This is a genomic window from Brevibacterium sp. UCMA 11754 (assembly GCF_021532275.1).
GTDB lineage: Bacteria > Actinomycetota > Actinomycetes > Actinomycetales > Brevibacteriaceae > Brevibacterium.
The window spans coordinates 1-113,466 of sequence record NZ_JACBOT010000025.1; the positions used below are offsets into that span (position 1 = coordinate 1).

115 protein-coding genes, 3 tRNA genes and 3 pseudogenes are annotated in these 113,466 nt (G+C 63.4%); 67 read left to right on the top strand and 54 right to left on the bottom strand.

All coding sequences use genetic code 11. The features are described from left to right. The 3 genes and pseudogenes from HX613_RS13640 to HX613_RS13650 all read right to left on the bottom strand — a co-directional run. Positions 1 to 481 (bottom strand): annotated as a pseudogene (locus tag HX613_RS13640) (MFS transporter); the annotation flags it as partial. 381 nt (positions 482 to 862) lie between these two features. Beyond that, a complete protein-coding gene (locus HX613_RS13645; protein ID WP_235343885.1) occupies positions 863 to 1,954 on the bottom strand; it encodes a branched-chain amino acid aminotransferase in 1,092 nt (363 codons plus the stop codon). Between the two features lie 150 nt (positions 1,955 to 2,104). After that, positions 2,105 to 3,142 carry a 3-isopropylmalate dehydrogenase gene (locus HX613_RS13650; protein WP_235343887.1) on the bottom strand — a complete coding sequence of 346 codons (1,038 nt, stop codon included), beginning with the start codon at positions 3,140 to 3,142 and terminating at the stop codon, positions 2,105 to 2,107. A gap of 190 nt (positions 3,143 to 3,332) precedes the next feature. On the opposite strand from HX613_RS13650, the gene HX613_RS13655 reads away from it, so the two are divergent. Continuing rightward, complete coding sequence (locus HX613_RS13655; protein WP_235343888.1) at positions 3,333 to 4,184, top strand: HpcH/HpaI aldolase/citrate lyase family protein; 852 nt, start codon at positions 3,333 to 3,335, stop codon at positions 4,182 to 4,184. A gap of 40 nt (positions 4,185 to 4,224) precedes the next feature. Further along, the gene (locus HX613_RS13660) at positions 4,225 to 5,019 is read left to right on the top strand and encodes a phosphatase PAP2 family protein (protein ID WP_235343889.1); all 795 of its coding nucleotides are present in this window, start codon (positions 4,225 to 4,227) and stop codon (positions 5,017 to 5,019) included. A 35-nt stretch (positions 5,020 to 5,054) separates the two neighbouring features. On the opposite strand, the gene serA is transcribed toward HX613_RS13660, so the two are convergent. From serA to HX613_RS13685, 5 genes are all read right to left on the bottom strand, one after another. Further along, positions 5,055 to 6,647, bottom strand: a complete 1,593-nt coding sequence (serA, locus tag HX613_RS13665; protein WP_235345819.1) for a phosphoglycerate dehydrogenase — start codon at positions 6,645 to 6,647, stop codon at positions 5,055 to 5,057. Positions 6,648 to 6,734: 87 nt separating this feature from the next. Next, positions 6,735 to 8,027, bottom strand: coding sequence for a GNAT family N-acetyltransferase (locus HX613_RS13670; protein WP_235345820.1), 1,293 nt, complete (start codon positions 8,025 to 8,027; stop codon positions 6,735 to 6,737). 130 nt (positions 8,028 to 8,157) lie between these two features. Next, the gene (gene ilvC / locus HX613_RS13675; protein WP_235345821.1) at positions 8,158 to 9,189 is read right to left on the bottom strand and encodes a ketol-acid reductoisomerase; all 1,032 of its coding nucleotides are present in this window, start codon (positions 9,187 to 9,189) and stop codon (positions 8,158 to 8,160) included. A 156-nt stretch (positions 9,190 to 9,345) separates the two neighbouring features. Then, the gene (gene ilvN, locus HX613_RS13680; RefSeq protein WP_096178825.1) at positions 9,346 to 9,858 is read right to left on the bottom strand and encodes an acetolactate synthase small subunit; all 513 of its coding nucleotides are present in this window, start codon (positions 9,856 to 9,858) and stop codon (positions 9,346 to 9,348) included. Then, positions 9,855 to 11,792: an acetolactate synthase large subunit gene (locus HX613_RS13685; protein WP_235345822.1), complete on the bottom strand. Its 1,938-nt coding sequence runs from the start codon at positions 11,790 to 11,792 to the stop codon at positions 9,855 to 9,857. The genes ilvN and HX613_RS13685 overlap by 4 nt, the downstream gene beginning before the upstream one ends. 345 nt (positions 11,793 to 12,137) lie before the next feature. Between HX613_RS13685 and HX613_RS13690 the strand changes: the two genes are divergently transcribed. Further along, positions 12,138 to 13,946, top strand: coding sequence for an ABC transporter ATP-binding protein (locus HX613_RS13690; protein WP_235345823.1), 1,809 nt, complete (start codon positions 12,138 to 12,140; stop codon positions 13,944 to 13,946). Next, the gene (locus tag HX613_RS13695) at positions 13,943 to 15,796 is read left to right on the top strand and encodes an ABC transporter ATP-binding protein (RefSeq protein ID WP_235345824.1); all 1,854 of its coding nucleotides are present in this window, start codon (positions 13,943 to 13,945) and stop codon (positions 15,794 to 15,796) included. The genes HX613_RS13690 and HX613_RS13695 overlap by 4 nt, the downstream gene beginning before the upstream one ends. Before the next feature lie 159 nt (positions 15,797 to 15,955). On the opposite strand, the gene HX613_RS13700 is transcribed toward HX613_RS13695, so the two are convergent. Beyond that, the gene (locus HX613_RS13700) at positions 15,956 to 16,432 is read right to left on the bottom strand and encodes a hypothetical protein (protein ID WP_235345825.1); all 477 of its coding nucleotides are present in this window, start codon (positions 16,430 to 16,432) and stop codon (positions 15,956 to 15,958) included. A 90-nt stretch (positions 16,433 to 16,522) separates the two neighbouring features. On the opposite strand from HX613_RS13700, the gene HX613_RS13705 reads away from it, so the two are divergent. Next, positions 16,523 to 16,810 (top strand): hypothetical protein, encoded by a 288-nt coding sequence (locus HX613_RS13705; protein ID WP_235345826.1) that lies wholly within the window; start codon positions 16,523 to 16,525, stop codon positions 16,808 to 16,810. A gap of 304 nt (positions 16,811 to 17,114) precedes the next feature. On the opposite strand, the gene HX613_RS13710 is transcribed toward HX613_RS13705, so the two are convergent. Continuing rightward, positions 17,115 to 17,720 (bottom strand): protein-L-isoaspartate O-methyltransferase family protein, encoded by a 606-nt coding sequence (locus tag HX613_RS13710; RefSeq protein WP_235345827.1) that lies wholly within the window; start codon positions 17,718 to 17,720, stop codon positions 17,115 to 17,117. Between the two features lie 95 nt (positions 17,721 to 17,815). On the opposite strand from HX613_RS13710, the gene HX613_RS13715 reads away from it, so the two are divergent. Together HX613_RS13715 and HX613_RS13720 are read left to right on the top strand one after the other, a co-directional pair. Next, a complete protein-coding gene (locus HX613_RS13715) occupies positions 17,816 to 18,334 on the top strand; it encodes an adenine phosphoribosyltransferase (RefSeq protein WP_235345828.1) in 519 nt (172 codons plus the stop codon). A gap of 260 nt (positions 18,335 to 18,594) precedes the next feature. Next, on the top strand, positions 18,595 to 19,416 hold the full coding sequence (locus HX613_RS13720) for an aldo/keto reductase (RefSeq protein ID WP_235345829.1): 822 nt from the start codon (positions 18,595 to 18,597) through the stop codon (positions 19,414 to 19,416). A gap of 90 nt (positions 19,417 to 19,506) precedes the next feature. Here the strand turns inward: HX613_RS13720 and HX613_RS13725 are convergent, their stop codons facing one another. From HX613_RS13725 to cysK, 8 genes are all read right to left on the bottom strand, one after another. Further along, positions 19,507 to 20,448, bottom strand: coding sequence for a D-2-hydroxyacid dehydrogenase family protein (locus tag HX613_RS13725; protein WP_235345830.1), 942 nt, complete (start codon positions 20,446 to 20,448; stop codon positions 19,507 to 19,509). 164 nt (positions 20,449 to 20,612) lie between these two features. Beyond that, on the bottom strand, positions 20,613 to 22,325 hold the full coding sequence (gene ilvD, locus HX613_RS13730; RefSeq protein ID WP_235345831.1) for a dihydroxy-acid dehydratase: 1,713 nt from the start codon (positions 22,323 to 22,325) through the stop codon (positions 20,613 to 20,615). Positions 22,326 to 22,459: 134 nt separating this feature from the next. Continuing rightward, positions 22,460 to 23,407 carry a 2-hydroxyacid dehydrogenase gene (locus HX613_RS13735; protein ID WP_235345832.1) on the bottom strand — a complete coding sequence of 316 codons (948 nt, stop codon included), beginning with the start codon at positions 23,405 to 23,407 and terminating at the stop codon, positions 22,460 to 22,462. Between the two features lie 54 nt (positions 23,408 to 23,461). Then, positions 23,462 to 23,926: a MarR family winged helix-turn-helix transcriptional regulator gene (locus HX613_RS13740; RefSeq protein WP_235345833.1), complete on the bottom strand. Its 465-nt coding sequence runs from the start codon at positions 23,924 to 23,926 to the stop codon at positions 23,462 to 23,464. Positions 23,927 to 23,928: 2 nt separating this feature from the next. Further along, positions 23,929 to 24,642, bottom strand: a complete 714-nt coding sequence (locus tag HX613_RS13745) for an NAD(P)H-dependent oxidoreductase (protein ID WP_235345834.1) — start codon at positions 24,640 to 24,642, stop codon at positions 23,929 to 23,931. Beyond that, on the bottom strand, positions 24,639 to 25,817 hold the full coding sequence (locus HX613_RS13750) for an LLM class flavin-dependent oxidoreductase (protein WP_235345835.1): 1,179 nt from the start codon (positions 25,815 to 25,817) through the stop codon (positions 24,639 to 24,641). Before HX613_RS13750 ends, HX613_RS13745 begins: the two co-directional genes overlap by 4 nt. A 333-nt stretch (positions 25,818 to 26,150) precedes the next feature. Beyond that, positions 26,151 to 26,831, bottom strand: coding sequence for a serine O-acetyltransferase EpsC (gene epsC, locus HX613_RS13755; protein WP_235345836.1), 681 nt, complete (start codon positions 26,829 to 26,831; stop codon positions 26,151 to 26,153). Positions 26,832 to 26,957: 126 nt separating this feature from the next. Beyond that, entirely contained in the window at positions 26,958 to 27,884 is a 927-nt protein-coding gene (gene cysK / locus HX613_RS13760; RefSeq protein WP_143922419.1) for a cysteine synthase A, read from the bottom strand. 471 nt (positions 27,885 to 28,355) lie between these two features. Between cysK and def the strand changes: the two genes are divergently transcribed. Beyond that, a complete protein-coding gene (def, locus tag HX613_RS13765; RefSeq protein WP_235345837.1) occupies positions 28,356 to 28,928 on the top strand; it encodes a peptide deformylase in 573 nt (190 codons plus the stop codon). Positions 28,929 to 29,037: 109 nt separating this feature from the next. Here the strand turns inward: def and HX613_RS13770 are convergent, their stop codons facing one another. The 10 genes from HX613_RS13770 to HX613_RS13815 all read right to left on the bottom strand — a co-directional run bounded on the left by HX613_RS13770 (position 29,038) and on the right by HX613_RS13815 (position 42,179). After that, on the bottom strand, positions 29,038 to 30,108 hold the full coding sequence (locus HX613_RS13770; RefSeq protein ID WP_235345838.1) for a hypothetical protein: 1,071 nt from the start codon (positions 30,106 to 30,108) through the stop codon (positions 29,038 to 29,040). A 194-nt stretch (positions 30,109 to 30,302) separates the two neighbouring features. Next, the gene (gene gatB / locus HX613_RS13775; RefSeq protein ID WP_235345839.1) at positions 30,303 to 31,784 is read right to left on the bottom strand and encodes an Asp-tRNA(Asn)/Glu-tRNA(Gln) amidotransferase subunit GatB; all 1,482 of its coding nucleotides are present in this window, start codon (positions 31,782 to 31,784) and stop codon (positions 30,303 to 30,305) included. After that, complete coding sequence (gatA, locus tag HX613_RS13780; protein ID WP_235346005.1) at positions 31,781 to 33,283, bottom strand: Asp-tRNA(Asn)/Glu-tRNA(Gln) amidotransferase subunit GatA; 1,503 nt, start codon at positions 33,281 to 33,283, stop codon at positions 31,781 to 31,783. The genes gatB and gatA overlap by 4 nt, the downstream gene beginning before the upstream one ends. Further along, positions 33,283 to 33,588 carry an Asp-tRNA(Asn)/Glu-tRNA(Gln) amidotransferase subunit GatC gene (gatC, locus tag HX613_RS13785; RefSeq protein ID WP_009882665.1) on the bottom strand — a complete coding sequence of 102 codons (306 nt, stop codon included), beginning with the start codon at positions 33,586 to 33,588 and terminating at the stop codon, positions 33,283 to 33,285. Before gatC ends, gatA begins: the two co-directional genes overlap by 1 nt. Before the next feature lie 200 nt (positions 33,589 to 33,788). After that, a complete protein-coding gene (locus HX613_RS13790; RefSeq protein WP_235345840.1) occupies positions 33,789 to 34,307 on the bottom strand; it encodes a hypothetical protein in 519 nt (172 codons plus the stop codon). 73 nt (positions 34,308 to 34,380) lie between these two features. After that, positions 34,381 to 36,585, bottom strand: coding sequence for an NAD-dependent DNA ligase LigA (gene ligA, locus HX613_RS13795; RefSeq protein ID WP_235345841.1), 2,205 nt, complete (start codon positions 36,583 to 36,585; stop codon positions 34,381 to 34,383). Next, entirely contained in the window at positions 36,582 to 37,715 is a 1,134-nt protein-coding gene (locus HX613_RS13800; protein WP_235345842.1) for a hypothetical protein, read from the bottom strand. The genes ligA and HX613_RS13800 overlap by 4 nt, the downstream gene beginning before the upstream one ends. Further along, the gene (locus HX613_RS13805; RefSeq protein ID WP_235345843.1) at positions 37,708 to 39,693 is read right to left on the bottom strand and encodes a S9 family peptidase; all 1,986 of its coding nucleotides are present in this window, start codon (positions 39,691 to 39,693) and stop codon (positions 37,708 to 37,710) included. The genes HX613_RS13800 and HX613_RS13805 overlap by 8 nt, the downstream gene beginning before the upstream one ends. A gap of 84 nt (positions 39,694 to 39,777) precedes the next feature. Beyond that, positions 39,778 to 40,971, bottom strand: a complete 1,194-nt coding sequence (gene mnmA / locus HX613_RS13810) for a tRNA 2-thiouridine(34) synthase MnmA (RefSeq protein ID WP_235345844.1) — start codon at positions 40,969 to 40,971, stop codon at positions 39,778 to 39,780. After that, on the bottom strand, positions 40,968 to 42,179 hold the full coding sequence (locus HX613_RS13815; RefSeq protein ID WP_235345845.1) for a cysteine desulfurase family protein: 1,212 nt from the start codon (positions 42,177 to 42,179) through the stop codon (positions 40,968 to 40,970). The genes mnmA and HX613_RS13815 overlap by 4 nt, the downstream gene beginning before the upstream one ends. 124 nt (positions 42,180 to 42,303) lie before the next feature. Here HX613_RS13815 and HX613_RS13820 point away from each other — a divergent pair, with 124 nt between their 5' ends. Both HX613_RS13820 and HX613_RS13825 read left to right on the top strand, forming a co-directional pair. Next, positions 42,304 to 42,654: a hypothetical protein gene (locus tag HX613_RS13820; protein WP_235345846.1), complete on the top strand. Its 351-nt coding sequence runs from the start codon at positions 42,304 to 42,306 to the stop codon at positions 42,652 to 42,654. Continuing rightward, positions 42,651 to 43,139, top strand: coding sequence for a hypothetical protein (locus HX613_RS13825; protein ID WP_442862603.1), 489 nt, complete (start codon positions 42,651 to 42,653; stop codon positions 43,137 to 43,139). The genes HX613_RS13820 and HX613_RS13825 overlap by 4 nt, the downstream gene beginning before the upstream one ends. A gap of 66 nt (positions 43,140 to 43,205) precedes the next feature. Here the strand turns inward: HX613_RS13825 and HX613_RS13830 are convergent, their stop codons facing one another. From HX613_RS13830 to HX613_RS13840, 3 genes are all read right to left on the bottom strand, one after another. After that, positions 43,206 to 44,939 (bottom strand): hypothetical protein, encoded by a 1,734-nt coding sequence (locus HX613_RS13830; RefSeq protein ID WP_235345847.1) that lies wholly within the window; start codon positions 44,937 to 44,939, stop codon positions 43,206 to 43,208. 53 nt (positions 44,940 to 44,992) lie between these two features. Next, entirely contained in the window at positions 44,993 to 45,937 is a 945-nt protein-coding gene (locus tag HX613_RS13835; RefSeq protein ID WP_235346007.1) for a tetratricopeptide repeat protein, read from the bottom strand. 171 nt (positions 45,938 to 46,108) lie between these two features. Continuing rightward, positions 46,109 to 47,728, bottom strand: coding sequence for a hypothetical protein (locus tag HX613_RS13840; RefSeq protein WP_235345848.1), 1,620 nt, complete (start codon positions 47,726 to 47,728; stop codon positions 46,109 to 46,111). A 205-nt stretch (positions 47,729 to 47,933) separates the two neighbouring features. On the opposite strand from HX613_RS13840, the gene orn reads away from it, so the two are divergent. The 3 genes from orn to HX613_RS13855 are packed head-to-tail and all read left to right on the top strand — an operon-like array spanning position 47,934 to position 50,637. Beyond that, positions 47,934 to 48,503 carry an oligoribonuclease gene (orn, locus tag HX613_RS13845; RefSeq protein ID WP_235346008.1) on the top strand — a complete coding sequence of 190 codons (570 nt, stop codon included), beginning with the start codon at positions 47,934 to 47,936 and terminating at the stop codon, positions 48,501 to 48,503. Positions 48,504 to 48,559: 56 nt separating this feature from the next. Further along, positions 48,560 to 48,949, top strand: coding sequence for an ArsR/SmtB family transcription factor (locus tag HX613_RS13850; protein ID WP_235345849.1), 390 nt, complete (start codon positions 48,560 to 48,562; stop codon positions 48,947 to 48,949). Then, on the top strand, positions 48,946 to 50,637 hold the full coding sequence (locus HX613_RS13855) for a SulP family inorganic anion transporter (protein WP_235345850.1): 1,692 nt from the start codon (positions 48,946 to 48,948) through the stop codon (positions 50,635 to 50,637). Before HX613_RS13850 ends, HX613_RS13855 begins: the two co-directional genes overlap by 4 nt. Before the next feature lie 8 nt (positions 50,638 to 50,645). On the opposite strand, the gene HX613_RS13860 is transcribed toward HX613_RS13855, so the two are convergent. Beyond that, entirely contained in the window at positions 50,646 to 51,566 is a 921-nt protein-coding gene (locus tag HX613_RS13860; RefSeq protein ID WP_235345851.1) for an SCO6745 family protein, read from the bottom strand. A gap of 37 nt (positions 51,567 to 51,603) precedes the next feature. After that, positions 51,604 to 52,470 (bottom strand): FadR/GntR family transcriptional regulator, encoded by an 867-nt coding sequence (locus tag HX613_RS13865; RefSeq protein ID WP_235345852.1) that lies wholly within the window; start codon positions 52,468 to 52,470, stop codon positions 51,604 to 51,606. 102 nt (positions 52,471 to 52,572) lie between these two features. Here HX613_RS13865 and HX613_RS13870 point away from each other — a divergent pair. The 10 genes and pseudogenes from HX613_RS13870 to HX613_RS13915 all read left to right on the top strand — a co-directional run. Then, a pseudogene (locus tag HX613_RS13870) lies at positions 52,573 to 53,262 on the top strand ((Fe-S)-binding protein); the annotation flags it as partial. A 302-nt stretch (positions 53,263 to 53,564) separates the two neighbouring features. Continuing rightward, positions 53,565 to 55,094, top strand: coding sequence for a lactate utilization protein B (locus tag HX613_RS13875; RefSeq protein ID WP_442862604.1), 1,530 nt, complete (start codon positions 53,565 to 53,567; stop codon positions 55,092 to 55,094). After that, the gene (locus tag HX613_RS13880; RefSeq protein WP_235345853.1) at positions 55,091 to 55,843 is read left to right on the top strand and encodes a LutC/YkgG family protein; all 753 of its coding nucleotides are present in this window, start codon (positions 55,091 to 55,093) and stop codon (positions 55,841 to 55,843) included. Before HX613_RS13875 ends, HX613_RS13880 begins: the two co-directional genes overlap by 4 nt. Positions 55,844 to 55,892: 49 nt before the next feature. Further along, a complete protein-coding gene (locus HX613_RS13885) occupies positions 55,893 to 56,621 on the top strand; it encodes an LmeA family phospholipid-binding protein (protein ID WP_235345854.1) in 729 nt (242 codons plus the stop codon). Positions 56,622 to 56,692: 71 nt separating this feature from the next. After that, entirely contained in the window at positions 56,693 to 56,842 is a 150-nt protein-coding gene (locus tag HX613_RS13890) for a hypothetical protein (protein WP_235345855.1), read from the top strand. 115 nt (positions 56,843 to 56,957) lie between these two features. Beyond that, a complete protein-coding gene (gene nhaA / locus HX613_RS13895) occupies positions 56,958 to 58,247 on the top strand; it encodes a Na+/H+ antiporter NhaA (RefSeq protein ID WP_235345856.1) in 1,290 nt (429 codons plus the stop codon). A gap of 47 nt (positions 58,248 to 58,294) precedes the next feature. Then, positions 58,295 to 59,593, top strand: coding sequence for a M20 family metallo-hydrolase (locus tag HX613_RS13900; RefSeq protein WP_235345857.1), 1,299 nt, complete (start codon positions 58,295 to 58,297; stop codon positions 59,591 to 59,593). A 12-nt stretch (positions 59,594 to 59,605) separates the two neighbouring features. Then, on the top strand, positions 59,606 to 59,944 hold the full coding sequence (locus tag HX613_RS13905) for an antitoxin (RefSeq protein WP_235345858.1): 339 nt from the start codon (positions 59,606 to 59,608) through the stop codon (positions 59,942 to 59,944). Positions 59,945 to 60,175: 231 nt separating this feature from the next. Continuing rightward, positions 60,176 to 61,495: a glutaminase gene (locus tag HX613_RS13910; protein ID WP_235345859.1), complete on the top strand. Its 1,320-nt coding sequence runs from the start codon at positions 60,176 to 60,178 to the stop codon at positions 61,493 to 61,495. 154 nt (positions 61,496 to 61,649) lie between these two features. After that, on the top strand, positions 61,650 to 62,468 hold the full coding sequence (locus tag HX613_RS13915) for a siderophore-interacting protein (RefSeq protein WP_235345860.1): 819 nt from the start codon (positions 61,650 to 61,652) through the stop codon (positions 62,466 to 62,468). Between the two features lie 34 nt (positions 62,469 to 62,502). Here HX613_RS13915 and HX613_RS13920 read toward each other — a convergent pair whose 3' ends face one another. From HX613_RS13920 to HX613_RS13940, 5 genes are all read right to left on the bottom strand, one after another. Further along, positions 62,503 to 64,734, bottom strand: a complete 2,232-nt coding sequence (locus HX613_RS13920; protein WP_235345861.1) for a choice-of-anchor I family protein — start codon at positions 64,732 to 64,734, stop codon at positions 62,503 to 62,505. A gap of 141 nt (positions 64,735 to 64,875) precedes the next feature. After that, entirely contained in the window at positions 64,876 to 65,775 is a 900-nt protein-coding gene (locus HX613_RS13925; protein WP_235345862.1) for a dihydrodipicolinate synthase family protein, read from the bottom strand. Next, positions 65,772 to 66,635, bottom strand: coding sequence for a PfkB family carbohydrate kinase (locus HX613_RS13930; RefSeq protein WP_235345863.1), 864 nt, complete (start codon positions 66,633 to 66,635; stop codon positions 65,772 to 65,774). The genes HX613_RS13925 and HX613_RS13930 overlap by 4 nt, the downstream gene beginning before the upstream one ends. A gap of 73 nt (positions 66,636 to 66,708) precedes the next feature. Then, complete coding sequence (locus HX613_RS13935) at positions 66,709 to 67,137, bottom strand: organic hydroperoxide resistance protein (protein ID WP_092107016.1); 429 nt, start codon at positions 67,135 to 67,137, stop codon at positions 66,709 to 66,711. Between the two features lie 192 nt (positions 67,138 to 67,329). Next, a tRNA-His gene (locus tag HX613_RS13940) sits at positions 67,330 to 67,402 on the bottom strand. 224 nt (positions 67,403 to 67,626) lie between these two features. On the opposite strand from HX613_RS13940, the gene HX613_RS13945 reads away from it, so the two are divergent. The 6 genes from HX613_RS13945 (at position 67,627) to HX613_RS13970 (ending at position 72,668) form a co-directional block, all read left to right on the top strand. Continuing rightward, positions 67,627 to 69,306 (top strand): hypothetical protein, encoded by a 1,680-nt coding sequence (locus tag HX613_RS13945; protein ID WP_235345864.1) that lies wholly within the window; start codon positions 67,627 to 67,629, stop codon positions 69,304 to 69,306. A 109-nt stretch (positions 69,307 to 69,415) separates the two neighbouring features. After that, entirely contained in the window at positions 69,416 to 70,990 is a 1,575-nt protein-coding gene (locus HX613_RS13950; protein WP_235345865.1) for a hypothetical protein, read from the top strand. Positions 70,991 to 71,044: 54 nt separating this feature from the next. After that, entirely contained in the window at positions 71,045 to 71,788 is a 744-nt protein-coding gene (locus tag HX613_RS13955) for an ASCH domain-containing protein (protein WP_235345866.1), read from the top strand. A 93-nt stretch (positions 71,789 to 71,881) separates the two neighbouring features. Then, positions 71,882 to 72,172: a DUF3618 domain-containing protein gene (locus HX613_RS13960; protein WP_198396968.1), complete on the top strand. Its 291-nt coding sequence runs from the start codon at positions 71,882 to 71,884 to the stop codon at positions 72,170 to 72,172. Further along, entirely contained in the window at positions 72,165 to 72,485 is a 321-nt protein-coding gene (locus HX613_RS13965; protein ID WP_235345867.1) for a GroES family chaperonin, read from the top strand. Before HX613_RS13960 ends, HX613_RS13965 begins: the two co-directional genes overlap by 8 nt. 110 nt (positions 72,486 to 72,595) lie before the next feature. Continuing rightward, positions 72,596 to 72,668 (top strand) — tRNA-Lys (locus HX613_RS13970). A gap of 80 nt (positions 72,669 to 72,748) precedes the next feature. Here the strand turns inward: HX613_RS13970 and HX613_RS13975 are convergent. Further along, the gene (locus HX613_RS13975) at positions 72,749 to 73,930 is read right to left on the bottom strand and encodes a tyrosine-type recombinase/integrase (protein WP_235345868.1); all 1,182 of its coding nucleotides are present in this window, start codon (positions 73,928 to 73,930) and stop codon (positions 72,749 to 72,751) included. After that, positions 73,923 to 74,552: a hypothetical protein gene (locus HX613_RS13980; RefSeq protein ID WP_235345869.1), complete on the bottom strand. Its 630-nt coding sequence runs from the start codon at positions 74,550 to 74,552 to the stop codon at positions 73,923 to 73,925. Before HX613_RS13980 ends, HX613_RS13975 begins: the two co-directional genes overlap by 8 nt. Before the next feature lie 187 nt (positions 74,553 to 74,739). On the opposite strand from HX613_RS13980, the gene HX613_RS13985 reads away from it, so the two are divergent. The 16 genes and pseudogenes from HX613_RS13985 (at position 74,740) to HX613_RS14045 (ending at position 81,078) form a co-directional block, all read left to right on the top strand. Next, on the top strand, positions 74,740 to 74,970 hold the full coding sequence (locus HX613_RS13985) for a helix-turn-helix transcriptional regulator (protein WP_235345870.1): 231 nt from the start codon (positions 74,740 to 74,742) through the stop codon (positions 74,968 to 74,970). Further along, positions 74,921 to 75,211, top strand: a complete 291-nt coding sequence (locus HX613_RS23060; RefSeq protein WP_442862605.1) for a DUF6011 domain-containing protein — start codon at positions 74,921 to 74,923, stop codon at positions 75,209 to 75,211. Before HX613_RS13985 ends, HX613_RS23060 begins: the two co-directional genes overlap by 50 nt. A gap of 169 nt (positions 75,212 to 75,380) precedes the next feature. Continuing rightward, a complete protein-coding gene (locus HX613_RS13990) occupies positions 75,381 to 75,863 on the top strand; it encodes a hypothetical protein (protein ID WP_235345871.1) in 483 nt (160 codons plus the stop codon). Further along, entirely contained in the window at positions 75,860 to 76,099 is a 240-nt protein-coding gene (locus HX613_RS13995) for a hypothetical protein (protein WP_235345872.1), read from the top strand. Before HX613_RS13990 ends, HX613_RS13995 begins: the two co-directional genes overlap by 4 nt. A gap of 147 nt (positions 76,100 to 76,246) precedes the next feature. Next, positions 76,247 to 76,468, top strand: coding sequence for a hypothetical protein (locus HX613_RS14000; protein ID WP_235345873.1), 222 nt, complete (start codon positions 76,247 to 76,249; stop codon positions 76,466 to 76,468). Further along, positions 76,455 to 76,811: a hypothetical protein gene (locus HX613_RS14005; protein ID WP_235345874.1), complete on the top strand. Its 357-nt coding sequence runs from the start codon at positions 76,455 to 76,457 to the stop codon at positions 76,809 to 76,811. The genes HX613_RS14000 and HX613_RS14005 overlap by 14 nt, the downstream gene beginning before the upstream one ends. After that, positions 76,808 to 78,367, top strand: a complete 1,560-nt coding sequence (locus HX613_RS14010; protein WP_235345875.1) for a DUF3631 domain-containing protein — start codon at positions 76,808 to 76,810, stop codon at positions 78,365 to 78,367. Before HX613_RS14005 ends, HX613_RS14010 begins: the two co-directional genes overlap by 4 nt. Continuing rightward, positions 78,364 to 78,615: a hypothetical protein gene (locus HX613_RS14015; protein WP_235345876.1), complete on the top strand. Its 252-nt coding sequence runs from the start codon at positions 78,364 to 78,366 to the stop codon at positions 78,613 to 78,615. Before HX613_RS14010 ends, HX613_RS14015 begins: the two co-directional genes overlap by 4 nt. Continuing rightward, complete coding sequence (locus HX613_RS14020) at positions 78,612 to 78,776, top strand: hypothetical protein (RefSeq protein ID WP_235345877.1); 165 nt, start codon at positions 78,612 to 78,614, stop codon at positions 78,774 to 78,776. The genes HX613_RS14015 and HX613_RS14020 overlap by 4 nt, the downstream gene beginning before the upstream one ends. A 4-nt stretch (positions 78,777 to 78,780) precedes the next feature. Beyond that, positions 78,781 to 78,882: pseudogene (locus HX613_RS23065) on the top strand (HGGxSTG domain-containing protein); the annotation flags it as partial. Positions 78,883 to 78,912: 30 nt separating this feature from the next. Further along, positions 78,913 to 79,347 (top strand): hypothetical protein, encoded by a 435-nt coding sequence (locus HX613_RS14025; RefSeq protein WP_235345878.1) that lies wholly within the window; start codon positions 78,913 to 78,915, stop codon positions 79,345 to 79,347. Next, a complete protein-coding gene (locus tag HX613_RS14030) occupies positions 79,328 to 79,783 on the top strand; it encodes a helix-turn-helix domain-containing protein (RefSeq protein WP_235345879.1) in 456 nt (151 codons plus the stop codon). The genes HX613_RS14025 and HX613_RS14030 overlap by 20 nt, the downstream gene beginning before the upstream one ends. After that, positions 79,780 to 80,139 carry a hypothetical protein gene (locus HX613_RS14035; RefSeq protein WP_235345880.1) on the top strand — a complete coding sequence of 120 codons (360 nt, stop codon included), beginning with the start codon at positions 79,780 to 79,782 and terminating at the stop codon, positions 80,137 to 80,139. The genes HX613_RS14030 and HX613_RS14035 overlap by 4 nt, the downstream gene beginning before the upstream one ends. Further along, positions 80,136 to 80,270, top strand: coding sequence for a hypothetical protein (locus tag HX613_RS22245; protein WP_268826901.1), 135 nt, complete (start codon positions 80,136 to 80,138; stop codon positions 80,268 to 80,270). The genes HX613_RS14035 and HX613_RS22245 overlap by 4 nt, the downstream gene beginning before the upstream one ends. Further along, positions 80,267 to 80,905: a hypothetical protein gene (locus HX613_RS14040; RefSeq protein WP_235345881.1), complete on the top strand. Its 639-nt coding sequence runs from the start codon at positions 80,267 to 80,269 to the stop codon at positions 80,903 to 80,905. The genes HX613_RS22245 and HX613_RS14040 overlap by 4 nt, the downstream gene beginning before the upstream one ends. After that, positions 80,902 to 81,078 (top strand): hypothetical protein, encoded by a 177-nt coding sequence (locus HX613_RS14045; protein ID WP_235345882.1) that lies wholly within the window; start codon positions 80,902 to 80,904, stop codon positions 81,076 to 81,078. Before HX613_RS14040 ends, HX613_RS14045 begins: the two co-directional genes overlap by 4 nt. 658 nt (positions 81,079 to 81,736) lie before the next feature. Here HX613_RS14045 and HX613_RS14050 read toward each other — a convergent pair. The 3 genes from HX613_RS14050 to HX613_RS14060 form a co-directional block, all read right to left on the bottom strand. Next, on the bottom strand, positions 81,737 to 82,288 hold the full coding sequence (locus HX613_RS14050) for a hypothetical protein (RefSeq protein ID WP_235345883.1): 552 nt from the start codon (positions 82,286 to 82,288) through the stop codon (positions 81,737 to 81,739). Positions 82,289 to 82,444: 156 nt separating this feature from the next. Beyond that, entirely contained in the window at positions 82,445 to 82,645 is a 201-nt protein-coding gene (locus tag HX613_RS14055; RefSeq protein WP_235345884.1) for a hypothetical protein, read from the bottom strand. A 905-nt stretch (positions 82,646 to 83,550) separates the two neighbouring features. Next, complete coding sequence (locus HX613_RS14060) at positions 83,551 to 84,189, bottom strand: GntR family transcriptional regulator (protein ID WP_235345885.1); 639 nt, start codon at positions 84,187 to 84,189, stop codon at positions 83,551 to 83,553. A gap of 202 nt (positions 84,190 to 84,391) precedes the next feature. Here HX613_RS14060 and HX613_RS14065 point away from each other — a divergent pair, with 202 nt between their 5' ends. The 9 genes from HX613_RS14065 to HX613_RS14105 all read left to right on the top strand — a co-directional run bounded on the left by HX613_RS14065 (position 84,392) and on the right by HX613_RS14105 (position 92,337). Next, positions 84,392 to 85,672, top strand: coding sequence for an NRAMP family divalent metal transporter (locus tag HX613_RS14065; protein WP_235345886.1), 1,281 nt, complete (start codon positions 84,392 to 84,394; stop codon positions 85,670 to 85,672). A 2-nt stretch (positions 85,673 to 85,674) separates the two neighbouring features. Then, positions 85,675 to 86,475, top strand: coding sequence for a LamB/YcsF family protein (locus HX613_RS14070; protein WP_235345887.1), 801 nt, complete (start codon positions 85,675 to 85,677; stop codon positions 86,473 to 86,475). After that, complete coding sequence (locus HX613_RS14075) at positions 86,472 to 87,296, top strand: putative hydro-lyase (RefSeq protein ID WP_235345888.1); 825 nt, start codon at positions 86,472 to 86,474, stop codon at positions 87,294 to 87,296. The genes HX613_RS14070 and HX613_RS14075 overlap by 4 nt, the downstream gene beginning before the upstream one ends. After that, positions 87,293 to 88,981: a carboxyltransferase domain-containing protein gene (locus HX613_RS14080; protein ID WP_235345889.1), complete on the top strand. Its 1,689-nt coding sequence runs from the start codon at positions 87,293 to 87,295 to the stop codon at positions 88,979 to 88,981. Before HX613_RS14075 ends, HX613_RS14080 begins: the two co-directional genes overlap by 4 nt. Before the next feature lie 3 nt (positions 88,982 to 88,984). Then, a complete protein-coding gene (locus HX613_RS14085) occupies positions 88,985 to 90,730 on the top strand; it encodes an acetyl/propionyl/methylcrotonyl-CoA carboxylase subunit alpha (RefSeq protein WP_235345890.1) in 1,746 nt (581 codons plus the stop codon). An 84-nt stretch (positions 90,731 to 90,814) separates the two neighbouring features. Then, positions 90,815 to 91,288: a thioredoxin-dependent thiol peroxidase gene (gene bcp / locus HX613_RS14090; RefSeq protein WP_096157327.1), complete on the top strand. Its 474-nt coding sequence runs from the start codon at positions 90,815 to 90,817 to the stop codon at positions 91,286 to 91,288. Between the two features lie 63 nt (positions 91,289 to 91,351). After that, positions 91,352 to 91,433: transfer RNA gene (locus tag HX613_RS14095), tRNA-Leu, on the top strand. A 134-nt stretch (positions 91,434 to 91,567) separates the two neighbouring features. Next, complete coding sequence (locus tag HX613_RS14100; RefSeq protein ID WP_235345891.1) at positions 91,568 to 92,032, top strand: GNAT family N-acetyltransferase; 465 nt, start codon at positions 91,568 to 91,570, stop codon at positions 92,030 to 92,032. Then, positions 92,029 to 92,337, top strand: coding sequence for a hypothetical protein (locus tag HX613_RS14105; RefSeq protein ID WP_235345892.1), 309 nt, complete (start codon positions 92,029 to 92,031; stop codon positions 92,335 to 92,337). Before HX613_RS14100 ends, HX613_RS14105 begins: the two co-directional genes overlap by 4 nt. Here HX613_RS14105 and HX613_RS14110 read toward each other — a convergent pair. Continuing rightward, a complete protein-coding gene (locus tag HX613_RS14110) occupies positions 92,315 to 92,983 on the bottom strand; it encodes a MerR family transcriptional regulator (RefSeq protein ID WP_235345893.1) in 669 nt (222 codons plus the stop codon). The genes HX613_RS14105 and HX613_RS14110 overlap by 23 nt on opposite strands. 86 nt (positions 92,984 to 93,069) lie before the next feature. On the opposite strand from HX613_RS14110, the gene HX613_RS14115 reads away from it, so the two are divergent. Continuing rightward, positions 93,070 to 93,510, top strand: a complete 441-nt coding sequence (locus HX613_RS14115; protein ID WP_235345894.1) for a DUF1772 domain-containing protein — start codon at positions 93,070 to 93,072, stop codon at positions 93,508 to 93,510. A gap of 19 nt (positions 93,511 to 93,529) precedes the next feature. On the opposite strand, the gene HX613_RS14120 is transcribed toward HX613_RS14115, so the two are convergent. Genes HX613_RS14120 through HX613_RS14130 form a run of 3 tightly spaced genes read right to left on the bottom strand, consistent with a single transcriptional unit; the run spans position 93,530 to position 94,833 of the window. Next, on the bottom strand, positions 93,530 to 93,835 hold the full coding sequence (locus HX613_RS14120; protein WP_235345895.1) for a hypothetical protein: 306 nt from the start codon (positions 93,833 to 93,835) through the stop codon (positions 93,530 to 93,532). After that, positions 93,813 to 94,052, bottom strand: coding sequence for a maleylpyruvate isomerase N-terminal domain-containing protein (locus HX613_RS22725; protein WP_235345896.1), 240 nt, complete (start codon positions 94,050 to 94,052; stop codon positions 93,813 to 93,815). The genes HX613_RS14120 and HX613_RS22725 overlap by 23 nt, the downstream gene beginning before the upstream one ends. 22 nt (positions 94,053 to 94,074) lie before the next feature. After that, positions 94,075 to 94,833: a FadR/GntR family transcriptional regulator gene (locus HX613_RS14130; protein WP_235345897.1), complete on the bottom strand. Its 759-nt coding sequence runs from the start codon at positions 94,831 to 94,833 to the stop codon at positions 94,075 to 94,077. 71 nt (positions 94,834 to 94,904) lie between these two features. On the opposite strand from HX613_RS14130, the gene HX613_RS14135 reads away from it, so the two are divergent. Both HX613_RS14135 and HX613_RS14140 read left to right on the top strand, forming a co-directional pair. After that, a complete protein-coding gene (locus HX613_RS14135) occupies positions 94,905 to 95,789 on the top strand; it encodes a carbon-nitrogen hydrolase family protein (protein WP_235345898.1) in 885 nt (294 codons plus the stop codon). A 107-nt stretch (positions 95,790 to 95,896) separates the two neighbouring features. Continuing rightward, a complete protein-coding gene (locus tag HX613_RS14140; protein WP_235345899.1) occupies positions 95,897 to 97,240 on the top strand; it encodes an APC family permease in 1,344 nt (447 codons plus the stop codon). A 29-nt stretch (positions 97,241 to 97,269) separates the two neighbouring features. Here the strand turns inward: HX613_RS14140 and HX613_RS14145 are convergent, their stop codons facing one another. Together HX613_RS14145 and HX613_RS14150 are read right to left on the bottom strand one after the other, a co-directional pair. Beyond that, positions 97,270 to 97,728 (bottom strand): ASCH domain-containing protein, encoded by a 459-nt coding sequence (locus HX613_RS14145; RefSeq protein ID WP_235345900.1) that lies wholly within the window; start codon positions 97,726 to 97,728, stop codon positions 97,270 to 97,272. After that, positions 97,725 to 98,357, bottom strand: coding sequence for a TetR/AcrR family transcriptional regulator C-terminal domain-containing protein (locus HX613_RS14150; protein WP_235345901.1), 633 nt, complete (start codon positions 98,355 to 98,357; stop codon positions 97,725 to 97,727). Before HX613_RS14150 ends, HX613_RS14145 begins: the two co-directional genes overlap by 4 nt. 106 nt (positions 98,358 to 98,463) lie before the next feature. On the opposite strand from HX613_RS14150, the gene HX613_RS14155 reads away from it, so the two are divergent. The 6 genes from HX613_RS14155 (at position 98,464) to HX613_RS14180 (ending at position 103,255) form a co-directional block, all read left to right on the top strand. Continuing rightward, positions 98,464 to 100,137, top strand: a complete 1,674-nt coding sequence (locus HX613_RS14155; RefSeq protein WP_235345902.1) for an amidohydrolase — start codon at positions 98,464 to 98,466, stop codon at positions 100,135 to 100,137. Between the two features lie 14 nt (positions 100,138 to 100,151). Beyond that, positions 100,152 to 101,531 (top strand): APC family permease, encoded by a 1,380-nt coding sequence (locus tag HX613_RS14160; protein ID WP_235345903.1) that lies wholly within the window; start codon positions 100,152 to 100,154, stop codon positions 101,529 to 101,531. Positions 101,532 to 101,693: 162 nt separating this feature from the next. Continuing rightward, positions 101,694 to 102,041, top strand: coding sequence for an ArsR/SmtB family transcription factor (locus HX613_RS14165; RefSeq protein ID WP_235345904.1), 348 nt, complete (start codon positions 101,694 to 101,696; stop codon positions 102,039 to 102,041). Continuing rightward, positions 102,034 to 102,468: an SRPBCC family protein gene (locus tag HX613_RS14170; protein ID WP_235345905.1), complete on the top strand. Its 435-nt coding sequence runs from the start codon at positions 102,034 to 102,036 to the stop codon at positions 102,466 to 102,468. Before HX613_RS14165 ends, HX613_RS14170 begins: the two co-directional genes overlap by 8 nt. Before the next feature lie 74 nt (positions 102,469 to 102,542). After that, a complete protein-coding gene (locus tag HX613_RS14175) occupies positions 102,543 to 102,914 on the top strand; it encodes a nuclear transport factor 2 family protein (RefSeq protein WP_235345906.1) in 372 nt (123 codons plus the stop codon). Beyond that, positions 102,911 to 103,255: a TfoX/Sxy family protein gene (locus HX613_RS14180; RefSeq protein ID WP_235345907.1), complete on the top strand. Its 345-nt coding sequence runs from the start codon at positions 102,911 to 102,913 to the stop codon at positions 103,253 to 103,255. Before HX613_RS14175 ends, HX613_RS14180 begins: the two co-directional genes overlap by 4 nt. Before the next feature lie 40 nt (positions 103,256 to 103,295). On the opposite strand, the gene HX613_RS14185 is transcribed toward HX613_RS14180, so the two are convergent. Then, a complete protein-coding gene (locus tag HX613_RS14185) occupies positions 103,296 to 103,739 on the bottom strand; it encodes an acyl-CoA thioesterase (RefSeq protein WP_442862606.1) in 444 nt (147 codons plus the stop codon). A 207-nt stretch (positions 103,740 to 103,946) separates the two neighbouring features. Here HX613_RS14185 and HX613_RS14190 point away from each other — a divergent pair, with 207 nt between their 5' ends. The 3 genes from HX613_RS14190 to HX613_RS14200 all read left to right on the top strand — a co-directional run bounded on the left by HX613_RS14190 (position 103,947) and on the right by HX613_RS14200 (position 107,824). Continuing rightward, a complete protein-coding gene (locus tag HX613_RS14190) occupies positions 103,947 to 104,294 on the top strand; it encodes a PadR family transcriptional regulator (protein ID WP_235345908.1) in 348 nt (115 codons plus the stop codon). Then, positions 104,291 to 105,256, top strand: coding sequence for an HAAS signaling domain-containing protein (locus HX613_RS14195; protein WP_235345909.1), 966 nt, complete (start codon positions 104,291 to 104,293; stop codon positions 105,254 to 105,256). Before HX613_RS14190 ends, HX613_RS14195 begins: the two co-directional genes overlap by 4 nt. Before the next feature lie 63 nt (positions 105,257 to 105,319). Then, on the top strand, positions 105,320 to 107,824 hold the full coding sequence (locus tag HX613_RS14200; RefSeq protein WP_235345910.1) for an ABC transporter: 2,505 nt from the start codon (positions 105,320 to 105,322) through the stop codon (positions 107,822 to 107,824). Positions 107,825 to 107,839: 15 nt separating this feature from the next. Here the strand turns inward: HX613_RS14200 and HX613_RS14205 are convergent, their stop codons facing one another. Continuing rightward, positions 107,840 to 109,120: a class I SAM-dependent methyltransferase gene (locus HX613_RS14205; RefSeq protein WP_235345911.1), complete on the bottom strand. Its 1,281-nt coding sequence runs from the start codon at positions 109,118 to 109,120 to the stop codon at positions 107,840 to 107,842. A gap of 194 nt (positions 109,121 to 109,314) precedes the next feature. Here HX613_RS14205 and HX613_RS14210 point away from each other — a divergent pair, with 194 nt between their 5' ends. Continuing rightward, a complete protein-coding gene (locus HX613_RS14210; protein ID WP_235345912.1) occupies positions 109,315 to 109,719 on the top strand; it encodes a universal stress protein in 405 nt (134 codons plus the stop codon). A gap of 58 nt (positions 109,720 to 109,777) precedes the next feature. Here the strand turns inward: HX613_RS14210 and HX613_RS14215 are convergent, their stop codons facing one another. The 3 genes from HX613_RS14215 to sucC all read right to left on the bottom strand — a co-directional run bounded on the left by HX613_RS14215 (position 109,778) and on the right by sucC (position 113,319). Continuing rightward, positions 109,778 to 110,956, bottom strand: coding sequence for a threonine aldolase family protein (locus HX613_RS14215; protein WP_235345913.1), 1,179 nt, complete (start codon positions 110,954 to 110,956; stop codon positions 109,778 to 109,780). A gap of 278 nt (positions 110,957 to 111,234) precedes the next feature. Then, positions 111,235 to 112,131, bottom strand: a complete 897-nt coding sequence (gene sucD / locus HX613_RS14220) for a succinate--CoA ligase subunit alpha (RefSeq protein WP_198396941.1) — start codon at positions 112,129 to 112,131, stop codon at positions 111,235 to 111,237. 18 nt (positions 112,132 to 112,149) lie between these two features. Further along, a complete protein-coding gene (gene sucC / locus HX613_RS14225; RefSeq protein WP_235345914.1) occupies positions 112,150 to 113,319 on the bottom strand; it encodes an ADP-forming succinate--CoA ligase subunit beta in 1,170 nt (389 codons plus the stop codon). Positions 113,320 to 113,466: the final 147 nt, after the last annotated feature.

Sequence of the window (113,466 nt, forward strand, 5' to 3'; positions counted from 1 at the left end):
CCAACCGTCCATTGCGGTCAGGACTCGACCACGGTGCTTCTTGGGGGTGAATTCTCCGACGAGGGCATAGTCGACGGGGATGCATCCGCCGAGCCCGAATCCAGCGAGGAATCGGAAGAGGATGAACCAGCTGAACGCTGGAGAGAAGGCGCCAGCGACGGTGAAGATCGAAAACACGAGGAGTGTGAGTGTGAAGGCCTTCTTGCGGCCGATGACATCAGCGATGCCGCCCCAGATGAAGGCGCCCAACGCCATGCCGATGAGGTTGGCCGTAGCGATCCAGGCTGCCTGGCCTACGCTCAGGCTCCAGTAGTCGCTGAGCAGTGGGATGAGGAACCCGTTGAGGGCGACGTCCCAAGCGTCGAACATGAACCCGAGGCCGCCGATGATGAAAGATGGCACCTTGGGTTCGCCACCGCCACGGAAGGTTGGCGACGACTTCGGAAGCGGTCGGCGTGGACGCCGAGGTTGCAGTAGACACGAGGCCACAATACCTCTTTAACGCATTTGTGAGTAAAATTGTTCGCATCTCGTCGCTGCACCTTACGCAGCCGGACAGAAGCCGAAGGAATCAGCGCGCGGAATCTTCTTCGTCGGCACGGCGCCGTGGCCGAGAATCGCGCTTCTCCTCATACCTGAGCCACGTCTGCCGAATCGCACCTGCTGACCCATGTCTGCTGAGTCCAGCGCTGGAACTGCCGAAATCCACATGGCACGCTAAGAGGGTCGGGTGCCGCGATCGAAATCGCAGCAGCCGCCCCTCTCAATGTGGGACGACCTGAGCCGCCTCGTCTGAGCAGTCCTCAGCACTCAAGTCCTCAGCACTCAAGTCCTCAGCGCTCAGGCCCTCAAGCCCCAGACTTCAGGCCAGACGAACCATCCAGTTGTTCTTGTCCTCGGCGCGGCCGTACTGGATGTCGAGCAGAGTCTTACGGAACTCCATGGTCTTCTCACCGGGCTCTTCACCGTGGTCGATCGTGAATTCGCTGCCGATGACACGGCCGATCGGAGTCACGACTGCGGCGGTGCCACAGGCGAAGGCTTCGACGATGTCGCCATTGGCAGCTCCCTCACGCCATTCCTCGACGGAGATCTTGCGCTCTTCCGGCTTCAGGCCCAGCTGCGGGGCAAGGTCGAGCAGGGACTGGCGAGTGACACCGTCGAGGATGGAATCACCGAGCTCCGGAGTGAGCAGGCGGCCATCCTTGGTCACGAGCATGAGGTTCATTCCGCCGAGCTCATCGACGTATTTGTTCTCTGCCGCATCGGTGAACAGCACCTGCTGGCAGCCCTGGGCTGCGGCTTCATTCTGCGCTGCCAGCGAGCCCGCGTAGTTGCCGCCGCACTTGGCGAATCCGGTGCCACCGGCGCCGGCGCGGTTGAAGTTCTGCGACAGCCAGATCGAGACGGGCTTGATGCCGCCGGAGAAGTAGGGCCCGGCGGGGCTGGCGATGACGTAGTAGTCGACCTCATGGCTGGAGCGCACGCCCAGGAACCGTTCGGTGGCGATCATGAAGGGGCGCAGGTACAGGCTCGACTCGTCGGCTTCGGATTCAGGGGTGGGAACCCACTCCTGATCGAGTGAGACCAGCGCCTTGATCGATTCGATGAAGTCGGATTCCGAGATCTGCGGCAGCGCAAGACGCTCGGCGGACTTGTTGATGCGCGCAGCGTTGCGCTCGGGACGGAAGGTCCAGACGGAGCCGTCTGCGTGGCGGTAGACCTTCATGCCTTCGAAGATCTCTTGCGCGTAGTGGAACACTGCAGCAGCAGGATCGAGCACCAGCGGGCCGTACGGCTTCACCTCGTGAGCGTGCCAACCATCGTCAAGGGTGTACCTGACGTGGGCCATGTGGTCGGTGAAGTAGAGCCCGAATCCGGGATCCTTCTTGATGTTCTCTCGCACCAGCTCGGGTTGCGGCTGGACATTCTTGAGAACGGCAAACTTGGTCATAAGAACTCTTTTCTCATTTGTGATGAGTGACACTGTCAGGGTAGTCCATCACCCCGGTGCGCGTCGCACCGGGGTGATGGCTCACGAATCGTCCAGTCGGCCCTCGCCACGCCGAGGTGGTCGTGCCCACCTCGGCCCCTGCAGGCCGCGTCAGCTCAGGCGGGCAGCGATCGCGTCGCCCACCTCGGCGGTGGAGCGCTTGGTTCCGTCGCGGTCGGCCAGATCGGCTTCGACAGCGGTCTCGATCGACTTCGCCACGACGTCGAGTCCCAGGTGCGAGGCCATGAGCGCACCGGAGAGGATCGAGGCGGTCGGATCGGCGATCTGCTGTCCGGCGATGTCCGGTGCCGATCCGTGGATGGGCTCGAACAGGCTCGGTCCCGTGCCTTCGACGTTGAGGTTGCCCGAGGCGGCCAGACCGATGCCGCCGGTGACAGCCGCGGCGAGGTCGGTGAGGATGTCACCGAAGAGGTTGTCGGTGACGATCACGTCATAGCGGCCGGGGTCGGTGACCATGTAGATCGTGCACGCGTCCGTGTGCTCGTAGTTGAATGTCACCTCTGGGTATTCTGCGCCGACCTTCTCGACGACGCGACGCCATAGGTGACCCGCGTGGACCATGACGTTGTGCTTGTGGACGTAGGTGAGCTTCTTGTTCCTGGCCTGCGCACGTTCGAACGCATCGCGGACTGCCCGCTCCACGCCGTACCAGGTGTTGATCGAGACCTCGGTCGCGACCTCATAGGGGGTATCGGTGCGCACCGAGCCGCCCATTCCGGTGTAGGAGCCTTCGGTGCCTTCGCGGACGACGACGAAGTCGATTTCGCCGGGGTCGGCCAACGGGCTGGTGACTCCGGCGAAGAGCTTCGAGGGACGCAGGTTGACTGCGTGGCTCAGACCGAAGCGCATCTTGAGGATCACACCTCGCTCGAGCACGCCCGACGGCACGCTCGGGTCACCGCAGGCGCCGAAGAAGATGGCATCGTGGGAACGCAGCGATTCCAGCTCCTCGTCCGTGAGTGTCTCGCCGGTCTCGTGCCAGCGCTTGGCACCGACTTCATAGTCCGTGAGATCGAGTTCCACGGGCTCGCCGGACACCTCGATGGCGCGCTTGAGGACCTTGAGGCCTTCGGGGACGACCTCGTTGCCGATACCGTCGCCGGGCATGACTGCAATTGAGAACTTCATGGTCTCAGACTAGAACTCATCTCAGCATGCAACTTGTTCGTCCTACTATTCGGACACATTTCGACCGCCGGGTTCAGCGAATCCCGTCATCCACAATTTCATGTCTCAAACTTCGTTCCCGACTACAATTTCGCGGCTCGAGCGTCGAAGATGGGAGGAACACCCCGAAACCCCCAGAGAAAGTCGATCATTGACAGAAACGATCCGCAACGCCCGAGCCGCCGCACTTCCCGCCAAGCTCTCCCGCTCCTGGCTGTTGGTCAACGCGGCCAAGGAGGAGATCTTCACCGAGGCGCAGATCTCCGAATCGGATTCCGTCATCTTCGACCTCGAGGCCTCGGTCTCCGACGACAAGAAGCTCGCCGCCCGCGACAATGTCGTACGAGCTCTTGAAGGCGGCATGTCCGCATGGGTCCGGATCAACAAGATGGACTCTGAGTTCTGGGACGACGACCTTGCCTCCATCGCCATGCTCCCCGGCCTGCGCGGAGTGATGCTGCCCGAGACGGAACGTCCCGAGCAGGTCTCCTACACCGCGATGCGCGCGAAGGCAGGACTCCCGGTCATCGCTCTGCTCGAATCTGCGATGGGTGTGGAGAACGCGACCAAGATCGCCGAGGCGCCGGGCACATTCCGCCTTGCCTTCGGAACGAACGACTTCCGCAAGGACACCGGCTTCTCCGGCGATCCGATGGCACTGGCCTATGCCCGCTCACGACTGACCATCGCCTCGCGCATGGGTGGACTGCCCGGCGCGATCGACGGCCCTTCAGCAGCCACTGCCAGCGATGAGCAGGTCCGCACGGATGCCGAGGTCACCCACATGATGGGCATGACCGGAAAGCTCGTGCTCAACGTCGATCAGGTCGTGACGCTCAACGAATCGATGAGCCCGAGCGAAGACGAGCGCGACTGGGCCCGCCAGCTGCTCGAGGCTGCCGAGGGCGGCTCCGAGATCACGGACGGCTCGTACCTGCCACGTCTGGCACGCGCAAAGAAGATCGCCTCCCTGGCGTCGACCTACGGGCTCTGGAACGCCTGAGCCTGATCTTGAGTCTGAGTCTGAGTCCGAGCCCTCAATAGTGTCGGTCCGTCAACCCTCGTGGATTCTGTGGTCCACCCTGCCGGTGGTCCTCCTCGTCGTTGCCTTCGGCCTGTGGCTGAGAGTCGATGTCTCCGGGCCCACGACGGTTGACCAGGACTGGCTGAATCTCGTCGGGCTTGAGCCCGACACCTCCGGGTACTGGCTGGCGGTCATCCTCGCCGAGGTGGGCGGGGGCACGGGGGCCGTGATCTGCACCGGCCTGCTGGCTGCGCTCTTCATCCTCCTGCGACGGTTCCGCTCCGCGGGCGTCCTCGTGACCACCATGCTCATGGGAATCGTCCTGTCCGAGCTGCTCAAGGCCGTGGTCACCCGGGTCCGCCCCAGTGAGCAGCTCTATGACTCCCTGGGCTATTCCTATCCTTCAGGCCATTCCATGGGCGCGGCCGCACTGGCCTTGGGGCTGGCATTCATTGCCTCCCGTGCGCACATGCTCCGGCTGGCCGGGGTGGGCGCAGTTCCCCCGTTGGCAATCCCACCGGAGAACAAGACCGAGCCTGTCCCTACTGACACCGAGACTGCCCCCACCGAAACCGCAGCCGTTCCGACCGAGATCACTGCCCCGCTCGAACCGGTGCGCCTGCGGTTCCACTGGTCCATGCTCCTGGCCTTCGCGTGGATCCTGCTGATGATGTGGTCGCGCACCGCGCTGCAGGTGCACTGGCTCTCCGACACGATCGCCGGAGCCCTCATCGGCATCTCGGCAGCTGTGCTCGCCGACGAGCTCTGGACCTGGGCGACGATAAGGTCCCGTTCACCTCATCGTCAGGGGTGAACGGGACCCGTTCGGTCTGCTGTTTCCTGTGGAGGTCAGTCCTCGCTCAGTGAGACCCCGCTGAACGCTGATGCGTTGACGGCCCCGGCCACTGCCTTGACGACTTCCTCGGATACTGCCGAGTCGACGGCCAGCACGGAGAGTGCATCGTTGTCGGTCGCCGAGGGCGAGACCTGCATACCGGCGATGTTGATGTCATTGGCACCCAGGGCCTGGCCCAGCTGACCGATGATGCCGGGACGGTCCTCATAACGGAAGATGAGCAGGTTGTCGGTGAGCTCGATCTCCAGGTCGAAGTCGTTGACCTCGGTGAGCTTCTGCACGAGCTTCGGTCCGGTCACGGTGCCCGAGACCGAAATCCGCTGCCCTTCGCTCGTCGTCGCGGTCAACCGGGTGACGTTGCGGAAGGATTCGCAGTACGGATCGGTGACCAGTTCGACGCCGATGCCGCGCTCCTCAGCCAGCAGCGGTGCGTTGACGTAGGAGACCTGATCGGATACGACGTCCTTGAACAGTCCCTTGAGCGCGGAGAGCTTGAGGACGGACACGTCCTTGTCTGCGATCTCGCCGTTGACCTCGACCTTGAAGTGAGTGACAGAGGAGTTCGCCAGCGAGTTGACGACTCGGCCGAGTCGTTCGGCCAGGGGAATGCCCGGGCGCACGTCCTCATGGATGGCTCCGCCGGCAACGTTGACCGCGTCGGGAACGAGCTCCCCGGCCAGGGCCTTGCGCACGGACTTGGCCACGGCGACGCCGGCCTTCTCCTGTGCTTCAGCGGTCGATGCGCCGAGGTGGGGCGTGACGTTGACGGCGTCGAGTTCCATCAGCGCCGAGTGCTCCGGAGGTTCGGTGTTCCACACGTCGATGCCGGCACCTCCGACCTCACCTGCGGCGATCGCCTCGGCGAGGGCGTCCTCGTCGATGATGCCGCCGCGAGCCACATTGATGAACCGTGCGCCTGACTTCGCGGCCTTGAACTCCTCGGTGCTGATCATGCCGATCGTCTCAGGAGTCTTGGGCATGTGGACGGTGACGAAGTCGGACACGGCCAAGAGCCCGGGCAGGTCGACGACCTCGACGCCCATCTGCGCGGCGCGTGCCTGCGTGATGTAGGGGTCGTAGCCGACCAGACGCATGCCGAATGCCTTCGCACGCTCGGCCACGAGACTGCCGATGCGGCCGAGTCCGACGATGCCAAGAGTCTTCTCGTAGAGCTCCACGCCCGTGTACTTCGAACGCTTCCACTCCCCCGCCTTGAGCGAGGTGTTGCCGGCGCCGAAGTAGCGTGCGGACCCGAGGATGTGGGCCATGGTGAGCTCAGCCGCGGAGATGATGTTCGAGGTCGGAGCGTTGACGACCATGACACCCGCCGAGGTGGCCGCCGGGACGTCGACATTGTCGAGTCCGACGCCGGCACGGGCGATGACCTTGAGACCCTTCGCCGCACCGATCGCCTCGGCATCGACCTGAGTGGCGGAGCGGACGAGGATCGCGTCGGCATCGACGATGTCGCTGAGGAGCTGAGAGCGGTCAGCGCCTTCGGTGTAACGGATCTCGAAGTCGCCTCCGAGGGCATCGATGGTGGCCGGTGACAGATTTTCGGCGATGAGCACGATGGGCTTGGGCACTGAGTTCCTCCTGTTGCGTCCGGGACGCGTCCATCCTATGAGACTTTGTGAATGCTTTCACAAAGTCTCAAACTCTGGGAAGGAAGTTCAGAACCCGTTGGGTGAGTACGGCATCCGTCCCAGGTTGAACATCGAGCTGGCGCGTACGGCAGCACCCGGCACGTTTTCGTCGATGCGTCCTGCGCGGGCGAGGATGACAGGGTCGGCGCCGCCGAAGTAGAGGGAGCCGAGTTCCGCGATGCCCATGCTCAGATCGGCAGGAGCCGAATCGGGAGCGGTTTCGACGACGGCGTTCTCGCCGTCGGAGGTGATCGTGTAGCGGCCGCCAGCCAGATCGAGTGAGTCATCGATCTCGAGCACCAATGTGCCGGGCACGTACCAGGGCCTGGCTTCGAGTGCTGCCTTGACATCGAGGATCCGGATCCAGATGTTGTCCTCTGTGGACACGGTCCGAACGCGGCGGGAGTCGGTGAGCAACCAGGGCAGCGGCGAGTCCTCGGCGGATTCTCCGAATGTCACTCTCGTCGACAGATCGATGGCGGCCAGGAACGACCAGAGTGAGGCATAGGCGGCGTCGGTGACTGCGACGAAATCGATGAGATCGATCGTCGGCGGATTCTTCGACCAGCCGGCGAACTTATAGGACACGTAGCCGTCGGCTTCTCCCTGCTCGTTGAAGTGCAGGGCGGCACGCACACCGCGGTCGGCTTCGCCTGTATCGGTGTTCAATGCACCGGTGGCGCGCTCGATGTAGGTCTGCTGGCGTTCCATCGCACCGGGCGAGGTGCGCATGAACTCCCCGTAGATCCTCGGAGCCAGTTCACGCAGCTCGCTGGGCAGGCACATCTCGACTCGGCGGTCGGGTTCGTGGACCATCTTGAAACCGGGTGAGGTGTCGACCTCGATGGAGTGGGCCCAGGTGGCGACGCCGAAGCCGAAGCGGGAGTAGATCCCACCTTCGGTCGCTGTCAGTGCGGCGAACGGGTATCCGTCGGCCTTCGCCTCGGCGAGGTCTGTCGTCATCAGTGACCGCAGCAGTCCGCGCCGGCGGTGCGTCGGGCGCACTGTCACCCATGTGATCAGGTGACCGGGCACCAGACGCCCACCGCCCACGTTGACCAGCTTCTCGAACCACGCGAAGGTCGCGACGGGAACGCTGGTGTCGAGGGCGTGCTCGTATTCCTGCTTCGCATAGACGGCGGTGAGATTCCGTCCGTCGGCGATGGCGCGCTCGACACGGTTCTTCAGCGCATCATCGGTGGACCGGGCGTCATGGAATCCCACACTCGTCGACGCGAAGTATCCCTGCGTGCGTTCATCGGGGGCACCGGTGGACTCGTCGAAGGCGGGCTTGAAGTTCTCGAACCTGTAATTCGTCACGATTCCAACAGTAGTTCACATCACCAGGATTGAGGGTCCGCAATGAGTGGAAATAGTCGTGTACCACCGGGAGCGGGTACGACGAAGCCCCGGAGGCCAAGCGGCCTTCCGGGGCTTCGTGGTGTGACGATCAGCGAGCGGCAGTGCCCTCGGTGTAGTCGTCATCGGAGTCCTTGAGCCACGCGAACATCTTGCGCAGTTCGCGGCCTGTGGTCTCGATCGGGTGCGTCTCTTCCTTCGAGCGCAGTTCCTTGAACTCGGCCGCACCGTTCTTCTGGTCGTTCATGAAGCGCTCGGCGAACTTGCCGTTCTGGATGTCCGCGAGGACGGCTTCCATGTTCTTCTTCACGTCCGGGGTGATGACGCGAGGTCCGGAGACGTAGTCGCCGTACTCAGCGGTGTCGGAGATCGACCAACGCTGCTTGGCGATTCCGCCCTCGACCATGAGATCGACGATGAGCTTGAGCTCGTGGAGAACCTCGAAGTAGGCGATCTCCGGCTGGTAGCCGGCTTCGGTGAGGACCTCGAAGCCGTACTGCACGAGGTGCGAGGTGCCACCGCAGAGAACGGTCTGCTCGCCGAAGAGATCCGACTCGGTCTCCTCGGTGAAGGTGGTCTTGATGCCACCGGCACGCAGTCCGCCGATGCCCTTGGCGTAGGAGAGCACGAGATCCCAGGCACTGCCGGTGGCGTCTGCTTCGACTGCCACGAGAACGGGGACGCCGCGTCCATCGACGTATTCGCGACGCACAACGTGTCCGGGGCCCTTGGGTGCGACCATGATGACGTCGACGCCCTCTGGCGGCTGGATGTAGTCGAAGCGGATGTTGAAGCCGTGGGCGAAGAGCAGAGCGTTGCCGGGCGACAGGTTAGGAGCGATCTCAGCGTTGTAGATCTCGGCCTGAACCTGGTCAGGAGCGAGGATCACAACGAGGTCGGCCCATTCGGAGACCTCGGCGGGGGTGCCGACCTCGAGGCCTTCGGCTGCGGCCTTGTCGCGGCTGGCGGAGCCTTCCTTGAGGCCGATGCGGACCTCGACACCGGAATCGCGCAGGCTCAGTGAGTGCGCGTGGCCCTGGCTGCCGTAGCCGATGACGGCGACCTTCTTGCCCTGGATGACGGACAGATCTGCGTTGTCGTCGTAATAGCGTTCTGCTGCCATAGTTCTCTTGCTCCTTCAGAGGTTTGGGGTACTCCCCCATTGTTTCACAGTTCGGTACTGCTGTTCACTTATTGAGATGGTTGACGTTCCACGAAGTGGAACGTGAAGACGTCACCTGCGCAGGGCCCTGAGAGCCAGTCGCGCAGTGTCACAGGATCAGCTGCGCAGGGCGCGGTCGGTGATCGACTTCGATCCGCGGCCGATGGCCACGGTGCCCGATTGGACGATCTCCTTGATCCCGAACGGCTCGAGGACTTCGCGCAGGGCCTCGACCTTGCCCAGTTCGCCGGTGGCTTCGACGCTGACGGAGTCGGGTCCCACGTCGACGATCTTGGCACGGAACATCTCCACTGCCGCAGCGACCTGCGGACGGGTGGTGGCGTTGGCCTTGACCTTGTAGATGATGTGGGCTCGACGCACCGAGGTAGCCGGTTCGAGCTCGACGATCTTGATCACGTTGACCAGCTTGTTGAGCTGCTTGGTCACCTGCTCCAGCGGCACGTCCTTGACGTCGACGACGACCGTGATGCGCGAGAGCTCATCATGTTCGGTCACGCCCACGGCGAGGCTGTGGATGTTGAACCCGCGGCGGGCGATGAGGCCGGTGAAGCGAGTGAGCACGCCGGGCTTGTTCTCGACCAGGACTGAGAGTGTGTGCCGGTTGTTCATTCCAGGCCTCCTTCGATCTGTGCCACGGAGCGAACCGTGCCGTCTTCTTCCGTGCCTGCGTCCGCGATCTGGCTCTCGGCCTGTTCGTCGCCTTCGCCGTCGAACTCGGGGCGAATGCCGCGTGCGTATTCGATCTCGTCGTTGGAGACTCCAGCGGCGACCATCGGCCACACCATAGCGTCCGGTGGGACCGTGAAGTCGAGGACCACGGGACGGTCGTTGGTCTCCAGCGCCGTCTTGATCGCAGCATCGACATCGTCGTTGCTGTCCACGCGCAGAGCCAGGCAGCCGTAAGCCTCGGCGAGTTTGACGAAGTCCGGGATCCGGATCGTCTCATGGCCGGTGTTGAGATCGGTGTTGGAGTACCGGCCGTCATAGAACAGGGTCTGCCACTGACGAACCATGCCCAGTGACGAGTTGTTGATGATCGCGACCTTGATCGGGATGTCGTTGAGCGCGCAGGTCGCGAGCTCCTGGTTGGTCATCTGGAAGCATCCGTCGCCGTCGATGGCCCAGACCACCCGGTCCGGTTCGGCGACCTTCGCCCCCATCGCCGCAGGCACCGAGTAACCCATGGTGCCGAGGCCACCGGAGTTCAGCCATGACTTGGGGCGCTCGAACTCGACGAACTGGGCGGCCCACATCTGGTGCTGGCCGACACCGGCAGCGTAGACCGCCTCGGGTCCGGTCAGGGCCGAGATCCGCGAGATCACATACTGCGGATCGCAGAGTTCATCCTGTGTGTCATAGCCCAGCGGGTAGGTCGTCTTGAGGCGATTGAGGAAGCGCCACCAGGGCTCGCGCTGACGCTCGAGAGCCTTGGGGAACTTGCCGCGCATCTCGGTGAGCATCTCCGCAAGCACCTCGCGGGCATCACCGACGATGGCGACGTCGACGTCACGATTCTTCCCGATCTCCGCCGGGTCGATGTCGGCGTGGATGACCTGCGCATTCGGTGCGAAGGAATCGAGGTTGCCGGTGACTCGATCATCGAACCTGGCACCGATGGTGATCAGGAGGTCGGATTTCTGGAAGGCGGTCACGGCGGGCACGCTGCCGTGCATACCCGGCATTCCCAGGTGCAGCTGGTGCGAATCGGGGAACGCGCCACGGGCCATCAGGGTCGTGGCGACGGGAATGTTGGTCGCCTCGGCGAGCTTGAGCAGCTCCTTCTCCGCCTGGGAACGGATGACACCTCCGCCGATGTAGAACACGGGACGCTGAGCATCCGAGATGAGCCGGACGGCTTCGCGGATCTGCTTCGCATGCGGCTTGAGGATGGGACGGTATCCGGGCAGCTGCGGCTCCTCGGGCCAGATGAAGGGAGCGGTGCCCGTCTGGGCGTCCTTGGTGACGTCGACAAGGACCGGACCCGGCCGGCCGGTGGTCGCGATGTGATGGGCGTTCAGTATCGCCGAGGGAATGTCCTCGGGCTTGGTCACGAGGAAGCTGTGCTTGGTCACCGGCATCGTCATTCCCACGATGTCAGCTTCTTGGAAGGCATCGGTGCCCAGCAGCTTCGAGCTCTGCTGACCGGTGATGGCCAGTATCGGGACGGAATCCATGTGGGCGTCGGCGAGCGCCGTGATGAGGTTCGTCGCACCCGGACCCGAGGTTGCGATGCACACGCCCAGCTTGCCCGATGCTGCGGCATAGCCTTCGGCCGCGTGCCCGGCTCCCTGCTCGTGACGAACGAGGATGTGGCGGATCTTGTCGGTCTCGAACAGCGGGTCGTATGTCGGAAGGATGGTACCGCCGGGAAGGCCGAAGACCGTCTCGACCTCGAGGAGCTCGAGGCTGCGGACGATCGCCTGCGCTCCGGTGAGGACCTCAGGGGTCGAGTTGCGTCGAATGCTTGACGGGGTCGCGGTCACCGGGGCTGGGCTGGGCGCAGTGCCAGTTCCCGCTGACTGGGCCGAGGGCGTGGCTGCCATCGTTTCGTATCCTTCCTAGTGATCCATCTTGTCTCCGCATGAAAAAAGCCCCTCCGGTTTCGGTAGGGGCGCGCGGAACGTGTCGTGTTGACAGGCTACGGAAGATCCGCGCGCTGGTGAATAACGACGACAAGAAGGTGAGTCATGGCTCAATAGTTCACCGCTGGCAATAAGCGTGTCAAACGTCGCATTGGATCGTCTCGAAATTTGGGACTGGCTTCGACTGAAGGGTGAGACCGTAGGCCGGGGTCCGCAAACGCGCCCTTGCAGCCGCCCACGGAGCAAGGGAAGGTTCGATTGTGAGAGCCATGGACTACGACACGCGCCCCGACTAGGCTCTCAAAGGTGCGTCCCCTCTTACGTTTCTGGCCCGATCTGCGTTCTCGCATCGGCGTGTACATCGCCGTACTCGCCCTCACGCTCCTGGCCAACGGCATCCAACTGATCATCCCCCTGATCACCGGTCACATCATCGACGGCCCCATCGCCCACCGTGATCTCTCGGGTCTGTGGCTGCCCGTGCTCGGGGTCCTCTTCATCGGCATCGCCGAGGCGGTGGCACTGTGGGGTCGCAGACTCCTCGTCGCTCCCGTCGTCGCCCAATGGGAGATCACCTGGCGGTCACGTCTCTTCGACCGACTCCAGTACACCTCGGTGGCCATCCACGATTCGTGGGAGTCGGGGCAGCTGCTCTCGCGCGCGATCAATGATCTCTCCCAGCTGCGACGGTTCTTCGCCTTCGGGATCCCCTTCCTCGTGACGACCCCGTTGATCATCATCATCGGCACCATCATCCTCACCTTCCTGCAGCCGGTCTTCGGTCTGATCATGCTGATCATGGCCATACCGACGATTGCGACGGTCACGGTCTTCGAGAAGCGGTACCGAGAGGCCTCCCGGCTCTCCCAGGACACCGTCGGTGAGATCACCACCGAGGTCGAGGAGTCGATTCAGGGGATCCGGATCCTCAAGTCCTTCGGCCGCTCCCCCTGGGCGGCACAGCGGTTCTCTCTTCTGTCACGGAAGTTCCAAGGCATCGAAGTGCGCAAGGCGAAGCTCGACTCCTGGTTCTGGAGTGTGCTGATCCTCCTGCCCACACTCGCCCAGGCAGCCATCGTGGCGGTGGGCACCTGGGGCGTCGTGCAGGGGTGGACGACGATCGGCACCGTCGTCGCCGGCGTGACCATCTCGATGGTGATGCGGATGCCGATCGAGATGCTCGGCTTCCTCCTCGCCGATGCCCTCATGGCGCTGACCGCCGCGGCCAGGTACTGGGAGGTCATCGACATCCGGCACGACATCACCGACGCCGACGGTCGGATCGCCGATGCCCCCGATGTAGGTCGCTACAAGGGTGAGCTGGATTTCGAGGATGTCGACTTCCACTTCGCCGACACCGACCGCGAGACCCTGAAGAACCTCAATCTGCATATCGAGCCGGGCCAGACCCTTGCCATCGTCGGTGCGACCGGGTCGGGCAAGACGACTTTGGCCTCCCTCGTCCCACGCCTGCAGGACGTCACCGGCGGTGCCGTGCGCGTGGACGGCACCGATATTCGCGATCTGCCCGTCAACGAGGTGCGCAACCTGGTGTCCGTGTCCTTCGAGGACCCGATCCTGTTCTCCACCTCGGTGGCTGAGAACGTGAGCATGGGTGCGCCCGGGGTCGACGACGACGCGATCTGGCAGGCCTTGGAGATCACGGCCGCGAAGGACTTCGTCGAGCGACTGCCGGAGGGACTCGATACGCAGGTCGGCGAGCAGGGCCTGTCTCTGTCCGGTGGGCAGCGACAGCGCCTGGCCTTGGCGCGTGCGGTGATCGGTGCGCCCCGCATCCTCGTCCTCGACGACCCGCTGTCCGCGGTCGACGTCGATACCGAGGATCGAGTGCAGCGGGCGCTGCGGGAGATCCTGCCCGATTCGACGACGCTGATCATCGCCCACCGTCCGTCCACCTCGGCGCTGGCAGATGCCGTTGCCGTCCTCGACGAGGGTCGCATCGTCGCGCTGGGCACCCATGACGAGCTGCTGGGATCCTCACCGCTCTACCGTGAGCTCATGGGTGCGGCGGCTGCGGGCGATCATGCGACGGCGGAGCACGCGACAGCCCAGCACCCTGCGACAGAGCACTCCTCGGAATGGGGCACGCGATGAGCATTCCCCGTCTCAATGAGGACGAGTTCGAGCAGCTTCCGCCGGACATCGCGAAGAAGGCCCGCGCGCTGCTGCTCTCACTGGTCCGCCCGCATCTGCCGATGGTGATCTTCCTGTTCGTCATCGTCGTGCTCACCGCACTGTTCCTCGTCATCGGTCCGATCTTCATCGCCGATGCGCTCGACAACGGTGTCCCGAAAGCTGTCGAGGGAGATCCGGGGCCGCTGATTCGGGCTGTCTCCGCCTTCGTCATCTCCGCCATCGCCTCGGCGGTGCTCGCTTTCGCCTCGACGAGGCTGGTTGGCATCACTGCGCAGAAGGTCGTCTACACTCTCCGCTCCCGCCTGTTCGGACACATCCAGCGTCTCGACCTGGGCTACCACGAGCGGTCGACCTCGGGCCGGCTGGTGTCACGACAGACCTCCGACATGGAGTCGGTGCAGCAGTTCCTCACCTATTCGCTCTTCGACACGGCGCTGGCCCTGTTCGAGATGACGTTCATCGCCGTCACTCTCATCGTCCTCGACGTGCCCCTGGCCATCGTGGTCTTCCTCGGGTTCATCCCGCTGTTCTTCATCACCAAGTCCGCCCACACATCACAGCGCAACGCCTACCGCCGGACTCGGACCTCGATCGCCAAGGTCATCGTCCACTTCGTCGAAACCATGGGCGGGATCCGTGCTGTTCAGGCCTACCGCCGGCAGCCCGATCGCCGCGGCACGCTCAAGGACGAGGACACTGCGTACCGCGACGCCAACACCGATGCCCTGCGCGGCGTGGCCTGGTTCGCGGGCTGGACTCGGCTGGTCGGCAATGTCACGCAGACGGTCATCATCATCGTCGGCGCGTGGCTCGTCATCGAGGATTGGACCCAGATCGGCGTGCTCGCGGCGTTCATCCTCTACCTGCGCCGGTTCTACGGCCCACTTGATGAACTGGTTCAGTCATTCAACCTCTATCAGTCCGCCTCGGCGGCGCTGGAGAAGATGGCCGCCGTCCTCGACACCGATCCCGAGGTGGTGGCACCGACGAGCCCGAAGGCCCTGCCCGCGCACAGTTCCAACCAGACCTCAGGCACCACCTCGGCGGCGGAGGAGCTGGCTTCGAAGCCCAGCGGGCGCTCGATCGATCTCAACCATGTCCGCTTCTCCTACGGCGACGGTCTTGATGTCCTCCCCCGGTTCGACCTGCGCATCCCAGCGGGAGAGATCGTGGCCCTCGTGGGCGCCACAGGCGCGGGCAAGTCGACCTTGGTCAAGTTGGTCACGCGGTTCTACGATCCCAGTGAAGGTCGGATCACCATCGACGAGGTGGACCTGCGTGATCTTGACGATGCCCAGCTGCGTCAGAGCGTCGTTATGGTCACCCAGGAGTCGTTCCTGTTCGCGGGCACGATCGCCGACAATATTCGCATCGGCAATCCCGATGCCGGTGATGACGAGGTGATCGCTGCGGCCACAGCTGTCGGCCTGGACCCCTATATCCGCAATCTGCCCGAGGACTACGACACGGATGTGAAGAAGCGCGGCGGTCGGCTGAGTTCAGGACAGCGCCAGCTCGTGTCCTTCGCCCGCGTGTTCTTGGCGAACCCGGACATCGTCGTCCTCGATGAGGCGACCGCCCATCTCGACATCCCCTCCGAACGGCTTGTGCAGAAGGCGCTGGCGACAGTTCTCGAGGGACGCACCGCGATCATCATCGCCCACCGGCTGTCGACCGTGGAGATCGCCGACCGTGTCCTCGTCATGGACTCCGGGCGAATCATCGAAGACGGCACGCCCGATGGGCTGATCTCCGGGGCAGGCAAGTTCGCCCAGCTGCACAAAGCGTGGAGAGACTCTCTGGTGTAGGGCTGTGGCGGTCGAGGGCCTCATGAGCACGATCTCAGTCGTCGATCAGCGGGACGAACCGGTAGAGCCCGTGTGCTGAGGTGAGAAGAGTGCGGGATCAGATGACTTCAGCTACCCCAACCAGCGAAACGACTCCACCTGCACGGTGCTTTTGCGGCTTCACGTATCCGATGCCTGCGCGACTCGCGCATTGACCAATCGGGCAAGCTCCGTGAACCTCCGCTGCCGGAAGAGATCCTTCCAGAAGACCCTCACCACGTGGTAGCCGAGTTCGCGAAGCTGCCGCTCACGTTCGCGCTCTCTGTCAAAAGCCGTTCTGTGGTCACGATCATTGAGGAAATATTTGGCTCGCCCATCGAACTCGACGATGATCATCGCCTGCCGATGGAGGAAGTCAACGCGGGCCACGAATCTCCCCTGAGCATCACGAACGTCGACTTGCGGCAGGAAGCCGAGGATCTGGTTTTCGAAGAACCGCACCGCGACCATCGACTCGGCCGGTGACTCCCTGAGCGGATCCATCAAATCGATCGCAGTGATCAAACGATTCTTGTTCCTCACCTCGTTGGCCGTGTCTACGACGCTGAGGAGCTCCCCGTTGGTCACAAGGTTCCGGCGCAGTGCATTGTCGAGCATCGGAACACTGACATCCAAGCTGTAGTCACGAGCGATGTCAATGAGCGTCCTCGCGAGGGAAGTGACGGCGACATCCCCGATTCTCTCGACGTGTCCAGGCGGGAGCTTCCGCTTCCGAACGAGCAGATTGGTATGACGCCGACTGATTTCCGGCCGCACCACCTCAACACGTTCGTCGACCGGACGAGAGACCTCCAACTCCCAGAGGAGGGCTGCGGAGATGTGAGAGAAGACTTCACAGTGCAAATTGCCACTAGCTACCTGCTGCAGGCTGTTGATTCTGTCGGCTCGTGCCCTGATGAGAATCTTCAGCCTTTCGAGTACGTCACGGAAGTCGTTCTTCAGCTCAAGCAGGTTCGAATCATCTTGGTCTATTGATTCCCAAATTCGTCGGTGGCGTTCGTCTTCACACCTGCGCCGGACTGCAAATCGACCGCGAGCCACGCGCTCCAAGCAGCAGGCGGCCGCCCTGCGAACCTCACGATCGGAAAATCCCAGCCTGAGCAAGCTTGCCGTGTCAAACACTTGGTACATGCGTCAATATTGCACCTAATGGCATCAAATAACAATAAACATCATTCGACGGGTTTGCATCGAATACCTCAACCTGCAAGACAACTCCACCTGCACGGTGCTTTTGCAGGTTCGGGTGGCCGACGACTGCCCCGGCTCGTGGGAGCCTTCATTCTCGGACCAATGGGACGAAACGGTACCGGCCGTGCCGTGTGATGGTGACATCGTCCTCTTCGGCACCAGAGCGCTCGACCTTGAGCATCTCACCCTGGACCGGGATGACCATGACGCCTCCCAGCGCCAGCTGGTCAACGAGCTCCCGCGGCAGTATCTCTGCACCGGCCGAGACGAGGATACGGTCGAAGGGCGCTTCATCAGGCAGACCCAGGACGCCTGCGGTCGCGGCCATGATCTCAACAGTGTCCAAGTCGCCAATGTCCGCTCTGGCCAAGCTCAGTGACTTCCGGGCACGCTCAATGAGCTTCTCGTGTCGTTCAACACCTGTCACATGGCCATTGGGACCGACGAGAACGCCGAGGAGAGCCGTCGTCCATCCCGAACCTGACCCCACGTCGAGGACCCGATCACCGAGTTGCGGCTCCAGCAGCCTGAGCATGTCAGCGACCGTACTCGGCTGGGAATTCGTCTGCCCGTCTCCGATCGACAGCGGTAGGTTGCTGGAGGCGGAGTCTCGCTCCTCCTCTGGCAGAAACAACTCGCGGGGCACTTGGGAAAAGGCCTCTGTGATCGAGACCGGTGGGTGTTTGGGTTCCACGGCGACCTCCAATGCGGTGGCTTCTACGTTACTCCCCACCGCGTATCGCGATTCCCCACCGCGTATCGCTACTCCCCACCGAGTATCGTTGTCCCGTGACGAATACCGATCTCGAACGAGCACAGACCCTGATCACCTCGATTCCCGACTACCCGCACCCGGGGGTGAACTTTCGCGATATCTCACCGCTCATCGCTGATGGTCCTGCACTGCGTGCCGTCACCGAGGCGCTCATCGCACCTTTCGAGAGCCAGTTCGACATCGTCGGCGGCCTTGAAGCTCGAGGCTTCCTCTTCGCCGGAACGATTGCGGCGATGACAGGAGTCGGGATTCTGCCCATTCGCAAGGCGGGCAAGCTGCCTCGCCCGGCCGCAGCGGTCTCCTACTCACTCGAATACGGAACTGCGACCATCGAAGGGCCCGATGTACTCAAGAAGGGCGAGCGCGTGCTCCTCGTCGATGACATCCTGGCCACAGGCGGAACCTTGTCCGCTGCTCAAGCTCTCGTGAAGGAGCTCGGGGCTGAGGTGGTCGGCTCGGCAGTCGTCCTCGAGCTCAAGGATCTCGGCGGTCGGTCGCTGACCGGGGATGTGCACACCGTCTTCGCCGACTGATGGGGAACGACGGCCGACGGATGGAAAACGGCCGCCGGCTGACCCGCTCCCCCACACCAAGGCGGTTCATTCTCCGGGTTCGCTCGTCCTCCGGGTTCGCTCGTCGACAGAGCACCGAGACACGGATCACTCAAGTCGGGTTCGGCAGTCAGGAATGCATGGACACCATCGTCACGTTATAAGCTCGCAGAGGCACCGCCACCGCGGTGCCTGGCACTGGCATCACAGCAGACCACCAATCCGTGACGAAAGGCGGCACCTTGACGGTTCCAACACTCACACTCAATGACGGCAAGACCATTCCCCAGCTGGGCTTCGGCGTCTTCAAGGTCGATCCCGAGGAGACCGAGCGCATCGTCACCGACGCCCTCGAGGTCGGCTACCGCCACATCGACACGGCTGCCGTCTACGGCAATGAAGAAGGCGTCGGTCGAGCCATTGCGAACTCCGGCATTGCCCGCGATGAGCTCTTCGTGACCACCAAACTCTGGAACGACCGCCACGGTGCCGAGGAATCGAAGCGCGCCCTGGGCGAAAGCCTCGAGAAGCTGGGCCTCGACCATGTCGACCTCTACCTCATCCACTGGCCGACACCTGAGAACAACAACTCGGTCGAGACCTGGGAGGCCTTCCCCTCCTACCGCGATCAGGGTCTGACCACCTCGATCGGTGTCTCGAACTTCGACCACCGCTACCTGCCGCAGATCCTTGGGACCGGGATCATCCCGGCCGTCGACCAGATCGAGTGCCACCCGCAGTTCCAGCAGATCGAGACCCGTCCGCTGCTGACCGAGCACGACATCAAGGTCGAAGCTTGGGGACCGCTGGGACAGGGCAAGGTCGACTATGCCGACACCGTCATCGGTGAGATTGCGTCGACCCACGGCAAGTCCTGGGCGCAGACCATCATCCGGTGGCACCTGCAGCGCGGACATGTCGTCTTCCCGAAGTCGAACAACCGCGACCGCATGGGCCAGAACTTCGATGTCTTCGACTTCGAACTCACCTCCGCCGAGGTGGCCGCCATCGACTCGCTGGAAAACGGCGGTCGCGTGTCCGGTGATCCCGCCGACGTGAACTGAGCCAGTCGCGTCGGCTTCGCGCCGAAGAACTGCAGTCAGGGCCCGCCTGGAGCATCATCGCTCCGGGTGGGCCTTTTCCTTGCGCCCGGCTCAGGTGAGCTGACGGATCGGCTCCCCCTCCAGCCATGCAGCGATGTCCTCGACTGCCTGGGTGAAGAAGATTCGGTACGTGTCCTCAGTGACGTAGCCCAGGTGCGGGGTCAGCACGGTCCTCGGAGTGTTGCGCAGAGGATGGTCGGCTGGCAGCGGTTCGGTGTCATACACGTCGATCCCCGCGCCGCGAATGCGACCTTCTGCCAATGCCTCCTGAAGTGCTTCCATGTCGACAAGACCCGCCCGTGAAGTATTGATGAAGATGCTGCTCGGCTTCATCAGCGACAGCTCCGCGGCAGAGACGAGCCCGCGGCTGCGCTCGCTGAGCTTGTAGTGCAGGGTCAGCACGTCGGAGGTGGCGAAGAGCTCCTCCTTGCTCACCGCATGTGCCCCGACATCGGCCGCCCGCTCCTCATCGAGGTTCTGACTCCAGGCCACAACGTCCATGCCGAAAGCGGCACCGACACGGGCGATCTGGGTGCCCAGTCTGCCCAATCCGATGACCCCGAGCCTGTGTCCGAAGAGGTCACCGCCCACGGTGGACTGCCAGCCGCCGGAGTGCATGGCAGTATCTTCGGTGGGGATGCTGCGCAGCACGGAAAGGATGAGTCCCCAGGTCAGCTCCGGAGTCGCCGAGGTGGTGGATTCTGTTCCGCAGACCGCGATCGCCTGCGCGCGGGCGGCGTCCAGATCGATGGAGGCGTTGACTCGGCCCGTGGTCACCAGCAACTTCAGATCGCGAAGGCGCGACAAACGGTCGGCAGAGAAGAGGGTGCGCTCACGCATGGCAACGACAACCTCGGCGCCGGCCACTGTCTGCACGAGATCCTCGGTGTCACGGATCGGGCGGGAGACGAAGTCGATCTCAGCCCCAAGCGCCTCCCAATTCGCGAAAGCTGCCGCCACGTTCTGGTAGTCGTCGAGCACAACGATGTGCATGCCTGTCCCTCTCGTCTTGGTCGGTCCCTGATGCTCCCCGAGGCGGTGCGAACATAGGTCCGCACCGCCTCGGCGATGGATGGCTCTCCCCCACACAGCACCGGATCGCTCCCCTGCTGCTGTGGAATCACACGTCGATGATCAGATCATCGGGTGTTCCCTGCTCAGAAGCAGACGGCCCCGGTGGAGGCCGACTGCACGAGCTTGGCGTACTTGCCGAGCACACCGGTGAGGCGGTGGTTCTCTGGGATCGTCCAGGTCTTGCGACGCTCGGCGAGGACCGATTCCTCGACGTGGAGTTCGATCGAGCGGGCCGCGATGTCGACGGTGATCTTGTCGCCGTCCTCGACGAGGGCGATCGGTCCGCCATCGACGGCCTCGGGTGCGACGTGGCCGATGCACAGGCCGGTCGAGCCCCCGGAGAACCTGCCGTCGGTGATGAGCAGAACGTCCTTACCGATGCCTGCGCCCTTGATCGCACCGGTGATGGCGAGCATCTCGCGCATACCCGGTCCGCCCTTGGGCCCCTCGTAGCGGATGACGACGACGTCGCCCTTCTTCAGCTCACCATTGAGCACGGCATCCATGGCCGGCTTCTCCTGGTTGAACACGCGAGCAGTGCCTTCGAAGACATCGGCATCGAAGCCAGCGGACTTCACGACCGCGCCCTCGGGAGCCATCGAGCCCTTGAGCACGGTGAGGCCGCCGGTGGCGTGAATCGGGTTGTTCATTGCGCGCAGGATCTTGCCGTCGGGATCCGGCGGATTGATGCTCTCGAGGTTCTCGGCCACGGTCTTGCCGGTCACCGTCATACAGTCACCGTTGAGCATGCCGTTGTCGAGGAGAGCCTTCATGATCACCGGCACGCCGCCGATCTTGAAGACATCGTTCATCACGTACTGGCCGAAGGGCTTGACGTTGCCCAGGTGCGGGACCTTGTCGCCGATCTCGTTGAAATCATCGAGCTTGAGCTCGACACCGGCCTCGTGAGCGATGGCCAGGAGGTGGAGGACGGCATTCGTCGAGCCACCGAAGGCCATGACCACGGCGATCGCGTTGTGCAGCGATTCGCGGGTGATGATGTCCTTCGTCGTGATTCCCTGACGCAGCAGGTTGACCACAGCGTCACCGGACTTGCGGGCGAACATGGTGCGATCACGGTGGATAGCCGGCGGTGCGGCCGATCCCGGCAGGGACATGCCCATCGCCTCAGCGGCCGAGGCCATCGTGTTCGCGGTGTACATGCCACCACAGGCGCCTTCACCCGGGCAGACGGCGCGCTCGATGGAGTCGACGTCTTTTCGGCTGATGGTTCCGGCACGGCAGGCGCCGACTGCTTCGAAGGCGTCGATGAGGGTGACTTCCTTCTCGGTGCCGTCCTCCATCTTCGCGGTGCCCGGCATGATCGAACCGTTGTAGAGGAAGACGCTGGACAGTCCGAGACGGGCCGATGCCATGAGCATGCCCGGGATCGACTTATCGCAACCGGCCATGAGGACGGATCCGTCGAGACGCTCGGCGCTCATCACCGTCTCGACGGAGTCGGTGATGACCTCGCGTGAGACCAGCGAGTAGTGCATGCCCTCGTGGCCCATGGAGATGCCGTCGGAGACGGAGATCGTGCCGAATTCGAGAGGGAAGCCGCCTGATTCGTGGACGCCTTCCTTGGCGGCCGCGCCGAGACGCTGCAGAGACATGTTGCACGGGGTGATCTCGTTCCACGAGGTCGCGATGGCGATCTGCGGCTTCACCCAGTCGTCATCGCCCATGCCGACTGCCCTCAGCATGCCGCGTGCGGCAGTGGCTTCGAGTCCGTCGGTGACGTCGCGAGATCGGGGTTTGATGTCCGGGGTGGTGGAGTTCGTATCAATGCTCATGCAGGCACTCTACGCCCGAGTCCATCATGCATATGCCAAGTTCTCGCATGTTGGAACTTGTTTTGAGCAGGTCGGCAGGAACTGCTGGGCAGCTCGGCAAGAACTGCTGAGCGGTACAGCGAGAGCTGCTCCGATCACTCCGTGGAGACGAGGTTGAGCGGCGCTTCGCCGTCGTTGAGACGACGGACCTGCTCGGCCAGGATCTTCACCACCCGAGGCTCGAACGCCGAGGTATCGCCTCCCTCATGAGGTGTGATGAGCGTGTTCGGGGTCCCCCACAGCGGATGGTTCTCCGGCAGCGGTTCGGGATCCATCACGTCGAGGGCGGCATGGAGACGACCGGTGCTCAATTCGGCGACCAGCGCGTCGGTGTCGACGACCTTGCCTCGAGCGACGTTGACGATGAGAGCGTTGTCGGGCAGCTGGGCCAGGAAGTCCTTGTCGACAAGTTTGTTCGTCGAGTCGGTCAGAGGCGTGATGAGGACGACCACCTCGGTGTGGGGAAGCAGCGTCGGCAGCTCCTCGACGCTGTGGATCTTCCCGCGATCGTCTTCGCGTGCCCTCGTCGCGACCCGAGTGAGGTCGACTTCGAAGGGTTCGAATCGATCGGCGATCGCCGACCCGATCTCACCGGCGCCGATGATCATGACGCGACGGTCCTGCAGGGAACGGTTGCGCTTGTGGTTCCAGATCCTTGCACTCTGCGCGCGCACGGCATCATCGATGCCGCGCAGGCTGGCCAAGGTCAGAGTCAGGGCGAGCTCGGCCGTTCCGCCGGTGTGCACGCCCGAGGCGGTCGCCACCTGGATGCCGCGCTCGGGCAGGTGCGCGACTGGGTCGTAGCCCGTGGTCTGGGTGACGACCAGGCTCAGGTTCGGCAGCTCGTCGAGCAGTTCGATGGTCGGTCCCGAATCGAGGTACGGAAGCACGACGACATCGACATCGTCTCGGCTCAGCTTCGCCGACTTCTCGACATCCGAATAGACGACCAGGTCGACGTTGGCGCGCTGGTGCGCCGGAATCCGGGCGATGACGCGGTTGCGGAGTTCAGAATCTGGGAAGGCAATGGTCTTGATCGACATAGACACATTGTCCCATGAACAGCCTCACTCGGGCAGGGCCCAACCAAGGAGATCCTATTCGGGCAGCGCCTTGCCGATCCTTGCGAATACTCGCTCGATGACCTCGAGTTCCTCATCGTCGACGTGGGAGAGGAACACCTCGTCGATGTTCTCCCGGTGCTGACGTCCCGCGCTGAGGAAGGCCTGCGCCCCAACCTCGGTGAGGCCGACGTTGTGCGCCCGCTTGTCCTCAGCGCATTCCGTCTTCGTCACCAGACCGGCGTCTTCCAACACCTTGATCCGGTAGTTGAGCCGTGAGGGTGAGAACACCAACTTCCTGGCCAGCACACTCATCGTCAGCAGGTGGGTCGGCTCCTCCCACAGCAGCAGCAGCGTGTTGTAGTCGCTGACCGTCAGACCCGCCCGGTCCTTGAGGTTGCCCTCGAGGTTCTGCCGGATGCGCTGCGAGGTCTCGAAGTACAACCGCCACGACCTCTGCGCGAGCGCGTCACGACCCCGGCCGAGCTTGATCTCGACCATTGTCAACCCTCGAGCAGCTGGGCGAAGGGGGTGATGAGATCGGGATTGAACTCGTTATCGATGCTCGGATTCCGCCGCGCGCCGCGCCGGCCGAACTCGCCGGTCGTCGTGGACGCAGAGTCGGCGTCGGCATCCTCGTCTGCAGGGCCTGCGCTCGAACCGGCATCGACACCGTTCAGGCTCGCCGCCAATCCGATCAGCTCCTCGCTGGCCTGGGTGATCCGGGCGTTGAGGCTGCGGCCGCCCTCGATGCTGCCCCAGTCATCGGTCGCGGCGAAGACCGTCGTCGGCACGACGATGCCCTTGAGGTAGGACAGCATCGGACGCAGCACGTTCTCCCCTGCCAGTGAGTGCCGCGGTGTGCCGCCGGTCGAGCCGATGAGCACGGGCTTGTTCGCCAGTGCCTTTTCGTCGATGAGCTGCCAGAACAAGGTGTGCAGGCCCACCGGTGCGACCTTGTACACGGGTGCGACGGTGACGATCACGTCCGCCTCGGCGACCTGTGCGAATGCCGCTTCGAGGTTCTCCGAACGGAACCCGGTCAGGGCCATATCGGTGAGGTCCGAGCTCAGGTTCCGCACGTTGACGTGGTCGGCCTCCGCACTCAGACCCGCAGCTTCTGCCGCCGAGGTGGCCGCCGCGATGATCTTGTTCGACAGTTTCAGTGTGGTCGAGTCCTCGCTCAGCGAGGTCGTGATGCTGAGGATGCGCATCATCGATCAGCTCCTTGGGTGTCGTTCTTCTCTGCGGCCTTGGCCTGACGGTCGGCATAGGCGCGCGATCCGGGACCGCCGCCGGGGATGGGATCCCGGCCTTCGCGGTGACGGATGACGAGTGATTCGTGTGTCGGTGCGTCGGGAACATCGGCCGGACGGTCCTTCGCGAATTCCTTCCGCAGGACCGGGACGACTTCCTCACCGAGGATATCGAGCTGTTCCAGCACCGTCTTCTGCGGCAGTCCCGCGTGGTCGATGAGGAAGAGCTGGCGCTGGTAGTCCCCGGCCCAGTCGCGGAAGCTCAGGGTGCGTTCGATGACCTGCTGGGGCGATCCGACGGTCAAGGGGGTCTGCGTCGAGAAGTCCTCGAGGCTGGGGCCGTGGCCGTAGACCGGTGCGTTGTCGAAGTAGGGACGGAACTCCTTGACGGCGTCCTGCGAGTTCTTGCGCATGAACACCTGACCGCCGAGTCCGACGATCGCCTGGTGCGCAGCTCCGTGGCCGTAGTACTCATAGCGCTGACGGTAGAGCTGAACCATGCGGGCAGTGTGCGACACCGGCCAGAAGATGTTGTTGTGGAAATACCCGTCGCCGTAGTAGGCGGCCTGTTCAGCGATTTCGGGGCTGCGGATCGATCCGTGCCACACGAACGGCGGGACATCGTCCAGTGGTGTCGGGGTGACGGTGAACCCGTTGAGAGGCGTACGGAACTTGCCTTCCCAGTCGATGTTCTTCTCGCGCCAGAGGCGGTAGAGCAGGTTGTAGTTCTCGACTGCCAACGGAATGCCCGAACGGATGTCCTTGCCGAACCAGGGGTAGACGGGTCCGGTGTTGCCGCGCCCCATGACCAGGCTGATGCGTCCCTCGGAGAGGTGCTGAGCATAGGCATAGTCTTCGGCGATGCGCACCGGGTCAGTCGTCGTGATCAGGGTGGTGGCCGTTGACAGATGCAGCCTCTTTGTCTGTGCCGCGATGTTTGCAAGCAGGACCGGCGGGTTCGCGGGTGCGACGAACGGCGGGTTGTGGTGCTGACCGGTGGCGAAGACGTCGAGGCCTACCTCTTCGGCCTTCTTGGCGATCTCGACCGTGTTCTTGATGCGCTGATTCTCAGACACCGTCGTCCCATTGGTGGGATCGGTGGTGACGTCTCCGATGGTGAAGATTCCGAGTTCCATGTCTGCTCCTTCTGCTCGCTGCTCGCGAACTCTCCTTGAACTGAATAGCTTCAGTTTTGAAGTAACTAGTTGAAAGTTTAACAGACACTGCCGGGTAAGTATTCCCGAGCTTCGTCACACAGCGATCACGCGGCACGCTTGGACGCTGTGAGACAGCAATCGCCGGGCCCTCCGGGTCGAGATCCCTCAGGGATGCCGACGGGGTGGGCCCGGCGATGATTGTGCTGCTGAGTGAGGCAGAAGACTGTGCTGCTGGGTCAGGCGGTTGAGCAAGCCTCTCGCTCAGATCTGGTCGGTGCTCAGATGCAGATAGCGCTCAGATCTATGTGGCACTCAGATCCAGATGGCGGGGTCGATGAGTTCGAAGTCAGCGTACGTGGACCGTCCGCCATCGGCATCTGTCGTGGCCGTCTCGGAGCCGGTTGGCTTCTTATAGGGCCTGACCTTTGCCGGGATTCCGACTGCACTCGAGTCGGCGGCGACGTCCTTGACGACGACCGCATTCGCGCCGACTGAGGAATTGTCGCCGACGACGACAGGTCCGAGGATCTTCGCACCGGCCCCCACGAGGACGTGATTGCCGATGGTCGGGTGGCGCTTCGTCTGCTCCATTGACGTTCCACCCAGGGTGACCTGGTGGTAGAGCATCACGTCGTCACCGATCTCAGAGGTCTCGCCGATGACGACTCCGTTGGCGTGGTCGATGAAGAAGCGTCGCCCGATCTGGGCGCCGGGATGAATCTCGACGCCAGTCAGAGTTCGCACAGCCTGGGACATCAACCTGGCCGGTACCTTGGTGGTGTCGTTCTGCCATAGTCGGTGCAGCCCGCGGTGCGCCCAGATCGCATGCATGCCCGGGTAGGAGACCAGCGAGACGAAGTCGTTCCTCGCCGCAGGATCGCGTCTGCGAACTGTATCGAGGTCTTCGCGCAGAGCCGCGCGCACTTCGGGTCGGCTCAGTCCGTAGGCGGCTGCGCCGATCGCCCCAGCCGCCAGAGTCCACAGTGCCTTCATCTCAACAGTCCTTCACGCTCGTGATCGTCAATCCTCAATGCGGTGAGGGCGCCAAACGTGTGTTTGACGCCCTCATCGGTCAGACCTGCATCTGCCTCAGGCCGTGCTCGGCCGAAGTTCCTCTGCTCAGTCCATGTACTCGGCGAACAGCGGAGTCGACAGGTAACGCTCGCCGAAGTCAGGCAGAATGACGACGATACGCTTGCCAGCGTTCTCAGGGCGTGCACCCAGCTGCTCTGCGGCGATGAGCGCGGCACCTGACGAGATTCCGACGAGCAGTCCCTCTTCCTTCGCGACCTCGCGGGCGCGGGTGAAGGATTCCTCGTTCTCGATGGTGATGACCTCATCGTAGATCTTGGTGTTGAGCACGCCGGGGACGAAGTTGGCACCGAGTCCCTGGATCATGTGCGGTCCGGCGTCTCCACCGGAGAGCAGCGGGGAGGCTGCAGGCTCGACAGCGACGATCTTGACGTCCGGGTTGGCCTCACGCAGTGCGGCGCCGGCTCCCGTGATGGTTCCGCCGGTGCCGATGCCCGAGACGAAGATGTCGACCTTGCCATCGGTGTCGGCCAGGATCTCCGGGCCGGTCGTGGCGCGGTGGATGTCGGCATTGGCCTGGTTCTCGAACTGGCGGACGAGGACCGCCCCTTCAGCGGCAAGCTCTTCTGCCTTCTCGACGGCACCCTTCATACCCTTGGCCTTTTCGGTGAGCACGAGTTCGGCACCGAAGGCGCGCAGAAGTGCACGACGTTCCTTCGACATCGACTCCGGCATGGTCAGCAGGACTTTGTATCCACGCGAGGTGCCCACCATGGCCAATGCGATGCCGGTGTTGCCGGAGGTCGCTTCAACGATGGTTCCGCCCGACTTGAGTTCACCCGAGGCCTCGGCGGCGTCGATCATCGCGACACCGATGCGGTCCTTGACCGAGTTGGCGGGATTGTAGGATTCGAGCTTAGCGACGATCTCTGCGCCGGAACGTTCGCTGGCCTTGTTCACGCGAATGAGCGGAGTGCGGCCGACCAGTTCGGAAACATTGTTGAAGATGGTCAAGACATGTCCTTTCAAGCTTGTTTGTTCGCCCGGTGCTGAGGGCTGTGACGAATCAGTCACGCGACCATCAGCCGAAGGCTTCAGCTGCTGATCTCGTCTCGTGGACCGAGACGGTTCATCACCATCATAACCACGGCTCATTCAAGGTTGTTCCCCATGCGGTTGCTCAACAATCCATGTTCGCTTCGAGCGAAATATCATGTCATCGCGAGTCATAGTCAATGAAGAACCCGTTTCTGATCGCGGCGAAGAGCACTTGATCCTAGAAAACCGCTGAACAATCAGGGCTGCGTATGTCGATTTCGTCTCGCCCTGACGCTCCAACCTCGGTACTCGAACCACGGTTTCGGCACCTCCGGAGGAGTGCGAATCTGAGACGCCGAGACGACCGTGGATCTGCGACTGTCCTGGCAGAGCGCCGAGCGAAAGGGCAGGCGCAATGCCGTGGGGAAAGCCGATACGATTGTCCTCATGCCTATTCATTCCATCGTCATCTATGGCGAGCCTGTGCTGCACCGACGTGCGGAGAAGATCACCGACTTCGACGACGAGCTCGCCACCCTGATCGCCGATATGCATGAGACCCTCGATGCCAGCAACGGTGTCGGCCTGGCCGCTCCGCAGATCGGCGTGGCTAAGCGCATCTTCGTCTTCAACGCCGAGGATGACGCGGGAGTCCGCAGACGCGGCACTTTCATCAACCCCCTGCTCATCGCCTCGAAGATCCCCGACACCCGGCCGGATCCCGATGAGGAGACCGAAGGGTGCCTCTCGGTGCCCAGTCTCGACTTTCCGCTCAAGCGCGCAGATCGTGTCACGGTCAACGGTGTCGATGAGACCGGCAAGTCGGTGTCTCTGACCGCTGAAGGTTGGTTCGCCCGCATCATGCAGCACGAATACGATCATCTGCAGGGCACGCTCTATGTGGACCGACTCGACAAGCGCTGGTCGAAGAAGTGGAAGAAGGAGCAGGCTGCCAACGGGTACAACGTTCCCGGGCGTTCATGGACGCCGGGTGTCGATCCCGATCCCTTCGGTCACTGATCCCGACGCCACTGGCCCGGTTCCGCTGACCTCGATGCCGCAGAGCCCGAAACCGCCGATCCGGAACCCGCCGATCAGTAGACCGCCGGCCGCGACGTCTGCATTCGGATTACTCCAGGCGACGGTCCTGCTCCGGTGAGGGCGTGGGTTCGAGTGCATCGATCGACTCCTGGGCAGCCGCCAGTCGTGTGTCGAAATCGTCGAAGTCGTCTGCGGTCTGGTCGAGCTCGGCAACCAGGCCCGAGATGATCGAGGACTGTGACTCAGCGTCGATCCGCAGTTCCCTGAACTGCCAGTCCGCAGAGTCGTCGGCGGCTGTCCGGGACAGAACGTCGAGGACGCGGTCGCCGAGTTCACGCGAGCGTTCGGAATTGTGAAGCAGCATGAGCTGCTCATCGAGAGCGATGAGATGCTCATAGTACTCGTGCATCGACAGCACACGGTTGGCCATCGAGGTGAAGGCCACGGCGAGTTTCGACAGGTACGTCTCCACCGACTTCGCGGTGCCCGCGTCCCTGATGCTCTCGATCTCCTCGCGCAGCCGGACCAGTTCGGCCAGTCGCACTCCGATCGAGGCGACAGCATGGTCGAGGTCGACACGTGAGACGTGGTCACGCAGGATGGGGTGGGTCCAGGCGCGTGTCCGGACGATCTTTCGCGCGATCGTCACGGCGAGGTGGAACAATCGCTGTTCGTCGGTGTCGCGGCCCTCTTTGCGGCCAGGTTGGAACCCCAGGGAAGCGGGCGTGATCCACTGTGCCTGTCCGACCTGCTGACGGTTCTTCCGGCTCAGCCGTTTGGGATCACGGAAGTACTTCGGTCCGGTGACTGCGGCGAACACACCGGTACCCACTGCGGTCGCTCCTCCGAGAGCTCCGAATGTCAGCGCGGCGTCGGCCATTCCGGCCAGCAGCGCCAGACCGCCCGGCGCGGCGAAGCCCGCAGTCACGGCGGCTCCGGTTCCTGTGCCGCCCTTGAACAGCATGCTGGAGCGGAAGAAGTTCCGACGCATTGCCCCGGTGAGCATGATCGCGCTTGGTGCTCCGGCGGTGTAGCGGTACCCGCGAGCGTTCCACGCCTTCACGATGCCCTGATTGACGCTTTCGGGCACGAGGATGCGATAGATCGGGATCGACTTCCCGCATTCGCTCTTCCACAACGACTTCCATGACTGAGACACCGCATTCACCTCCACGTACGGATGGCACCCTCACGCCTGATCCTCCGGATCCTGGTCCGGCGGAGTCGGCGTCTGGCCCGTGAGAATGCGAACAGCCACACCCTCCGGACTTCTTTGGTATCCGAGTCTAGAGGGTGTGGCTGGATCAATCCTGAGTTCTGTTCAGTCGCCTGCTGAAGCCGCCGTCTGAGAGATCAGCCGTTGATCTTGGCCAGGATCAGGTCCTTGGCCTTTCCGGCATCGGCCTGACCGCGGGTGGCCTTCATGATCGGTCCCATCAGGGCACCGATGGCCTGCATCTTCCCGCCCTTGATCTTCTCGACCACGTCGGGGTTCGCAGCGATGGCTTCCTCAACGGCTGCCTCGAGCGCACCGGTGTCTTCGACGATCTCGAGACCACGGGCACTCATCACCTCGGCCGGTTCGCCTTCTCCGTCGGCAACGGCTGTGAGGACGTCCTTCGCGAGCTTGTCATTGAGCTTGCCCTCGTTGATCAGTCCGATCAGAGCTGCGATCTGCGTCGGTGTGACGAGTTCGGCGGTGAGCTGATCCTTCTGGTTGGCCAGCCTGGCGACCTCACCGGTCCACCATTTGCGCGCTGCTGCAGGCTTCACGCCGGCGTTCACCGTCTCCTCGATGACTTCGAGCAGACCGGCGTTGACGATGTCACGCAACTCCAGATCGGAGAAGCCCCACACGCCTGCAAGCCGGCGGCGCTTCTGCGCAGGCAGTTCAGGCAGAGTCGCCCGCAGTTCCTCGACCCATTCGCGGCTGGGAACGAGAGGCACCAGATCGGGCTCCGGGAAGTAACGGTAGTCATCGGCGTCGGACTTCGGGCGCCCCGAAGAGGTCTCCCCCGTACCTTCATGGAAGTGACGGGTCTCCTGCACGATCTTCTCTCCGGCTTCGAGCCGGGTCGCCTGGCGGGCGATCTCGTAGCGGACCGCGCGTTCGATCGAGCGGAAGGAGTTGACGTTCTTCGTCTCTGTGCGGGTACCCAGTGGAGCATCGGGGCTCTCGCGCAGGGACACGTTGACATCGGCACGGACGTTGCCCTGTTCCATGCGTGCTTCGGAGACGTCGAGGGCGCGGAAGATGTCGCGCAGTGTGCGCACGTAGGTGGAGGCCACCTCGGCGGCCCGATCCCCGGTCCCGGTGATCGGGTGGGTCACGATCTCGACCAGGGGCACACCGGCGCGGTTGTAGTCGACCAGGGAATGGTCGGCTCCGTGGATGCGGCCGGTGGCGCCGCCGATATGAGTGTTCTTGCCCGCGTCCTCTTCCATATGGGCGCGCTCGACGGGGATGGTGAACATCGTTCCGTCTTCGAGCTCGATCTCGACCTCGCCCTCCGCGGCGATGGGCTCATCGGACTGGCTGGTCTGGAAGTCCTTGGGAACGTCCGGGTAGAAGTAGTTCTTCCGGGCGAAGCGGCAGGTCTCTGCGATCTCACAGCCCAGTGCCAGGCCGATCTTGATCGCGTACTCCACACCCTTCTCGTTGACGACAGGGAGGGAGCCGGGCAGTCCCAGCGAGGTGGGGGTGATGTTGGTGTTCGGTCCCCCGCCGAAGGTGTTGGGTGCGGCGTCGAACATCTTGGTCGCGGTGCCGAGCTCGACGTGGACCTCGATGCCGATGACCGGATCGTACTTCTTGATCGCGTCTTCGTATTTCACTTGGTGGTCAGTCCTTCCGCGAGAGTATCGAGCACCCGAGCCCCGGAGGCTTCCAAGGCGGCTTCGAGCGGGCCGGCCACCTCGTACAGCTTCACGTCCTCACGTGCCGGGGCGAGGATCTGGAATCCGACGGGCAGCCCGTCGGCCAGCCCTGCGGGCAGTGACAGTCCCGGTATTCCGGCGAGGTTGGCCGGGATAGTCGCGACGTCGCCGAGGTAGAGGGCCATCGGGTCGGATGCCGCCTCGGCGCCGAACTTCAGTGCGGTCGTCGGTGCCGTCGGCGAGACGAGGACGTCGCAGCTTGCGAAGGCCTTCGCGAAATCGTTCTGCACCAGGGTGCGGATCTTCTGTGCCGACCCGTAGTAGGCGTCGTAGTAACCGGCGGAGAGTGCGTAGGTGCCGAGGATGATGCGGCGCTTGACCTCATTGCCGAAACCGGCTGCGCGGGTGGCTGCCATGACCGTCTCAGCGGTGACCGGGCCCGACTCGGGGTCGATCCGCAGCCCGTAGCGCATGCCGTCGTAGCGGGCCAGGTTCGATGACACCTCGGAAGGCATGATGAGGTAGTAGGCGTCGAGCGCGTATGAGATCGACGGGCAGTCGACCTCGACGATCTCGGCTCCGGCAGCAGCGGCGACATCGAGGGCGGCGGAGAAGGCATCGCGGACGCCGTCCTGGTAGCCCTCACCGCGCAGCTGCTTGATGACGCCGAGCTTCTTGCCCCCCAGATCCGAAGTCTGCGCCGCGGAGACGAAACCTGCCACCGGGTCCGGCAACGAGGTCGAATCGAGCGGGTCGTGCCCGGCCAGCAGTTCGTGCAGAGCCGCGGCATCGGCGACATTGCGGCCCATCGGACCGACCTGATCGAGGCTCGAGGCCATGGCGATGATGCCGAAACGTGAGATCGAACCGTAGGTCGGCTTCACACCGACGGTGCCGGTGAACGCGGCGGGCTGTCGCACCGATCCGCCGGTGTCCGTGCCGACCGACAGCGGAGCCTGGAAACCGGCGAGGGCTGCTGCAGCGCCGCCGGAGGAACCACCGGGGACGTGCTCGAGGTTCCACGGGTTGCGGGTGGTGCCGAAGGCCGAGTGCTCGGTCGTCGATCCCATCGCGAACTCGTCGAGGTTGGTCTTACCCAGGACCGGGAGTCCGGCGGCCTTGACCTTGTTGTGCACGGTGGATTCGTAGGGTGGAACCCAGTTCTCGAGCATCTTCGAGCCCGCTGTCGTGCGCACGCCTTCGGTGACGACGAGGTCCTTGAGCGCCACGGGCACTCCGGCCAGGGCGTGGACGTCTCCACCAGCGCTGCGTTCGGCATCGACTGCTTTCGCCGTCTCCAGCGCGAGATCGTCGGTGACGGTGATGAATGAGCCGAAGTCGGCTTCGGTGGCGTGGATGCGATCCAGGTGAGCCTGGGTCACCTCGACGGAGGAGAACTCGCCGGCTTTCAATCCTGCGGCGAGTTCAAGGGCACTCCTATTGATCAGTTCGCTCATCATTCCTCCCCCAGGATCTGTGGGACGAGGAATTTGTCATCGGCGGACGCCGGGGCCGAGGCCAGAGCCTGCTCGCTGGTCAGGGTCTCACCCACGACATCGGGGCGCAGCACATTCGACAGTGCGATCGGATGGCTGGTCGCTGGTACGTCATCGCCGGCCACTTCGTTGACCCTGGCGACATTGCTCAAAATGGTGCTCAGGTCACCGGCGAGCGATTTCAGCTCGTCTTCGCCCATGGCGATCCGAGACAGCGAGGCCAAATGCTCGACTTGCTCGGGGGTGATTGCGGAGGACTCCGTCATTCCCTGCCTTTCATCGTCTCTGTTTACTCGTCAGCAAGTCTAGTCTCTTTGCCGGACCGGTTCAGATTCGATCGCTGTGAGGTTCGCCGAGCTTCACTGCCCAGCTTCGCCGAGGTGCACGAGTGTCGCCAGGCAGGGTTCCGGTTTCAGGCAGGGTTCCGGTTTCAGGCAGGGTTCCGGTTTCAGGCAGGGTTCCGGACTCAGGCCCCGACGCGCTCTGGCCAGGTGCGTTCGCCCTTGATGTAGCTCGAGAGCTCACTGAGCACCCTGTCTGCGTCTACCTGGGTGTACTCACCGGCGTCAACACCGGTCTGCAGGTCCTTCGCAAGATCGAAGACACGAGATTGGGCGTCGGCAGCGGTGTGTGCGACCAAGCCCGCCGAATCCCCGGCCCGCACGGCGAAGTCACTGGCCTGCGATCCCGTGTCGGCTGCTTCTCTGGGACCTGCGTGCAGACGGTACGAATCGCTCGGCTGCTCACCGTCGGACCCTGTGCCGTGAGAGGTTTCGTCATCGACATCGTCGCGGTCTTCGCCACGAGACCTCACCGGCACCGGAAGCTCCGTGGTCGAACCGGAGAGCGCAGGGGCTGCGCGTTTGATCGGCGGCTGTCCCGGGTTGAGGACGAAGTCGGCGATGCCAGCTGTCACCGGCGCAGTGGTGAGTACAGCGGCGAGGACGACAGCAGTGCCAGCGACCAACCGGGGGATTGATTTCATGCCTTCACTCTTTCAGACTGAGCTGTTTCCTCACTTCAATATGCCTGTGACGATCCTGAGATTCGATGGCCGATCAGTCCACACTGCCGGTCTCCAGGAGCGTGCGGAATGTGTCCTCGTCGAGGACCCTGACTCCCAGTGATTCGGCTTTGTCCAGCTTCGATCCTGCGTTCTCACCTGCCACCACATAGTCGGTCTTCTTCGACACGGAACTGACCGCCTTGCCGCCGGCGGAGAGGATCGCCTCCTTGATCCCGTCACGCGTGAATGTGCTCAGAGAGCCGGTGGCCACGATCGTGAGACCTTCCAGGGTCTGTGCGCCTGCTTCCTGTGCCTCGTCCTCCATCCGGACTCCGGCGGCAGCCCAAGCTTCGACGATCTCGATATGCCAGTCAACGGCGAACCAGTCGCGGATGCTCGCCGCGATCGTCGATCCGATGCCGTCCACGGCTGAGAGCTCTTCGAGCTCAGCGGCACGGATCGCTTCGAGTGTCCGGAAGTGTGCGGCCAGAGTGCGTGCTGCGGTCGGACCGACGTGCCTGATGGAGAGTGCGACGAGGACTCGCCACAGTTCCTGATCTTTGGCTTTGTCGAGTTCCTCGAAGAGCTTTGTCGTATTGGCGCTCGGGGCACTCGGCTTCTTCGCGGCAGCTCGCGTGTAGAAGTAGGGCACGAGTTCACGCTCCCCTGTCTCCACCCCTTTGACCTTCTTGTTCCGCCAGATCTTCACATCGGCCAAGTCTTCGGCAGTGAGGTCGAAGAGGAATGCCTCAGACGTCAGCGGCGGCTGCTCGGGCTCGGCCGGAGCGGTCAGTGCCAGCGCCGCCTCTTCGCCCAGGGCTTCGATGTCGAAGGCGGCGCGGGATGCCAGGTAGAAGATTCGGTTGGCGAGCTGTGCGGGGCATGACCGGGAGTTCGGGCAGCGTTTGTCCTTGTCCCCTGCCTTCTGCTCCCCCAGCTCGGTTCCGCATGAAGGGCAGTGAGTGGGCATGACGAACTCGTATTCGCTGCCGTCGCGCTGTGCGACCACCGGGCCGAGGACCTCTGGGATGACATCACCGGCCTTGCGCAGGGTGACCGTGTCGCCGATGAGCACACCCTTGCGGGTGACCTCGTAGCCGTTGTGCAGAGTCGCTCGTTCCACCGTGGATCCGGCGACGGTGACCGGCTCCATCACCGCGAACGGAGTGACTCGACCGGTCCTGCCCACCTGGACCTGAATGTCGAGCAGCTTCGTGGTGACCTCTTCGGGCGGGTATTTGAAGGCCGTCGCCCAACGTGGCGCACGTGAGGTGTAGCCCAGGGTCTCCTGGACGGCGATGTCGTCGATCTTGATGACGATGCCGTCGATCTCGTGGGTGACATCGTGGCGGTGCTCGCCGTAGTAGGTGATGAAGTCTTCGATCTCATGGACCGTGTCAAGCACCTTGAAGTACTCGCTGATGGGCAGCCCCCATGACCGGAACTGCTCATAGACCTCGGATTGGTGAGCAGGTTCAGGATGCGAATCATCGGCTGGGGTCCATACGGCGATGCCGTGGACGAGCATGTGCAGCGGTCGCACAGCGGTGACGGCTGGGTCCTTCTGGCGCAGGGATCCCGCAGCCGAGTTGCGGGGGTTCGCAAACGGAGCCTTGCCCTCCTCGACGAGGGCGGCATTGAGCTCGGTGAACTTCTCCAGCGGGAAGAACACCTCACCGCGGATCTCGACCTCGGCGGGTGGGAAGTCGGTGTCGAGGTGATCGGGGATATCGGAGATGGTGCGGACATTGGCGGTGATGTCCTCTCCGATGCGGCCGTCGCCGCGGGTGGCGGCGCGAACGAGTTCGCCGTTGCGGTAGAGGAGGTTGACGGCGAGTCCGTCGATCTTGAGTTCGCAGAGGAACTTCGACCTCGCCGAGGTGGCCGCGCGGACCCGGTCGTACCATCCCCTCAGCTCCTCGAAGTCGAAGACATTGTCGAGGCTGTACATCCGACCGATGTGCTCGACCGGATCGAAGGTCGAGGTGTCGACGCTGCCGCCGACGGTCTGCGTCGGTGACGAGTCTGTGACGAGTTCGGGGAACTTCTCCTCGAGGTCTTCGAGCCTGTGGACGAGTTCGTCGTATTCAGCGTCGGAGACGAGCAGGGAATCCTGGTAGTAGGCGGCGCGCTGGGCTTCGATCTTCTCAACGAGATCAGCATGAGCCTGAGCACGGGCGGTGGCATCCGACAGGTCTGAGTTCGCGGTGGCCCCTGAACTCGCGGAACGGTCGGACTTGTCGGGCGTTGCGGTCATTCGATCTCCTCAAAGGCACGCCGCAGGCCTGCGGCGATCATCATCGTTCCCCTGCTGATGTTCTTCGCACCGTCCCCTTCGACCGAGGTCAGCAGGGGCGGATAGGTCATCGGAAGCTCTTCGCCTGTGAGGACTCCGAAATCGCGCAGACTCTTCGCACTCATGCCGATGCGGTTCCACGGCGTCATGATCCGATTCAGCCAGTGCTTCACCTCCTGCGGTCTCGAACCTGCGGCAGGTGGCAGCCCCATCCAGGTCCCGATCCCGGCTTCGGAGATCATGGCCAGCTGTTCCCAACCCTGTGCCTTCAGGGTAGCCAACGGAACTGACACGGCGGTGGCACCGGAGTTGCGGACCACCTCGGCGGCGGTGATCTCCTTGCCTTGCAGCTGCAGGGGGTCGAAATCGGGGAGGCTGAGCAGCACCGGAGGCAGGTGGCGCAGCGTCGACTGCAGGGCAGCGTAGACCTGGGTCTCGTTGACCGCGGGCAGGGTGGCCCAGCCGGAGACCGTGGGCCACGTGCCCGTGAGCACCGGATGCAGGCGGGTCTCGACGAGACGCATCACCGGCTGCATGCCGAGTGTCGAGAGTTTATCGGCGAAGGCGGCAAGACCGAAGGCATAGGCCTGGATGACATCGCGGCGTGCGCCGAGGTCGCCGAGCACAGGAGCCCCGGATGTCAGGCTCAGCGCGGTGACCAGGGTCCAGGGTCCAGGCAGGGAGATCTGGACCCCACCGGTGTAGCCGTCCCCGTATTCGGCGATGGCGTCGAAGGCCTCGCTCAGTGCCGAGGACTCGAGTCGTTCGTCTCTCCCCGCTGCGCTCGTCAGTCGCCAGCCGAAGGAGGCCCGGTCGACGTGGAGGTCGGTCAGCAGCCCGACTGCACGACCGATCGCGTCGGCACCCCACCGGTCCTCGGCTCGGTGGGCGCTCAGCGGCACCGGTGGCAGCTGCTCACCGAGGTGGGTGAAGGCCGCCGCGGCCGCCTCACGAACAGGGCTGTTCGCGATGTATCCAGAAGCACCGGACATGGAGCCGGGCCCGGTCTCTGCTCTGGGGCCTGGGATCCAGACTCCGGTGGTCGTACCTGCCGGGCCGAGGGTGGTTGGAGTCTCGACCGGTTCAGCCATGGTTGCGGCTGCGTGGGATTCCGAAGACGTCGGCATAGAACCCGAACTCGCTTTCCAGGGAATCGATGATGGTTTCGGCGCGGACGAATCCGTGGGATTCACCCTTGTACAGACGGTAAATGTACTCCACTCCGGTCAGTTCCAACATATCGACGAATTCTTGGGCCTGACTGGGCGGGACGATCGGGTCCCGATCGCCTTGCATGATGGCCACCGGAACGTTGATCTGACTCGTCCGTCGAATCGGTGACCGAGTGATGTAGGCGTCCTGTGCCTCCGGCCATGGGCCGACCAGACCGTCGATGTAATGCCTCTCGAAGTCGTGGGTGTCGACGACGAAGCGCATCAGGTCGGTGACCCCGAAATAGGAGGTGCCGCAGGCGAAAGCCTCTGATGAGGCCAGCGCCGACAGCACGGTCCATCCACCGGACGAGGCCCCGGAGATCGCGATGCGGTGAGGGTCGGCCAGCCCCTCGGCCACAAGAGCCTCGAGAGCGGCGAGGGTATCGGAGACGTCGACGATTCCCCACTGTCCGCGCAGGCGGTCGCGCCATCTGCGCCCGTATCCGGTCGAGCCGCCGTAGTTGACCTCCATCACGCCGATTCCTCGGGAGGTGAAGTAGCTGGACCGGGCCGACATGTCAGGGGTCGCCTGACCTGTCGGTCCGCCGTGGATGGAGATCACATAGGGCGGAAGTTCACGGTCGAGGGCGGTGAATCGCGGGTTGTGCGGTGGGTGGATGACGACGGGGACGCCGCCGAGCTCCCGGGTGCGGGGGCGAGAATAGTAGTCCTGATGAGCATCGAGGCGTTCCTGGGCGATCTCGATGAAGGTGCCGCTGGCCCGGTCCACGGCATACAGGGCTCCGGTCGAGTCCGCGGACTTCCCGGTCAGGAGAACATGGCTGCGGCTCAGGTCATGGAGTTCGAGGCTGCCGAACCGCTCCCCCTGCGGTCTGATCTCCTCGGCCTCACCGTCGTGCCTGGCCCTGATCAGGGAGGCGGTCGCGGATTGGGAGTGGGCCCAGATCTCCTCATCGTCGCTCAGATGCCAGTTGGTGCCCAGCTGCCACAGCGGGCCGCCGATCTCGCCGCCGGTGTCGAGGACCGGTCTCAGCGCGGAGATGTCGAGTTCCTCACCGGCGTCGATCTCCTGCTCGGAGTCCTTCGCAGCCACACGTCTGTCGCGAACAAGACAGTCGATCGGTTCGAAGTCCAATGAGTACAGCGCCCAGTGACCGTTGTGGTCGGAGCTGACGATGAGCGAGGAGTCCGAGGTGAAACCGGGCTGCAGGAGCGAAACGTCATGTCCGTGCATGACCGCGGCGACGGGAGTGTCCCGGGTGCGAACGTCGATGAGCCACAGGCTCGTCGAGTCCCAGGGCATGTTGGGGTGCTCCCAACCGATGAACGCCAGTGTGGAGCCGTCCGGGGACAGCCGGGGCCAGGCCATGAAGTGGGAATGGCGCGAGAGCACATTCGTCGTTCCGTGCCTGGTGATGAGGACGATGGCTCGTTCCCTGCGCGTAGACCGGCAGTCCTCACGTACGCACAGCAGGCCCCAACTGGTCATCGTCAGGTCCCCGTACCGGATGCGGCCCGAGGTGTCCGGGGTCAGCGCATGCGGGGCTCTGCCCGGAATGATCTGCCAGATCCGCTGGTCGGAGGCATTGACGAAGTAGATGACCTCGCTGCTGGGGTCCAAGGCCCAGGCGCCTCCCCCGTATTCGTGCACGGAGGACCTGATGTTGAACTCCGCGGGCAGCACCTGCTCCTTCAGCCCCGGATGCGACGGTGAGGTCCGGATCAGGCCGGTGCGGGAATTCTCCGCTGGAACCTTCGTGGAGAAGTAGATGTGCTCACCGCGGAACGCGGCATCGAAGATCGGTGCGGAGCCGGCAGCCACCTCCGCAGCGCTCAGCGGAGATGACCAGGTTCCGAAAGGTGCCGTGACGACATCTTGGGGAAATTCCTTCATACCCCCAGGTTAACGCAGGGGCGACAAGCACAGCCCGGACGCCGAGGCGGTCCTTGTCCTCAGACTCCGAGACGGTCCGTATCCTCAGACGCCGAGGCGGTCCTTGGCTGTCACATCGATGGTGGCCTGCCCGAGAACCCGGGTCCCGCGGTAGATGACCATGGTCTGCCCGGGTGCGACGCCGGAGAGTTCCTCGTCGACATCGATGTGCATGAGCTGTCCGGCGGGTCGTGCGGCCGGCACGTCGACCTCGTCGACGATCGGGTTCACTTCGTGCTCGGGTGCCTCGGAGATGTAGTCACCCAGCCAGGCCCGGGCCGGGACCGGGTCGCTGTGGGCCCGGATCTGGACCTCACAGTCGATGGCGGTCGCCGGTTCGCTGCCGATGTCTGCCGGTGCCGGTCCGGCCCATGTGGTCCGGATCCCGGTCAGGTGGGAGACCCCGAGATCGCTGCGGGAGCCCACCGTGACGGTGTTCGAGGCCGGGTCGAGGCCGGTGACGAAGCGCGGCTGACCATCGGCGGCGGGCTTCTCGATGCCCAGGCCCTTGCGCTGGCCGATGGTGTAGGTCATCGCACCGTCGTGTTCGCCCAGGGTCTCACCCTCGGCGTCTTTGATGAGGCCCGGGCGCATAGGGATCTTGTCCGCCAGCCACGCCTTCGTGTCGCCATCGGGGATGAAGCAGATGTCGTAGGAATCAGGCTTGTTGGCCACGGAGAATCCGCGCTCGGCAGCCTCGGCGCGGACTTCTGCCTTCGACGCGGTCGCGCCGATCGGAAAGTAGCAGTGCTCGAGCTGATCGCCGGAGAGCACACCGAGGACGTAGGACTGGTCCTTCGCGAGATCCTCGCCTCGGTGGAGTTCCGGTCGCCCGTCCTCGTCGCGCAGCACCTCGGCGTAATGGCCTGTGGCGATGGCGTCGAAGCCCAGTGCCAGGGCACGGTCGAGGAGGGCCGCGAACTTGATGCGCTCATTGCAGCGCATGCACGGATTGGGTGTGCGTCCGGCCGCATACTCGGCGATGAAGTCATCGACGATGTCCTCTTTGAACCGTTCGGAGAAATCCCACACATAGAACGGGATATCGAGCATCCCGGCCACACGGTGGGCGTCCCTGGAGTCTTCGATGGTGCAGCAGCCGCGTGAACCTGTACGCAGGGTACCGGGCATGCGGGACAGGGCGAGGTGGACGCCGACGACTTCGTGGCCGGCGTCGACGGCACGTGCCGCGGCGACTGACGAATCGACTCCGCCGGACATGGCGACGAGAATTTTCATGATGCTCCTTGCATCCAGCGCGGAGTGGCCGAGACCATTCCGGCCTGGTGTGCTTGTTCGACGACCTCGGGCAGAACCGCGAGAAGACGATCGACCTCTTCTTCGGTCGAGTCGTGGCCGAGGCTGAATCGTTGGGCTGATCTGGCGACGTCTTCCTCCATGCCGCAGGCCAGCAGCACATGGGAGGGACGTGAGACCCCGGCCGAGCAGGCCGAACCCGTCGAGGTCGCCAGTCCTCTCGCATCGAGGCCGAAGAGCAGGGAGTCGCCCTCACATCCGGAGAACGTGAAGTGCGCGTTCGCGGGAAGCCTGCCCCCACCTCGGCGACCGGACAGGGTGGCGTTGGGGATGGTGTCCTCAATGCCAGCGATGAGCCGGTCGCGCAGGAATGAGAAGCGGGCCGCTCGTGCCTCGATGTCGGCGGTGGCGAGTTCGACGACCTTGGCGAAGGCCACGGCACCGGCGACGTCAAGTGTGCCCGAGCGGACGCCGCGTTCCTGTCCCCCACCGTGGAGGATCGGTGCGGGGGCGGCACCGCGGTCGAGCAGCAGTGCACCGATGCCCACGGGTCCGCCGATCTTGTGAGCGGTGATCGACATGGCGGTGGCACCGAGGTCGGCGAAGTTCAGCGGAATCTGGCCCAAAGCCTGCACTGCATCGATGTGGAAGGGAACACCGAGCTCCTTGGCGACTGCACCGATTTCGGCGATCGGCTGGACGGTGCCGATCTCATTGTTCGCGGCCATGATGGAGATGAGTGCCGTGCTCTCTGGGGCGCGGCGCAGTTCGGCCAAGGCCGCGTCGAGGTCGAGGCGTCCTTCTTCGTCGACGTCGAGGTAGACGATCTCGGCACCCTGACTGGCCAGCCATTCCACGGAGTCGAGGATCGCATGATGTTCGATCGTCGTGGTGAGCACGCGAGGGCGAACCGGTGCCTCGAAGGTGGAGTCGTTACGCGAGAGGTAGAGACCCTTGAGTGCGAAGTTGTCGGCTTCAGTGCCGCCGGAGGTGAAGATGACCTCGGATGATGTTGCGGCTCCGACACCACGGGCGATGTCCTCGCGGGCGGTCTCGATGCGCATCCGTGCGGCTTGACCTACGGCATGCAGGGCCGAGGGATTGGCCCGTCGGCTCAGCTCAGCGGTGTAGACGTCGAGCACCTCTGCCGGCATCGGCGAGGTGGCTGCGTGGTCAAGATAAATCGGCACTCTCCCTATTTTAGGCCGTGAAGGGCACTTCGGCCAGGATCAGTGCCGCATCTCACCCGATACCGGGCCGCCGGCGGGCACCTGAAGTTCCGGGGCCATGTCCACGCCGACTAAACTGGGCCGGGTGTTCACCGTTTTCACCATCGTGCTCTATGCCGTCTCCGCCGTCCTGGCCATCTGGTCGATCATCGAGACCATTCGCAACCGACCCGCCGGCAAACTGCTGCTCGGTGCGACCGCTGTGCTTCTGCTGCTGCTCATCGTGCAGCTGGTTCTCTCGATCGTCACGTTCGGGTCGACCCACGGCATCGATCCGCTCCTGTACTTCGGCTACGTCATCACCGCGATCCTCGTCATCGCTCTGGCCGGCTTCTGGGCGTTCGCGGAACTGAGTCGCTGGGGGCCGGGAGTGCTCGCGGCAGCAGGACTGACGGTGATCGTCATGATCGAGAGATTGGACCAGATTTGGCAGTGAAGAAGCGAAACGACGATGGCGGTGCCCGCTCAGCGGCTGCCTTGGCGAAGAAGGAACGGGCCGCGAAGCGCAACAGCTCACCGTTCTCGGCGATGCACACCGGCCCTGGCCGGGCTCTGACGGCCGTCTACGGGGTCTTCGCGCTCTCGGCGACGGCACGCGCCGGCTACCAGGTCATCCGCGAGTTCGACGTGGCCCCGGTCGCGTACTCGCTGTCCGTGATCGCCGCCGTCATCTACATCGTGGCCACGATCTGCCTGGTCATCGGCAACCGTGCCTCGCACCGGATCGCGATCGGTGCCTGCCTCGTCGAGTTCGTGGGCGTCATCGTCGTCGGCATCCTCAGCTTCACCCATCCGGAGGACTTCGCCAAGCCCTCCGTGTGGTCATCCTTCGGCAGCGGCTACGGCTTCATCCCGCTCATCCTGCCCCTCGTCGGATTGTGGTGGCTCTACCTCGTGGGGCGCAGAATCCGCACCAGCTGAGAAGTCAGGCCCCACCTCGGCGGGGCCTGACCAGTTCTGTCACTCGCTGCGTGCAGAGACCTGCGGTCACTCGATGCGTGAGGACAGCACATTCCAGTCGGTGGACACGGCGCTCAGCTCATCGCCGGTCTTCATCAGCACATACGGGTGGGCGGTGTCGACCTTGACGGTGTTTCCATCCTTGTCGTTGGTTTTCACCGCTTCGATGGTGTCGCCCAGATCGACCGAATAGTCGTCGGGGACCTCGATCGTCAGGGTGCAGCGGACCTCGCCCATTCCGATGGCGCCGTGCTCGGTGCTCAGGGTCATCGAGTTGAAGTCGAGCTTCTCATAGGGCTTGCAGGAGATATCGACCTTGTCAAATCCCGAGTCCTTGCCCCGCAGGTCACCCAGGTAGCCCCTGAAGTCCTTGAACCCGCCTTCCTTGAGCCCTTCGGCATCCGCGGCGTCGGCCTTGCCGTCGACGAGGAACTTCGAGACCTGGTCCGCGGTCGTCGTCATCTCCTTGTCGAATCCCTTTGGGCCGGGCTTGACGGCCCCGTTCCCGTCGGCCATCAGCGTCGGCATCTGATCGCTCGGGATGTAGGAGGCAGTGCGCACGATCGGCTCGGTCGAGGCGGATTCTCGGGTTGCCAGCTGGACCTGTGTGAGCTTCGCGTCCCCTTTTGCGGTGCCGAATGCGTAGAACCACATCGGGTACTCGGTGAAGCTCGGGCTGCCGGCGACGACCTCGCTGAAGTTCGGTGCCCGCAGCTTCTGCTTCGCCTTCTTCGCGATCTGCATCTGTGCGCGGGTCCGATCGATCAGGGGCTCGCCCTGAATCTTTTCGAGATCGTTGCCTCCATCGTTGAGGATCTCATCGAGTGATTCGGTGTAGCCGGTCATGAATTCCCCGGCCTCACCCGGGCGCATCGCCGCGCGCTCATAGGGCGTGATGTCTGGGCTGTGCGGCTGCGCCACCGGCAGCGCGGTGCATCCGCTCAATGCCAGCCCGGTAGTCAGCGACGCGGCCGTGACGATGCGCAGCGATCGTCTGCCCCGTGAGTTCGCCCGCCGAGGTGGCTGCGCACTCGCGCCGCCAGGGTTCTTCACGAGACGCGAGCTCCGCACCCTGCCGGTATTCGTCATAGGCCCGTGGGGGTCAGTCCCAGCGCCGGGGCCCGGGCCGGCACCGGGCCCTGGGCCTGGGCCTGGACCGCGACCGGTCTTTCGGGCGACCGACCGCTTCTTCTCGGGTCGGATGCGTCCGTTGAACCAGCGCAGGAAGAAGTAGGCGCCGAATCCGGCCAAGATGATGCCCAGGGCGATTCCGACCAGGCTCAAAGCCAGGACTCCCTCCACCCGCATCCTCAGCGAGACCGTGGTTCCATCAAGATTTTCGCCCTCGTCCGCGGCGGCGATGACCAGGACCTGCGGGTCGGCGTCGAGGTCGAAGGTCTTCGCCACCTTCTCTCCTGTGTCCTTGCTGGTCCACCAGTCCCTGTCGGTGAGCGTCACCTCGGGAGCGGCGTCACCGGGGATGAACCGGTGCTCGACGGTGTTGGGGAACTCGACGTTGCTGATCTGCTCCTGCGCCACCCCGTCGAGGATGCTGTCGGTATCGACGCCGTTGGCCGTGCCGACGAACAGTTTCTTGCCATCAGCGTTCGCGGCCTCAACGGTCACGTTGGAGCCCGAATAGGGAACGATCGCCTCGTCGAGGACGACAGCGTGGGCGCCGTCCTTGACCGTGAAGTCCTTGGTCTCCGTGACCTCGTCGGTGCCGACGACGGACAGCGCGGAGATGACCAGTACTGCCACGATCACCGCTGCGAACGCGAACAGTATGGCTGTGGTGAGACGGATTCTCTGGATCAGAACAAGGCCCTCATCAATGCTGTGCGTGCCTTGGTCACGGCCGGATCATCCGCACCCAGGACTTCGAAGAGTTCGAGAACCCGCAGTCGCAGCGCTTCCTTCTCGTCGCCCGCGCTGACGCGGATCAGCGAGATCAGTCGGTTGAAGGCACTGCTCGGGTTGCCTCCGACGATCTCTGCGTCGGCAGCCGCCTTGGCCGCCTCGGCGTCCTTCGGGTTCGCATCTGCGGTGGCGATGAGCTGCTGCGGATCGGCGTCGATGAGGCGGCGGCCCAGCCCGGCTCTGGCCAGACCGAACTTGGCTTCCTCATCGGCCGGTGACGCGGCCAGAGCTGTCTTGAACAGGGATTCGGCGGTGTCGAAGTCTCCCCGGCTCAGCGCCTCTTCGGCCTCCGGGTGGGCAGGGCCTGCTGGTTCCTGCTCGGCACCGGCGACGACGGCGTGTCCGGTGACGCCGTTCTCCCCGGCGAGCTTGAGCAGCTCATCGAAGTAGGCCTTCACCTGCTGCTCGGGCAGTGCACTCTGGAACAGAGGGACAGGCTGACCTTTGACAATGGCGATGATGTTCGGGATCGACTCGACGCCGAAGGCCTGCTGGAGTCGCGGATTGGCATCGACGTCGACCCGAGCCAGGACCAGTCGGCCGCCGAAGGATTCGACGACCCGCTGGACGATCGGCGAGAGCTGCTTGGCTGCTTCGCTCCGGTCCGCCCACAGGTCGATGACGACGGGAACCCGATCCGACATTGCGACGACCTCGGTGAAGCTGGCCTCGTCGACGTCGAAGGTCAGCGCCGGCACGGCAACCGCATTCGGGTCAGCAGGTCCGCCGGCGGCCTGTCCTTGTCCACCGCCCTGCTCCTCATGGGGCAGGTTTCTGCTGCGCACCGCGGACAGATCGAGTCCTTGGTTGGGCTGCGTGTTGTCCTGCGAGGGATCCATTGACACGTGGTCTCCTTTGTTGCGGGAAGTGCGAATTTCTAGGGTGGGCGTCCGTCGGGAGCTCCCCGGTCCAGACGTTAGTCGGGGACTCTCAAGCTCGGACGGTGCTGATGACATCCAGCATAGAACGTATCAACACCCCCGGGCCTGCGACTATTCTTCCGGTTCGGACTATTCCAGTTCGGCTCCGCTGAGAGTCTCCAGTCCGCCGATGAGGCGCGCCTTGCCGTCCTTGGGCACGAGGAACGTCAGGGCCTGAGTCGTCTTCGTCGTCACCGGCTGCTGGGTGCTGTCGGATCCGGTCAGCTCCTTCTGTGGGCTCGAGAGCGTCAGGGTTCCGGTGCGTCCGTCGACGGATTCCGGAGAGATCGTGGACTCAGCCTCGATGACTCCGGTGACGACAGCGGCATCGCCTGCAGTTCCCTGCGCGACGATCTCCTTGCCGGGGGTGTACTTGTACTTGACTTCGGCCTTGCCGTCTTCTGCACTCTGCTTCTGCGCCTGCTGGTTCTTCCAGATCGACTTCGAGAAGTCATCGGACTCGAACTTCTTCGCTTCCTTCGAGTCCTTTCCCGAGCCCAGTGCCTTGGCGTAGTCGGACACTGCCTTCTCCGGTGTCATCGCGAAGTCCTTGGTCTTGGGATCAAGGAGCTGCGAGCCCTGCCTGGCATCGGGGATCTCCGGCAGTTCTGTGCCCGGGACCAGCTGGGTCTGCGACCACAGCTTGTAATCGGAGCGCGGATCTTCCTGAGTCAGCACGAGCAGCTGGGTGTCTTTGCCCGCCGAGGTGATGAGGCTGGTCATGCGCGGCCAGGAGTCGGTGGCCGCGGTGTAGTTGACGACGACCTTCTCATTGGCCACTGCCGGCGGCAGCTTCTGATCCTTGACCTTCTTCTTCACCTTGTAGGCGTCCTCGCGCTGCTGCAGGGCAGGCCCTGTGGCGCTCTTCTTCAGCTCGGTGCTGTCTGTGCCCTTGTCGGCTGCCTTGATGTCTTCGGCCACGGAGTCGAGGATCCGTTTGGCCTGGTCGTCATTGACTCCGGCTGCGGCAGAGCTCGGGGCCTCCGAAGGCTCAGGCTTGGGCAGCTCTTCAGGCCCGCAGGCGCTGAGAGCCAGAACCGGAACGATCGCGAATGCGGTTCCGTATTCCGCCAGCTTGCGACGGCGCTCCTGACGGGCCGTGCGCCGGGTCTTCTCCTTCTTCGCGCTGTTGCGGTTGAAGAAGAGGACGACGATGCCGCCGACGAACAGCGCACCGCCGATGATCATCAGCGGAATTGCCCACGGGGTCTCCGCATGGTTGGGCCAAGAGATGGTGACGGTCTTGACGTCGCCTGGCTCGCCGCTGCCGGCGATGAGGAAGCCTGTCCGGTTCGCGTCGTCGGTCCAATCAAGGGTCACGGAGTCGGTTCCGGTGACTTCGGAGGTCCAGAGGTCCGCCCCGGCCGGGTTGGGCACCTTGGCCTTGCCGTCCTGGGCCTTCACCGTCAGTTTGCCCTCGGGTGCCAGACCGGTCACATGCGCCGAGGCTGAGTCGCCCACCCAGGCATCGACGTTCTCGGCGGGCGCCTGAGCGATCGTGAGATCTCCCGAGCCCTTGACTTCGAGTGTTGCGGGGGTTTCGTAGAGATTGAGCATGCCGGGGTCGATGACGACGGCCGGTGTGTCTGCATCGATCTCTGTGGTCGCGGTGATCTGGTCGTCCGGCGCCCACAGGGTCTTCTGCAGAATACCGAGGCCTCCGACAACGACACCCACCACCATGAGAATCACAGCAAGTGTGTAGCGCACGTACGAACCCTTCCCTCAACAAAGTGTCTTCTGGCCCCACGTTGACTCGTGAGACAGTCCAAGTTTAAGTCACTGCGCGCGTATTGGTTTTGTGCGTGTACTCAGCGTGTGTCGGTGCGCACAGCCGGACGGAATGCTCAGAGCCGCCACTCTGCCTTAAGCTGGGCTGGTGAGCAACGACAAAATTGTGTGGATCGACTGTGAAATGACCGGCCTCGACGAAGTCAGGGACGAGCTCATCGAAGTGGCGGCTGTCGTCACCGACTTCGACCTCAACCCCCTCGACGAGGGCATCGACGTCGTCATCAAGCCCTCGGCCGCGGCCCTGGAGAACATGAACGACTTCGTCACCCAGATGCACACGAACTCCGGACTCATCACCGAACTCGATGCCGGCACGACCGTCACCGAGGCGCAGACCCAGGTGCTCGAGTACATCAAGAAGCACGTCCCGGAGTCGGGCAAGGCACCGCTGGGCGGCAACTCGGTGGGCACCGACAAGGTCTTCCTCACGAAGCAGATGCCCGAGCTCGTCGATCACCTCCACTACCGGATCATCGACGTGTCCTCGATCAAGGAACTGAGCAAGCAGTGGTTCCCCCGCGCCTACTTCCAGTCCCCAGAGAAGCATGGCGGCCATCGCGCACTCGGCGACATCCTCGACTCGATCGTGGAGCTCCAGTACTACCGCCGGGCCGTCTTCTCCGCCGAAGGACCCACATCGGACGAGGCGAAGTCCATCGCCGCCGAGGTGAGCTCGCACATCTCCCGCTGAATCAGCCTGAGATCCATTCGCCGCTTCAGGCAATCATGTGAAATGATGATTTCATCATGCCACTAAGTCATCTGCAGCGCCCCCTCTATGAGGTCAAGGCGAACCTGTTCAAAGGGTTGGCCCACCCCTATCGGATTCGGATCCTCGAGCTCCTTGCCGGTGCTCCCGAGGTCAGTGTCACCGACCTGCAGTCCGAGACCGAGCTCGAAGCCTCCCACCTGTCTCAGCACCTCGCCGTTCTGCGCCGACACCGCCTGGTCGAATCCGAGCGGCGGGCCAGTCATGTCTACTACCGTCTGGCCGACCGACGCACCGCCGAGCTGCTCTCCGTGGCCCGGTCACTGCTGCTGTCGATGCTCGAATACGACGAGGGTCGTCTGGCCGAGGCCCAGACGCTGCCGCAGATTCCAGGCGGCCCCGCGTCCGCCGGCGAGTCCGCTTCATGAGTTCGTCCCCCACCGCCTCGGCGGCCGTACTCAGCGGCCTGAGACGGGCACGCTCACTGCTGCCTGGCGTCTCTGACTACGGCGAGACCCGCCGGTCGTGGCCGAAGGACCTCGTCGCCGGCGTCACCGTCGGCATCGTCGCACTTCCGCTGGCGCTCGGCTTCGGTGTGAGCTCAGGACTCACCGCGGAGCAGGGCCTGATCACTGCAATCGTGGCGGGCCTCCTCGCTGCGGTCTTCGGCGGTTCGCATGTTCAGATCTCAGGGCCGACCGGCGCCATGGCCGTCGTGCTCGTGCCCATCGTCGCCACCCAGGGCGCCGAGGCTGTGGTGACGGTGACGCTCATCGCCGGGATCATCGTCGTCGCCGCCGGACTGCTGCGTCTGGGACGTGCGGTCTCTTTCATCCCCTGGCCCGTGATCGAGGGATTCACCCTGGGAATCGCGGCCATCATCTTCTTGCAGCAGATCCCATTCGTCACGACTGCGACCGATGCGCAGCCTGGTGAGCACAGCACGAATGCACTTGTCGCGGCCGGTCAGCTCATCGGCGAGGCCGACTGGTCCTATCTGCCCTACTCGCTGACGGCGGTCGCGATCGTCGTCGCATGCATGGTCATCGCGCCGAAGATCCATCCCTCGATCCCCGGATCGCTCGTCGGCATCATCATCGTCACGGTCCTTGCCGCACTCCTCCCCAACCCCCTCGCGACCATCGGAGAGATTCCACGATCGCTGCCGCTGCCCAGCATCCCCGACATCGACCTCGGCGCCATCGGCGGGCTGCTGCCGGCCGCGGGAACGATCGCCGCGCTGGCCGCCATCGAATCGCTGCTCTCTGCCCGTGTGGCCTCTTCCATGTCGGCCTCCGGTGCCTGCCGTCCCGACCGGGAGCTCGTCGGACAGGGAATCGCGTCGATCGGCTCTTCGCTCTTCGGCGGCATGCCCGCCACCGGCGCGATCGCCCGCACCTCTGTCAATATCCGTGCCGGTGGTCGCACCAGGCTGGCATCGATCGTGCACGCCCTCGTCCTGCTCGCCATCGTCCTCGCCGCAGCCGCACCGGTGGGGCAGATTCCCCTCGCGGCTCTGGGCGGAGTCCTCTTCGTCACCGCCGTGCGGATGGTTCACCTGACCACGGTCCGAGCCATCATGCGCTCGACGCGCTCAGACGCAGTCGGCTTCATCGTCACCGCGCTGATCACGATCTCCTTCGACCTCATCATCGCCGTCGGAATCGGAATGGCCGTGGCTGCCGCTTTTGCTCTGCGCAACCTCTCTCGGACGACCGGAGTCACGATCGAAGAAGTCTCCGCCGGAGCCTCCGCACATCCTGGCGATGACTCGATCACGATCGTGCGCTTCTATGGGCCGCTGTTCTTCGCCTCATCCGACCGCATCTTCGACGAAGTCATGGAGCTGGACGGAAACGCGGTGGTGATTCTGCGGATGTCCCAGCTCGAACTCGTCGATGCCTCCGGCGCCCGCATCCTCGCCGAGGTGGTGCACGCCTTCGAAAGCCGCGGGATCACGGTGCTCATCAAGGGGGTCAAGGACTCCCACGTCGATCTGTTCCGGCACGTCGGGGTCCTTCGCGCACTCAGGGACAACAGGCATCTCTTCGATGATCTGCCCAGTGCGATCGAGCATGCCCGCTCACATGTGGAGCGGGCATCGGCTCGAAGCTGAACCGCGCCTCAGCTGGTCTTCTTCGCCGGCTGGGCGAAGACCGAGGACGGGAAGGCCCCTGACTGCGCCAGCACCTTGATCAGACTGCGGCTGGGAGACACGAGTGCCTCGATCTCCTCATCGGTCAATGCTGACCAGGCGGCGGCCACGGTGCCGTCGGTGAGCTGTTCGACCTGTTCCTTCAGGTCACGTCCTGCATCGGTGATGGCAGGCAGGTCGAAGCCGCGTTCGTCTTCACCGACGGTGAGGAGACCGGCTTCGGCCAGGCGTGCCTGCGCAGCCTTCCATTCCTCATCGGTGTATCCGCGGGTCTTCTGTGCCGCACGCGGTTTGAAGGAGGCACCCGTGGCGACGTCGAGCATAAGTGCGTCGATGCCCGGAACACCCGCAGTCACGAGCGAGGCGACATGACCGTCGCCGCGGAATTCCCTGGCGATGGTGGCCACGTTCCACAGCTGCTCGAATGCGGTCTTCGGCTGATGCGCGGCCAGTGCGTCTGCCGTGGCCTGGGCCAGTGCCCTGCCCGAGAAATCCATGTTCGCCAGCACCGGGGCCATGGCCGTAGCCAGGTCCGTGGCCGCCTCGGTGAGCAGTGCGATGTCCTCGCGAGCGTCGATGAGCTCGGCCATGAAGGCGGTCACTGCATCGAAGCGCACCTGCACCATTGTCTCGGGAGAGACCTTGTCCCACAGCTTCGGGAACTGGGTTGAGAGGTAGGAATGTGAGTAGTTGTAGTAGGCGGCGCTGACGACGCCGGCGTTCACACGACCCAACGGGGCAGATCGTGCCACCAGATTCCCTTCGACCCCGGGCTCGAGTCCGTGCTTGGCATATTCCCGGCCCACGGTCTCGGAGAAGTACATGGCCGAGTGGAATGAGTTGAGGCGGGAGGAGACGGTCCTGATGTTCTGCGTGCGCTGCGAGTTCATGGTGCCAATCCTAAGGTCAGGTGGTCGCATCTTCCGGTCAACGATCAGCTGCGTCGATGCCTGTGGTCGTGGCGAACCAGTGGATGTGGGCCGCGCATTCGCGCCGGGCCCGGTCGGCATCGCCGACGAGAATGCTGTCGAGGAGACCGGCGTGTTGCCTCGTGAGTTCGGCCTGCACCCAGGGCCAGTCGTCGGTGGCGTCGGCAGCCGCGGAGACATAGTCGAGGATACTGCTCGACAGTGAGGCGAGGATGATGTCGGTGACCGGATTTCCTGCCGCGGCACACAGTTCACGATGGAATCTGGCGTCGAGATCATGGAAGCGCTCTTTGTCGATGCCGGGGTCGCGCATCTCGGCCAGGAGTTCACCGGCTCGCCTGAGGTTGACATCGCTGGGTCCAGGTGCCCGTGCATTCGGACCGGCCTCGTCTTGGGCGACGGCCTTCGCGGCGCTGGCGACTGCTTCGGATTCGAGGACGACGCGCGTCGTCAGCACGTCTGCGGGGACGATATGCCGGGCCGAGACATGAAGCTTCAGTGCCCGTGACAGGCCCACCGCAGGTTCGGAGACGATGACCGATCCGGCTCCTGGTCCCGATCCGACAGCGGAGCGGATGAGGCCGACGGCGTCGAGGATGCGGATGGCCTCTCGCACACTCGACCGGGAGACGTCGAAGCGCTCGGCCAGACTCCTCTCCCCCGGCAGCCGATCTCCGAGGGTGAGGCTGCCGTCGAGGAATGCACGCTCGATTCCGGCAAGGACAATTTCATAAGCCCTATTCATCGTAATTGCCCTTTCACCGTCCGCGAGTTCGGCAGCACGCCCGGTATCTGCGCGGTCGTCGACGGCATCAGCGCCGAGGTCTTTGCTGGGACATCCCCCTATGTTATGGTCTGACCACATTTGTGACAAGAACCACTTCCGTCGCATTCGAGCGGTCCCCGCTCAGGGATCATGCCCCGGATCCGATTCTTGGCACTGCAGGCAACTCGGCTTGGAGGTCAGATGAAGATCGCACTGTTCGCCACGTGCATCATCGATGCCATGTATCCGGAGGTCGCGCAGGCGACTGTGACGATTCTGCGCAGGCTGGGTCATGAGGTGATCTTCCCCGAGGGTCAGACCTGCTGCGGCCAGATGCACATCAACTCGGGAAAGTTCGCGCAGGCCGAACCCGTGATCGCCGCCCACGCCCGCGCCTTCTCCAGCACCGAATGGGATCTCGCCGTCGCACCCTCGGCCTCCTGCGTGGCCTCCCTGGGACATCAGCAGCCCATGGTCGCCAGGCGGATGGGCAATGAGGCTCTGGCCACGGAGGCTGCCGACATCGCTGGACGCACCTACGAACTCTCCCAGCTGCTCACCGATGTCTTAGGAATCGTCGATGCCGCCACTGATCTGGGATCGTATTTCCCGCACCGGGTGACCTACCACCCTTCGTGTCACGGGATGCGCCTGCTGCGCCTCGGCGACCGGCAGAGCGATCTGCTGCGTTCGGTGGAGGGGATCGACTACGTCGAACTTCCCCTGGCCGACGCCTGCTGCGGATTCGGTGGGACATTCTCGGTGAAGAACCCCGAAGTGTCCTCGGCGATGCTCGCAGACAAGATTCGGACCGTCCAGTCCACCGGCGCCGAGGTGTGCACCGGCGGAGACGCGTCCTGTTTGCTCCACATGGGCGGCGGAATCTCCCGATTCCAACGCACGGGGAACTTCGAGGGCACCCCCGACGTCACTGCGGTGCATGTGAAGCAGACGAGCGGCAGAGTGGGAGCCGATGACACCACCGATGGCCTCACCGCGGTCGTCGGAGCCGATGACGACGACCATCGTGTCCCCGGCGAACAGGGCACGCGGCCGCAGGAACCGAGCCTGCAGCAGTCGGGCCTGAGAGTCGGACAGTCGACGGTCCACCTGGCCCGGATCCTGGCGTCGACGAAGGAGGACCCGCTTCGGGTCCAGAGTGAAGGAGCAACCGTGAGCGGAGGGAGTCTGCGATGACTTTTCTGGGAATGCCGCTGCTGCGGTCCACACGTCACGACGACCAGGAGATCCCGGGCGGACAGGGCAACATCGTCGAAGACGAGTCCTTCGCGAAGGTCTCGCACCAGCACCTGTCGAATCAGCAGCTGCGCAACAACATCGGACATGCGACCGCCACGATCCGCGACAAACGCTCCGAGGTCGTCGCCGAACTCGACGATTGGGAGGCCCTGCGCGAAGCAGGCTCTCGGGCAAAGAACCAGGTGATGGAGAACCTGCCCGAGTATCTGGCGCAGTTCGAGAAGAACTTCACCGCTGCCGGCGGAGTCATCCACTGGGCCCGGGACGCCGATGAGGCCAACGCCATCGTCACCGAGCTCGTCGAGGCCAACGCTCCTGTGCTCGAGTCCGGCCGTCGCGAGGTGATCAAGGTGAAGTCAATGGCGACCCAGGAGATCGGACTCAATGAGCACCTCGAGACCCAGGACATCGACGCCTTCGAAACCGACCTGGCCGAACTCATCGTCCAGCTCGGCGACGATCAGCCCAGCCACATCCTGGTGCCCGCCATCCACCGCAACCGTGACGAGATCCGCGACATCTTCATGGAGAAGATGCCCGATGCAGGAGAACTGACGAATGAGCCCGCGGTCCTCGCGGAGGCGGCCCGGAGGCATCTGCGACACAAGTTCCTGACCACGAAGGTCGCGATCTCCGGAGCGAACTTCGGCATCGCCGACACCGGGACGCTCGGCGTCGTCGAATCAGAGGGCAACGGCCGCATGTGCCTGACCCTGCCGGAGACGCTGATCACGGTGATGGGCATCGAGAAGCTGCTGCCCAGCTTCGACGATCTCGAAGTCTTCCTGCAGCTGCTGCCACGCTCCTCGACCGGGGAGCGGATGAACCCCTACACCTCGTTCTGGACGGGAACTACCCCCGGCGATGGCCCCCAGAACGTCCATCTCGTCCTCCTCGACAACGGACGCACCCGTGCCCTGGCCGATGAGCACGGGCGCAGCGCGCTGAACTGCATCCGATGCTCGGCCTGCATGAACGTCTGCCCCGTGTATGAGCGCACCGGCGGGCATGCCTACGGGTCGACGTATCCGGGTCCGATCGGTGCGATCCTCTCGCCGCTGATGACCGGCGTCGAAGCCGAGGAGAACGGCTCGCTGCCCTATGCCTCGAGTCTGTGCGGGGCCTGCTACGACGTATGCCCGGTCAAGATCAACATCCCGGAGATCCTCGTCCACCTGCGCGGCGAGGACGTCGAGGCCAACCACTCCCCCGTCTCCTCCCAACTCGACGCGGCACTCACCGGTGCCTCATGGATGATGAGCGATGGCAAGAGGATGGCCGCAGCCGAATCCGGTCTGCCGATCGCCCACGCGGTGGCCGGGGACAAGCAGATCAACTCTCTGCCCGGAATCGCCGGGGCATGGACCTCGAGCCGCGATATCCCCGCCCTGCCGGAGAAGAGCTTCAGACAGCTGTGGGCCGAGGATGAGGCCCGCGCAGAGGGAGAGGACGACGAGAGATGACGGACACCGCACGCGAAGAGATCCTGGGCCGCATCAATCAGGCCCTCGGTCGCCGAGGTGGGGGCGAGTACGTCTCGTCTGCTTCCGGGACCGTCCCCGCAGCTTCGTCCTCAGCCACCGGACACGCCGGCTCGCACGAAGGCACCGAGGAGAACACGGACCCGGGGGCTCCCGTTGCCGGCGGCGGCACCGTCAATCAGAGTGCGGACTATCTCCGCACGGGCACGCATGAGGGTGAGGAACTCGTCGAACTCCTCGTGGACCGGTTGGAGGACTACAAGGCCAACGTCCACCGCGTCAGCGGGGATCCTGCCGCAACCATCGCGGGACTCCTCGACTCGGGGTCGAACATCGTCGTCCCACGCGGGCTCGACGATTCCTGGCTGCAGTCATTCACCGGTGACATCTCGGTCGATTCTCCCGGTCAGGAACTGTCCATCCCCGAACTCGACGCACAGGCGGCAGTGGTGACCGCCTCGGCGGTGGCGATCGCACAGACGGGAACCATCGTCCTCGACGGATCGGCGGAGTGTGGCAGGAGGGCGATCACGCTCGTGCCCGATCATCACGTGTGCGTCGTCCGCGTCGCCGATATCGTCGACATCGTCCCCGAGGGGGTCGCACGTCTGACTCCGGATGCGGCTCTGACGTTCATCTCCGGGCCCTCGGCGACGAGCGACATCGAACTCAAACGTGTCGAAGGCGTCCACGGTCCGCGCACCCTCGACGTGGTCATCGTCGATACGTGAGTCGGCCCCGGCACGACACAGGCAATCGCTGTACGGGAGAATGGGGTCCATGATGACGGCGCCAACTCTTGAGTACCCGCACGAACCGCCTCGACGGAGATCTCGCCGGACGACGCTCATCGTCACCGCGGTCATCGTCGTGGCCACCCTCCTTGTCGGCTTCATCGCCGCCGACCGGGTGGTCGACTTCACCACCGAACAGAAGATCGCCGCCGGACTCGAGCCCTACGGCGATGCCGATGTGAACGTCGAGGGCTTCCCTGTGCTGACGCAGATGGCCGGGGGAACTCTCGACACCGTTCATGTCACTGCTGATCGGGCGCAGTATGAGAACGTCGACTTCACCGACGTCGATGCCAAAGCCTTCGACGTTCCCGTCGACACCTCACGTCCGATCGGCACGGTTGAGGCGAGCGCGGTGATTCCGCTGTCGACGATCGACTCGCTGGCCACCGAACACGCCTCGCTGCCCGAGGGCATGTCATTCACCACGATCGACGGCGGGCTCTACCTCAAAGGTTCGCTGCTCGGACAGGATCTGCTCATCGGCATCGAAACGAAGGCTGAGTCACGGCGGGTCGTGGTCAATGCCACGACGATCAGACTCGGATCCGCCGAGGTCGACATCGACTCGCTCCCCTCGTTTCTGACCTCGTCGATCTCAGACATCGTCATCGACCTCGATTTCCTGCCCGCCGGCCTCGAGCTCACTGACATCGAGGCCGCTGATGCCGGTCTGAAGATCAGCCTCCACGGCACCGGCGTCTCCGTGAACTGAGCCGGGGACGACTCGGAGCAGACTCTGAATGAATGTGCGAGACCATCCTGTTTTCGCATAGACTGACCGTGATGACTCCCACGATGCTCGGCGCCGTCTTCACACCGAAAGTGTGGGTCCTGGGACACCCGGGCACCAACGGCTACATCACGTCGTGGGGCATGATGCTGTCGGGGACAGCTCCACTTCTGGTCGGAGAACGACTCCGGCCCACCTTCTGAGCAGACCGTCAAAAGCACGACCGCCTCGGCGCTTGATCACTGATCGCTCTGACAGAGCACCCGCACACATTTCGGGCCGGAGAAGCACATCTTCCGGCAACGAAATGGAATCACCGTGACTTCACCATCTCCAGCACCTGCCACCGGCTTTCGCCTGTTCGCGTCTCTGCGCAGGGACACCGTCGGCGGCGGACTCCTCATCATCGCCGCCGTCGTGGCCCTCATCTGGGCGAACTCTCCCCTCGCGGACTCATACTTCGCTCTCAGAGGCGTCGAGGTCGGCCCCGCCGCCTGGCACTTGCAGCTGAGCCTGGGAACCTGGGCTGCCGACGGCCTGCTCGCGATCTTCTTCTTCCTCGTCGGGGTGGAGCTGAAGACCGAATTCACCCACGGCGATCTGCGCAGCTTCCGCACTGCCATCGTCCCGATCACCGCCGCAGCCGGCGGCGTCATCGTCCCTGCCCTCATCTACACAGCTCTCCTGATCTCCCACCCGGAGACGCTGCGCGGGTGGGCGATTCCCACGGCCACGGACATCGCATTCGCCGTCGCGATCCTCGCGATCATCGGCTCCCATCTGCCCAAGGCTCTGCGCATCTTCCTCCTCACCCTCGCCGCCGTCGATGACCTGCTGGCGATCGGCATCATCGCCGTCTTCTACACCGATACGATCTCCCTCGTTCCACTCCTGGCAGCTGTCGCGGTCATCGTCGTCTACGGTCTCATCGCCGCTCGCTTCAGAACGTTCTTCGTCGACCGAGCCCGGGCTGCGTGGATGATTCTGCTGCCCATCGGGCTCATCGCCTGGGCGCTCATGCACGCCTCCGGTGTCCATGCGACGATTGCCGGTGTGCTGCTCGGGTTCATGATCCCCGCCCTGGCCAGCCGCCGGCGCAGAGGTCAGGATCGGCAGGCAGATGACGATCACCGCCCGAACCTCGCCGAGGTGCTCGAACACCGCCTGCGGCCACTGTCCGCGGGATTCGCGGTGCCCGTGTTCGCATTCTTCGCCGCGGGTGTGGCTGTGGGCGGACTCGAGGGTCTGGCCACTGCGTTCTCCCAGCCGTTGACCTTTGCAATCATCGCGGCCCTGGTCCTCGGCAAACCGTTGGGGATCCTGGCGTCGACGTGGCTGGTCACCAGATTCACCTCGGCGGGCGTGGACCCGAATCTGAAGTGGCCGGATCTGGCCGGTGTCGGTCTGCTCGCCGGAATCGGGTTCACGGTCTCCCTCCTCGTCGCCGAGCTCAGCTTCATCCCCGGCTCCCCCGAACACGATTATGCGAAGGTCGCAATCCTCAGCGCCTCGGTCATCGCCGCCCTGTCGGCCATGCTGGTCTTGGGCAGCAGGAACTCTCGGTACCGCAAGGCTGAGGGCGCTACCCTGGGTGTGGTCCACCGCTGAGGACCGCACACCACCGCCACTGACGGCACCACCAGAAAGGCTCAACGATGAGCACGATCACCCCCGTAGGCGAACGTTTCGGCTCCGAACTCGCCGAACTCGCAACCCTCGTCGATTCCGAGCGTCCGGGCTGGACGAGGCGGGCGCTGAGCGAATTCGACATCGCCGGACGCGACTATGCCCGCACCCTGATGAAGCAGGCAGGGCTGGCGACCCGAGTCGACGGGGCGGGAAACGTCATCGGGGTGCTGGCCGGTCGCCTCGGCGGGCAGGAGATCATGCTCGGGTCCCATACCGACACCGTTGACGGCGGAGGCCGTTTCGATGGGATCACCGGTGTCCTCGGTGCCATCGAGGTTGTGCGGCTGCTGCGGGAGAACAACGTTCGACTCGACCATGACCTTGTGATCGTGGTCTTCTTCAATGAAGAGCCCAACGACTTCGGCTTCTTCTGCGTCGGCTCCCGGGCGATGACCGGGCTCGTCGACCGCACCACCCTGGCCGCCACCGACACCACCGGCCGCAGCCTCGCTGCTGCTCTGCCGGACTCCGGCATCGACCCTGAAGCCTTCTTGGACGCACGCTACGACTTCTCGAAGGTCACCGCCTTCCTCGAACTCCACATCGAGCAGGGACCCGAGCTGGAGCGGATCGGCAATCGGATCGGCGTCGTTGAGACGATCACCGGCATCAACCACTTCAAGGCGCTCTTCACCGGCCGCCAGGACCATGCCGGCACGACCCCGATGGATGTCCGTGCCGACCCAGGGTGTGCCGCTGCCGGCACGGTGCTCGCCGTCGAATCGATCGCTGAGTCGGGGACGAACACCCGCGGCACGAGTGGTCAGATCCAGTTCACTCCGGAAGCCGTGAACGTCGTCTCGGCCAATGCCAGCGTCGAGGGCGAGTTCCGCGGCCCCGACGGTTCTTGGCTGCATGAGGCACAGCGCAGGCTCACCGATGCTGCCGGGGAGAATGCTGATAAGCGCGGCGTGCGTGTGGAGATGGAGTGGACGACGGACGATGCGCCCGTGCCCCTGCACGAACCGATCACTTCGACCATCGCCGAGGTGGCCGATGACCTTGGTCATTCCAGGGCCACAATGTTCTCCGGTGCCGGCCACGACGCGGGAATCATCGCCGCCAAGACGCAGGTGGGCATGATCTTCGTTCCCTCCCATGATGGCCGCAGCCACTGTCCCGAGGAATTCACCGAACTCGATGACATCCTGCCGGGAATCGAGGTCCTGCTCGAGACCGTGCTGCGCCTCGACGGAGCTGCGCCTGCAGGCGGGCCTGCAGCTTCCGGTGGGGCCGCGCGGTCAGGTGGAGCACAGTCGATATGACTAAGATCGGTGGTGACAGGACCGTCTGCTGAGAAGGGCTACACCATGCCATTCGACAAGTTCATCAACAAGGCCAAGAACCTAGCCAACGACCCGAAGGTCCGCGAAAAGCTCAACTCCGAAAAGGGAGAGAAGACCACTGATTCGATTCTCGACAAGGCCGCAGGTGTCGCCGAATCACTGACCAACGGCAAGCACACCGAGAAGATCCAGAAGGCCCGAGACGCCGCCGACCGCGCCGTCGGCAGTGATGGCAAGTCGGAGGACAACCAGCCCGATGGCCAGCGTCCGGCCAGCGAACAGCGACCCGATGTGAATCGTCGCAACGACGAGGGCGAAACTCACCCCTGAGGATTCTCACTTCGGGGGTCAGCGCCTGTTCGGGATAACTGGCCCGATCCGGCGGCATATCGGGGATGCGGGTGGTGGGCCTCTGCGACGACTGCGACAGCCCAGTTCTCTGCCCCGTGTTGGACTCCTCACCAGCACGGGGTGTGTGAGAATAGCAGTCGGGCGACTGCGGTCCGCAACACAGCCAGCCCATTCTCTTCCCACGATCTTCACCACACTGCAGGAGGTGCAATGCGATCCCCTATCCCTGATTTCTTGGACGAGACGCTCGATCGTCACAGGTCAGACCGGTCTGGTGCGAACGCGGACTACATTCCGGATCTGGCGTCGGCCGACCCCGAGAAGCTGGGCATCTGCATCTCCACACTCGACGGGATCGAATACACCTCCGGAGATTCGGAGTTCGAGTTCTCCATCCAGTCGATGTCGAAGCCCTTCATCTACGGCATGGCGATCGAGCAGGAAGGGCTGGCCGCAGTCCTCGACATGGTCGGTGTCGAACCCAGCGGGGAGGCCTTCAACGAACTCTCCTTGGACAAGATGTCCGGCAAACCGCTCAACCCGATGATCAATGCCGGTGCCATGGTCATCCATTCGCTCCTGGGCGAACCGGGAACCTCGCTGGCCGAACGAATCGAAATCGTGCGAACCGGCCTGTCCGAGTTCGCCGGCCGCCAGCTGCGCGTCGACGACTCGGTGGCTGAAGGCGAATGGGGTGAGGCCTACCGCAATGTCGCGATCGCCAATATGCTCCGGTCCTATGGTGTCTACACAGACCAGCCCGACGAAGTGGTCCAGGGGTATATCGCCCAGTGCTCGATCCTCATCACCACCAAAGATCTGGGAATCATGGCCGCCACTTTGGCCGCGGGCGGACTCAACCCGGTCACCGGTAAACAGGTGCTCTCACCTCGCGTGAACCGTCAGGTTCTCGGCGTCATGATGACGTGTGGCATGTACGACGCTGCCGGTGACTGGATGACAGAGGTCGGCGTACCCGCCAAATCCGGAGTCTCCGGCGGAGTCTTTGGGGTCCTGCCCGGGCAGGTCGGCATCGCCACCTTCTCTCCGCGCTTGGACAAGCACGGGACGAGCGTTCGCGGAGCCAACATCTTCAGGACTCTCTCGCGCGAGCTGAGTCTTCACATCATGGACGCGCCCGAGCCCGCACGCTCGATCATTCGCCGTGACAGGCGCTTCGTGGACTCTCAGGGTGTTATGGTGCGCATCTGCAGCCTGCAGGGTCTCATCCAGTGGAGCGGTGCCGAAAACGTCATCCGGACGATGGACGCCCCCGAATCCAATGTTGAGGCCTTCGTCCTCGACCTGCGTCGGGTCAATGAGATCAATGGGGTGGCCAGGCGCATGCTCACCGAGGCGATGAGTCGCCTCGAGGAGGACGGAAAGCGAATAGCGCTCATGGACCCCGAAGACATGCTCCTGTGCAAGAGCCCGAGTTCCGCGTTGCCAGACGTCGAATACGTCGACTCCCCCAAGGCGCTCAAGGGCCTGCGTCGGCTGCGTGAAGACTGGTCACAGAGAGCCGTATGACGTCGCCGAGACGTGGGTGCCCGATGTGAGTGCCCACCACCGGCGTTTGCTAAGGTTAGGCTAACTAACCTGATCAAGCAGGCGCAGTTTGAGGCCCTCGCCGAGGCGGCCCATAAGAACAGCCCGGCGCAATCGCATACCCGGAAGGTTCTCCATGTCGGCTGCTCCCAATACGCAGAACAACTCAGCTCGTCCGCCCCGCCCGCAAGCCATCCTCACCGTCCAAGACGTCACCTCGATCACTCCGAACCTGATTCGGATCAGGGTCGGCGGCGAGGGCTTCGACGCCCTGTCCATCAACGAGGCGACCGACAAATACGTCAAGCTCATGTTCGCCGATCCCCGGCACGGCCTCGTCCCGCCCTATGATCTGACAGAACTGCGGGAGAACACCCCCGAGCAGCTGCCCCGCAACCGCACCTATACCGTGCGGGAGGTCAACGAGGACGAGAAATGGCTGACACTGGACTTCGTCATCCATGGCGATGAGGGCGTTGCGGGCCCGTGGGCCACATCGGCACAGCCAGGCGACACCCTCGTCATGGTGGGTGCCGGCGGCAAATACCGGCCCAGCCCTGATTCCCCCTGGCACCTGCTCATCGCCGACCACACCGCGATCCCGGCCGTGAGCACAGCGCTTGAGGCCATGGACGCCGAGGCGAGAGGCATCGTCATCGCCGCCGCCCCGGATGAGGCAGACCGACTGCTGCCCGAGGCACCGGACGGCATCACAGTGACCTGGGTCGACAATGACGATGAGCTCATCGCAGCAGTCCGCGGCCTCGACTGGCCGGAGGACATCCCGCAGGTCTTCGCCCACGGTGAGCGGGAGACGATCAAGACGATCCGCAAGGCCCTCAAGGAACACGGTGTTCCGCGGGAGTCCTTGTCGATCTCAGCCTATTGGGCACGCGGTCGTGCCGAGGACCAGTTCCAGGCCGAGAAGCGCGAACCCATCGGCAAGATCGATTGACGCAGCGTCAACTCGACTGACGTCGCGTCAGCGGTCAGTCCCAGCTGGCTGAGCCGAGGTCCTCGGTGATCGATCCTGCCGAACCGGTTCGCTCGCCTCGGCGGCGCTGGCCGCGGCGACGTGTGAGGAAGACGGCCAGGACGCCGAAGCCGATGAGAGCCAGCGCGATTCCGCCCAGAATGAGGTACTGGCCCAGATCAGCACCGGTGCGCGGGAGCGAGCCCGCGTTGTCGTCAGCCGCGTCTGTTCCATCGGACGAACCTGCGTCGCCCTTCGCCCCCGATTTCGAGGCATTAGATGATGCCGAGGCGTTTGCCGCAGACAATTCCGAGCCCTTCGACGATGAACCCGAGTTCGCGTCGTTTCCAGTGTCTGAGTTGGCTTCGTCTCCGGTGTCTGAGTCGGCAGTGGTCGATGCCACCGTGGACTCTGTCCCAACGGAGTCCGCGGTGGCATCTTCGGCTGCACCATCGGAATCGACCGAAGCGTCTGAGTCGGCCGAAGCACCTGCATCCGCCGAGTCATCGGAATCCGCACCCGCGCCGTCGTCGTTGAGATCGGTGACAGAGTACAGGCTGGTGGTGCCTGAGACTTCGTTGCCGACGACGAGGGCCGCTTCGCCTGTCGGAGACTCATCAGCGCCCAGGAAGGCAATTCCTTCCGGACCAAGGTCGCCGGCTTTGGAGAGCAGGGCTTCGGGATCGGAGGCATCCTCGATCTCGTCTTCAACGGAGACCGAGAAGTCACGGTTGTTGAAGTAGGTGACGAATCTCGGGTTCGTGGGGTCGCTGAGGTCGAAGGCGGCGATTCCGCCAACCCGTTCGAAGCCGACGAAAACGTAGGTGGTCTCCCCCACTTCACCGACGGTCAGGGCCTCAGGCTCTGGGCCCTTGTCATCGCTGCGTCCCTCACGATTCGACTCCGAGTGGTTGGAGTTGAAGAAGTCGGGAATCGCCTCGGCGGTCAGCTGTTCGAAGCTGTCGCCCGAGTCGGCCACGAGTGCGCCATCGGTCGTCCACACGGAGAAGGAGCGGGTGCCGAATGCGTAGAGTTCCTCGTAGCAGTCACCGCTCTCGTTCAGCCCCAGGTCGGTGATGATGTTGAGCCTGCCCAGGGCCTCGTCACCGAGCTGGCCAGCCAGCGGAGAGTTCTCGCACACGGGTGCCAGATCGTCCTCGCCGAGGTCCTTTACCCTGGCCGCGTCGACGAAGTCGCCCCATTCCCTTGAGTCTCCTTCATTGGCGGTGACCAGGTAGTCGGTTCCTCCAGATGAGAACGAGGAGATCGTGTCGGGCATGTAGACGCCCTTCAGTCCCGGGTGCTCTGCAATGTTCGTCTCCGGCGCGTCTTCTGGGTCGCTGTCTGAGGCGTCGAGCCCGTTCCCTGCCTGCCCATGATCTTTGAAGCCCAGCGGAAGAACGTCGGTGACCTCGGCTGTGGCGATGTCGACGACGGCGATCGCGTTCGCCTCCTGCAGGGTCGCGTAGGCCTTGTCGCCTGCGACGGTGATGTATTCGGGTTCGAGATTGCGAGAGATCGGCAGATCCTCGTGCGGCTTGGGCCCGAACACGCGAACCTCGTCGTGCAGGGTCTTCGAGCCGCCTTCTTCGAAGTCGCGGAAGTCAGCGGTGTGCACGTCCGACTCCTTCGGCGCGGCCACCTCGGCGGGCAGGTCGACCACAGCTACGGATCCTTCGGGATCCGTGGCGAAGTCCTCGGACGGCTCCCCTTCGTTGGCCACGAACGCGTGCGCACCCTCGGGGGTCAGCGCCACCATGTCCGGCAGCGATCCGACCGGGACCGTTCCCAGCACCGTCGCCGACGTGGTGGTGGCGTCGAAGAACATCAGTGATCCCGGTGCGGTCTTGTCCTCGTTCTCAAGCGCAATGACGCCGAGTCCATCATCGCGGACGGCGATGGAGTTCGCGACGCCGGAGCCGGTGATGGCACCTGTCTTCTCAGGTTTCGCCGGATCCGAGATGTCGATGATGTCGACTGTCGCGGCCTCGGCATTGACGGTGAATGCGGTGTCGCCGTGAACAGCGGTGATCTCCGCGGCGGACTCGTCGAACTGACCGGTCCCATGGGAGCCGAGGAACCCAAGATCCAGGCTCGCATCCGGAGCGGAATGGCTGATCGGTTCCGCCACCTCTGCCGCCGATGCCTCACCGAAGCCGAGAACCGTCGCGATCGTGCTCAGGCCCGTGGTCAGCAGCAGTGCAGTCAGTGCGGCCGTGATTGAGCGCGAAGTGGATGGATGCGTCATCGGTTCTCCGGAGTCGAGGTGGTCGAGAGGGCGAAACTGCCCGCAACCACTCATATATAGGCACACGGCCTGTCTCTGCCTCGAACTCTGGGTGGATTCCGGATGAACTGTCCTGCTTCGGAGGAACCCACGTGGGGCCGGTCAGTCGAGATTGAGGGTCTCGACCACCTCGGCGACCTTCGCCTTCTGGTCAGCGGTGAGACCGAGGATCGGCAGTGGCAGGGAGTGTGGGGCGACCAACCCCAGATGTTCGGCGATCGCGGCTGTGATTCGGAGGCTGCCGCCGAATTCGGCGAAGAGATCCCACAGCGGCTGGAGTTCGGCGGAGAGCTCCAACGCCCGGTCCGCTTCGCCGTTCTGAGCGGCTCGTGTGATCGCGAGCATCGGAGTCGGCAGGGTTCCGCCGACTGCCGTGTACCAGGCTTCGCAGCCGGCGTTGAGGACGGCAGCTCCGAAAGCGTCGCCTGAGATCCCGATCGTCACCTGGTTGCCGGTGGCGGCACGGATCCGCTCGACATGTGCGCTGAAGTCCGGTGGCGACATCGCCTGTCCGGGAATCTTGATCGAGGCCACGCCCTCAAGTTCGGCCAGCCGTGCGTAGAGATCAAGGGTGAAAGTGAAGTGTGTGGTGCCCGGATTGTCGTAGACGACGATGGGAAGATCGGTCGCTGAGGTGACCGTCCGGAAGAGTTCGAACACATCGTCGGCGCTCAGCTGCTGGTAGCTGACGGGGGCGAGCAGGAGACCCTGGGCGCCAGCAGCTTCCGCCGAGCGGACATTGGCCATGACCTCACGCGTGCGCAGGGCGCCGATGCCCACGAACACGGGGACCCCGGCGGCATGTTCGACGGTCAGCCGTGCGACTCGAGCACGTTCTTCAGTGGTGAGGTAGGCGTACGACCCGGTCGAGCCCAGGGCAGTGATCGAATCGACGCCGGCCGTGACGAGACGCCGGATCAGCCCCACGTAGGCAGCCTCGTCGATCTCCTCGTCGCGGATCGGGGTGAGGGGGAAGGCGCTCAGGCCCGTGAACAGTGTCATGTCTCAGTCTCCGTGGATGTCGTCGATGGCAGGTAGTGCTCGAGTGGGTGAAATTCTGGTTGGGCCGCAGGGTCCATAACGGCATCGGCACCGACGGCGTTGGCCACCGCCAGTGCTTGGTCGTGGGAGTACCCCGAGGCCAGCGCGATCGTCAGTGCGGCACAGAAGGCGTCTCCTGCACCGACAGTGCTGATCGGACGGCGCGGCAGAGCGTTCGCGAAGGCAACCTGCCGACCGCGTTCGAATAGAGCAGATCCCTTCGCACCATAGGTGATGGCCACGAGCCGTGCCTCGCGCAGCTGCGGGAGCAGATCGTATTCGGTTTCATTGACGATGATGAGATCGGCCCGCTCGACCACCTCGGCGGGCAGGGGCAGTGCCGGGGCTGCGTTGACGACGAACCGCCCTTCGACGGAATGTGACAATTCTGTTATCAAGTCAAGGGAGATCTCGAGCTGAGTGAGCACAGTCTCCTGCGTCGGGAACCTGCGACCGGCGATGCTCACGTGTGCGTTCGCGCCTTCGCAGACCGCGATCTGATTCTCGCCGCGTGCATCGACCATGATGAGAGCGGTTCCGGTCTCCGAATCGACGACGGCAACGTCATCGGTCCCGACGCCGGCGCCCTGCAGGGCCGCTCTCATCGCCGTGCCCGAGGCATCGGAGCCGACGGCGCCGACCATCCTCGTCCGTGCGCCCAGCTGTGCCGCGGCCGCAGCCTGGTTGGCGCCCTTGCCTCCAGGACTGTGGATGAGGCGCCCGCCGCCGACCGTCTCACCTGCTTCGGGCAGGCGGTGCGTGAGCGCGGTGATATCGGCGTTGATGCTGCCGACGACGGTGAGATCAAGGTCAATGCTCATGTGGTCGTCCATAACCCATGTCGGCACCCGAGAGATGCATCTCTCGGGTGCCGACATGGTCAGAAGCTGATGGTCAGGAGCCGTTGACGACGAGCTCGACCGGGATGTTTCCGCGAGTGGCCTTCGAGTAGGGGCACAGCTCGTGGGTACGATCGACGACCTTCTGAGCGGTGTCCTGATCGACGCCGGGGATGGTCACGGTGAGCTTGACGCTGATGCCGAAGCTCTCCCCCTCCTTGCCGATTCCGACTTCGGAGTTGACGACGGACTTCGAGGTGTCGACCCCGAGCTCCTTGCCGGCCAGGCCCATCGCGCCCTGGAAGCAGGCTCCGTATCCGACAGCGAAAAGCTGTTCCGGATTCGCTCCTCCACCGGGTCCGCCCATCTCCTTGGGGGTGCGCAGGTCGACGTCGACTGCCTTGTCATCGGTAGCGCCGTGACCGTCGCGGCCTCCGGTGATCTCGGCCTTTGCGGTGTAGGCAATGCTCTCTGGGGTATTCATAAACCGTCTCCTGTTGGTCGAATCATGATTCACAGATCGGGTCCTTCACGAAGAAGGTACCTGAGACCGAGTATTGTCACTTCACCGATGGAAGTCCAGGGGGCGGCCCTACGATCAGCTGAAAGAGGAACGGGGATGAGAAAAGCCCCGGAATCCTTGATTTCTCTCGGACTCCGGGGCTTGTCTGCTCGGGGTGAGTAACGGGACTTGAACCCGCGACATCCGCGACCACAACGCGGCGCTCTACCAGCTGAGCTATACCCACCACATCCGCTGCACCTTGGCGCAGACAGCAAGATATATCCTAACCTCACTCCGGCACCCGGGCAAACTCACAGCCCATATGGTGCACAATGAGACACAGATCTCCTGACGTGCAACGATTCAGTAGCGATGTATAACGGTTTCGGAAAAACGGTAGGAGCACCCGATCGTATTCAATAGTATTGTCACGGTCCCACCCTCAATTTTATTCAAGGAACCCTGTACATGGCTCGTGCGCTGATCTCCGTCTCTCAGGACGGGTTCACCTATCTCACCCTCAACGGGGCGACGAGTCGCTACTCCGACACCGGACAGGCCATGACCTACCTTGGCGACTATGCCAGGGAGACAGCGACCCAAGTGCCTGTGACCATCGACGATGGCAAGCAGGAAGTCGACGTCCTCCTCGACGAGACCGGCAAGATCGCCCCCGCCGCTTCAGCATCCCCGGCACCTCCGCCCCCTCAGGAGTCTTCTTCCTCGGCGGCACCTGCGGACTCGAACGGGGACACATCGGCAGATGAGGTCACGACCACCTCGGCGATGGACACCACCTCTGCTGAGGCACAGACAGCACATCAGCAACAGTCGAAGACCGACGCCGAGGCGGGCGGTGGGGACGACTACCCCCTGGGCACCCCATTCTCGGGACCGGCTGCCCCCAGCACTCCGACGGTCAAGCGCACTCGGGTGCGCAAGCATGCACCACAGCACAGAAGCTCACCGCAGAGCCGACCCCAACGCCTGAAGAAGATCACCGTGCCCGGCCTCGTGCTCATCGGCATCGTGATCCTGATGATCGGGGCTTTCGTCATTCCGAACATCGTCCCGACCGGTTCCCAGGACTCGCCGCAGACGATCCAATCCGAAAAGCAGATCAATCCGGCTTCCGAACTCTCGGTCAACAAGACTGAAGACGTCGTCCCCGGCTTCGACAACTCACCGAAGTGGGAGACGAAGATCCCTAAGGACGCCTCGGTGACAGCCTCAGATCGTGGTGTGCTCGTCGTTGACGAGGGCAAGCTCAAGGTTCTCGACTCCAGCACAGGAAAGACCCGCTACTCGGGAAAGACCAGCGAAGCCCCGACGTTCGCAGTCGACACGATGATCGACGGCAAGCCCGCACTGCTGTGGCAGGCCGGCAATACTGCTGAGGCGCTCATCGACGGTGAGGACAAGCCCAAGACCTACCAGCTGCCGGAGAATGCTCGCATCACATCTGCTGGCAAAAGCGTCCTCGTCAAGTCCGGCAACCGACTGTCGACGTTCGGCGCTGACGGGCTCGAGAACGTCCCGACACCCGACTCAGGGTCGACGCCAATGGCGATCGAGAACGACGAGCTCTTCAGCTCCGACTGGAACGGTCCCGTCAAGGCGAAGGACATCAAGTCCGGTGACGAACGTTCCATCAAGCTCGAAGCACCCGCCGATGAGCTCCAGATCATCAAATGGGTCTCTGCAGGCCACGGCAAAGCAGTCACCCTGTGGGGTGAGCAGGGGGCATCGACGAACTCCGGCCACCGCATCCAACTCGTCGTCCACTCCTTGGAGGACGGTTCCATCCTGTCGACTGTCACCACCACAACCGACATCGTCGGCGAGATGTCATGGGTGCGCGGGCAGGGCGGAAAGCGGGCATACATCGGCCCGTACCTCTTCGATCTGGAAAACGGGCTGCTGCTCATGGATACCTCCAGCAAGGACATCCACCTGTCTGAACCGCGGGGCACAATCGTCCCCTGCACCGTCGACAACGACGACTCCTGTCTGATGGCGGGCAAACACGCCTACCGCACAGACACCAACCTGTTGGCACTGACAAACGACGGCGGAACTGCCATCGTCGACGGCGCCGATTCGACGATTCGCGCTTATGACAAGACGTCCGAACCGAGCGAGAAATAGATTCTGACTTTCTCACCCTGGACGTAGCCATTAGGATGGACAGCGACGTGCCTGTCTGTCATGTCCCCTTGTATGTTTGATGCCGGAGCCCCCACTGCTAAGGAACACAGTGCCAGTTACACACGAGCTCAGCCGCGCAGCGGCCGCCCTCGGCACTGCTCTTGCCCTGATCCTCCTGCCGATCACAGGCACAATCGCTCCTGCGAATGCGAGTCTCACAGACTCCGGCCAGACCAGCTCATCAAGCTCGGGGAACACAACTTCCGATCCTGACGGATCCCCCGAAGGTGCAACAGCGTTGGACCCAGGCGAGGCGATCGATCCCCCCACGGCTGATTCCGATTCTGGAAGCTCCAAGGCCAGCGACACCGATGGAGACGACCCCGAAGCACCCAAAGACGACCCCGCCTGCGACGCACCCAGTGATGGTGGCGACACCAGCGCACCGTGTGAGGTCGAAGACCCGATCGACTCGACCTGGAACCAGTCCGCGCAGACTATGCAGGTCTCCGGCATGCCCAGAAGCTGGGAGGGTAAGGAATTCGACGGCCCGGTGGAAAAAGACGAAGCCAAACGCTGGCCAACCCAGAACTCTTCGACTTCTGGCAATGACTCCGATTCTGCGGCAGATGGGGCCGAGCCTGACAGCGCCACCGACGACAGTGGAAACTCCGTGCCCGAAGCAACGGATAATGCACCGGAGAAGTATTCGTTCGATGAGGACGGCTACGTTCTTGATGCCGAAACAGGCGAACGGATGGTATTCACGGATTTCGAAGATCCGCCGAGCCCCGAATGGACATTCGTTTCAAACGGAAAAGACATCACCGTCGAAGATGGCGAGCCTTACCCACCGCCAAGCGACGAGGCTGAAAGCGAAGCGAGTTCGAACAGCTCCAACGAGGTTGAGGGCACCGCTGACGGTGCCGACCGTGGTGCGAAGGACAACGACGCAGACCTGAGTGCCTCCACCGATTCGGAGTCGGGCACCGACGGCACAGACGTCGAGTCCTCCGCCGGCGACAACTCGGACTCCAACACCTCATCGGATTCGGAGAGCGAGTCCTCGTCCGACACGTCCTCCGACTCCGAATCCTCAGACTCCGCGAAAGCTGATTCCAAGGAATCCGACACCTCGTCATCATCCGACGCCGATTCGTCCAAGCAGAATTCTGATTCGAACTCCTCATCGATATCCGACGGCTCCGATTCCGGCAGCTCCGATAACAAAGGCAACTCGGACAAGGAAGGCGGCAAGGACGACAAAGGCTCCGCAGACAAGGACGGGTCCGGAACAACCTCCAGCGGTAGCGATGGCGGGCCAGTCGGCGATGACTCCACCCCAGACCCTGCGACCGGCAACGGTTCCTCGGACACACGCGATGAGATTCCCGGGGACGTCGGCGACGATTGGATGCCTGGAAACGGCGACTCCCCACCTCCGGACTACTCGGATCCCGTCCCGCAGAACCCTGACACTCCCGTGCCGGATGATGACAAGGACCTCATCACCGGAGGGGAAACTCCAAAGCCTCGCAGCGACAAACCACCATCGACCTCGTTCGGTGAGTCGATTGCATCAACGATTGCGAGTTCGTGGCCGATCTTTATCCTCGCAGCCTCAGGTATGGCCGCCGTCGGCTTCATCATCTGGATCGTCGGCCGCCGCAATAAACGGAATTGAGCCGCCTCAGAACTGAGCCCACCTCACAGGTCCATGCTGCTCTAAGATCACAGCATGGATCTCTACGACTCAGAACTCCAGGTGATCGCCGTCGCCGAATCTCTGGCAGCCACACTCGGTGCCGATGAGAATCACACGGTGGCGGCCGCCGTCATGGACACTCACGGTCGCATCCACACCGGCGTCAATGTCCACCACTTCACCGGTGGTCCCTGCGCTGAGCTCGTCGCCATCGGCAATGCGGCAGCCGCCGGAGCAGGTCCGCTGGTCACGATCGCAGCCGCCGGAGATGGCGGCCGTGGCCTCCTATCCCCCTGCGGACGCTGCCGTCAGGTAATTCTCGATCTGCACCCCGACGCATTCGTCGCAGTCCCCAGATCGGGTTCTGCCGGGCCCGCCAGCTCTGCCGGGTCTGCCGCGATTGCTCCGATCTCCGCGCTCGTCCCCCATTACTACCGTCCACCGGATTCGGCGCCCCAACGCCTCCTGAGGTTCCACCCTCGCTATTACGAGGCGACCACCTCGGGGAGGAAGAGCCTGACCGTACGGTGGAAGGAATCCCACTCGCCAGGCCCTGCCTTGGCCTATTTCGAACACACCAAGCACGGGCCGGTGCCCGTTGACATCACCTCGGTGAATACCCATCGGCTGAGCGAGCTGACGCCGCAGATTCTGCATTTGCAGGCTGGGTCGAGCATCGAGGGATATGTGACCAATCTGCGCGATCACTATCCGACCATGCCTGAAGACGCGGACGTCGATGTCGTGACTTTTCGGCTCTCCGCAGTCAATATCTGACACTGAGAGAATCAAGCGGTTAAGCTTGACACGAGGCACCGTGGCACCCCGTCACGTGCATGTTTGTATTCTCGACCCGGAGGACCTGCCCCGATGACTGACAATGTCTACACCTCAGATGTGACCGTCGACTCAGCGTCACCCAGCCAGCTGGCGGAATCTATTCGCCTGCGCGAAGAGCGCATCGCGGACAACATCGATGAACTTGTGGGCCGTGTCCACCCGAAGGTCCTTGCGACTCGCGCCGCCAACAAGGCGAAGTCCGGCGTCGTCGATGAAGAGAGCGGCTCGGTCAAGCCCGAAGTGGTTGCGCTCGGCGTCGGCGCCGTCCTCGGCGTGGCCGCACTGATCGTGGGCCTCTCCGGCCGCAGCAAGCGTGGCTGAAGCCTCTCTGCCGATCCGCATGCTGCATGACCGGATCCTTCTGGATCCGGGTGAGGAAGCCGGGGAGCGCAAATCCTCGGCCGGGATCGTGATCCCGGCAACCGCAAGCATGGGGAAACGTCTCGTGTGGGGCAAGGTCGTCGCGGCCGGCCCACACGTGAGGCAGGCCAACCTCGGCGATACCGTCCTCTATGACCCTGAGGAACTCGCCGAGGTGGAGCTCGAGGGGAGCGCGTATGTGCTCCTGCGTGAGCGCGACGTCCACGCGATCTCGGAACCACCGGAACAATCGAGATCCGGTATGTACCTCTGACCTGCAGGTATGCGAGCTACCTCACAAAACCTCAAATGAGTGGTTCTCAGTTTGCAAGAACCCTGGCAACCTGAGTAATATTAATTCTCGTTGCGCGGCAAGCGCAGCTCGCACCTCTAGCTCAATTGGTAGAGCAACTGACTCTTAATCAGTGGGTTCCGGGTTCAAGTCCCGGGGGGTGCACAGCAAAGAAGGCCCCTCACCAGGCATAACGTCCGGTGAGGGGCTTTCGTCATTTCGATACGGAGTCAGCGACCCCACGGTTACCCATCTTTTTCGTTCGGACTCCTGCCGAATTGATCGAGGATCGAGGACATATCAGGTGCGGTTGCCGCCTTCGCCACATAGTGCGCCGAGGTAACACCGGTGCCCGAATGTCCGAGGACCGCGGCCGCCGCCTCGAGGGTGGCCTCAGCGTCGATGAGCGTGGCGACGGACTTGCGGAAGACGTGCGGGGTGATCGTCGTCGTGGTCTCGAGATCTTTGAGCGCAGCGCGCAGTGTGCGCCGATAGTTGTTCGGCCACTTCCACGTACCGGCGCCGGATGGGAACACCGCGTTCGTCTCGGTCGGGATCACCTCGACGCTACGCCGCAGGAGCACGTCGACGACGAACGCCGGTAGGGTGAGCACTCGATAGCCGCTGGCCGTCTTGGTGTGCGACTGCCGCCTCAGCCCTTTGTCCTTGATCGGGACGATCGTGCCCGACACCGTGAGGCTCGGATGGTCACCGAGGTCCACGTCGGACCAGCGTAGTGCCAGCACCTCACCGATGCGCATTCCGGTTCCTAGCATCACGTCCACGACGTCGAGGATCTCGGAGGACCGGCGCGGCCCCATGACACCTTCGGCGCCCTGCCACTTGCGCAGCCCCTCGCGGAGCTCGCCCACCTCGTCGATCGTCAGCGCCTTCACCGGCTTCCGCTTCCGCGCAGGCAGGCGCACCTCGCGCACCGGGTTCGTGCGCAGCGCGTCGTGGCGCACGGCCAGGTCGAACATGCTCGTCAGCACTGACTTGGTGGTCTTGGCCCTGCCCGGGGTTTTGTCCGCCAGTGCGCGCAGGAACTGGTCGACCCGCGAGACTGTGGCCTCGATGATGAGGTACTCCCCCAGTGCCGGACCGATGATCTTCTCGACGATGGACTCATAGCGTTCGAGGGTCTGCTCGGTGTGGTCGTCGGATCCGCGCAGGCTATCGGTCCAGATCTTGCCGAGGTTGGTCACGGTGGTGTTGCCGGTGATCGTGTCGCCGGCTGACTCGACCCGGGCGCGGAGGTTGGCGAGCAGCTTCCTCTCGGCCTTGGCGCCGGAAGGTCCATACGCCTCGACCTGCTTCGTCTTGCCGGTGAAATCACGGAAGCGTGCACGCGCCCGCCACTTGCCCTCTGAGATCTCGGTCCTGGTGATCTTGCCCCAGGTGCCGAGCTCGAGCCGCGGTCTAGACATCTTCCTCACCCTCCTGGTCTTCTACGTAGACGTGACCCTTGAAGTCGTCGGCTATGCCGACCGTCATTCCTCCGGCATTCTGCGTAATCGTCAATCCGATGTCCCGGAGACCGTCGATATGACGTTCGCCCTCTTGCCTTATCTCAGCGGGGATTCGAGGTTCAACACCATGGACGGCCTCTAGTGTTCGAGCGGCGAAGACAGCGTTCATCGAATTGGCCCTCATCCGCTCACCTGCGCCTGCGAATCCATCCTGATCGCTGAACTTCCTGTAGCTGCGCACAGATTCGTCAATCGTTCGCATCAATCCGACGATTTCTCCCGTACGCTTCGCCTGCTCATTGTCTTGTCCGTCGATGATGTCGACCGTGTGTTCACCGGCCCACCACTGCCACGCTTCCCACGCAGACTTCTTCGTTCCGCCGACTATCTCAACCTCGTCCGCAGACGACAGATCCATGAGCAACGACAGCGGAGCCGCGCCAATTGCGGTCGCGATTGCAGCGATCTCGGCGACGTTCACACTCTTCCTCAGTCCAGCCTCAAGGTTGTTCAGCGAAGTCCTATTGAGCTTGTACCCCAGCTCGTGAGTGCAGATGTCAGCGACCGACTGCACCCTCATGCCAGAGGCTTCGCGAAGGACTCTGACGCGCTCTCCAATCGCCTTCGCCTGACGTTCCGGCCAATCCGATCTCAACTCTTCTGTCATGGAAAATGACAATACTCATCTTTTCGTCATTTGTCACTTGCCCCCGTCTTGCGATGACGCTACAGTGTTAATTGTCATCCTCAATGAAACGGAGAACAATATGTCATCTAGAGTGAACGGCGGTAGCCAGGAGCCCCCGGCGTCTCCCGCGGCCCACTTGACAGCCCGCCAGCTCGCGGAGCGTGAAGGCGTTCCATTGCAGACGGTCTACATCTGGAACACGAACGGCACCGGCCCCCGTCGAATGAAGATCGGCAAGCACGTGCGTTACCGTCTGGCCGATGTCCTCGAGTGGGAAGAGCAGCAGCTCGACCCCCGGCCAGCAGCGTGAGGTGGTCGACGTGAACGATGAACGACCCTCGCGTCTGACCGATCAACGATTCGCAGAGCTACGGGCCCTGGCCGACAGCCTCGGTCTTGTCGTAGCCACGCGCTGCCACTACTGCGGTTCGCCTCTCTGGGCACCCGCATCACTCGAAGCCGGCATAGGGCCGGTATGCGCCACCAAGCACAAGAGCGGCGTCGGGATCCTCGACCAAGATTCCCCGACGCCGCCTAGATCATCCAGATAGGAACTGTAATGACCATTTACCAGTCTATTGCTCAGTCTACTGCTGACGACCGACGCGGGGCCGAATGCCGCTGTCCCGACGACCGGTGCGCCGGATATCACCACGAAGTCGGAGAGACGTGCTGGTGCGCGATCTTCACCGGCCAGCCCACCGAGGACGGTGAGCGGCGATGACCGCAACGGTATTCGCCGGATACGACCCCGACGGTGAGCTCGCCCCGCGATTCTTCCCCCTCGGCCAGACCGCCGACACCTCGGACACCATCACCGACCGCGCCTATGACCTTGGTGTACGGATGAAGAAGGGCCGGATGATGCGCGAGATCGTCAGCATGTCCGGCGACACCGTGCTGATCCACTTCGGAACCATCATCCGGTTCCCTAAGTCTGACAAGCCCAAGGTCAAGACAATAGCCAGGTACGCGGTAGGTGCCACCGAAGCCGAGAAGGACGCTCTGGTCCGAGTGGCCGAGATAGCCGCGCTCGATCCCGGCTTTATGGCAGGCATGTGGGAACACCTTAAAGCGAGTCGACACCCGAGAGAAGGGGATCTACTGCCCGAACAGGACCACCTGCACATCGCCCTCGTCACCGACCTACTCAACCCCGGCCGGTACGCCGCCACCGCGATCGACCAGGGGGCCACAGCATGAACTGCGACAAGCACCTCGGCTTCCTCGCCGGCTGCCCACGATGCTCCAAAGACCGAATCAGCGAGCTCGAATGGCTGGCCCACCTTGGCGAAACGTGGACATGCCTCACCGTGCGCAGAGCGGGCTACCCGTCGATCGACGCTGCCGAGCGATCCCTGCTCAGGGCAGGCCGCGGGGATCTCGTGGCTCGACTGAGGGCGAACGCCCACGACCTAGGAGTGGTGGCCTATGCCTGACACACGCGCCTACTGCTCACAGTGCGGTCTCCGCATCCGCCACGACCTCATCGGGTGGCTTATCCGCTTCGAGACCAATGGCGCGATCTACACCTGCCCACGCTGCCGCCCAGACAACTCACCCTCAACTTCCAAAGGACCACGACCATGAGCACAATAATCGACGTCATCGACGGCCACGAAATCCACGAATCCGACCTTATGCCGATCAGTGAGCGGGTGAACCCCGACATCATCGCAGCCGGCCACCTGGTCGAGTACGAACTCGTCTTCGAGGGCAAAGTCAGGCACGCGGTGTTCTTCACCCGCACCGGCATCCAGTTCGCCTCCACACTGCTCGACCACGGAGGCGACGATGCCATTCGATGAAGGACCACCCGCTCAATGGGCAGACGTGTCTTTCGGCATCACGTCCGGCTTCCTCGAGGGATACCAGCGCGGCCACCGCGACGGCCACCGGGCAGGGTGGCAGGCGGGACTCCAAGCCGGCGCTCTTCGTGACGAGACGTTCATCCGGGCACTGACCGACGAGATCCGGCGCCGCGACCTCGAGGACGAGCAGATGGACACCAGCGGAGTCCGGCAGTGGATCAAGTCCTTGATCGAAGGTCTTGACGCCAAGGCTCGGCGAGACGCCTTCGGGCAGCGCGTCCGCCATGACCGCGAACAACGACAGACCAATCCCCAGACCCAGCCCAGGAGGGCAGCGTGACCTACTCAGACGACCATCCCGCCGATACTCTCCGCGAGTGGCTGAGCACCTACATCAGCACCATGCACGAAGAGGATCTGGACATCCTGACCCTGTGGACTCTCCACACTCACTTCATGCCGGTGTTGCACACGACCGGAAGACTACTGCTCGACAGTCCGGTCCCCGAGTCGGGAAAGACGACGGTGCTCGATCACATGTCGCACCTGGCGCTCGATCCATTGCAGACTTCCTCGGTGTCGTCGGGCGCACTGATCCCGCGGCTGCTCAATGAACGTCTTCGGACCATCCTGATCGACGAAGCCGATCGCGCATTGAACCCCGACAACCCGAACAACAACGAGATCATCTCCACCGTCAATTCCGGGTACAGGCGTGGCGGCACGCGCACTGTGCTCGTCCCCGGTGCGGACGGCCAGTGGAAAGCCGAAGAGATGTCGACCTTCGGAGCCGTCGCAATGGCCGGGAACAATCCCGACTTGGCCGACGACACCCGTTCGCGCACCATCCGAGTCCTTCTGCTGCCCGATAAGGAAGGGCGAGTGGAGGACTCCGAGTGGGAGTTCATCGAAGCCCCGGCGAAGGACTTGCAGGAGAACATTTCTCAATGGGCCGAGACCAATCGAGATCGGATCATAGAGATTCGCCCCGAGATGCCCGGAGGCGTCCGAGGGCGGTTCAAAGAGTGCTGGGCTCCACTGGTCCGCGTCGCTGCCCTGTGCGGCCCCGAGTGGCTTGAGAGGGGTATGCACCTGGCCGAGCGTGCACTAGCTCTGAGACAAGCAGAGATCGACTCAGGGCTTGTCTCCGACCCGCCCCGAATCCTCATGCTCAGGGCAATGTATGAGAACTGGCCCGAGGGTCAGGAGAGGTGGAAGACGGCAGACATCATCCCGATGCTGGCCGCTGAGAACCCGGCCCTGTGGGAAGAGGACGTCATCAAGAGCAGGAAGAGAGTCACTGCTCAGGCTGTCGGATACACGCTGGGGAAGGTGTTCGGTCTGCACACCAGGCAGGGAACCACTCGAGATGACAGGAGCTATGCGTACCACCGATCAGACTTTGATCCGGTGTTCGTTCGCATGGGGATAGCCCCTCCCGAGAAACTGTTCACACCGTTCACAGGGAGTACATCAAGTACGGATTCCGACGCTGACACCGCCAGCAACGTGCAAGGTGTGGGCAATGTGCATTGTGTGAACGGTTTACCTGAGGGGGTAGGGGTAACCGAGCATGACGACCCCGAGCCTCCAAGCATGGTCTGGGGTCAGCGCCCCGAACCCGTGGACCCGGGCCCTGATCTCTTCGGCAATACTCCACCCGCCAAGCGGCCCATCCACCGCGTTCGTATACTCGCGTACCTAGCCGAGCACGGCTCAGCCAATCGGGGTGCCATTGCCGAGGCCACCGGCGAGGGACGTGAGGCCACGTCGTCGAACCTATCCAGGCTCAAGGCCGACGGCGAGGTCGAACAGCCCGAAGAGCGCGGCCCCTACACCATCTCCGAGGCTGGACACACAGCCCTGGCCGAAGCTACGGAAAGGAAAGCGTCGTGAGAGTCAGATGCAATGAAGTCATCGAACAGGATGATGGCACCCTGATCCCAGATCTCGATCTCTGGTGCGCCGTCTGCTACCAACCCGTCTGGTCACTCGGCTGGAAGTCCGACCTGTGCCCCTGGTGCGAGCAGACCGTCACCGATGACCAGTTCCAACGCGCAGCCGACTTCATGGGATTCGAGATGCGCCGCTACACCCACACCCGCCGTCATGTGTACCCCCGCGGTCTGAGGAGAGAACTATGACCAGGACTACGACACCCACCACCACCGTCGAAGGCGCCGAAGCCGTCGCGCAGATCGTCGCACTGCAGGCTCAAAGGCTTGTGCGGATCGAGGCCACCCTCCGTCGCATCGAGACCATGCTCGAGCAGTCCGACCCCATGAAGCCGCAGGAAGGCACGTAAGCCCATGAAAGACCGATGCAATGCCCGAACCCGTTCCGGTGGGAACTGTCGCCGCTGGCCGCTTGCTGGGGGTACCCGGTGCAAGCTCCACGGCGGTGCCAGCCCGAGAGCCAAGGCCGCGGCCCAGCGTCGTCTAGTGGAGGCCGACGCACGCGCCGCTCTCGCCCATGAAGGTCTTCGACCTCTCGGTGATCCGATCATCGAGCTCGGCAAGCTGGCGACCGAAGTCAGTGCCATGAAGGATGCTCTCGCCGCGAGGGTGAACGCGCTGGACGGTCCTACGTTCACCGATGCGTTCGGATCAGAACAGGTCCATGCGGAAGTCCGTCTCTACTCGGATGCCCTCGACCGGACGATCAAGGTGCTCGACCTGCTCGGCAAGCACGACTTGGATGCTCGCCTCGTCCGCGTCCAAGAGGACCAGGGCCGGCTGTTCCAGTACCTCGTCGCCGGCGTCGTCTCCGAGCTGGCACTCACCCCCGAGCAGACTGCATTCGTGCCCGAAGTCATGACGAAGTGGCTGCGCAAGACCGCTGAAGGGGTGAGGTCCAATGAGCTACCGGCCGCCTAAGAAGTCTGCTCTCGTCGCTCCGGTATCACAGCGCGTGGCCGTCGTCCTCGCCGCGTGGCTACCCGACGATCAGGTGTTCCGCCGCACTGCCACGATGCCGGAGGATCTTCGCCTCGAGGTGCTGAACGCGATCGATGGGATCAAGGCCGCTGCCCTCGCACACCGGCAAACATTCGAGAGTGCCGAGGTCGGCAATCGGACGGCGGCAATCACCCCTGAGCCGGAATCATTGAAGGTGGAAGGTACGCCTCCTCGTCTTGACCCGGCTGGTGTGGTCCTTCCGTTGGTGGATGCTGCCGGGCTCTTATCTCTCAGTGAGACCAGGGTCCGGCAGCTCTGTCGTTCAGGGCAGCTCGACGCCGTGAAGGTCGGGATTGCTTGGACGATCAGCCGAGATGCGATTGACAGATACCTAGCAACCCGAAAGGCGGCATGATGCCGAAGAACACAGACCAGCGGATCGTGGAGGCCCTCACCGGCACCGCCGAAGATCCCCACGCGAAGCGAGTGCAGGAAGCCCTCTCTGGCGGAGAGTACCTTTGGGGGCTCAAGCCACCTGAGAACGAAGACGCTGTGCGCGTGTGGGCGGCGAAAGAGAGCTTGAAGGGTGCCGCCGAACGGTATGCGCACGCTGGCACCACTCGGCTCTCGGACCTGCATATGGAGCAGATCGTGGGCGAGGTGTGGGAGGCGACCAATCCTGACTGGCCGGATGTCGACCGGATGGAGCGTACCGCCGTGATCCTCAATCGCCAGGCCGCTCGATTCGAGGAGATGGACAAGCGCCGATGAACCTCGAGGACTACGACGACGATGCCGATGACTTCCTCGGTGCTGTGGAAGGCCGTCGCCGGCACCAGAACCGACCCAAGCGCCGCCCCACCACCCAGACCGTACTGATCCAGGAGGACGAAGAGCAGTGAGCACACCGACCCAGACCGCAGACCAGACCATCCCGAACGCCGTGGCGAAGGCCCAGGCCGTCGTCGACAAGTGGACTGAGAAGGCATCCGCCGCCCGTGAGGAAGCTCAGCGGGTCGATCGGGAATCCGGCGCCCAGATCCTCGAGAACCCCGCCGCGGCAGAGAAGATCACCACCAAGGTGCTCACCCTCGAAAGGCAGGCCCGAGCCTATGATTCGGCTGCGACCGAGGCGAAGGCTCAGGTGCGTAAGGCGTGGCAGGATGCGATCGCGGCCGAGGCGAAGGAACTGGACAAGTCCGCGGTGTCGATGCGCCGGGAGGCGGAGAAGATCGAGGCCGATGCTGTGAAGCTGATCGACAAGCTCGAGCAGTTGCAGGGCGTCCGGTACGTGCCGAAGGTCGGTCAGGCCACGCACGTCGATGCCGGCAATGTGTACCGTCCTGATGATGGTGCTGCGCGTGAGACGCGCTCTCAGGATCTCGAGGCACGTGCTGCCGGTGCTGAGTCGCAGGCTAAGCTCGCCCGGTGGGTGCTCGAGACGGGCTCGGCATCGTCCTTCCCCGGACAGCCCACCCTCGGCTACCTCACGACCCTGCCGATCACTCAGGCGGCATTGAACAGCGGTCTGCTGTGAGCAAGCCGGACGTCACCGAGTGGACGTACTGGGCGCTGCTGTTCACCTCGATCAGCCAGCTCGATACGATCGTAGCGAAGATCGAGAAGTCCGGTGACGTCGACGAGCAGGACGTGCACAACCTCACCGAGCTCGTCTCCGCATTCAAAAGTCTCAAGCCTGACAGGGACTAACTCAGCCCGCATCTGAAATGCGCGGTGCCCTCGACGGTCTAAGGACTGCCGGGGGCACCGTTGAATCTGCGGTTGGAGAATATCGCGCCTGCCCGGTGACCCACCGTGTCCGCGTATCGAGCACGCCATCGACAGGTACGCGCTCGTGCTCGTGAGAATGGCGGATTCTGCCAGGGCCTACAGGTGCGCCCTGGAAGTGTTAAGCGGGTCGCGCGGTTGCTGGCGGTATGGTTCGCGTTCGAGTGACGGCGCGCACGATGGAAGGACTGCTAGAGGTGGTCGAAACGCCGAGACGCGGGAAAGGGGATCCCAACCTGACAGCTCACAGGTTGGGATCCCCTCTTCTCAGTTCTCAGAGTCCGCGCAGTTAGCGGCCTAGGTTGCTTAGGTAACTACGTGTTCAACCAGCAAGATTACGCTGCCCGTCCTAGGTGATTTCGCTTATCTAGGAAGTAAGCGATAGTCTCCCAGACCGCGAAGACCAATACTCCCCCAACTAGGAGCAAGATTGGGAGCGGCAACAGGAACTGAGTCTCCGCCCCACCAAGAGCCCATAGCACTGCAGCCGCGAGGGCGACGATTGAGGAGTTGATGAGGAACCATTTGACTCGCCTGGTCTTGATTTCTGACACGGTCGGATTCGCAGTCAGTTCGTCACTTACACGCATTTGATCTCCTTAAGTGCTCCATCAACTGTCCCGGTGACTCTGAGCGTCTTTCCGCTCTTGCAGATTCCGTCGTCCTCGATGAAGGACGCGATGGAACCGAGTGCGGTCGTACCAAGGAATTTCGTGATCAGCTTGCCTTTAAGCACGACACCGAGCGCGGTGAAGGCCGCCTTACCGACCTTCTTAATCTTCTTCTGGTCCGATTGGTTGAAGTACAGGATCGGCTCACCCTTGCTGTTCATCTTGCCACTTAGTTGAGCAGAGATTCCAGAGCGCGGTTTCGGGACTGTGATCGAAATGCCTTCACCGAGGTCGAATTCGGTGGCCGCTGCACCGTCGATCTTGACATCTTCCGAGGGGAGTCCTGATGCCTTGAGTTCGTCATAGAACTCTTGATGCGTTGTTGGCTGGGACTTGATGCCTACTGACTCCGAGGAGTCTGGTTCAGCTGGGGCCGCTTGCGCAACGCCGCCTGCGCCGAATGTGAGTGAGAGTGCCAGTGCAGCTGCAACTCCGATGTTGGTCGCTTTAGGGATTCTCATGGTGTCATCTTTCTATCTGGGGATATGACGTCAGTCACGCTATCGACGACTTTCAAGAGTCGCAACTGTTTTTTCTTGCAACGTTGGAGGTTTCAATTAGGTAAAAATTCCGCGAAAAATCGTCATCCCCAGTTAGTCGGCCGACACGGCCGTTACTCAGCTGAATCCGAGGGTAACTGTTGCGTCTATGTAACGAAAATGATGAAGGTCTGCCGAATAAGGCGTGTCCATCACGGGCCCGAGAGCATCGTTGAACTCGTCGTCGGTGATCGCGTAGATGCCAGTGCCGTGCGGATTTCTCAGCTCGGTCTTGCCAGACACGAAGTCAGAGGGGCTTGATTTGGAGGTGGTGTCCATGACATCCGCTCCACTTCGGTACTGGTTTCCGCGAAGGGGCTGAGTACCGACACCGCTAATCTTCCCCTCGGCCTGCCCAGTGCGGATCGCCACTCCGAGTGACCGTTCTGCGCGACGGACCATGACCTGACTTCAACCGATCGGTGAAAGTGATACTGAGTGTGCGATCCCAGATCCGACCCCCTGCCGTACTTCTGGACATTCTTGGCCGAAAGCCGTTGAGGGTCCGCCCTCAGCGTGTACCCCTGTCGGGACTCGACTCACCCCACGCTTACCCACCTAATTGGACGGAACCCCACGGAAACCAATGGAATGATTGAGGGCCGAGTCGACCACGCGTTCCCCGGATTCTCAGGGCAGACGGCACCCCACGGAAACTCACGAAATCAATGAACCCGAATCAGTGGGTTCCGGGTTCAAGTCCCGGGGGGTGCACCACAGCAGAGAAACCGCCGTTCGGATCATCCGAACGGCGGTTTCCTGTTTGTCTTCTATGGCACGCAGCTGCCCGAGTGTGGCCGCTAGCGCTGGCGTCGAGCCGGCACCTTAGCCGCAGATCGGACCGGTGCCCTGCCTGCTGGTCGGGCCCTGCCATTCATTCGGGTTCTATACGGCTTGAGAGCGTTCTCCGAAACTCCGCAGCCGTCTGCGCACTCAAGCATGGGGTTCAAGTTGCCTCCGTCACCGGGATCCGCAGCAGCGGCTGTGTCGATGAGACGGCCGTAGCAGTCGGGACAGAGATATGGTGCATACTTCATTGCGCACTCCTTGCAGATCGACCACTGTCTGATCTGCCGTTAGACATGCAGGCCCTGGGCCGACATGGGCGTATGCAATCTGCACAAACACGTCGCTCTCAGTCTAGCAGTCGGGCCCGGGCGGGCCCTGTGCTGACATGAGCGTGCTCAGGCCTGGCCGGCGCGCGCGTATGCACCGAGGACCTGACGCTCGGAGTCACCGAGGTAGGCACCGAGTTTCGCGGCCGCACCCCTCGGGCTCTCATTGAGGTAGGCGTCAAGGACCTCTTGGTTGCGTTCGACGAACGGCGCATGAAGGAAGTCGAGGACCTCGACCTTGAGGAATGCCAGGCGCAGCTCGGCCAGCACGTTCCCGAATGAGCGCATCAGGCGCGAGCTGTCCGACAACGAGACCACGGCATTGTGGAAGGACATATTCAGTGTCCCCACCTGCAGCCAATCATCGGCGGCCGCGGCCGTGTGCGCAGCCTCGACGGCCCGGCGCATCTCCTCGGCGCCCGGGTGGTTCTTCGGAGCGTTCTCGAGCACAGAGCATTCGATGTGCCGCCGCACCCGGTAGATATCGATGACGTCCGAAGTGTTCGGTGAGGCCACCGAGACCCCACGATGGGGGATGTGATTGACCAGCCCCTGCTCCCCCAATACACGGAAGGCTTCGCGCAGCGTGTTCCGGGAGACATCGAACTCCTTCGCCAAGGCAGCTTCGGACAAACGGGCACCGGGGCGAAGCTCGCCGGCGATGAGGCGGTCGGTGAGCTGATTGACCAGGGACGATTCGTGATTCACAGTTCCATCCTAGTGATCGGGGCAACAAATAGCCCAGAATCGTGAGGACAATTCCAGAACTGAAATGTGACTCAGATCTATTCTTGTTGAACAATCCATGCTAGATTGTCTAACGCTTCTTCGATAGTGATGCGGACCACCACCGTGGCTGGCCCCTATCGCATCGGGAGGCGGACCACATTCCAGGCAACTTGGAGACCCCATGTCACAGCCACAAGAACAGACGCCGCACAACCAGGCGCCCGATGACCAGGCGGCGAAGTCCTCGGTCAAGGTCAGTCGCAGCGCGATCCTCGGCGCGATCTTCCTCATGGCCACCTCGGCGATCGGCCCGGGATTCATTACCCAGACGGCGACCTTCACCGCCCAGATGGGCGCGGCCTTCGCCTTCGCCATCTTCATCTCGATCCTCATCGACATCGCCATCCAGCTCAATGTGTGGCGCATGATCACGTCCTCGGGCAAGCGGGCCGCCCAGCTCGCCTCGAGCGCCATCCCGGGCACGGGCATCCTCCTGTCGATCCTCATCGTCATCGGCGGTCTGGCCTTCAACATCGGCAACATCGCGGGCGGCGGGCTGGGACTCAACGCCCTCCTCGGCGTCGACCCGAAGCTCGGCGGTCTGCTCACCGGTGTGCTGGCCATCGGCATCTTCCTGTTCAAACGCGCAGGCAAGGTCGTCGACACCGTCGTCATGGTCCTCGGCGTCGGAATGATCGTCCTCACCGTCATCGTCGCGATCGCCTCCAACCCACCGGTCGGCGAAGCGATCAAGCAGAGCTTCCTGCCCGACACCATCAACTTCGCCACCATCACGACCATCGTGGGAGGAACTGTCGGCGGCTACATCACCTACTCGGGAGCCCACCGCTACCTCGACTCGGGCAAGACCGGACCGGAGCATGCTCCCTCAGTGATGCGCTCGGCACTCACAGGCATCCTCGTCACCGGCGTCATGCGCTACGTCCTGTTTCTGGCCATCCTCGGCGTCGTCGCCTCGGGAGTCGCCCTCGATCTCAGCGGTCAGGCCGCCAACCCTGCCGGTCAGGCGTTCGCAGCCGTCCTCGGCGATGCCGGAATGCGCATCTTCGGTGCCATCTTCTGGGCCGCGGCACTGAGCTCGGTGATCGGGGCCGCCTACACCTCGGCGACATTCCTGTCCGCGTTCTCCACGCGCCTCGGCAAGGGATGGCCGCTGCAGCTGGCCACGGTCGCGTTCATCACCGTCTCCCTCATCATCTACCTCATCGTCGGAACAGCACCGGCGACCCTGCTCGTCTTCGTCGGCGGATTCAACGGACTCATCCTGCCGATCGGCCTGACGATCTTCATGTACATCGGCTGGTTCAGGCCACGCCTGCTGCGAGTCGACAAGTATCCCAAGTGGTTGCTGATCATCGGCACCGCGGCAACACTGGTGATGTGGTACACGGCCGTCGGATCGGTCGGCCCCATCTTCGCAATGATCGGAATCGGAGGGTGACAATGACCGCCACAGATACGAACGCCACCAGCTCGGTGAGCATCGACCTCAACTCGGACCTCGGGGAGAACGTTCCCGACCGCGTCGTCAGCGACGATGCGGCGATGCTGGGCCTGGTCTCCAGCGCCAACGTCTCGTGCGGGTTCCACGCCGGCAGCCCCGAGGGCATCCGGGCGACTCTGGCAGCGGCGACGAAGGGCGGGGTCGTCATCGGCGCCCACCCCGGCTATGACGATTACGAGGGATTCGGTCGTCGTCCCCTCGACGTTCCGGCAGCGACCCTGCAGGCACAGGTCGAATACCAGATCGGTGCCCTCCTGGGTTTGACCGCAGCCGTCGGCGGCTCGGTCGCCTACGTCAAACCCCATGGCGGCCTCTACAACGCCATTGTTCGTGACGAGGCTCAGGCCAAGGTCGTCGTCGACGCGGTCAAGGCCGTTGACTCCTCCCTGGTCTTCCTCGGTCTGGCCGGCAGCGTGGCCAACCGCGTCGCCGCCGAGTCGGGGCTGAAGGTTGCGGCCGAGGCCTTCGCCGATCGCTCCTACAACCCCGACGGTTCGCTGGTCGCTCGCACAGAACCCAATGCAGTGCTGCATGACCCGCAAGCCGTGGCCGCACGCGTGCTCAGGCTCGTCCAGACCGGACAGGTCGAGGCCATCGACGGCAGCCTCGTCGATGTCGACGCCCAGTCGATCTGCTTCCACGGCGACAGCCAGGGTTCGATCGATATGGCCCGCGCCGCACGAGAGCTCCTCGAGCCCTCGGGTGTGACGATCGCTGCGTTCGCCGGTGCCGGTCGATGAGCAGCGCACGGCTTTCCACTGGGGCACAGAAATCGGCTGGGGCACAGAAATCGGCTGGAGCGCAGGCTCGCGAGGGCATCCGGGCCGGGTCCACTGAGCCGACTTCGGGTCTGGCTCCCGGCCTGGTTCAGGCCAACCTCATCGCGGTTCCGGCCGATTGGGCCTTCGACATGCTGCTCTTCGCCCAACGCAATCCGAAGCCGTGCCCGGTCATCGACGTCCTAGAGCCTGGGCAGGTCGAATCAGCCCTGGCCCCGGGCAGTGACCTGCGCACAGACATTCCCGGCTACAGACTGTGGGAGAACGGGTCCCTCGTCGGCGAGGTCGACGACGCCAGTGCTGCCTGGTCCCAGCATCCCGACCTCGTGTCCTTCCTCATCGGGTGCAGCTTCACCTTCGAGACCGGGCTGTTGGACGCGGGCATCCCGATCCGCCACCAGGATGCCGGCCGCAATGTCTCCATGTACTCCACCTCGATCGCCTGCCAGCCCGCCGGTCGGATCCACGGCAACATGGTCGTGTCCATGCGCCCCATCCCTGCCCATCAGGTCGCCGAGGCGGTGCGCATCACCGACCGCTTCCCCGCCGTCCACGGTGGCCCCGTCCACATCGGAGAACCCGAACAGATCGGCGTCACGGACCTCCACTCCCCCGACTTCGGCGATGCCCCGGCAATCCAGGACGGCGACATCCCCGTGTTCTGGGCCTGCGGAGTCACGCCTCAGCTCGCCATCCAAGTCTCGGCCCCACCGTTCGCGATCACGCACTCCCCGGGCCGGATGTTCATCACCGATGCACCGGAAGGCAACTACCGCCAATGATCGACAGCCTCGACTTCCACACCGCCTCTCGCCGCCATCTCCTCGTCGAATGCCCGAACCTGGCCTCGACGATGCACCTGCACCAAGCGCTGGAGGCAGCCGAGCTCGACGGCGTCGACGAACTGGTCCCCGCCGCCCGAACCGTGCTCATCCGCTTCAACCCGGCCCGGACCTCGGCGCCGGTGCTTGCCGACCGGATCCGCAGTCTCGAGCACACAGAGACGGACTCGACCGAGCCCCGTGAGGTCACGATCGACGTCCACTACGACGGTGAGGACCTCACCGAGGTGGCTGATCTTCTGTCGCTGTCGACCGCCGAGGTCATCACCCGGCATCAGCGCGCAACCTGGCAGGTCGCGTTCTCCGGATTCGCCCCCGGATTCGGCTACCTGGCCGGTGACGATCCGATCTTCAACGTCCCCCGCCGGTCCTCACCGCGCACCCGTGTGCCCGTCGGAGCTGTGGCCCTGGCCGGGGAATTCACCGGTGTCTACCCTCGTGCTTCCCCCGGCGGCTGGCAGCTCATCGGGCGCACCGACGCCACACTCTGGGACCTCGATCGTGAACCGCCGGCCCTGTTCGTCCCCGGGACCATCGTGACCTTCCGCGAGGCCAGCCGGGACTCGGTCACGGTCGCTGAGGCGAGCGCGGAATCCCTGTCGTCGCAGGAGGATGCGCCTGCGCAACCGGAGTCATCGCCGCACCCGGTTTCATCGTCACAGCCGGGCAAAGTCGCATCGGCGCATGCCTTCACGGTCATTCGTCCCGGACTTCAGCTGCTCATCCAGGACCTCGGACGGCCCGGATTCGCCGCCATGGGCGTCTCAAGCGCCGGAGCCGCCGACCGTTCGGCGCTGCAGGCCGCCAACCGCCTAGTCGGCAATGCCGAGACCACGGCCGGGCTGGAGAGCCTCGGCGGTGGGGCGAAGCTGGCCATCACCGGTGCAGGTGTGGCCGCTGTGACCGGGGCGTATGCCGCGATCACCGTGACATCTGCCGACGGTGCCGTGTTCCGGCACCACCTCGGCGAGGCCTTCTCGCTGGACGACGGGGACGAACTCGAACTCGGCATGACCGAGCGCGGGACCCGGGCCTATGTCGCCTTCCGGGGCGGGATCGAAACGGAGACCGCACTGGGCAGCGCCTCGGCCGATACCCTGGCCCATCTCGGTCCGGCACACCTGGAACCGGACACCACGGTTGCCCTCGGCCGACCGGAGTCGGCACCTCACCTCGTCGAGCCGGTCCGTGGCTCAGGCCACGAGCGGCACCTGCCCGCACCGGGAGAGACCATCGAGATGTCGGTGACCTTGGGACCGCGTGATGGCTGGTTCACCTCGGCGGGAGTCGAGACTCTGCTGGGCCAGGATTGGACGGTCACCCACGAATCCGATCGCGTCGGACTCAGACTCGCCGGTGATGTCCCACTGGAACGCACCCGCACCGGTGAGCTGCCCAGCGAGGGAGCCGTCACCGGGGCACTGCAGGTCCCGCCCAAAGGACAGCCGGTGCTCTTCGGCCCCGACCACCCGCTGACCGGGGGCTATCCGATCATCGCCAGCGTCGATGACACGGACCTGGCCGCGCAGCTGGCTCCCGGGGTCAAAATCCGCTTCGTCACCGAAGACGACCCTCGACAGACCGACGCCGACCACACCCACCACTCACCGGAGAACGGACACTGAATCATGCCGAAGATCCTCATTGCCAACCGCGGCGAAATCGCCGTCCGCGTCATCCGCGCCTGCTCCCACTACGGCCACACCTCGGTTGCCGTCTACGCCGACCAGGACCTCGAAGCCATGCACACACAGCTGGCCGATGAGGCCTACTCCCTGCCGGGAGCCAGCGCGGCCGAGACCTACCTCAACATCGACGCGATCATCGCCGCGGCCAAGAAGTCGGGGGCCGATGCCGTTCATCCCGGGTACGGCTTCCTGTCCGAGAACGCCGAATTCGCTGCCGCGGTCGAAGCCGCCGGCCTCATCTGGATCGGGCCGACCGCGGACACGATCACCGCGCTCGGGGACAAGGTCACCGCACGCCAATTGGCCCAGAAGGTCGGCGCCCCGCTGGCCCCGGGCATCGACCGACCGCTCAAGGACGCCGGCGAGGTTGAGGCTTTCGCCGCCGAACACGGACTGCCGATCATCATCAAGGCAGCCCATGGTGGGGGTGGGCGCGGAATGAAGATCGTCCACGAACTCGCCGAGGTCGCCGACGCCTTCGAATCGGCCACCCGTGAGGCCGTGGAAGCCTTCGGACGCTCCGAGTGCTTCGTTGAGAAGTTCCTCGAACGCCCCCGCCACGTGGAGGTCCAGATCGTCGGCGACGGCCAGGGACGCGTCGTAGCCGTCGGCGACCGCGACTGCTCTGCCCAGCGCCGCAACCAGAAGCTCATCGAGGAAGCACCCGCCCCCGGGCTCAGCGCTGATCAGCGAGAGCGCCTACACCGTTCGGCCGAGGCCATCTGCGCCGAGGTGAACTACAGGGGTGCCGGCACCGTCGAGTTCCTGCTCGCCGCCGATTCCACGATGACCTTCCTCGAGGTCAACACCCGCCTGCAGGTCGAACATCCCGTCACCGAGGCAGTCTCCGGGGTTGATCTCGTCGCCGAACAGTTCCGCATCGCCTTCGGTCAGGGACTGTCGCTGTCTTCGACTCCCGAAGCCAGTGGGCATGCCATCGAACTGCGCATCAACGCCGAAGACCCGGGACGCGGCTTCCTGCCCACACCGGGGCGCATCGATGTCCTGACCGCGCCGGGTGGTGCTGGAGTGCGCTGGGACGCTGGTGTGCGGGCCGGTGACAGCGTGCAGCCTGCCTTCGACTCCCTGTTCGCCAAGCTCATCGTCCACGGGCCCAACCGTGATTCTGCGATCGCGCGCACGGTCACTGCCGCCAAGGAACTGCACGTGGAAGGGCCTGCCACGGTGCTTCCCTGCTCGCTTGAGATTCTCACGGATCCGGCGTTCACCGGAGCCGAACTGGGCATCCACACCCAGTGGATCGAATCCGAGCTCCTCCCCCGCATGACGACGCAGGACCGGCCGGCACCGCTGCCCGAGTCATCGCTGCAGCGCATGGACATCGAGATCGACGGCAAACTCACCCGGCTCGGACTGCCGGCTGCGCTGCTGGCTGGACTGGGCGCCGCCGGTGGCGCTGGCAACGGTTCTGCCAGTGGTATCGGATCGGACGGATCTGAGGCTGGCGCTGCGGATGCGGGGGCCGTGAGCGCTCCTGTGCCCGGCAACCTCGTCGACTATCTTATCGCCGACGGCGCCGAGGTGGCCGAGGGTGACGATGTCGCCGTGCTGTCGGCGATGAAGATGGAGACCCGAGTTCAGGCTCCGGCGGCAGGCGCCCTGAAGCAGGTGGCGAAGGTCGGCGACATGGTGGCTGTCGGTGAGGTCATCGCTCGCATCGGGTGAGGCTGATGTGTGTCCTGGTCTCGGACTAGAGTGGTCTGTGAACTGAGAATTTCGGAGAAGGTCCGAACGAGAAGAGGAGACACTATGCCACGTCTGTCAGTCGGCGACACAGCACCGGATTTCACCCTGTCCAATCAGGACGGGAAGTCCGTGACCCTCAGCGAATTCAAGGGACAGCGGGTTGTCGTCTACTTCTACCCCGCTGCCATGACTCCCGGCTGCACGACCGAGGCCTGCGATTTCCGAGATTCGCTCTCGGCTCTGTCCGCTGCCGGTCTCGTCGTGTTGGGCATCTCCCCTGACAAGCCGGAGAAGCTGAAGAAGTTCGCGGAGAAGGAAGGGTTGAACTTCGACCTTCTCTCCGACCCCGACAAGTCCATGATGGAAGAGTGGGGCGCATTCGGGGAGAAGAAGAACTACGGCAAGGTCGTCCAGGGCGTCATCCGCTCGACGCTCGTCATCGACGCCGAGGGCGCTGTGGAACTGGCCCAGTACAACGTCAAGGCCACCGGCCACGTTGCACGTGTGCGCAAGGCCTTGGGCATCGACGCCGCCTGACCTCCTGCGTTATCTGATCGTTTCAGCATCGCGCCCTCGTCCTGCTAATCTTGGGGACGTCGCGCGCGAGTGGCGGAATTGGTAGACGCGCTGGATTTAGGTTCCAGTGTCTGCGGACGTGGGGGTTCAAGTCCCCCCTCGCGTACACAGCGGAAAACGGCCTCTGGTTCGGGAAACATCCTCCCGGCCAGGGGCTTTTTCACATACTCTTGCAGTACATGTCGCCTTTCAGCGCTCACATGTCACCCCGCAGAACCATGAGGAAAGGTACGGACAGTCATGGCAGAGTCGTCGACCACTTCCGTTCGCCCTGTTGAATCGACAGACGAGACTCGCTGGCGCGAGCTCTTCCGCGGCTACCGCGAATTCTATCACCTGCCGGAATCCGAGGACGTCGTCTCCCGGGTGTGGGGCTGGCTCATGGATATAGCACACGAATGCCAAGGCCTGGTCGCCGAGGCGGATGGCCGCATCGTCGCAATCGCGGACTTCCGGAGATTCTCGCGTCCGTCGACCGGCACGGTCGGTCTCTGGCTCGATGACCTCTTCACCGATCCCGGGGCTCGCGGAACGGGATCCGGACGTGCGCTCATCGCCCGTCTCCAGGAGATCGCCGCGGACGAGGGGCGTTCGGTCGTCCGCTGGATCACTGCCGAGGACAATGCTCAAGCTCAGGTCCTCTATGACAAGGTGGCGACGAAGACCAACTGGCTCACCTACGACGCGAAGCCGACGGACACATGAGCGCCGAGACAGAAATTCTACTCTGCTGCCTGCTGTGGGCTCACGAGGGGTGCGGTGCCTCGCTCAGCGCCTATGAAGATGGAGTGCTCGCGCTTCTCACCGAACACGGCGGAGAAGTCGTCGACCGCGCCAAAAGCGACGGAAAGGACGGACACCCCGATGAGGTGCAGTTCTACCGCTTCGCTTCACCGGACGCACTTGACTCCTACCTGAACGAACCTCGGCGACAGCAGCAGGCAGCTGAGCGCGATCGTGTCATCGCAAGAACTGAACTTTTCCCGATCAGCTTCCTCCCTGCTGTGTGATTTGACCGGCGAAGTGCTCTTGAGCAAAGTGCTGCTGAGCCAGGAGAACCAGCGCCTCGAGAAGCGGACGTCGCAGGACGCTGCCCAGCACAACGCCGCGTACCTTCTCCTCCAGCCCTTCAACCTCATCGATGGTCTCGAGGTCGATTCGCCCCACACGTTCCGCTGACTCTGCGTAGTCACCGAGGCGATCGAGGATGGCAGTGAGCCCTTCTTGGTCAAGCTCCTGTACGGCATTCACCGTCGCACGATAGGCTGGCGAGGACCGTTCGCAACGCCATCCTCGTTCGGCGATCACGCGATCGAGCAATTCTGAGGTCTTGACATCTGCCTGTGTGGCTTCCTCTTGCGCACCATCGCCGAGGAGAACGTCCTGAGCCACGGCCATGGCGTCGATGACCGTCGGTTCTCCGCTCACTGCTTCCACCACCTCACCAACCTTTGACAGCGGCAGTCCGGCCACCGCGGTCAGGGCACGGACCAAGCGAAGTCTTTCCAGATGAGCATCGCTGTAGACCGCCTGATTCACACTGGTGCGTCTGCCCTGCTGTAACAGCCCCTCCCTCAGGTAGTACTTGATCGTGGGCACGCTCAGCTCCGAACGTCGCGCCAGTTCGGCCATGCGCATCTCGTTCGCTTCCGCCATACGAATCTCCTTCGGGGTATTGCACTTCCAGTACAGATACTACTACTATCCATTATAGATAGTTCCACTACCCATTAGGAGATATCGTGGACATCATCGAAATCGCGGCCATCCTGGTCATCGGATTCGTCGGTTCGGCAGAATTCGGCTCAGCAACCCTCGTCCACCCGGTCATTCGCAGACTGGAAACCGAAGACCAGCTGACGTTCGAAAAGGGGCTGCTCAAGACCTTCGGACGCGTCATGCCCATCGGGATGACAATTGCAACCGCCCTCGGCATCATCGTCGCGACCAACGACCCTTCGGCATGGCTCGTCTTCGCGGCCGTCAGCCTTAGCATCGCGCTCATCGTCACGATCATCGGAAATGTTCCGATCAACCTGCGCACCGGTCGCATCACCGAGAAGACGGCACCGAAGGGGTTCATCGCCATGCGACGTCGCTGGGACGTCTTCCAGATCGTGCGATCGTCACTGCAGCTTATCGGATTCATTCTCGCCGTGATCGGCATCGTCGGTGGCGCGTGATTGGAAAGCGGCCGAGTGCTCAGCTCATGCGATGACGCAGCTCCTCGGCGTCCTCGGACTCGAGCGACAGACCATTGACAAGTGTTCTGCTGTTGACCGCGAAATCTTTTTGCGCGAAGTAGCGAGCGACCTCCAGACGCGCCGCCCGCTCAGGGACGAGAGTCAGCCCTCGCGGCTCAGCGATGTCCTGGCCGTGGACTATCACCTCGCCGAGGCATGCCGGATAGTCCTTTGTCGGAGCAATCGTGAGAGTGGTCGAGTCACGGAAGTTCGCGAGAGTCTCTTCCGGGGGTGCGCCCCTGCTATCGCGACAGCAGGCGAGCATTGTGCTCAGCCGGGTTGAATCCGGCGGCGACGATGCTGCGAATCCATGCCCACCTGCCGGTATTCGCAGCGGCACTGAGATGAGCAACCACCTGCTCGACACTCCAATCGGAACACAGCGACTGAGCCTGCAACTGGTCTGCGGCGAGGCCGTCAAGGAGACTCACGAGGCGAGCGCGTTCGGCGTGGATGAGCGTCCAATGGTCTGATTGCCTCACAGCGGGTGCCTCACATTCATGGTCAGTGGCCGAGGCCGACGAACATCTCTCGACGCAGTGCGTCGACGTGAACGCGTGCGATATCGACGGCCGCCATCGGATCGTGGGCGCGAAAGGCTGCAACGAGCCGGGCATGATGATCGCGTCCCTCATCGAGCTGTTCCTGCGGATAGGGAACAAAGTACTTGGTCAGCGCCTCATAGCAGGCGAGATAAGTAGGCACTTCCGGAAGGCTGCTGATCTCGGCGCACAGGCGGTGGAAGCGAGTGTCGGGAATGTGGTGCTCGTGCCAATCGGCGGCGTTCTTCGACTGCCGAATGAGGTCGTCGAGTTCATCGCACTGCGCCGCCGTCGCTCGCTGTGCGGCTGCAACGACAATCGCACTCTCCATCAGGCTGCGCTGATCGATGAGCCGGAGAATGGATTGCTCGTCGGCCCGATACGCCGTGACCGAGGAGTCATTGAGCGCCGGCGGATCGTCGGCGACGAAGGTTCCGCCCCCGCGCCCTCGACGGCGGACTAGGACTCCATCGTCGACCAGGCTCTCCAGGGCACGGCGCGCGGTGATGTGACTGACTTCGAGGCCCCCTGCGATGAGCTCAGTGCGGGGAAGCTTGCTTCCCGGCGCCAGCAGTGCATGCTCGATCGACAGAAGAACTCGAGCTCGGACAGTGTCGACGGCTGAGAGCCGTGTGACCGCCGCAGATCCCGGAGCCGTGAACAGGGCCTGGTCGACCTCATGGGTCTCCCGGTTCGAGGCACGCGAATTATTTCCCGCCATGTGTTGAGTCTATCGGCTCACAAGTTTATAGTGTTCAAAATGAACACTTATGTTGAGCAAAGGAGCTGCCGGTGCCTCAGAGAGAACTGAGCGTCGGACTTGCTCAACGTGCTCCGCTCCACGGCCCGAATGCGCTGGCCGAGCTGCACGCGGACGTCGAACGCACGCTTACACGGCACCCTGAACTCGACATGCTCGTCTATCCGGAGCTCCACCTCCAGGGAGTCGATCACCTGCCGAATGATGAACAGCCGGCCGCGCTGTCACAGATGGCAATGTCTCTCGATGACCCCTTTGTGGCGAAGATCGGCGAAGTGGCCGCAGCATTCGGCATCTGGCTGTGCCCGGGAAGCATCGGCGAGTCGACCAACACGAACGCGCAGTTCAACACCCAGCTCCTCTTCTCCCCCGACGGGACGCTGGCCGCCAGCTATCGCAAGATGTTCCCGTGGCGGCCATTTGAGCCCCACCTCCCCGGAACGGAATTCGTCGTCGCCCCGATCGATGGCCACGGCGTCCTCGGTCTGTCGAACTGCTATGACGCCTGGTTCCCCGAACACTCCCGGCACCTCGCGTGGATGGGCGCCGATGCGATCATCAACATCGTCAAGACGACCAGCCAGGACCGCGATCAGGAGCTCGTCCTCGCCCGAGCCAATGCGATCGTCAACCAGGTCTACATGCTCAGCGTCAACTGCGCCGAACCCATCGGTCGCGGTCGCAGCATCGCCGTCGATCCCGAAGGTCATATCTTCGCCGAGGCTGGGGCCAGTGAGGACACCCTTGTCGTTCGGGTGGACTCCGGCCAGATCCAACGAGTGCGAGCTCAGGGCACCGCTGGGACCAACCGAATCTGGTCGCAGTTCACCCCAGAAGACGCACCGATCCCACTGCCGCTCTACGGCGGACGGATCGACCCCGCACAATGGTCACCCCACTATAGCGGGCACGACTGAGCCGAACGTCGACCGCAGCGCAGATTCCCAACTCACCGCCGCACCACCTCGGCGACTCTGCTCTGCTTCACCGCCGCCATGTCATCACTGAGAACAATGGAGTAATCATGTCAGACACGCTCACGCTCAAACGGACGCTCACGCTGCCCTCGCTCGTCATCTTCGGCCTCGCCTATCTCACGCCGCTGATCGTCCTGGGGATCTTCGGCGTCATCGCCTCCGAAACCGGAGGCGCAAGTGCCAGCGCCTATCTGCTGGCGCTCATCGCGATGCTCTTCACTGCCAACAGCTATGGGCGTATGGCTGCTGCCTTTCCGGTCGCTGGGTCCGCCTACACCTACGTTCGGAAGACCATCGATGGGCGAGTCGGGTTCCTCGTCGGCTGGGCGACCATGCTTGACTACCTGTTCCTGCCGATGGTCATCTGGCTCATCGGCGGTTCCTACCTGCAGGCACAGTTCCCCGGGGTGCCGATGGCCGTGTGGATCATCGGGTTCATCATCCTCACCACTGTGCTCAACATCGTAGGGATCAAGGTCGCCGATCGCGTCAATCTCATCCTCATGTCATTCCAGATCCTCATCATCGCCTTCTTCGTCGTCCTGTCTCTGGCCGACGTCTTCGGCACTCATGGCGCGAGCGGTCTCTTCAGCACCACCCCGTTCACGGGCGTCAACTCGAGCCTCGTTGCGATCGGCGGCGGTGCAGCGATCGCCGCGTATTCATTCCTCGGCTTCGACGCGGTGACCACGTTCACCGAGGAGACAATCGACCCCCGGCGCACCGTTCCGAAGGCAATTCTGCTCATCGCGGTCATCGGCGGCGGCATCTTCGTCGTCGTCGCCTACGCGGTGCAGCTGGTCCATCCCGGTGGAGTATTCGAGAACTCCGACGCCGCAGCGTTCGAGATAGCGCGCAGGATCGGCGGGCACCTCTTCGGCGCGATCTTCCTCGCAGCCCTCGTCATCGCGCAGTTCACCTCAGGCATCGCGGCACAGGCGGCAGGAAGCCGTCTGCTCTATGCGATGGGTCGTGACGGAGTCCTGCCTCGGCGCTTCTTCGGCAAGCTCAGCCCGCGCTTCCACACTCCTGTGCTCTCACTGCTGGCGATTGCGGTGATCGGGCTGATCGCGATCTTCATGAACGTCGCGACTTCGACGTCGTTCATCAACTTCGGCGCCTTCCTCGCATTCATCATGGTCAACGTCTCGGTCATCGTCTTCTGGATCAAAGAGCGTCGCGCCGGGCGCCATCATGGGGTTCTGCTCTATCTGGCCTGTCCGATCGTGGGAGTGCTCGTCATCGGCTTCCTCGTCTCCCAGCTCGATGTCCACGCCATCACGATCGGGTCGATCTGGCTTGTCATCGGTGCCGTGATCCTCGCCGTCACGACCAGGGGCTTTCGGACTCAGCCGTCCGAACTGGCCATCGGCGAGGTGGAGGCGGGCTGATCGGGACAGTGTCGGGCTAGACTCGGCCCTCAGACGGCGAAGACCAACTCAAATCGCTCGCACACCACCGGCATGTCAGAAGAGAAGGCACGGCTGCTCTGCCCGTAGCGCCGCCAGAACTGTTCGTGGACCTCTCGCCATTCCTTCAGAGTGCGGTCTCCCTCGCCCTCTGAATGGGCATGGGCGGCATTGACTGCCGAAAAGGCGACGATCTCGACGGCCGTGGTGACGATGACCGCCCGAGGACGATTGCGGCCGTCGAGGATCATGCTGGCCTCCCCCACCTGAGGAATGGGTTCATCCTCGGATTCGATGTCCCACAGCGCCGAGGCGGTTGCGGTCTTCGTCCCGTCGAGGACGAGAGCGAGGAGTTCGTCTGCATGATCCGGAATTGCGCCGAACTGCCAGGGGTCGGGCATACGGATCGGAAGAGCGGGGACAGCCTCCCGTGCGGCCGACCAGAACTTCTCGAGTGCTGAGCGTGTCACGTGGCAACCTTCTCCAACTGAAGTCGCAGTCCATCGATGAGCGCACGCAGACCCAGTTCGAACGCGGCCGTCGCCGACGAGGTGTCGGCGCAGAGTGGATCGAGGGCAGTACGAATCTCGGAGAACCGTTCGTCGGCTGAGTCCTGGGAAATGAGGTCGGCAGGGGCGATGATATCGAGGGCAGAGCCGAGGACGTGGGCTTCGACGGTGCGCATGACCGCCACCGTCCGCGACCTGGGCCAGCCGCCTCGGCGCAGACCCGCGACCACAGTGTCGTACATCTGGTAGGTCGAGAGGTCGCCGATCGACGTCGTCGCAAGCAATCGGATGAGATTCGGATGCGCGGCGAAGGCACGCAGGTACGACCGGGCCCAGGATTCGAGCGCCTCGTCCCAGCATTCCGAACGCTCGACTTGGCCGACTCGGGCAAACGCCGCCACATCTATGTCGGCGACGATTCGAGCCCGCATGAGTTCAATGAGTTCACTGCGCCCGGACACGTGGTTATACAGGGAGGACACCTGACGGTCGACTCGTGCCGCGAGGATGCGCATCGACAGGGCCTCGGCCCCTTCTACGTCAACGAGGTCAAGCGCAGCGTCGACGAGCCGGTCACTGTTGAGCCTCATCTCGATTTCATCCCCCTTCCCCTGATTCCATACGAAGTGTATCGTGTTCTCAGTCACAATAACGAACAGTGTTCGTACGCGACGACGGGGTCAGCGGCGACACGCAGTGAGACAGAGGACGGCCGAATTGGCATCGACGTACTTCCACAACGGCACCATCTGGCGAGGCACAGGAGTCGACACCGCGGATGCCCTCCTCGTCCACGACGGAGTCGTCGCAGCTGTGGGATCTGTCGATGCGGACCGGCACTTGGCCGCTCTCGACACCGCACCTGACTCCGACGACGCCCTCGACCAGGTCGACCTCGACGGCGGTTTCCTCATGCCGTCCTTCGGCGATGGTCACGCCCATCCCATCTTCGGAGGACTCGAGGCGGAGGGACCGCAGGTGCGAACGTGTTCCAGCGTCGACGAAATCGTGGCCGAGGTGCGTCGCTTTGCCCAGACCCACCCCGAGATCGAGTGGATCACCGGCGCCTCCTATGACGGCAGCCTTGTCGGCGGTGGACTTTTCGACGCGCGCTGGCTCGACGAGGCAGTCGCGGACCGACCTGTGGTGCTGCGTGCTTGGGACTATCACACGGTCTGGTGCAATTCCCGGGCCCTCGAACTCGCAGGCATCACCGCGGAGACTCCCGAGCCTGAACTGGGCGAGATCCCCCGCCGAGGAGACGGCTCGCCCCTGGGAACACTGCGGGAATGGGGTGCCGTCGATCTCGTCGACGCAGTGCGTCCGCCGCTGGACGAAACCGTGCAGCTGCACGCGCTCGAACGAGCAGCAGACTACTACCTCGAGCGAGGGGTCACGTGGGTACAGGATGCCTGGGTCGAACCGGCCGATGTCGAAACCTATCTGGCAGCCTCGGATCAGAGCCGGCTCAAGGTCCGGTTCAATCTCGCCCTCTATGCAGATCCACGTCACTTCACCGAGCAGCTGCCTGCCATGGTCGAGGCCAGGAGGCGCGTCGAGAAGCGCGGTGATCCGCTGCTGAGTGCCCGGACCGTGAAGTTCTTCGCCGACGGCGTCGTCGAGAACGAAACCGGGTCGCTGCTCGAACCGTACTGCTCGTCGCTGCACAATCACGGCCTGCGAGTGTGGGAAGGCGAAACCTTGGCCGAAGCGGTTCGTGCCGTTGACGCCGCTGGCTTCCAGGTCCACATCCATGCCATCGGCGACGCGGCTGTCCGCCAAGCCCTTGATGCCATCGAGTCCGCCATCGCGGCCAACGGCCCACGCGACCGCCGTCCGGTCATCGCCCATGCGCAGCTCGTCGATGCCGACGACCTCTCACGATTCGCCGAGCTCGGGGTGATCGCGAACATGCAGCCGCTGTGGGCGCAGCTCGATGACCTCATGACCGTGCTCACTGTCCCCCGCCTCGGCGAGGAGAGGGCCGGTCATCAGTACCGGATGCGGACCATCCTCGAACGTGGTGGACGCCTGTCGTTCGGTTCGGACTGGCCGTGCACCTCGGGTACCCCCGTCGAGGGCCTGGCGATCGGCACCAGCCGACAGAACGATGCGGGCGAACCAGCCGGGGGTTGGACACCGGACGAGATCGTCGACATCGACCGTGCCCTCGACTGCTATTCGACCGCAGTGGCCCACCAGGCCTTCGCCGATAACTCCCCGGCAGTTTGGGGCGAAATCCGCCCCGGGGCGAGTGCAGACCTCATCCGATTCGACCACGACCCTCGGGACTTGACACCGCAGGAACTCGCGAATATGCCCGTTCGCACCACCTACCTCGGCGGCGTGGCCGTGCATTCATCGACCTGAGCGAAAGGACCACCATGTCCGACTCACACGACACCAGCGCGTTCCAAGGTGGCAGAGAACACCACGATGGCGGCGAAGGGCACCTCAAGCGTGCTCTCGGGGTCCCGTCTCTTGTGTTCTTCGGCCTCGTCTATATGGTGCCGCTGACCATCTTCACGACCTACGGCATCGTCACTCAGGTCACCGGAGGCCGGGTGCCGCTTGCCTACGTGATCACTCTCCTCGCGATGGTCTTCACTGCCAGGTCCTATGCGAAGATGGCCCACGAGCTGCCCTTCGCCGGGTCCGCCTACACATACACGCAGAAGAGCTTCGGGGCTGGTATCGGGTTCGTGGCAGGGTGGGCGCTGCTGCTCGACTACCTGTTCCTGCCGATGATCAACTACCTCGTCATCGGCATCTATCTGTCTGCAGCGTTCCCGATGATCCCCGCCTGGGTGTTCGTGCTCACGGCGATCGTTCTCGTCACGGCGCTCAATGTCATCGGCATTGTATCCGTGGCACGAGCGAACATCGTCATCATCGCGGCCCAGGCGATCTTCATCCTCACCTTCGCCGCGCTCGGCATTGCGTCGATGTCGGGTTCGGGCACGGTCGATCTCATGGCACCGTTCACCGGTGACGGCAGTGCACCCGGCTTCGGCAACGTCATGGCAGGTGCCGCAATCCTGTGCCTGTCGTTCCTCGGCTTCGACGCGGTCTCGACTCTGTCCGAGGAGGCCAAGGACGCCAAGCGCAGCGTTCCTCGTGCCATTGTCATCGCGACCGTCACGGGCGGACTCATCTACATCGTGCTCTCGTTCCTCGCTCAGCTCGTCTACCCGTCGAATGACTTCGCCGACGTCGATTCGGGAGCCCTCGATGTCATGGGTGCTGCGGGCGGAGAGTTCCTCACGATCTTCTTCACCGCCGCCTATGTCGCTGGGGCCTGCGGATCCGCGCTGACGTCTCAGGCCTCGGTCTCGCGTATCCTCTTCGCGATGGGCCGCGACGGCGTTCTGCCGAAGCGCTTCTTCGGGCGTCTCTCGCCACGCTTCCACACTCCGATCCTCGCGACGCTCTCCGTCGGAGTGGTATCGCTGTTCGCCTTGGCCGTCGACCTCAGCTTCATCTCCGAGATGGTCAGTTTCGGTGCACTCATCGCGTTCTCGGCCGTCAACCTCTCGGTCATCAAGCACTTCATCATCGATGGGAATCAGCGCGGATCGCGCGCGATCATCAACTACATCGTGCTGCCCGGCATCGGCTTCTGCCTCACCCTGTGGCTGTGGACGAGCTTGTCACCTAGAACGCTGCTCATCGGGGCAATCTGGCTGGTCCTCGGCATAGGCTACCTCGCCTTCGTCACTCGTGGCTTCCGCCGCCCGACTCCGACGCTGGACCTGGCCGACTAGAGGACGGGCATGCGGTGTAGTAAGCCCGCAGCGTGGTAAGCCGGACTTGCGGTCACCAGAGTCGGCGGCCGAGGATGCATGATTGCCGACTCCACAAATATCCATAGGTACAAGCTGCTATTTGTGCTAACCTGGTTGCATCCAAGCCAAGGGAGGCAGTCGATGAGTGCTGAAATCAACCTCGACCGGTCCTTGCGCGCATTGGCCGATGGCAATCGCAGGGCGATCTTGAACACAATCCGCACCGCACCGCTTCCAGTCGGAGTCATCGCCGAGGCGGTCGGGCTGTCCCAGCAGACGACATCGCACCACCTCGGTGTGCTTCGCACGGCCGGACTGACCGTCCGATCACGGGAGGGAACACGCCACCTGTTCGCGATCGAAACCGATGGCCTTGCGGCAGTACGCTCCTACCTCGATGGCTTCTGGCCGCATAAGCTCTCCGAGCTCAAGGCGGCCATCGAGGCTCAGGACGAACCTGGCACCGGCCGAAGCGAGCGCCATGGCTGAATTCCGAGACTCCATCGACATCGCAGCTTCGCCGGACACGATATTCGAGTACCTGACGACGAACTCAGGCATGACAGCGTGGATGGGGCAGTACGCCGATCTCGAGGCGACTGCTGGCGGTCGGTTTGCCGTCGAAATCGCGGGCCACCCCGTCCGAGGCGAATTCCTCGAGGTCGTTCGCCCACATCGAGTTGTCATGTCATGGGGATTCGCTGGCAGCGAGGAACTTCCCCCAGGGGCATCCAGGGTCGAATTCACCCTCACCGCCATCGCTACTGGAACGAGAGTCGACCTGTGCCACTCGCACCTGCCAGACACCGAGCTGCGCGGTCACGCCCAGGGGTGGGCGCACTTCCTCCCGCGTCTGATCATCGCGGGCCCAGGCGGCGATCCTGGAACCGACGACTGGCAGCCGCCCAGCGACTAGACCGCACTCAGCCAGCATCCGCACGCACGCGAAGTCACACTCACAGGAAACAACCGAGCACGGAGGAGCTTCTCATGACAAGCGAATCAGCCCAGGACATCGTCTTCCGATACCACCGCGCCTGGACCGGCGGTGACGTCGATCAGGCCATGGACCTCATCGACGATGACATCACCTGTCGAGCCCCAGGAGTCGACGTCGAAGGCAAGGAGGCGTACAGGTCGTTCATCGGCGGATTCGCGCCGATGCTCACCGGCATCAGCGACATTGCCGCTTTCGCTGAGGCCGACAGGGTCGCACTGTTCTACTACCCCGAGACAGCAGCGACAACGACTGCACCAGCCGCCGAATTCTTCATTGTTCGCGAAGGACTCATCAGCGAGAGCGTGCTCATCTTCGACCGCCTCTCCTATGGCCCTCCGGATCCGGACCGAGGTGCGCAATGACGATGACGTCCGCGCAGAGGTCACTTGCAGAACGCATCCGCACCTCAATCGCCGATGAACCCATTCAACGTGAGGTCTCGATGTTCGGCGGTCGCTCGTTCATGGTCAACGAGAAGATGATCGTCAGTGCCGGCAAGGACGGCTCCCTGCTGGTCAGGATCGCCGCTGAAGACCACGACCGGCTGCTGCTCGAACAACCCGGTGCTGAACAGGCCGAGATGGGAACGGGACGAACTATGGGACCAGGCTGGATCACCGTCGCCGCCGACCACCTCGTCGACGAGGCCTCCCTGGCACTGTGGCTCTCATTTGCGCTCGACTACAACCGAGCACCTAGGTGAGGCCCTGTGAGGCTCGACCACCTGGTCAGCACCCGCCGCTTCACACCACAGGCATCCGGTCCCGCTCATAGGTGATCGATGAATAGCCGTGAGGGTCCGGCTGCCCCGTCTCCCCTACGCTGACGAAGACGATTCTGTCGATGCTCAGAATGGACTTGCGCGTGATCATATTGCGCACCTGAGCTCGCATCGTCAGTGATGTTTTGCCGAAACGAGTTGCGACGAGGCCCATCTCGATGAGATCCCCTTGGCGAGCCGAAGCTACGAAGTTGATCTCGGAGATGAGCTTCGTGACCACGCTGTGGCTGCCGAGCTGAATGATCGCGTAGATCGCAGCTTCCTCGTCGATCCACTTCAGCAGGCTTCCTCCGAAGAGTGAGCCGTTCGCATTGAGGTCCTCCGGGCGAACCCACTTGCGTGTATAGAAGTTCATTCCATCGACTCGATGAGTCGTATTCGCCGAGGTCATTGCCGATTCGCTCATCGCCATCCCTATCGCAGTTCTCTCGCTCTTGAGCACAGGCTCGCCGAGGGATATTTCGCCTGGATTTCAGGCAAGGCGCAAACATTTCGGGCTGGTTTCACCTCGGCGCTCATGCAGATGTCCTGACGCGCTGATGCCCTGATGCCCTGATGCCAGACTATGTACTGCCTATTGCATTAGTGTGTGTCACACACTATTGTGTGAAACATGAACGAGGATGAAGAACAGTCACTGGCGACACACGAACAAGAGCTGAGACGAGGCACCGTCGTCTTCGCCAGTCTCGTTGCCTGCCGTCAGCCTCAGTACGGGTACTCCCTGCTGACGACTCTCACCGAAGCCGGCATCGCCACAGAAGCCAACACTCTCTACCCCCTGCTGCGAAGACTTGAGAAACAAGGGCTGCTCAGCGCCGAGTGGAACACCGAACAAGCGCGTCCGCGCAAGTACTACAGCGTCACCACCAGCGGGGCCGAAGTCGCCGCAGCACTCCACTCCCAATGGCTGGAACTCAACACCAGCATCACGAAACTCTGGAAAGAAGGAACACCATGAGTACGCTCATCACCATCTACGTCGACAATGTGGTCGGCCATCTCCCGCAGGACTCCCGAGGTGACATCGCGGCCGAGATCAAGGCCACAATCGACGATATGGTCGAAGACCGCCTCGGCGGCCTGGAACATCCTGCAGACGAGCAGACCGCGGCCGCCGAGCGCGAGGTACTCGAAGAGCTCGGCGATCCGGCCCAGCTCTCCCGGGAGTACACGAACTCGCCACAGCATCTCATCGGGCCGAAGTCCTACCCGGTCTTCATCTGGGCGATACGCTGGGTGCTTCCGCTCGTCGCCGTGGCCGCGACCGTGACGAACTCAATCGCGTTCATCGCCACCAACGATGAGGTCCAGATCGGGGCGCTCATCGGTCAGCTCGTCGGCAATACGATCGTCGCACTGCTCACGGCCTTCGCCGCAATCACGATCATCTTCGCCCTCGGCGACAGGGATATGAGCGAAGGTGCGGCAGATAAGATCGCCGGCACGAAGAAGGGCTGGTCAGTCGATCAGCTGCGCGCGACGGATGCGAAGGCGAACCAGATCCGCGCCGAGGCGGTCCTGAACCTGATCTTCCTCGTCCTTCTGGCGCTGATCCCGCTCATCCCGACCTCGCTGGTCTACGTCGGGCATCTCAACAACGGCGAGACATTCATCAATCCCGACCTGGGATCAGGATGGCTGCTCGGCTACTGGGGCTTCCTGGCCCTCATGGCCGTCATCGAAGTCATCAAGCTGGTCCGTTCTTCGACCAGTGCCGCGCTGATCATCACCGGTGTGGTCCTCGACGTGGCGATGGCCGTCTTCCTCACCATCGCTCTGCTGACGCAGCAGGTGCTGCACCCGGACCTCACATCCGCTTCGGGCGCCGAGGTGCAGCAGATCATCACCGTCATCGCAATCTGGGCCATCGTCATCTGGGATCAGATCAGCACGTGGCGCGCTCACCGAGCGAACCGCTGACCGCGTAGCCTGGTCCGGGTGCAGCTTCATCGCTGCACCCGGACGAGAGGAAATGGGCACATCATGACCGAAGAGATCGGCGTCGTCGGCGCTCGCGAGCACAACCTGTCCGGTTTCTCCGTCTCTCTGCCGCACAGGCAGCTCATCGGCATCTGTGGTGTATCGGGCTCGGGCAAGTCGTCGTTGGCCTTCGACACCATCTACGCCGAAGCTCAGCGCCGCTACCTCGAATCGGTCTCCCCTTTCACCCGTCACCTCCTCGGCGCGGTTTCCGCGCCCCAGGTCGACCGGATCACGGGCCTTCCTGCCGCAATTGCAGTCAAACAGCTTGTGTCGACTCCCCCGGAGAATTCGAGCGTGGGCACCCTGTCACAGGTCTCTGATCTGCTGCGGGTGCTGTTCTCCCGCTTCGGCGACTACCCGGCGAACCAGGGTCGTCTGCTTGCTTCTGCTTTCTCCCCCAACACCGTCGAGGGCGCCTGCCCGACGTGCGCGGCGAAGGGCAGCATCCATGACCTCGACCTCAACGCAGCCGTACCCGACGAATCACTGACCATTCGCGAGGGTGCCATCGCCGCGTGGCCGGGAGGCTGGCTGGGACGGAACTTCAAACACCTCGTCGAGGCACTGGGAATCGACGTCGACATTCCCTGGAAGCGCCTGCCCGCTGACACCCGCACCTGGCTGCTGACCACGGAAGACACACCATCGGTGACCGTCGAGCCGGAGAAGATACTCGACCACGTCGCCCGCGAATACACGGGCAAGTTCCGCAGCGCCCGCAGATATCTGCTCGACACGATGATCACGACCGGCAGCGAGACGGTGAGGGCACGCACGGAGGAGTACCTCAGCAACGAACTCTGCCCCGACTGCAACGGCAGCCGCATCAATCCCGCAGCTCTGTCGGTGACGATCGGTGGCGCCAACATCGCCGAGGTGGGCGACCACAGCCTCACAGACCTAGCCGTGACGATCAACGCCGCCATCGCCGCCGACCTCGAACGCGGCCCCAGCGAATCGAAGCGATTCTCCGCAGCCACAGATGAGGCCGCCCACGTCCTCCTCGACGAACTCGACAAGCGCACCGACGTGATCGAGCGCCTCGGCGTCGGCTACCTTCCGCCCAAACGGTCAGCGGCCACCCTCTCCCCCGGTGAGCTGCAGCGACTGCGCTTGGCAGCCCATCTGCACAGCGGCCTTCACGGCATGGTCTATGTCTTCGACGAACTCTCCACCGGTCTGCACCCGAAGGACACTGATCACCTCTTCACCCACATCGAGGCTCTGCGCGATGCGGGCAATACGGTCATCCTCGTCGAACACGATATGGAGATCGTGCGCCGCTGTGATTGGGTGATCGAGCTCGGTCCCGGCGGAGGTGCACGTGGAGGCCAGCTCATGTTCTCCGGACCCGTCGCCGAGGCACTCGACGGGGAGAGCTCGACCGCTGTCCGCCTGCGCAATGAGGCTCCTAGCGAACCTTGGCGAGCACCCCAGGAATTCGAAGATTGGGCTCGGTGCACCAGCCTGTCGGCGAACAACCTCCGCGGACTGGCACTGGCCTTTCCCATCGGCGGTCTCACCACTCTGACTGGAGTCTCCGGAGCGGGCAAGAGCTCGGTGCTGCGGTCGGTGGCGACACTGGCCAGGAGCGCTGGAGCCTCCCCGTTCGATGGTGAGGAGGAACCGCCGACGATATCCCGGCGCAGTGGCAGCGGTGGTGAGGGAGGAGATCTTGCCGAGGCCGATGCTGCCGGGCTCGAGGTCTTCGACCGGGTGGTCAGCTTCGATCAGTCCACCATCGGCCGGTCCCCGCGATCAGTCATCGGCACCTACCTGGGCATCTTCGATAAGATCCGCAGCCTGTTCGCGAAGACCGATCTGGCGCGCAGTCGTGGCTTCACCGCCTCACAGTTCTCCTTCAACACCGCCCGGGGACGCTGCCCCCGCTGTGAGGGCCTGGGCATCATCACCATCGATCTCGTCCACCTGCCGGCCTCCAGCGGCACCTGCCCCGAATGCGAGGGCCGCCGATTCATAGAGGAGACACTCGAGGTCACAGTCGAGGAGCTGACCATCGCGGATGTCCTCGATCTGTCGATCGATGCGGCGGCGACGGTGTTCGCCGAACGCCTCGGTCTCGTCGCCCATTTCGAGGTCCTGCAGAGGGTCGGCCTCGGTGGTCTGCTGCTCGGACAGTCCTCGGCGACGCTGTCCGGCGGTGAGGCGCAGCGGCTGCGGCTAGCCGCGGTGATGCGGGCCAGGAAGCGACGTGAGCGCTCACTATTCATCCTTGATGAGCCGGCCAACGGCCTGCACCCCAGTGATGCTCGGGTCCTGGGGAGGCTCTTCCGCCAGATCGTGGACGAAGGCGATACGATCCTCATCGCCGATCACAATATGGAGCTGGCCGCCGGCTCGGATTGGCTCATCGACATGGGCCCTGGACCTGGCCCCCAGGGCGGTCACATCGTCGCCTCCGGCCGGCCGGACGAGGTCGCCACGGCAGGCGTCGGTGCCACGGCCGAAGTGCTGTCGGCGCGGTTCGGCACCTCTGTCAGCTAGCGGCGGCTGAGACTCTCAGCCGCGTCTGAGGCTGCGGACGACGGTGAACTTGCTGGTGCGAGCGACCTGTTCGCTGGGCCCGATGACGCGTTCCAGAGTCTCGCGGTAGTGCAGGTGTGAGTTGTAGACCGTGAAGATTCGTCCCTCGGGTGCCAGCAGCTCGGCCGCTGTGCGCATGAGTCCGGCAGCGGTGTCAGTTTCGATGGTCGTGCCCTGATGGAACGGCGGGTTGAGCAGAATGAGGTCCTGCCCGCCAGTGCGCACCGAAGAGTCTGCGCCTGTCAGAGCCTGCACATCCGTGGCATCGGCGAGGATGGTCTCGACATCGAGTCCGTTCGCCTCCGCAGTCTCCCTCGCCGAGGCGACCGCCGCCTTCGACACGTCCACACCGGCACCCTTGTCCGCCGCCGTCACCTGCATCGCTGCAGCCAGCAGCCATCCGTTCCCGCACCCGAGGTCGAGGACCGAGTTCGGGGAACCAGGACCCGCCTCGGCGGTCTGGACACCAGCAGTTCTGGTTTCAGCGGCCTGAATATCGGCGGCCTGAGTATCAGCGGCCAGAGCCGTGAGCAGCGCGGCCGAGCCTTCATCGCTTTTGACCCCGGAGAAGCAGGCTCCGTGGGCTCTGACCTGCAGCGGACCTGTGGCCGGATGATCGATTCTGCTGTGCTTGGGAAAGCTCGGTAGGCTCGGCGACGACAGCGGGCGGCTGCCGATGATCATGCGGTGCTTGCCGACGCCTGGCGAGACATCGACGCGGGCGAAACCACGCGCCAATTCCTTGTTCACGGCTCGGCTCATCGAATCGCTGCGGCCGATGACGATGATCGTGGTCACGTGCGCCTGGACGGCGGCGATCGTCTCGGCCAACGCTTGGGTGGCCTTCGGTGCGTTGACGATCGCCCAGACTTCTTGCGCTTCCGGGGCGAAGACAGCGAGATCGTCGATGGCACTGGCCTGATCTGCCACCTCGGCGACGGTGCGCGCTTCGTCCACCCGATCGTTGTAGGTGCGCACGGGTACGATCTCGCTCAACAGCCGCGACTGCAGTCCCTGGCCGTCATCGACGATGAGGACCTCGTGCGGAAGCCCGGCAACCGCCTCGGCGTCCACGAATGTTCCTTCCGTCGCACGCCCGGAGACGTCGAGCTCTCCGCTGCGTCTCCCCAGGACATACTCGGTGAGGATCCTGGCCTGTGGGAATCCCGGAACTGCAGCGAGCTCGGGAAACTGTTCCAGCAGCTCCTGACTGCGGTGGCGGGCAGAAGAATCCGGCGACAGGAGGGTAGAAGGCATTAGAACAGTCTAGTCGGACTGAGCCCCTGCTTCAGTCGCGGATGCGCCACCACCAGGAACGACCGATTCACACAGATCTGCGGTGCAGCTTGAGACTGATTTGCGTGCAGGTTGGGGCGGACTGAGGAGCGTCGCAGCACGCAGATGTGCTACTAATTGAGGGAGCTTCGTCCAGTGTCGTATCAGGAGAGATCATGACAATTCTCGTCGGTTATTCCCCCTCACCCGAAGGCAAGGCTGCCGTCACGTTCGGCATCGACCAGGCGAGGGCCTTCGATGACACCGTGATCGTGCTCAATGCCGGCATCGGAGAGACCCCCGACGAACGCGGTGTCGCGACGAATCAGGACATGGACGAGCTCAAAGAGGCGCTGCGCTCATCCGAGGTCTCCCATGAGATCCTGCAGTTCCTGCGCGGCAATGACCCTGTTGAGGAACTCCTCGCCCTCGCCGAGGCGACCGAAGACACCCGCATGATCGTGATCGGATCGCGTCGCCGCTCCCCCGTCGGCAAACTCATCATGGGCTCAACCGCTCAGCGCATCATCCTCGACGCCGACGTTCCTGTCGTCTCTGTCAAGGCCGACAAGAAGAAGTAGTGCGCTGGGGAGGACTCACTCCCACGCAGCACATACCTACCGTGGAGCACGCTGTAGCTTAGGCCTCGACGATGGCTGCGATGAGGTCGTCGACGTCCTCGGCGGTGGTGTCGAAGGCGCACATGAGGCGCACGACATTCTTGGCCATGGGCCAGTCGGCAAAGGCGAATTTCTGCCGAGCTCGTGCTGCGACCTCCTCAGGCATGTGCACGAAGACGACGTTGGATTCGGTCTTCGCCACGATCGAGATATCGGGTGCACGGCCGGTGGCGGCCGCCTCGGCGAGGCCATCTGCCAATCGTTGGGCCATGGTGTTGGCGTGACTCGCGGAGGTGCGCCACAGCTCGCCATCGTAGAGGGCGCCCAGCTGGGCGGAGAGGAATCGCATCTTCGATGACAGCTGCAGGTTCATCTTCCGCAGGAACTTCATCCCCTGGCCGATGTCGGGGTTGAGGACGACGATCGCTTCTGCGCCGAGGAGTCCGTTCTTCGTCCCACCAAGGCTGATGATGTCGACGCCGGTCGCCGTCGTCAGCGATCCGAGCTCAGTGTTCAAATAGGCCGCGGCATTGCCAAGACGCGAACCGTCAACATGCAGGATCATATCGAGCCTGTGAGCCGTGTCGGCGATCTGGCGAATCTCCTCCGGCGTGTATGTCGTGCCCCACTCGGTCGATTCCGAGATGCTCACGGCCAAGGGCTGAGCGTTATGTTCGTTGCCGCGGCCGAGGACCGCGCCTTCGATGATCTCGGGAGTCAGCTTCCCGTCGGGGGTAGCTGCGCCAATGATCTTGAGTCCGCCGACCTTTTCCGGTGCGCCGGTTTCGTCATAGTTGATGTGGGCGGAGGCTGCGGTGATGACGGCCGCCCAGCGGGGCAGCGCCGACTGCAGCGCGAGGACGTTGGCGCCGGTGCCGTTGAAGACCGGGAACGCCTGGGCGGAGGGGCCGAAGTGGCCCTTCATCACCTCGCCGAGGCGCGCGGTCCAGGGGTCGCCCCCGTATCCGGGAGTGTGTCCGACATTGGCGTCCGTGATTGCGGCGATGACTTCCGGGTGGGCACCGGCCCAATTGTCGGAGCCGAAGTTGCGCGGGTGAGCCGAAGGCGAGGTGTCGACGGGCTGCGGGTCGAGGGGCTGCGGGTCGAGGGGCGTCGCCTGGCCGAGGGGCATCGCCTGGCCGGGTGGCGTCGCCTGGCCGGCCGGTATGTTCTGGGACAGCGGTGTCTGATCATTCACACGTTCAGATTAGCCTCCCGCGCCGGCCCCGCACAGTCCGTTCCACAACCACCCGTTGCAACGGGGTGATTTGATGCTGGCGGGATGGGTTGCTGAACCAACTGGAGGGAAAGCGAGCCCGGGTGTGAATTGCTGCTCCCGGTGCGTGACGCATCGGTACGCGCCGCCGCCAGCCGCTCACTTTCCTGCGGACACGCAAAAGCGCGGTCAAGGTGCAGTTGCCTAGCGTGTGTGCTGAGCGGTCGCACCCTGACCGCGCTGTTGTCGAGCGGGACGACTCAGGCGAGGAGTTCGCGCATGAGGTCGGCGGTTTCGGTCGGGGTCTTGCCGACCTTCACGCCTGCAGCCTCAAGGGCTTCCTTCTTCGCCGCAGCGGTTCCTGAGGAGCCGGAGACGATGGCGCCGGCGTGGCCCATGGTCTTGCCCTCGGGAGCTGTGAAGCCTGCAACGTAGCCGACGACCGGCTTCGTCACGTTGTCCTTGATGTAGGCAGCGGCACGCTCTTCAGCGTCTCCGCCGATCTCGCCGATCATGACGATGGCTTCGGTCTCAGGATCGTTCTCGAACGCTTCGAGCGCATCGATGTGCGTGGTGCCGATGACCGGGTCACCACCGATTCCGATGGCAGTGGAGAAGCCGAGGTCACGCAGTTCGTACATCATCTGGTAGGTCAGCGTGCCGGACTTGGAGACCAGTCCGAGCTTGCCCTTCTTGGTGATGTTGGCAGGGATGATGCCTGCCAGCGATGCCTCTGGCGAGATGATGCCCGGGCAGTTGGGTCCGATGATGCGGGTCGCATTGCCTGCGGCCTGAGCACGTGCCCAGACTTCGGCGGCGTCCTGGACCGGGATGCCCTCGGTGATGATGACGAGCAGACCGATCTTGGCGTCAACGGCTTCGATGGCCGCATCCTTGGAGAATGCAGGCGGCACGAAGGCCACGGAGACGTCGGCACCGGTGGCTTCCATTGCCTCGGCGACTGATCCGAAGACGGGCAGCTCAACTTCGTTGCCGTCTTTGTCGTTGTGCTTGACGGTGGTGCCGGCCTTGCGGGCGTTGACACCGCCGACGACGTTGGATCCGGCTGCGAGCATGCGCGCAGTGTGCTTGGTTCCTTCGCCGCCGGTGATGCCCTGGACGATGATCTTCGAATCGGAATTCAGGAAGATAGACATTTATGTAAAGACCTTTCCTTACTTGGCAGCAGCCAGTTCGGCGGCCTTATCGGCTCCACCGTCCATGGTGTCGGTCAGAGTGACGAGTGGGTTCGCGGCTTCCTTGAGGATCGCACGTCCTTCTTCGACGTTGTTTCCGTCGAGGCGGACGACGAGCGGCTTGGTGGCCTGGTCGCCGAGGATCTCGAGGGCCTTGACGATGCCGTCGGCCACTGCGTCACAGGCGGTGATTCCGCCGAAGACGTTGACGAAGACTGACTTGACCTGCTCATCGCCGAGGATGACCTCGAGACCGTTGGCCATCACCTCAGCAGAGGCTCCGCCTCCGATGTCGAGGAAGTTGGCAGGCTTGACGTTGCTGTGCTTCTCACCGGCGTAGGCGACGACGTCGAGGGTCGACATGACGAGTCCGGCACCGTTTCCGATGATTCCGACTTCGCCGTCGAGCTTGACGTAGTTGAGGTCGAGCTTCTTGGCCTTGAGCTCGAGTGGGTTCTCTGCGCTGTCGTCGCGCAGCTCCTCGTGCTCAGGCTGGCGGAAGTCGGCGTTCTCATCGAGAGACACCTTTCCGTCGAGCGCGATGATGTCACCGGCACCGGTCTTGACCAGCGGGTTGACCTCAACGAGGGATGCGTCTTCCTTCTCGAAGACGGTCCACAGGGACATCAGCACGGGGGCCACCTTAGCGGCGGTCTCCGCGTCGAAGCCTGCTTCCTTGGCGATCTCTTCGGCCTTCGCAGCATCGATTCCGTCGATGGCAGAGACTGGTATCTTGGCGAGAGCTTCCGGGCGTTCCTCAGCGAGCTGCTCGATCTCAACTCCGCCTTCCTTGGAGCACATGGCCAAGTAGGTGCGGTTGGACCGATCGAGGAGGACCGAGAAGTAGTACTCTTCAGCGATGTCTGCGCCTTCGGCGATCATCACCTTTTCGGTGATGTGGCCCTTGATGTCGAGACCCAGGATGTCCTTGGCGCGAGCTTCGGCTTCTTCAGGATTCTTCGCAACTTTGACGCCGCCGGCCTTGCCGCGGCCGCCCATCTTGACCTGAGACTTGACGACGACTACTCCGCCGCCGAGGTCTTCGGCTGCCTTCTTCGCTGCTTCTGGTGTCGTCGCGACCTGAGCCTTGAGCACGGGCACTCCGTGCTTCTCAAACAGGTCACGTGCTTGATACTCGAAAAGATCCACGTGTATTCCTTCGTTTCTACTGCCGGGTCTTTTGGCCCCGCAGGTGCGTTGACGGATGCAACAACCATGACCACTTTATTCCCAAGTGGCCCCGTCCATCCAAACGTGCAGGCCAAATCAGCCAATGAGTAAGAAATGTCTCGCTAA

Coding starts and splice junctions, on each gene's coding strand:
- HX613_RS14070 (WP_235345887.1), top strand. CDS start 85,675: ATGACCGCCACAGATACGAACGCCACCAGCTCGGTGAGCATCGACCTC.
- HX613_RS14150 (WP_235345901.1), bottom strand. CDS start 98,357: ATGAGGCTCAACAGTGACCGGCTCGTCGACGCTGCGCTTGACCTCGTT.
- orn (WP_235346008.1), top strand. CDS start 47,934: ATGACCGGCCTCGACGAAGTCAGGGACGAGCTCATCGAAGTGGCGGCT.
- HX613_RS14075 (WP_235345888.1), top strand. CDS start 86,472: ATGAGCAGCGCACGGCTTTCCACTGGGGCACAGAAATCGGCTGGGGCA.
- HX613_RS13745 (WP_235345834.1), bottom strand. CDS start 24,642: ATGATGCGCATCCTCAGCATCACGACCTCGCTGAGCGAGGACTCGACC.
- HX613_RS13980 (WP_235345869.1), bottom strand. CDS start 74,552: ATGAGGGTGCAGTCGGTCGCTGACATCTGCACTCACGAGCTGGGGTAC.
- HX613_RS14130 (WP_235345897.1), bottom strand. CDS start 94,833: ATGGCGGGAAATAATTCGCGTGCCTCGAACCGGGAGACCCATGAGGTC.
- HX613_RS14200 (WP_235345910.1), top strand. CDS start 105,320: ATGACCGAAGAGATCGGCGTCGTCGGCGCTCGCGAGCACAACCTGTCC.
- HX613_RS14210 (WP_235345912.1), top strand. CDS start 109,315: ATGACAATTCTCGTCGGTTATTCCCCCTCACCCGAAGGCAAGGCTGCC.
- HX613_RS13880 (WP_235345853.1), top strand. CDS start 55,091: ATGACGGACACCGCACGCGAAGAGATCCTGGGCCGCATCAATCAGGCC.
- sucD (WP_198396941.1), bottom strand. CDS start 112,131: ATGTCTATCTTCCTGAATTCCGATTCGAAGATCATCGTCCAGGGCATC.
- HX613_RS13885 (WP_235345854.1), top strand. CDS start 55,893: ATGATGACGGCGCCAACTCTTGAGTACCCGCACGAACCGCCTCGACGG.
- epsC (WP_235345836.1), bottom strand. CDS start 26,831: ATGAAGGCACTGTGGACTCTGGCGGCTGGGGCGATCGGCGCAGCCGCC.
- HX613_RS14185 (WP_442862606.1), bottom strand. CDS start 103,739: ATGAGCGAATCGGCAATGACCTCGGCGAATACGACTCATCGAGTCGAT.
- HX613_RS14000 (WP_235345873.1), top strand. CDS start 76,247: ATGAGCACAATAATCGACGTCATCGACGGCCACGAAATCCACGAATCC.
- HX613_RS13995 (WP_235345872.1), top strand. CDS start 75,860: ATGAACTGCGACAAGCACCTCGGCTTCCTCGCCGGCTGCCCACGATGC.
- HX613_RS13685 (WP_235345822.1), bottom strand. CDS start 11,792: ATGGCAGCCACGCCCTCGGCCCAGTCAGCGGGAACTGGCACTGCGCCC.
- HX613_RS13990 (WP_235345871.1), top strand. CDS start 75,381: ATGACCGCAACGGTATTCGCCGGATACGACCCCGACGGTGAGCTCGCC.
- HX613_RS13790 (WP_235345840.1), bottom strand. CDS start 34,307: ATGAAATCAATCCCCCGGTTGGTCGCTGGCACTGCTGTCGTCCTCGCC.
- HX613_RS14205 (WP_235345911.1), bottom strand. CDS start 109,120: ATGCCTTCTACCCTCCTGTCGCCGGATTCTTCTGCCCGCCACCGCAGT.
- ilvC (WP_235345821.1), bottom strand. CDS start 9,189: ATGGCAGCAGAACGCTATTACGACGACAACGCAGATCTGTCCGTCATC.
- HX613_RS13735 (WP_235345832.1), bottom strand. CDS start 23,407: ATGTCGATCAAGACCATTGCCTTCCCAGATTCTGAACTCCGCAACCGC.
- HX613_RS14170 (WP_235345905.1), top strand. CDS start 102,034: ATGGCTGAATTCCGAGACTCCATCGACATCGCAGCTTCGCCGGACACG.
- HX613_RS13975 (WP_235345868.1), bottom strand. CDS start 73,930: ATGTCTAGACCGCGGCTCGAGCTCGGCACCTGGGGCAAGATCACCAGG.
- HX613_RS13700 (WP_235345825.1), bottom strand. CDS start 16,432: ATGCTCGACAATGCACTGCGCCGGAACCTTGTGACCAACGGGGAGCTC.
- HX613_RS14165 (WP_235345904.1), top strand. CDS start 101,694: ATGAGTGCTGAAATCAACCTCGACCGGTCCTTGCGCGCATTGGCCGAT.
- HX613_RS13860 (WP_235345851.1), bottom strand. CDS start 51,566: ATGAACTCGCAGCGCACGCAGAACATCAGGACCGTCTCCTCCCGCCTC.
- HX613_RS13930 (WP_235345863.1), bottom strand. CDS start 66,635: ATGAGCATTGACCTTGATCTCACCGTCGTCGGCAGCATCAACGCCGAT.
- HX613_RS14195 (WP_235345909.1), top strand. CDS start 104,291: ATGAGTACGCTCATCACCATCTACGTCGACAATGTGGTCGGCCATCTC.
- HX613_RS14055 (WP_235345884.1), bottom strand. CDS start 82,645: ATGGACACCACCTCCAAATCAAGCCCCTCTGACTTCGTGTCTGGCAAG.
- HX613_RS13850 (WP_235345849.1), top strand. CDS start 48,560: ATGCCACTAAGTCATCTGCAGCGCCCCCTCTATGAGGTCAAGGCGAAC.
- ligA (WP_235345841.1), bottom strand. CDS start 36,585: ATGACCGCAACGCCCGACAAGTCCGACCGTTCCGCGAGTTCAGGGGCC.
- HX613_RS13900 (WP_235345857.1), top strand. CDS start 58,295: ATGAGCACGATCACCCCCGTAGGCGAACGTTTCGGCTCCGAACTCGCC.
- HX613_RS13935 (WP_092107016.1), bottom strand. CDS start 67,137: ATGAATACCCCAGAGAGCATTGCCTACACCGCAAAGGCCGAGATCACC.
- HX613_RS13695 (WP_235345824.1), top strand. CDS start 13,943: ATGAGCATTCCCCGTCTCAATGAGGACGAGTTCGAGCAGCTTCCGCCG.
- mnmA (WP_235345844.1), bottom strand. CDS start 40,971: ATGAAAATTCTCGTCGCCATGTCCGGCGGAGTCGATTCGTCAGTCGCC.
- HX613_RS14050 (WP_235345883.1), bottom strand. CDS start 82,288: ATGAGAATCCCTAAAGCGACCAACATCGGAGTTGCAGCTGCACTGGCA.
- HX613_RS13875 (WP_442862604.1), top strand. CDS start 53,565: ATGACTTTTCTGGGAATGCCGCTGCTGCGGTCCACACGTCACGACGAC.
- HX613_RS14160 (WP_235345903.1), top strand. CDS start 100,152: ATGTCCGACTCACACGACACCAGCGCGTTCCAAGGTGGCAGAGAACAC.
- HX613_RS23060 (WP_442862605.1), top strand. CDS start 74,921: ATGTCCTCGAGTGGGAAGAGCAGCAGCTCGACCCCCGGCCAGCAGCGT.
- HX613_RS13890 (WP_235345855.1), top strand. CDS start 56,693: ATGACTCCCACGATGCTCGGCGCCGTCTTCACACCGAAAGTGTGGGTC.
- HX613_RS14100 (WP_235345891.1), top strand. CDS start 91,568: ATGGCAGAGTCGTCGACCACTTCCGTTCGCCCTGTTGAATCGACAGAC.
- HX613_RS14020 (WP_235345877.1), top strand. CDS start 78,612: ATGACCAGGACTACGACACCCACCACCACCGTCGAAGGCGCCGAAGCC.
- HX613_RS13645 (WP_235343885.1), bottom strand. CDS start 1,954: ATGACCAAGTTTGCCGTTCTCAAGAATGTCCAGCCGCAACCCGAGCTG.
- HX613_RS14080 (WP_235345889.1), top strand. CDS start 87,293: ATGATCGACAGCCTCGACTTCCACACCGCCTCTCGCCGCCATCTCCTC.
- HX613_RS14190 (WP_235345908.1), top strand. CDS start 103,947: ATGAACGAGGATGAAGAACAGTCACTGGCGACACACGAACAAGAGCTG.
- ilvN (WP_096178825.1), bottom strand. CDS start 9,858: ATGAACAACCGGCACACACTCTCAGTCCTGGTCGAGAACAAGCCCGGC.
- HX613_RS13960 (WP_198396968.1), top strand. CDS start 71,882: ATGACTGACAATGTCTACACCTCAGATGTGACCGTCGACTCAGCGTCA.
- HX613_RS13865 (WP_235345852.1), bottom strand. CDS start 52,470: ATGTGGTCAGACCATAACATAGGGGGATGTCCCAGCAAAGACCTCGGC.
- HX613_RS13800 (WP_235345842.1), bottom strand. CDS start 37,715: ATGGCTGAACCGGTCGAGACTCCAACCACCCTCGGCCCGGCAGGTACG.
- HX613_RS14035 (WP_235345880.1), top strand. CDS start 79,780: ATGATGCCGAAGAACACAGACCAGCGGATCGTGGAGGCCCTCACCGGC.
- HX613_RS13855 (WP_235345850.1), top strand. CDS start 48,946: ATGAGTTCGTCCCCCACCGCCTCGGCGGCCGTACTCAGCGGCCTGAGA.
- HX613_RS13650 (WP_235343887.1), bottom strand. CDS start 3,142: ATGAAGTTCTCAATTGCAGTCATGCCCGGCGACGGTATCGGCAACGAG.
- HX613_RS13955 (WP_235345866.1), top strand. CDS start 71,045: ATGGATCTCTACGACTCAGAACTCCAGGTGATCGCCGTCGCCGAATCT.
- HX613_RS13835 (WP_235346007.1), bottom strand. CDS start 45,937: ATGGATCCCTCGCAGGACAACACGCAGCCCAACCAAGGACTCGATCTG.
- HX613_RS14140 (WP_235345899.1), top strand. CDS start 95,897: ATGTCAGACACGCTCACGCTCAAACGGACGCTCACGCTGCCCTCGCTC.
- HX613_RS13985 (WP_235345870.1), top strand. CDS start 74,740: ATGTCATCTAGAGTGAACGGCGGTAGCCAGGAGCCCCCGGCGTCTCCC.
- HX613_RS13920 (WP_235345861.1), bottom strand. CDS start 64,734: ATGACGCATCCATCCACTTCGCGCTCAATCACGGCCGCACTGACTGCA.
- HX613_RS13805 (WP_235345843.1), bottom strand. CDS start 39,693: ATGAAGGAATTTCCCCAAGATGTCGTCACGGCACCTTTCGGAACCTGG.
- HX613_RS14005 (WP_235345874.1), top strand. CDS start 76,455: ATGCCATTCGATGAAGGACCACCCGCTCAATGGGCAGACGTGTCTTTC.
- HX613_RS13945 (WP_235345864.1), top strand. CDS start 67,627: ATGGCTCGTGCGCTGATCTCCGTCTCTCAGGACGGGTTCACCTATCTC.
- HX613_RS22245 (WP_268826901.1), top strand. CDS start 80,136: ATGAACCTCGAGGACTACGACGACGATGCCGATGACTTCCTCGGTGCT.
- HX613_RS13750 (WP_235345835.1), bottom strand. CDS start 25,817: ATGGAACTCGGAATCTTCACCATCGGAGACGTCACCACCGATCCCACC.
- HX613_RS14180 (WP_235345907.1), top strand. CDS start 102,911: ATGACGATGACGTCCGCGCAGAGGTCACTTGCAGAACGCATCCGCACC.
- HX613_RS13740 (WP_235345833.1), bottom strand. CDS start 23,926: ATGGTCGAGATCAAGCTCGGCCGGGGTCGTGACGCGCTCGCGCAGAGG.
- gatA (WP_235346005.1), bottom strand. CDS start 33,283: ATGAGCGAACTGATCAATAGGAGTGCCCTTGAACTCGCCGCAGGATTG.
- HX613_RS14065 (WP_235345886.1), top strand. CDS start 84,392: ATGTCACAGCCACAAGAACAGACGCCGCACAACCAGGCGCCCGATGAC.
- HX613_RS14110 (WP_235345893.1), bottom strand. CDS start 92,983: ATGGCGGAAGCGAACGAGATGCGCATGGCCGAACTGGCGCGACGTTCG.
- HX613_RS13925 (WP_235345862.1), bottom strand. CDS start 65,775: ATGACACTGTTCACGGGCCTGAGCGCCTTCCCCCTCACCCCGATCCGC.
- HX613_RS14120 (WP_235345895.1), bottom strand. CDS start 93,835: ATGCTCGCCTGCTGTCGCGATAGCAGGGGCGCACCCCCGGAAGAGACT.
- HX613_RS13915 (WP_235345860.1), top strand. CDS start 61,650: ATGTCGGCTGCTCCCAATACGCAGAACAACTCAGCTCGTCCGCCCCGC.
- def (WP_235345837.1), top strand. CDS start 28,356: ATGCCTATTCATTCCATCGTCATCTATGGCGAGCCTGTGCTGCACCGA.
- HX613_RS14085 (WP_235345890.1), top strand. CDS start 88,985: ATGCCGAAGATCCTCATTGCCAACCGCGGCGAAATCGCCGTCCGCGTC.
- HX613_RS13725 (WP_235345830.1), bottom strand. CDS start 20,448: ATGCACATCGTTGTGCTCGACGACTACCAGAACGTGGCGGCAGCTTTC.
- HX613_RS14030 (WP_235345879.1), top strand. CDS start 79,328: ATGAGCTACCGGCCGCCTAAGAAGTCTGCTCTCGTCGCTCCGGTATCA.
- ilvD (WP_235345831.1), bottom strand. CDS start 22,325: ATGAGCATTGATACGAACTCCACCACCCCGGACATCAAACCCCGATCT.
- bcp (WP_096157327.1), top strand. CDS start 90,815: ATGCCACGTCTGTCAGTCGGCGACACAGCACCGGATTTCACCCTGTCC.
- HX613_RS14105 (WP_235345892.1), top strand. CDS start 92,029: ATGAGCGCCGAGACAGAAATTCTACTCTGCTGCCTGCTGTGGGCTCAC.
- HX613_RS14175 (WP_235345906.1), top strand. CDS start 102,543: ATGACAAGCGAATCAGCCCAGGACATCGTCTTCCGATACCACCGCGCC.
- gatC (WP_009882665.1), bottom strand. CDS start 33,588: ATGACGGAGTCCTCCGCAATCACCCCCGAGCAAGTCGAGCATTTGGCC.
- HX613_RS13910 (WP_235345859.1), top strand. CDS start 60,176: ATGCGATCCCCTATCCCTGATTTCTTGGACGAGACGCTCGATCGTCAC.